Origin of the sequence: Paeniclostridium hominis (assembly GCF_014306135.1) — a bacterium.
GTDB classification, from domain to species: domain Bacteria; phylum Bacillota; class Clostridia; order Peptostreptococcales; family Peptostreptococcaceae; genus Paraclostridium; species Paraclostridium hominis.
This window is the reverse complement of sequence record NZ_JACRWD010000001.1, coordinates 1-115,343: the sequence shown is the minus strand read 5'-3', so window position 1 is coordinate 115,343 and position 115,343 is coordinate 1. Positions and strand designations below refer to the sequence as shown.

Genomic DNA, 115,343 nt, shown 5'->3' with positions numbered 1-115,343 from the left:
ATATATCCTTAATATTTTCTAAATCCTTTTCTATAGCATATCTTATATTCATATTATGCCTCCATAACTGTGTACTTTTCAACAAACTTGCATGGATGATATGAAAGTTTAGCTTTTCTAAGTCCTTCAATTCCTAAATCTTCTTCTCTATTAACAAATTCAACATCTTTAAATTCATGAACTAAGAATTGTTGATTTATATATGGGTATAATCCTCTTATTTCAGGATTAGCTTTTTCTATATGAATTACAGCCATATTTTCATTTATGTTTTCTCCTATTGTAAATGCTTCCAATTTAGAATCTATATATATACCCGCTATCTTTACATCTTGTTTTAATACATCATAATTATCAAATATTTTTTTTACCCCTATAAACTCATCATCTATTCCATCATCAGTATCCCCATGCTCAGCTTTATTATTAGCCCAAGCTTTTAAAAGATCTATACACTGATCAAAATCTTTTTCTTCAAGCTTTTTATATTCAAATCTTCCTTCATATTCTTTTAAGAAATAATTTATGTGATTTCTTTTCTTTTGATTTTTTCTACCTGCTAAAGTTCTTAAACTTTCCGCATCATATACATAATCAAAATAATCTCTTTCTTCTATATATTTAAATTTACCTGGATAATCCTTTTGTAAAAGCTCTACGACCTCTTTAGTTACAGCTCTTAGATATATTTGATGATCTTCTGTTTTAAAATAATTAATCATAAAATCTAGTGCTTTATGAATTTTATCCTTTTTAGCAAGTGGTAATACAGAGAATCTATCTCCTTCATATTCACCAACTATTATTGCAAACTCATCCCCTATATAATAACTAGTTTTATATGTGTGCCTCCACATATACAAGGTGGTAAAACAATACTCACAAGCTTCGTAGTCTACTGAATTAAAGTAAGGTCTCAATTCCTCATATGCATTTATGTCAATCTCTTTAAAAATCATAATTAATTCTCCTTTTGATACTTTTTATATATTTAATTTTTCACTCTAAATAATTACCAAATATATGAATTAAGTTTCTTTTAATAGTCAAAACTATTAAACAATTGCTTTATTAATTAATATTGACTTTATACATACAATATAAACAGGTAATGATTGGAGTAAAAAATGAAAAAAATTACAGTTTTAATATTTATTATAATAACACTTTTCGTTGGTTGTAGCAAAGCCCCATCACTATCCATACATATAATAGATGTTGGACAAGGTGATAGTATATTAATACAAACACCTAATAATTCTAATATATTGGTTGATGGTGGTAATGAAGACAGTTCACTTATTATAAAAAATTTTCTTAAAAGTAAAAAAGTAAAAAACATAGATTTCATAATAGCAACGCACCCTGATACAGATCATATCGGAAGTTTAGATGATATAATAGATAAATTTGATGTTTCAAAAGTTTACCTACCAAACAAAGAAACTAAAAGTGACTCCTATTATAATTTAATACAATCTTGCAATAAGAAAAGTATAAATCCTCAATACTTGTCTAGAGGAGATATAATAAGTCTGGATAGTAATATAAAATTAACTGTTCTAAATCCTTCTTATACCCATACAGATAACAATTCAAACTCTATAGTTTTTAAATTAGACTATAATAACAAATCATTTTTATTTACAGGAGATTGTACATATGAAAATGAAATAGATATTATAAATAATTTTAATCTTGAAGATGTAGACTTTTTAAAAATATCTCACCATGGGAGTAAAAATTCTTCTAGTCAAGAATTTTTATATGCAGTATCTCCTGATGTAGCTGCCATATCGTGTGGATATGATAATCAATATGGTCATCCTCATAAAGATACACTTTTAAGATTAACTCAAACCAATACAAAAGTCTATAGAACTGACAAACAAGGTCATATATCTTTTTACAGTGACGGGGAAACTATAACTACTACTTCTCCTCCTAAATAATCTTAATTAAAATAAAAAAGGTAACAGTATAGCTTAGCTTCATGTTACCCTTTTAAATCAAATTATTTTATTAAATCATTTATTACTACAGAAGCTATTGTAAGTCCTGCTACAGATGGCACAAATGATATACTTCCTGGAGTTATTTTTTTGCCATTCATTATTCTCTCTTTTAACTCTATTGGTTTTTCTGTTGAATAAACAACTTTTAATTTTTTTATCTTTCTATCTCTTAATTCTTTTCTAACCACTTTAGCAAGTGGACACATTTGAGTTTTGTGTATATCAGTAACAACAATTTTAGTAGGATCTAATTTATTACCCATTCCCATAGAACTAATTATAGTTAAATTCTTTTTAACACAACTTTCTATTAAATGTATTTTTGAGCTTACCATATCTATAGCATCAACTACATAATCATAATCTCCACTTAATAACTCATCACTATTTTCTGCTGTATACATAGACTTTATAGCTTTTATATCTATGTCTGGATTTATATCTAATATTCTCTCCTTCATAACATCTACTTTATCTTTTCCTACAGTTGAATGAAGTGCCGGAAGCTGTCTATTTATATTAGTTATATCAACATCATCAAAATCTACTATAGTCATTTTTCCAACTCCAGCTCTTGCTATAGCTTCAGCTGCAAAACTTCCTACCCCACCTACTCCAAAAATTAAAACATTGGAATTTTTTAATTTTTCTACTCCTTCATTTCCAACTATAAGAGCTGTTCTAGTTCTAAAATTCTTATCCATATTTATTATGTCTCCTTGATGTAATTTTTTCTATATATAAGAATATAATTTAATATCTATTAATTAACCCACTATCCCTATAATAATAGCAAATTTTCGATTTACAGAGGTGATGCTTTGAAGAAATTAATAACTTTTTTACTGTACGTATTAATTGTAAATATATTGGTTTCATTGTTACTAATTATAAATATTAATTCTAATAAATGTTCTATAAAAGAATCTGCTATAACAAAAGCAATGTCTAATAACGATAATTATAATTTAATTGTTCAAATATTAAAAGACACTCATAAAGAAGATTTTATAAAACATATAGATTATATGCAACTTAATATTTTTAAAAATATAGAAAACGATACAAATAATTTTACCGCTTTTAATATAACATTACCTCAAAATAAATCTTTTATAGCTTTTTACAAAAAAAATAGTGATGATACATATTCTTTCGATTGTATTGTCGATAACCTTTGTAACATTGATAACTTTTACTTTTATAAAAATTTTCTAGTTATTGAACAAATTTCAGAAGATGATAACAATTATTTAAATGATAAGAAATTTATAGAAATATTTTATAAAGAAAAATCTATATTTGTATCTAAATTAAAAAAGGATTTATATATAGAAATAATAGATTTAGAAAATGATGATAAAAGCATACTTTCTGCTAGCATGGATTTTTTAGATGATAATCCTCCTAAGATACTTTATGTTTCCACTGTTTCAAGCATGGAAAAAGCTTTAGATAAAAAAATTTTAAAAGAATTATATATTTGGGATAATAACTTAAATAAATTTGTAATAAGCAAAGATTCAATTTAATAAATAAAAAAGGAACTCCAACTAGAGTTCCTTTTTTATCTTATTGGCGGGAGTGCGTGGGAATCGAACCCACCCAAGAAGCTCCTAACTCCTCATACTAGTTTTGAAGACTAGAGGGCACACCAGCACCCATCCACCCCCATATGGGATGTCCTCTCACTTACAAACTTATATTATCATATATTTAATTATAGTGCAACCATTTTTCAGCAAACATTTTCATATTTTGCAATAATTTTAAATTAAGCTTCAAAACTTATATTATAAATTTATTTTTAACATTAAAAAAGGCACAAAAACTTGTACCTTTTAAGTTATAATCCACTATATCCTTTTATATTTTTTCATTATTAAAATTATTTATCAAGTAACTCATTTTTATATATAAATTTATAAATTAGGTATTTGCCAATTTATAGGATCCCTTCCTAATTTAATTAAGATATCATTAGTTTTAGAAAAAGGCTTTGATCCAAAAAATCCCCTACTAGCTGACAATGGACTTGGATGAGCTGATTCTATTATATAGTGCTTGTTTGTATCAATTAATTTCTTTTTACTTCTCGCATTATTTCCCCAAAGAACAAATATGACAGGTTCATCCCTTAAGTTTAATAACTTTATAATATTATCAGTAAATACTTCCCACCCTTTTCCCTTATGAGAATTAGCCTGATGTGCCCTAACAGTAAGAGCCGTATTAAGTAATAGAACACCTTGTTCTGCCCAAGGAACTAAATATCCATTATTAGGTATAAAACATCCTAAATCCCCGTGTAACTCTTTATACATATTTGATAAAGATGGAGGAATCCTAACTCCTGGCTTTACAGAAAACGCAAGCCCATGAGCTTGATTTTCTCCATGATAAGGATCTTGTCCTAAAATTAAAACTTTAGTATCTTTATACGAAGTATATTTTAAAGCATTAAATATATCATACATATCAGGATATATAACTTGTGTCTCATATTCATTTTTTAAAAACTGTCTAAGTTCTAAATAATACGGCTTTTCAAACTCGCCTTCTAAAACTTCATCCCAATCATTTCCTATTTTAACCATAATGTCACCTACTTTTAATTTGCTATTATATCTATATCATTTTTTTCATTACTAACTATTTTTATACTAACTTTATTAGGTATACATACTATACTCTTGTTAGATTTTTTTATAAATCCAGTTTTTACGCATATATCATCCGGACAAGAAGCTTCACTTACTTCTACTCCACCATCATGTACTTTAATTTTATTATATCCATTTTCAGTTTTTATTGTTAATTCCTCTTTTTTGTTTATAGGTATTTCCTTATAAACTTTATTATCTACATATATAACTACTTTATCACCTTCATTAGATTGTTTAAAATAATTAAAAGCTAATGCTGCTACTATCACTACAAGAACTAATAAAACAAGAAAAAAATCGTTTTTCTTCATTTTTATCCCCCAACCATTTATAATATAATTAAATATATCATAAATATAAAGGGGAGACACTATGAAAAGTAAAAAACTTACATTTTATATAACTATTTTTATTATATCAATCATTTCAGTTTTTTTTATATTTAATAAAAAAGTCAATAAATTTTCTAAAACCATGTATTATCTTGGAACAGTTAATGAAATAACAATATACACCAATTCCAATGAAGAAAAAGCAAATAAAATCCTTTCTAAATGTGAAGAAATAATAAAAGATATAGATAATAAAATGAATCCATCTACACTATCTAGTGATATTTATAAAATAAATCAAAATGCTGGAAAAAAATTTACTAAAGTATCAAAAGACACTTATAAGGTTATAAAAACATCTATACATTTTTCAGATATATCAAATGGAAATTTTGATACAACTATAGGTTCATTGGTAAATCTTTGGAATATAGGTAATCAAAATGCAAAAGTTCCTATGAAATCTGAAATAGATAAAGCTTTATCTACTATAAATTATAAAAATATAACTTTAGATGATAAAGATAACCAAATAATGTTAAAAAATAAAGATTCTAAAATAGATTTAGGCGGAATAGCTAAAGGGTATGCAGCAGATAAAGTGGTAGAGTACCTAAAAAATCAAGAAATTAAAGGAGCCATAGTAAATCTTGGAGGTAATATATATACATTAGGTACAAAAGATAAAGATGCTAATTTTAATATAGGAATCCAAGACCCAACAAAACCTAGAGGAAATTCAATCGGTAGTTTAAGCTTATCAAATAAATCTGTAGTTACATCTGGAATATATGAAAGATATATAAAAAAGGATAATAAAATATATCATCATATCTTAAGTCCTAAAACAGGCTTTCCAATAGATAATGAACTTAGTAGTGTAACAATAATTTCAGATAATTCAATGAATTGTGATGCATTATCTACAACTGCATTTTCACTTGGAACAAAAGAAGGTCTTAAATTAATCGAATCTTTGCCAAATACACAAGCAATATTTATAACCAAAGATAAAGATATTTACTTATCATCAGGACTTAAAGATTCTTTTAAACTTATAGATTCTACTTTTACTATTAAAAACTAAAATTTTTCTTTAATAAAAATTGGTGAATAACTTTTTAAAGCTATTCACCAGTTTTTTTAAAATAATACTCTTTTATTTTCTATTCTTTTTGTTATTCTATTTCTATCGAAATCTTCAAGAATTATCATGCAATTTTTTCTACTCGAATTAACTAAATCTCTATAATCTCCTAAAGTTATTTCATTATTTTCTTTTAAATACTTAACTAATCTATCTTTGGCATTATTGTAAACCTTAGTAGACATTATATAACTATCTTCAAGTCTACAAACAGTATTTCCTATTAAAGATTCTAAAACTTCTTCATATTCTTTTTTATTGTTAGTTATATCTTCAATAGTATATATATTGTTAAGTCCAGCTAAGTTTAATGTTTTTTCTATTTCATTTTTAATTTCTAATTGTTTTTCATTTAAAACTACTTTGAAATCTTTTAAAGAAACAATATTATCTTCAACTTTTACGATATCATCATTTATAAACATATCTAATAAAATATCAAATTCTCTAGTTTTAAACTTACTTTCAATTTTAGATCTTACTTCTTCTTTTAACATACCTTTTCTAAGTCTAAATTTTTTATGGTATGTTTTTAATTCATTTTCCGTATTTTCCTTTAATAAATTATACTGGTTTATATGCATATACATGTTATTTACACAAACAACGCTTTTTTCATCTAAAAGCTTATTTAATGCTTTTTTTACATTTTCTTCGCTTTCTCCACTATAACTCATTATTTCTTTTATGTTAGGATAATTTCTAGAATTATTTTTTAAATATTCTTTTAATATAGCACTAAGTTCTCCTTTTTCTTTAACCTTTAAAGCATCTATTATAGCTTTATCAAATCTTTTATGCTTTTTAGGATTAGTGTCTATTACTATTCCTCCACCTATAGTTTCCATAGGAGAGTATCTTCTAACTACAAACTTATCCCCTTTTTTAGCTACTATACTTTCTTCAAGTCTTAATTGAACTAATCCACTTTCACCAGGATTTATTTCTTCAACTTCTAGAGGTACTGCCCTACAAAGTATTTCTCTAGTACCATGATAAAGTCTTAATCTATCCCAGTGCTTAAGTCCTAAATCTGTATGTTTAACTATACTTAGTCTAACATCTAACATCATAGCTTCTTCTAGAGAGTGTTCTGATGCTAATACATCTCCTCTATTTACTTCTTCAACCTTGACATTAGATATATTTATAGCCGTTCTTTGCCCAGCATAAGCAGTTTCTACACTTTCACCATGAACTTGTATACTTCTTATCTTAGCTTTTAATTCTTTTGGATATATAACTAAATCATCATCAACATTTATTTTACCTTCTATTAAAGTTCCTGTTACAACAGTTCCAAACCCTTTTATAGAAAATACTCTGTCAATATTAAGTCTTGCTGGTGCATTTAAGTTTTTATCTTCTATTTCATCAGTCATTTTATCAATTTTAGTTATAAGTTCGTCCATTCCACGTCTTGATATTGAATCAACTTCTATAATTTCAGCATCTTCTAGGAAAGTTCCTTTAACTTTTTCCCTAACATCTTCTTTTACTAATTCTATAAAGTCTTCATCAACAGTATCACTTTTAGTTAATACTATCATACCTTTTTTAATATTTAAAAAAGTTAATATATCCATATGCTCTATAGTTTGAGGCATAACTCCTTCATCAGCTGCAACAACTAATAAAACCATATCAAGTCCTGATGCTCCAGCTAACATGTTTTTTATAAATTTTTCATGTCCTGGGACATCTACTATCCCAGCTCTTTTATTGCTTGGTAAATCAAAATAAGTAAATCCTAAATTTATAGAAATACCTCTCTTTTTTTCTTCAGCTAAGGTATCTGTTTCTCTTCCTGTAAGTGCTTTTATAAGAGTTGTTTTACCGTGATCTATATGTCCTGCTGTTCCTATTATTACGTTTTTCATATTTATCCCCCTATTAAAGCTTTTTCTAATTCAGTTTTAACAACTTCAAATTCATCCTCAAATATAGTTCTAACATCTAAAACATACTTATCATCATATACTCTTGCTATTATATGTGCATCACTTAATCTTAATCTATTTTCTAATGTAGAAACGTTTATATTTTTAGGAATTATTGTTATAACTTTAGACTCCATAGTCTCAGTTGGCATAGAACCTCCTCCAACTTGAGATAATCCATCTTCTATTTTTATATCTGCATAATTATTTAAGTATTCTATTTTAGAATATAAATTGTTAGCTTTTTCTTCTAATTCTTTTATAGAATAAGTTAGCATTTTTAGTGTTGGTATTTCTTTTTTAGCTTTTTCTTCATCTAAGTACATTCTTAAAGTAGCTTCTAATGCACATATAGTAAGTTTATCTACTCTTAGTGCTCTTGTAAGTTGATTTTTCTTCATTTTTTCTATGTATTCTTTTTTACCAACTATAATACCAGCTTGTGGTCCTCCAAGCATTTTATCTCCACTAAAGGTAACTATATCAGCACCTTTTCTTATAGAATCAAGTACTGTAGGTTCATAACTTAATCCATATTTAGATACATCTACAAAAACCCCACTACCTAGATCTTCAATAACTGGTATATCATGTTTTTCCCCTAATTCACATAATTTATCAACATCTACACTTTCTGTAAATCCAAGTATTCTATAATTACTTGTATGAACCTTCATCAATACTTTTGTATTTTCATTTATAGCTTCCTCATAATCTTTTAAATGAGTTTTGTTAGTAGATCCAACCTCTACTAAATCAGCTCCACTAAGAGCCATTATGCTCGGTATTCTAAAAGAGCCCCCTACCTCAACTAATTCTCCTCTTGATACTATAGCTTCTCCACCTTTTGCCATAGTACTAAGTACTAAAAGTACTGCTGCTGCATTGTTATTAACTACTAAAACATCTTCAGCTCCTGTTAGTCTTTTTATAGTATCAGTTAAATGTGTATATCTTGAACCTCTTTGTCCTTTTTCTATATTATATTCTAAGTTTGAATATCTAGATGCAGATTCCCACAAATCATCTTTTATGCTTTCACTTAAAAGAGAACGCCCTAAATTTGTATGAAGTACAGTACCTGTCGCATTTATAACTTTTTTTAGTGATAATGAATATTTTAAGTTGCATTTATTCATAGTACTTTGAGCTATTTTATCTATTGATATCTCGAATTTATCAAAATCACTTTGTTTTAAATCAACTATAGCTCTTCTTTTTTCGTCAATTGATTCTCTTATAGCTTCAAGTAATATACTTCTTGGATAACTATTTAATGCATCTATTATTTTTTTTTGATTTAACATTTCATCTACTGAAGGTAATTGAGCAAATAACTCTCTTTTATTCATTGAAAACACACTCCCCTTATAAGTCCTTACTTAACTGTTATATAATGTTGTCCTTTTTCTTTAACAGTTCCTATTATTTTAGCTTCTATAGAACCATTTTTCTTCATATCTTTAACTAGTTCTTCTGCTAAGTTGCTATCTACAGATATTAATAATCCCCCAGATGTTTGTGGATCATATAAGATATCTTCTATAGCTTCTTCTATATTTTCTATATATACATCTTTTGATATATACTGCTTATTTCTATACATACCAGCTGGTATTATACCCATTTTAGCCATATCAACAGCTCCATTTAGTATAGGTATTTCATTAGCTTGTAATTCTATACTAACATCTGATGCTTTAGCCATCTCCAAAGCATGTCCTAAAAGTCCAAAACCTGTTATATCTGTAACTGAGTTTACATTTATATTGTCAAAACTCATTGCTGCATATTTATTTAAATGAACCATAGTCTCAACTACAGTTTTTGAAGTTTCTTCATCAACTAAATTTTCCTTCATAGCAGTATTTAATATTCCTACTCCTATAGGCTTTGTAATTACTATTTTATCTCCTACCTTTGAAGTTGCATTAGATAAAACTTTATCTGGATGAACTGTTCCCGATACAGATAATCCATATTTAGGCTCTTTATCATCAACAGTGTGACCACCTACTAATAAAGCTCCACTTTCTTTAACTTTATCCATACCACCCTTAAGAATTTCTGCCAATACATTCATATCATGACAAGAAGGAAAACAAACTATATTCATAGCTACCAAAGGCTTTCCTCCCATAGCGTAAACATCCGATAATGAATTAGATGCTGCTATTTGTCCAAATATATAAGGATCATCTATCATCGGCGTAAAGAAATCCAATGTTTGAATTAATGCAGTATCGTCATTTAACTTATATACAGCTGCATCATCTGAAGTCTCAAGCCCTACTAATAAATTTTCTTTTTTATCTGATGTATTTTTAGGTAACTTAGATAAAACTCCAGCCAGAACCTCTGGCCCTATTTTAGCCGCTCATCCTCCTGATGTTGTCATATCTGTAAGTTTTTTCATTATTTCCATAATTATGTCTCCTCCCTTTAAAGCATTACATAACTAATAATATCATAATTAACATTTATTGAATACAGATATAATCCTTCAAATTATTAAATTTATTTTCGCCTATACCCTTTACATTTTTTATTTCCTCTATTGATTTAAATTTTGTATTCTCTTCTCTATAATCAATAATTTTTTGCGCTGTTATTTCTCCAACTCCAGGCAAAGAATCTAGTTCAGCAAGAGATGCATTATTTATATTTATTTTATTATTATCGCTACTAGAATTATTATTGTTACTAACACTTAAATCCTTATTTTTAGTTTCACTATTTTGATAATTTGTAGATTCATTATTATTTAAAGTTTCATCTCCTATTTTAGGGATTATATAATGTCCTCCATCTTCTACTTTCATAGCCATATTTATTTTATTCATATCTGCATCATCACTAACCCCATCACAAAGCATTACTCCATCCATAAGCCTGTCTTCACTATCTAATTCTACAACTTTAGGTGATTTTACGGCTCCACTTATATAAATTGTTATCTTCTTTTTTATGGATTCATCATTTTTTAATTTTTGTAGACTATCTAAATTGCTATCTTTAATAGATTCATTTAAATTTGTATTAGTATCGTAATTCATTTGATTGTTATTTACATACTTTTCATTATTTATATTCTTATCTTCAGCTTCACTTACAACATAATTATCATCACTTGATATAAATCCACTATTTTTTACTATAAATACAGAACTTACAAGTATTATTATAATTATCGGTAAAAAGCTCTTTATTTTTTCCATTTTATCACTCCTTCAAATTTGATTATTGACATAAATATGTTATACTAAAATATAAGTTTAAAATCGGAGGACAAAAAATGTTAAAAAAAGTTTCAATATTATTAGCATTCATATTAACTTTTATTAATGTATTTACATTTAATAATGTTTCATTTGCAGAAACACAAGCACCAAGTATATCTGCAAAATATGCAGTATTAATGGATTATACAAGCGGAAAAATATTGTATGAAAAAAATCCCCACGAGAAGATGTATCCAGCTTCTACTACTAAAGTTTGGACTGCATATGTTACCTTAAAACATGTAAAAAACCTTGATGAAGTAGTTTCTATAGGTAATATTGGTGATATTGATGGGTCTAGTATGTATTTAAAACCAGGGGAAAAACTTACAGTTAGAGAATTACTTGAAGGTTTACTTATAGTTTCGGCTAATGATGCAGCTGTTGTTTTAGCAGAACATGTTAGTGGTTCAGTTCCTGAATTTGCAAAGCTTATGAATGAGGAAGCTAAAAAAATAGGGGCTGTTGATACACATTTTAACAATGCTAATGGTTTACCAGATTTACAGCATTATACTTCAGCTTATGATATGGCTTTAATGGCTAGAGAAGCTATGAGTAATGATGTTTTTAGACAAATAGTAGATACAAAATTATTAAGATTACCTGCTACGGAATTTTACCCAGAAAGATTTTTAAAAAACACTAATAAATTTTTAACTGGAGATACTAAAATACCTTATAAAGGGCAAATGGTAGATATAAAGTATGATATAGTAGACGGTATAAAAACTGGATTTACAGATGATGCTGGTAGATGTTTATTATCTAGTGCAAAGAAAGATGATATGAGATTAATCTCTGCAGTTTTCAAAACTGAAGGAGATAATATGTATATAGATAGTAGAACTCTTTTAGATTACGGATTTGACAATTTTAAGTCAGAAAAAGCTATAGATAGAAATAATTTTTTAGAATCTAAATCTATTTGGTATTCTAAAGAAAGAAAATTAGAATACATGCCAAAATATAGCTACTACACTATTGTTGAAAAAGGTGCTACAAATCCTAATTTTACAACTAAAACTAAGTTAGATGATATAAAGCTGCCTATAAAAAAGGGTTCTAAAGTAGGAACTTTAGAAGTTTATCAAGATAATGATTCTAAACCAGTAGCTAATATTCCTTTAATTGCACAAAACGATGTTAATAGCTTATTTAAAGCAATTTTAAATAATCCTATAGTAAAAGTTATAAAATCATTAGTATTAATAGCACTTTCATTAGTTGCAGTATTTATAGCATTAGTTTTAATTAGAAAAAAAATAAGAAGAAAAAGAAGAAGATTAATGTATAATAAAAAAAGAAAAATCTATGCTAATAAAAAGAAAAAGATTTATTCAAACAAAAGAAGAAGAAGATAAAAAAAGAGGCAAATGCCTCTTTTTTATTATCCAAATATTTTCTTAGTTAAGCAGTTTCCTGTACAAGTTGCAGCAACTCCACCTAATGCAGTTTCTCTTAATTCCATTGGAAGTCCTTTACCAACTCTATACATTGCCTCAACAGTTTCGTCAAATGGTATTATATTTAATATTCCAGCTAAACAAAGTTCTGCAGATATTAAAGCATTCGCAACACCTATAGCGTTTCTTCCTTGACATGGAACTTCAACAAGACCTGCTATTGGGTCACATACTAATCCCATTACATTTTGTAAGCAGTGAGATGCAGCAGAAACAGCAGCTTCTACGCTTCCTCCCATTAATTCAACTATACCAGCAGCACTCATTGCAGCAGCAGCACCAGTTTCAGCTTGACATCCACCTTCAGCACCTGCAACAGTTGCATTTCTAGTTATTATAGCTCCTATAGCTGAAGCTGTAAATAATGCATTTATCATTTCTTCATCGCTAAATCCGTATTCTTTACCTATAGTAACTATAGCTCCTGGTAATATACCACAAGAACCAGCTGTTGGTGCAGCAACTATAAGACCCATAGAAGCATTAACTTCCATTGTTCCCATTGCAGCAGCTAAAGCTTTATTCATTAATCCACCACAAACAGTTCTTTGGTTATTTCTGTAGTTGTCTAATTTTTTAGCTTCTCCACCTATAAGACCCCCAACAGATTTAATATCTTCTGTTACAGCTCTTTCAGTAGCTTTTTTCATTATATCTAAACTAACAGCCATTTTTTCTCTTATTTCTTCTTTAGAACGTCCTGTTAATTCTTCTTCTCTAGCTATACACATTTCACTTATAGTCATGTTTAGCTCTTTACATTTTTGTATTAATTCTGCTCCGCTTGTAAAGTTATATTTCATATTATGTCACCCTTCCTCACTCATTAGAATTTATCTAAAACTACAGCCTTAGCTATAACTTCAAACTTTCTTAATTGTTCTAATACATCTTTGTCTAATGCTTCATCTGTTTCTATAGTAACAAATGTATAGTCAGATCCTGCTGGTTTGTTAGTAGACATATTTGCTATATTTTTGTTATTATGAGCAAGAAGTCCAGTTACGAAAGATACCGCACCTGGTATATCTTTTATTTCAAGTATAACAGCTGGTCTAGAACCATTAAAGTCAAGTGGTAATCCATCCATTTCAGTAAGTTTGATGTTTCCTCCACCTATAGATGCACCTTTTACAATAGCAACAGTTCCATCTTCTAAAGTCATTTCCATTCTAACAGCATTAGGGTGTTCGTTTTCTCCTAAGTTAGTTTTTATAAACTCAAAGTCAACACCGTTTTCTTTAGCTATATCAAAAGAATTTCTTATTCTAGCGTCATCTGGCTCAAATCCTAAGATTCCTCCAACTAATGCTTTATCTGTACCATGTCCTTTATATGTTTCAGCGAAGGATCCATGTAGGTAAAACTTAACACTCTTTACAGGCTTTCCTGCTATTTTTAATGCCATTTTTCCTAATCTAGCAGCACCTGCAGTGTGCGAACTTGATGGACCTATCATGTTTGGTCCTACGACATCAAATACACTATAATCTTTAGCCATTAATAATACCTCTTTTCTTAAATTGTCTTTTTCTTTTGTTTTATGGAAAACTTTTCCAGTTATGCCTTAACTCAAAATGACCAGCCTAAAATAGGCATGGCCATCTTGATTACATTTATTATTTTACTATAGCTATAGCTTCTATTTCAACCTTAACATCTCTTGGTAATCTTGCAACTTCTACACAAGATCTAGCAGGTTTGTTTTCACCAAAGTATGAAGCATATACTTCATTTATTTCAGCGAAATCATTCATATCGCTTATGAATACTGTAGTTTTAACTACATCGTTAAAACTTGCTCCAGATGCTGCTAATATTTCTTTTAAACTTTCTAATGATCTAGCAGCTTGCTCTTTAGCTCCACCTTCTACTACTTCCATAGTTTCTGGGTTAAATGGAACTTGTCCTGATACAAATACCATGTTTCCATTTTTTATAGCTTGAGAGTATGGCCCTATTGCTTTAGGAGCCTTTTCAGTATGTATTACTTGTTTCATATCCAATCTCTCCTTCTCTTATAACATAACTTTGTATTTATATTATACTTTTTTCAATAATATTATACTACTAAATTGTACACACTGTATACAGTTTTGTAGTAAAAAGTGAAAAATATACTTTTTACATATATTCCCACTTTTTATGTATTATTATATCATAAATTAATCTTCTATTACAAATCCTGCTGCTTCTACAGCTTGTTTTATTTTATCTTTATGTTCTTGGTTAAATGTTTCTAATTGTATTTCAAGATATAAACTTCCAAGTGAGTTCTCTTTAGAAATTCTTGACATATTTGCATTTAATATGTTTGCATTTAATTTACTTATTATTTGAGTTAATTCAGCTAATCCGCCTGGCTTATCTTGTATTTTAGTTTTAAATGCATATCTTCTTCCATCTTCAGTTAATGCAGTTCCTATAACTCTATATAAAGTATTAACGTCTACATTTCCTCCAGATATTACACATACAACGTTTTCATCTTTAGCTGGTTTATATTTTCCACTTAATAATGCAGCTGTTGATACAGCACCTGAACCTTCAGATACTAATTTTTGATTTTCTAATAAGAATAACATAGCTTGTGCTATTTCATATTCTTCAACAACTATAACTTCATCAACTAATTCTTTTATTATTTCGAAAGTATTATCTCCTGGAGTTTTAACTGCTATACCATCTGCTATTGTAGTAGCTTTAAATGCAGTTGTAACATGTCCATGAGCTATAGATTCTTTCATTGATGGTATATTAGCTGTTTGAACCCCTATTATTTTTACATTAGGATTTAAAGCTTTAGCAGCAGTTGCTATACCAGCTATAATTCCTCCACCACCAATTGGGCATATTATAGTATCAACTTTATCATTTAATTGTTCAAATATTTCAAGAGCTATTGTTCCTTGTCCAGCCATAACATAAGGATCATTGAATGGATGTAAGAAAGTTGCTCCAGTTTCTTTTTGTATTTCTACAGCTTTTGCATATGCATCATCATATACTAAACCTTCTAAAACTACTTCTGCTCCATAACTTTTAGTTGCAGTAACTTTTGCAAGTGGTGCAGTAGCTGGCATTACTATTGTAGCTTTTATTCCACTTAATTTAGCTCCTAAAGCAACCCCTTGTGCATGGTTTCCTGCACTTGATGCTATAACACCGTTTGCCTTCTCTTCATCAGTTAAACTTGCTATTTTGTTACAAGCCCCTCTAACTTTAAAAGATCCAGTCTTTTGTAAGTTCTCACATTTATAGTATACGTTTGCCCCAGTCTTTTTACTAAGCTTAACGCTTTCTAACAAATCAGTTGTTTTAACTATATCTTTTATAGTTTCTCTAGCTTTTTGAACGTCTTGTAATGTAATTCTAGTCATCTTTTACTCACTCCCATAATATGTAGATTTAGTTTATTTGTTTGACATCTTTATTGTATATAGTTTCTCAACAAAAATCAACAGGAAAACATTTTTTTGTAATTTTTTAACTTGTCAAAAAATTTACAAACCATTGTTTTTTCTAATTTCCTGAACGTTTTCCTATCTAAAAAAAAATTATTTTTTTAAATTTAATTTTATTTTTATACGTTTTTACATTTTAAAATATAAAATTTATCTTTAATTTTAGTTAGATAACAAACCTTTTTAACTTTATATTTTAAATTTTAACAATAAAATTTCTAAAAAAAATATAACTTTTTAAATCTAATCTATTTATTTTTTTAATATTTAATATAAAATACTAAAATATTATTTACTTATATATATCTTATAAATTTTATATTTAAAATAAAAAAAGGTCTTTTAAAAGACCTTCTTTTTATTTAACAACTATATTAACAAGCTTTTTAGGAACAGCTATTACTTTAACTATAGTTTTTCCATCAACTAAAGCTTTTATTTTTTCATCATTCATTGCAGCTTCTTGCATATCTTCTCTTGATATATTAGCAGCTACACTTAATTTACCTCTAACTTTACCATTTACTTGAACTACAACTTCAACTTCATCTTTAACTAATGCAGATTCATCATATTTTGGCCAAGATATATCAAATATACTTCCAACTTTTCCTATCATAGCCCATAACTCTTCTCCCATATGTGGTGCAAATGGAGATAGTATAGTAACTATAGTTTCTATACCTTCTTTTATAACTGCATCATTTCTATTTTCTAACTCTTTGTACTTGTACATTTCGTTTATTAATTCCATTAATGCAGATATAGCAGTATTAAATCCAAATTTTTCATTTAAGTCTTCAGTTACTTTCTTTAATGTAGCACTTATAGTAAATCTCATTGCTTTATCTTCTTTAGTTAATTCACACATAGTAGCATTAGATTTAGCTACATCAGCTAATTCATCAACTAATCTATAAACTCTATTTAGGAATCTAAAGCATCCTTCAACACCTTGATCTGACCACTCTAAATCTCTTTCTGGTGGTGCAGCAAATAATACGAATAATCTAGCAGTATCAACTCCATACTCTGCTATTATCTCATGAGGAGATACAACATTTCCTTTAGACTTACTCATCTTAGCTCCATCTTTTAAAACCATACCTTGAGTTAATAGGTTTTTAAATGGCTCTTTAAAGTCTAACATTCCCATTGAATTAAATGCTTTAACAAAGAATCTTGAGTAAAGTAAATGAAGTATAGCATGTTCTACTCCACCTATATATTGGTCAACTGGCATCCAGTTATTAACTGCTTCTTTACTAAATGGTTCTTCAGTATTTTTAGGATCTATGTATCTTAAGTAATACCAAGAAGAATCAACGAAAGTATCCATTGTATCTACTTCTCTTCTAGCTGGTTTTCCACAACAAGGACAAGTAGTATTCATAAATGTTTTTGAAGTTGTAAGTGGTGATTCCCCTTTACCTGTAAATTCAACATCTGTTGGTAATAATATAGGTAAGTTTTCTTGTTTTTCAGGAACTATACCACATTCATCACAGTATACTACAGGTATTGGGCATCCCCAGTATCTTTGTCTAGAAAGTAACCAGTCTCTTAATCTATAGTTAACTGTTTTCTTTCCTCTTCCCATTTCTTCTAATTTTTCTATTATTGCATCAAACGCTTTTGAAGCTTCCATTCCATCAAACTCACCAGAGTTTACCATTATATTGTCTTCATTTATAACTTCAACTACGTTTAAGTTGTACTTAGCTGCAAATTCTCCATCTCTTTCATCATGAGCTGGAACTGCCATTACAGCACCTGTTCCATAGTCAACTAATACATAGTTTGCTATCCATAACTCAACTTTTTGTCCGTTTAATGGATTTATAACATGCTTTCCAATAAACATTCCTTCTTTTTCTACATCACTTGAAGTTCTTTCTATTTCAGTCATAGTATGCATTTTAGCTACAAACTTTTCAACAGCTTCTTCATACTCAGTTCCAGCAACTAATTCTTTTACTAATTCGTGTTCTGGAGCTAAAACCATATAAGAAACTCCATGAACTGTATCTGGTCTAGTTGTAAATACTGTTATAGATTTATCCATACCATCTATATCAAAAGTTATTTCAGCACCAGTACTTTTTCCTATCCAGTTCTTTTGCATTGTTTTAACTTTTTCTGGCCATCCATCTAAAGTATCTAAGTCTTGAAGTAATTCCTCTGCAAATTCAGTAGTTTTAAAGTACCATTGTTCTAAGTCTTTTTTAACTACTACAGAGTCACATCTTTCACAAGCACCTTGAACAACTTGCTCATTTGCTAAAACTGTTTCACAAGATGGACACCAGTTTACGAAAGATTTCTTCTTATATGCTAAACCATTTTCTAAAAACTTTAAGAATATTTGTTGAGTAAACTTGTAATACTCTGGAGTAGATGTTGCTATTTCTCTATCCCAGTCAAAGCTAAGTCCTAATGTTTTAAACTGACCTCTCATATCTTCTATGTTTTCCATAGTCCACTTATCTGGATGTATTCCATGCTTTATAGCTGCATTTTCTGCTGGAAGTCCGAATGAATCCCATCCCATTGGATGTAGGACATTGTATCCTTGCATCTTTTTAAATCTAGCTACAACGTCACCTATAGAATAGTTTCTAACATGTCCCATGTGTAATTTTCCTGATGGATAAGGGAACATTTCTAATGCATAGTATTTTGGTTTTGTTGTGTCATTAGTATCAGTTTTGTATTGATTATTTTCTTCCCAAGTCTTTTGCCATTTAGCTTCAACTTCATTTGGTTTATAAACGCTCATTGTTTACCTCCTATATTTTTATATTAAAAAATCCTCGTCACTAAACATTGCTGTTTAGGGACGAGGATATTACTCGCGGTACCACCCTAATTGGTTATTTTTATAAATAACCCTCTTATATTAGTCTTTATACCAACTACGGTTAAATAGATTTTACCTAGCAAGTTCAAATCAACTTTATACTAGTTCACACCAACCACTAGCTCTCTGAAATCAAAATTTAATTTTACTACTCTAGTCTATTTTAATTTTAAGTTATATTTTTAAATTATATAATTATTATGCTAATGTGTCAACATCAACATATGGAGCATCTTTCCACATTTTCTCTAAGTTATAGTATGCTCTATTTTCTTCATTAAATACGTGAACCATTATATCACCAAAGTCTAGTAATATCCACTCTTGAGTTTCGTATCCTTCTTTACCTCTTGATTCTATTCCTAACTTAGTAAGTTCATCTTCTACATTGTCAGCTATAGCCTTTACTTGTCTTTGAGATCCAGCTGTTGCTATTACAAAGTAATCACATAAGCTTGATACTGCACCTACGTTTATTATAGATATATCTTTACCTAATTTATCGTCGATAGCATCATATATAACTTTAACCATTTGTTCTACTGTCGTCATGTTAAATTCCTACCTTCCTTATTTTTCGCGTTTTTATATTATACCACAAAAAAACATCTTTCTAGTACTAATTTATATCATTAGTATTGACTTATTTATTAAAAGTTTTCATTTTCTTTTATTATATATTACTTTATGTTTATGATTATTGTGATTTATTTTATAAATACTTTTGATTTAAAATATAATTTCTAGCTTCTATAGTTCTAGGATGAATTATTTGATTTCTATCAATTACTAGTTTTATAGTATTATCAAAAGATTTTAATAAAGCTTCATCCATTTTTCCATCATAAACTAAATCTCTAAGTTCATCTACTCCGGGATAATTTCTGTTTACTTCGATTAAATCAGCTATATAGATTATTTTTTTTAACATATCCATGTTTGATTTTCCAGTTGTATGATATCTAACAGCTGTTATTATATCTATATCTTCAATTAAAAATTCATGTCTAACTAATACTGATCCTATTATACTATGAGACAAAGCTAAGTTATCTTTTTCATATTCATCTAAGTAAATTTCATATTTATTTACATAATAGTCAACTTGTTCTTGACTTAAATATTTTGCACAATCATGAAGTATTCCTGCTAAATATGCTTTATTTTTATCATAGCCATATATTTCGCTTAATTTAACTGCACAGTCAGCTACTCCTTGTGAATGTATCATTCTATTTTTAGGTAACATTTTATTTAACTTATTTTTTATGGTTTCTAAATTCAAACTTATTCATCTCCATTTGTGTATATATTTTTTTCATATATATAAGTTTCTACATTTTCAGGAATTAAATATTTTATAGATTTACCATCCTTTATATGCTTTCTTATATATGTTGACGATATATCCAATGAGGGAACATTTACAGACCTTATATTAGCATTGTATTTAATTTTTAAGTTTTCTATTTTTTCTTTAGCTTCTAAAGAGCTTATTCCAGGCCTATTTGCTGCTATAAAAGTTGCTAATTCAAAATTTTCAGAAACATCTTTCCAACTTTCCATATCACAAATAGCATCAAAGCCAGTTATAAAGTATATATTAGCATTTTTATATTTTTTATGAAGTTCTTTTAATGTATCTATAGTATAAGTCCTAGATTCTCTGTTTATTTCCATATCTGAAACTGCAAAGTTATCATTGTTCATTGTTGCTAATAATACCATATTGTATCTATCAATTTTATTTGTTCTTAATTTTGACTTATGCGGTGGATTTCCATTTGGTATAAAAAGTATCTTATCTAGATTATAAGTTTCTCTTATATATTCCGCTGTTGCTAAATGTGCATAATGTATAGGGTCAAAAGTTCCTCCCATTATACCAATTTTTATTTTCTCATTTCCCGTTTCATGAAAATTTGACTTTAGGTTGTTTATATTCCTGGCTTCTAAAACTAATTCATCAATTCTCATTAACTATCTCCTTTTGTCCTTTATACTACTATTGTATCATTAATTTTTGCTTCTTAGATACAATTATTCTATATTTTCCTGTATAATTTTGTATATATTTAGAAACATATTTAATGTAAATATTATCAATATAAAGGAGATATATATGCCTATAATAACTAAAATAGAAGCTCAACAAAAAAATGAAAATAGAGTTAACATATATTTAAACGATCAATTTTTCATGGGAATTTATAAAGAATTAGTTTTCACTTTAAATCTAAAAAAAGGAATGGAAATAGATGAAGAAGTTTTAAAAAATATGCTTTATGATGAAATGTATATAAAAGCCAAAAACAAAGCTTTAAATATTTTATCTAAAGCTCCTCAATCTGAAAAAAACATAATAAATAAACTATCTAGTGATTTTGATGAAGAGATTATAGAAGATGTGCTTGTATTTTTAAGAAAATATAACTTTGTAAATGACGAAGATCTTGCTCAAAGAATAACTAACACTAACTTGAAAATTAATAAATGTGGTAAAAACAGAATTAAACAAAATTTATACAACAAAGGAATAGATAGAAGTACCATAGATTCTGTTGTTTCTTATATTGATTCAGATGTAGAATTTGAAAATGCAATGTATTTAGCTAAAAAAAGATATGAACGTGTTAAAAACGAAGATAGAAATAAGATTTATCAAAAGATATCTCAACATTTAGCTTATAAAGGTTTTGGCTATGATATTATTAAAAGAGTTTTAAACAAACTACTTAATTTTGATGAGTCTGATTACTGCTAAACTAAAAATTACTTTTACTTAATCTTTTCAGCTTCATTTTGTGGACATTTGTCGAATATTATTATATTATCTATTAGTATAAATTTTTAGAAAAGAGGTGTTGCATTTGCCTAATAATGTAGCTGAATCAGTAACTAATGAAGTTGAAAGATTAAGCAATATGCCATTAGATAAACTAACAGAAAATTTTATAAGCTGGGTAACAAGTTATGGAATAAAACTTATAATAGGCCTTATAGTTATATTCATAGGGCTAAAAGTTATAAAAAAAGTAGTAAAACACTTTACTAAATTCTTAGTAAAAAAATCTGTTGATATTACACTTACAAAGTTTTTACATGCTTTTGTAGAAATATCTTTAAAACTATTATTATTTATAATAATACTTGGGTACTGGGATGTAGAACTTACAGGATTTGCTGCTTTAATAGCATCTGGAGGGGTTGCTATAGGTTTAGCCCTTCAAGGAAGTTTATCTAACTTTGCCGGAGGTTTTATAATATTATTAATTAGGCCTTTTAAAGTTGGTGATTATATAGAAACAGGTATATATCAAGGAACAGTAGAAGAAATAGGACTTTTTTATACTAAGCTTACTACTATAGATAATAAATTAATTTTAATACCTAACGGAACTTTGTCTAATGGAAGTTTAGTAAACTACTCTGCTAAAGCAAAACGAAGAGTAGATTTAGTTTTTAACGTTAGTTATGACAATGATATAAATCATGTTAAAAATGTTTTAAATAATATATTAAAAACTCAAGATCTTATTTTACATGAACCTGCCCCTTTCGTAGGAATGGTTGCTCATGGTCCAAGTTCAATAGATTTCGCTGTTAGAGTTTGGTGTAATTCTGAGAATTATTGGACTATACATGCTAGTTTATTAGAAAAAGTTAAAATTAAATTTGATGAGGAAGGTATAAATATACCTTACCCTCAAATGGATGTTCATATAAAAAATAACTAATAAAAAAACTACTTTAAGTGGAAATAGCAAAAAATCCATCTAAAGTAGTTTTTTGTTTATCAAAAATTACTCACTATATCTAACTCTATCAATTAATGATTCTTTATTAAAATTCTTACTTATAAAATAAGTTAAAAGTAATTGTGCTATAAATACACTAACAACCATAATTAAAATTTGAGTTATCGGGAATGTATAAGTTGCATATGAAGCCCCTGTTTTTCTAAATACATAAACTGCAATATATCCAATTATTGTTCCTAAAGTTAATGAACTCAAAAGCATCGTACCTGTATAAAACATAGCTTCTATATTTAACATTTTAACAAGTTGTTTATCTGTTAATCCTATAGCTTGTAACATTCCAAGTTCTTTTTTTCTAGTTATAATACTTGTTATCATAGAGTTTATCAAATTCATAAATCCTATAATTCCTATAATTACAACTAATGCATAACCTATACCTTTGGTAACAGCTATAGATAGTTTATTATCTTTAAGTAATTCATCTATATAGTTCGCTTGAATATAATCATCATTTTTATCTAAACTTTCTATATATGACTTAATATTTTCATATTCACCTTTTTGAGTATATATACCAATAGTTGTTGTTGTATCTGTATCAAACATTTTATCAAATGCATCATAATGCATAGCAAATGTAGATGGGTTTGAAGTTATACCTTGAACTTTAAATTCTTTTTTTATTTTTTTATCTCCATCATATAAGGTTAAAGTTGTTTTATCACCGACTTTTATCCCTATTTCTGTTGATAATTCCGGCTGTGTTATAAGTATTTCTTCTCCTGATTTTAATTTTTCTAAATTTATTTCACCATCTTCTAAGTAAAATTCTAAATTCTTTAAATCCTCTTCATTCACACTGGATAAATCATGGTATTTATACTCAGTCTTATATCCATTTAATTCACATTTGGCGCTTTTACTTTTATCTATATTAGTTACTCCTTTTATATTTAATAATTTTTTTATAAAGTTTTCTCCTAAAGGATTATTTTTCTGTAAAATATTCATTTCAGTATCAGGACTATCCTCTTCTCCATATGTATATCCATCTAAATCTATTTTTATATCTTGTGAAAATCGTTCCCTAGTCATCTTTTCTGCATCTATACTATTCATAACACTAGATATAACGACAAATATTATAGCACTTAACGAAAGTGATATTACTGTTATATAAGTACGCTTTTTATTTCTACTTAAGTTAGCATAGGAAAGTCTATTTAAGTTTATACTTTCATATCCTTTTCTGCTTTTTTTATTATTTTTATCTTCTCCATTGTATCTTACAGCTTCTATTATAGATACCTTGGATGCTTCTTTCATAGGCTTAAGTAATGATATATATATAGTTATTAAACTTATAATCATAACTCCTATAATCATAGGTAATTTAAAAGCATTCCCTTCAAACATAAATATCTTTCCTATAACAAACTCATTTATTAAAAATCCAACTAAAACTCCTATTGGAACTCCTATCATAGATAAGAAAATACCTTCTTTAAGAACTATTGACTTAATTTGTTTTTTTGTAGCTCCTATAGCTCTTAGTTTTCCAAACTCTTGTACTTTAGTTACCACCGATAAATGAAATATATTATATATTACTAATATACTAGACATTATAACTATAATACCAATTACAACACCCCACATTATAACTTCCATATCTGGTTTTAATGAGTTTATATAATCTTCATTAACTAAAACTCTTGCCTTAGGTATATTTAAATCTTTAGCTATATCTTCTACTTTAAGCTTTAGCTCATCTCCACTTAAGTTAGCTTCTGCTTTAACAGTAACGTATGCATTAAAATTTTCTTTACTCATATCTCTTGTAGAGTTCATATATTCCTTAGAAACTATCCCAGAATAAATTTTTTTAATCTTTGACATTTCATTAGATTTAATTATGCCAGATAAAGTAAATTCACTTTCTGTAAATCCTTTATTAGCATAATCTTCATATTTTATTTTTATTTTTTCTCCAATTTTTCCTTTATATCCTAATTTTTTTAACGCTAAATTATCTAATGCTATTTCATTCTTTAATTTAGGCATAATTCCTTTTTCAAGTTTTATACTACTTAACTCCATAGCCTTATCATTTACATATGATAAAGCTATCTTACTTTTATCATCATAGTTAATACTCCCTATACCATTTACTAATCCTACAGCATCTATATCTGCATGAGCTTTAATTTCTTCAATTTTCTTTTCATCCATATTACCATAAACGCCATGTTGTGTTCCTGAATATTTTATAATTCTCTCTTTATTAGCTTTACTCCAGTCTAAACATGTTAAGCCAACTGATGATAATAATGTAGTTGATAATATTATAGTAATAATAATTAATATACTTTTTGACTTATTTATAATCAAATTACTTTTAGCTATTTTAGTAGTATTAATCATTTATAGCACCGTCCTTTACTACTTTACCATCTTCAATATAGATTACTCTATCAGCCATTTGTGCTATAGTTTCATCATGTGTTATCATAACTAATGTTTGATTATATTTTTTTATCATAGTTTTTAACAAACTCATAACTTCATCAGAAGTTTTAGAATCTAAGTTTCCAGTTGGTTCATCTGCAAGTATTATTGATGGTCTACTTGCTAAAGCACGAGCTATAGCAACTCTTTGTTGTTGTCCCCCAGATAAAGTATTAGGTAATGACTCTTTTTTATTTTCAAGTCCTAAAGCATTTATAATATCATTTATAAAGTTTTTATCTACCTCTTTATTATCAAGACCTATTGGTAAAACAATATTTTCCCATACATTAAGTGATGGTATCAAATTATAATATTGAAAAATGAATCCTATTTTTCTTCTTCTAAATATAGCTAATTGCTCATCCTTTAATGTAAATATATCTTTTTTATCTATAAAAACCTTACCTTCTGTTGGTCTATCAAGCCCTCCAATCATATGAATCAAAGTACTTTTTCCAGAACCTGATTTTCCAACTATTGCAACAAATTCACCTTCAATTATACTTATATTTGTGTCATCAATTGCCTTTACTAAATTTTCTCCTTTGCCATAATACTTTTTTAAATTTTTAGTTTTTAAAATCTCCATAATTTAATTCTCCTTATCTCTATTCTTTATACTTTAATAATAAAAGGTAAGTCTTACATAACACTTTCATATTGGCTTACACTTTTGTAAGAAATAAAGAAAATTTACTACCTTGTCCTATTTTTGATGAAACAATAATATTTCCACCTTGACTTTCTATTATCTTTCTACTTAAGTAAAGTCCTACACCTGAACCTTCAACTTCCTCTACTTTTTCGCTTCTGTAAAACCTTTTAAATATATTGTTAAATTCACTTTTATCTATACCTATACCATTATCTTTTATATCAATTCTTATAAAGTTTATAGTTTCTTGCAATGAAACTTCTATTTTTCCGTTATCGTGAGTATATTTAACTCCATTTTCTAAAATATTAAATATACTTTCCTCTGTCCATTTAGAATCATGAAGTATTATTTTATCTTCAAAATCTTTTACGCTAATTTTTATATTTTTTAAATTAGCCTTTCCTTTGACACTATCTATAGCTTTAGTTAAAGTTTGTTTTATACTTTTATCTTCTTTTTTTATACTTATCATACTAGCTTCTAACCTAGATATATTTACTAAAGAATCAATTAGATTATGTAGTTTATTTATAGACATTTTATTAGTTGTTAAAAATTCAATTCTATCTTCTTCATCAAGTTCTTCTTCTAATAATAAAGAATTATATAGCTTTAAAGAGGCTAATGGGGTTTTTAATTGATGTGATATATCTGTTACTAATTCTTTTATACTTTCTTTTTCTTTATTTATATTTTTAATTTTTAAATTTAAACTTCTAGATAGTTTATTTAAATCTGAATTTATTCTATTTAATACTCCTTCTTCTTTGAAATCATCTTCTATTTCATATTTATTATGAATTATATCTTCTATGTTTTTGCTTATTATTTTTAACTTAGAAAATACATATTTCATCAAATTTGATAATATTAACATCATTAATGTCATTACAACAACAAAAACAATCAAATTATTTACCAGGAAATATTTTAAATGTTGTTGAAAATTTATATTTCTAATCATATTGTAATTTTCATCATATCCATATTTTTTTAAAATATTTTGCCCTATATTTTCATATTCTTCACTTTCACTATAAACGCTTTTTACTATATCTGATTCAGATTGAGGATACTTGTTTACTAATTTCCCAACTATTCGTTTATTTATATTTTGTTGTTCTAAGTATATATTTTTCAAGTTTTTATATTGGAATATGGAAAATGCTCCAAATATTAATATTACTCCTATAATAGCTATTAAAAAAATTCTCCTTATTATAGGTTCTCTTTTTAATAACTCTATCATTTTTTTATACACCTCTTTTCAAAGGTATATCCAATGCCTCTAATATTTTTTATATACTCTGGATTTGACGGATTTTCTTCAACTTTTTGTCTTAGTCTTCTTATATTAACTGCTATTGTATTTTCATCTACGAAATTTCCATCAATATCCCAAAGAGCTTCTATAAGTTGTTCTTTTGTAACAATTTGACATGAATTTTCCATTAAATACTTAAGTAATTTACCTTCATTTTTACTAAGTATTATTTCATTGCTACCTTTTGTAATTTTACCATCCAAATAATTATAAATTAAATTATCACAATAAATTTGATTTTCATTTGTGAAATCACTTATTCTTTTCATAACTGCATTAACTTTTGATATTAAAACTATCAAACTAAATGGTTTTGTTATATAATCATCAGCTCCAACTTCATAACCTGTAACTATATCTACTTCTTGATCTAGAGCTGTTAACATTATTATATGTACATTACTTATACGTCTTATATACTCACAAAATTCAAATCCATCTCCATCTGGTAGTCCTATATCTGATATTATTAAATTTATTTTATTACTTTTAAATATTTCTTTAGCTTCTTTTATATTAAAGGCATTAAAAACTTTATAGCCTTCTTTTTTCAACTTAAAGCTTATTCCCCTATTTAAAGATTTATCATCTTCTAAAAGCAGTATATTTCCCATAATTACCTCCCCAATTCATATAATATATTTTACTACATAAATAACCCCTAGATAACATTTCGTTACCCAGGGGTATAATTATTTTAATATATATTTTAATTTATTATTTAGATACATTTCCAGCTACATTTAATATGTCCCAAGTTCTAGCAAATGGTGGTGCATAACATAAATCTAGCATACCTAATTGGTTTGTAGTTAATTTACCAAACACACAAGCAGCTATTACATTAGCTCTTTGAACAGCATCTTTAAATCCTGCTACTTGTCCACCTAGTATAACTTTAGTATCTGCATCATATACAAGTTTTACATACATCTTATTTCTACCTGGATAGTAATTAGTTTGGTTAAAGTCAGATATAAACTTAGCTTTAACATTCATTCCTAACTTAGCTGCTTGAGATTCTGTAATTCCTGTTGCAGCAGCTTCCATATCCATAACTTTTATACAACTTGAACTTAAAGACCCTTGGAAACTAATATTAGCTCCAGCTAAGTTTTCTCCAACTATTCTTCCTAACTTATTAGCTCCTGTTGCAAGTGGAACATATGAATCTTGTCCAGTTACTATATTTTTTATAGTAGCACAATCTCCGGCAGCATATATATCTTCTACAGAAGTTTTTCCAAACTCATCAACTATTATAGCCCCATTTTTTAACATGTCTATATTAGTATCTTTTAAAAATGCAGTATTTGGTCTAACACCAGTAGCAACTATAACTAAATCAGCTTCATATTCCCCTTTATTAGTTATTACTTTTTCTACTTTAGTTTCTCCAACTAATTCGCTAACTATTTCTTCTAAACGTAAATCAACATTATGATTTCTTATTTCTTCTTCTAATATATCAGTTATCTCTTTATCAAATACTTGAGGTAATATTCTATCTTCTAATTGGAATACTACTACATCTTTGCCTAATTTTTTAGCAGCTTCCACAGCTTCAAGTCCTATAAATCCAGCACCTATTATAGCTACCTTTTTTATATCTTCTTTGTTCATTAATTCTTTTATTTTTATACCATCTTCTAAGCTTTTTAATGTAGATACATTTTCAAGTTTAACATTTTTAATAGGAGGTATTATGCTACTAGCTCCTGTTGCTATCATTAACTTATCGTAGTTATCTATAAATTCTTCCCCTGTATTTACATTTTTAACTTTTAATTCTTTAGATTCAGTATCAACATCTACTACTTCATGGAATATATTTAGATCAATTCCACTTTCTCTAAATTTTTTAGGTGCTCTTGCTATCATATTGTTAGGGTCATCAAAAAATCCGCCTACAAAATACGGAAGCCCACAAGCTCCAAATGATACTACATCAGTTTTTTCATAAACCACAACTTCATAATCTGGTTTCATTCTTTTTAGTTTTGCAGCGGCACTCATACCTGCAGCTACCCCACCAACTATTATAACTCTCATATTTTTTCTCCTTAAAAGTACTATATTTTTAATGTATTTTTATTTTCAATATTAAAATAAATTATATAGTATATCGTTTACCCATTTCTCAAAATATATTACCATATTTTAATTGTTTTTTCTACTTGTTTTGAAATTTTGAAATATTTATTCAATATTATTTTAATATAATAATAATTTAAATAAAAAAAAGATGCCATATAATTTTTAGGGCATCTTTTTATATCTATCTAGCAGATCTCTTTGTTGGTTTTCCTTTTTTAGTTACCTTGTCACTTGCTTTTTTCGCTTTTGCTTGCTCATGACCTGGGAATATTATCTTAGGATTTTCTGAGTTTCTCTTGTATATAGTAAACTTAAATCCTATAGCTTGAACAAATTCTGCTCTTAAAGCTTCACATATAGCATTTGCAGTTTCTTTCGCATCTAATCCTGCATTTTCTAATATAGAAACTTTAACTATTTCTCTAGCTTTTAACATATCTTCTAATTGATCTAAGAAGCTTTCAGTAACACCTTCTTTACCTATTTGAGTTATAGGCTTTAAAGTGTTAGCTATAGATCTTAAATATGCTCTTTGCTTTCCTTTTAACATGTGTCCACCTCTTTACGTCTTAAATTAATTTTAATTATAGAACTCAAATTCTATGTCGTATATCTTAACAGTGTCTCCATCTTCTATGCCCATTTCTCTTAGCTTATCAAATACACCTTGAGATTCCATAGATTTTTGGAAGAACTGAACAGATTCCATATCTTCAAAGTTAACAGAGTACATTATTCTTCTTAATGCTTTACCAGTAACAACATATACTCCATCTTCTATTTCTACTTCTAATCCTTCTTCAACTTCTTCAACTAATTCTGGTCTATACATTTCTTCTTCTGATACTAACTCTACATCTTCAACTTCTTTTAATAATTGAGAAACGTAAGCTATAACATCATCTATACCTTGTCTTGTTGCAGCAGACATCTTAAATACTTTATATCCTCTTGACTCTAACTCATTTTTAAAGTTTTCAAAGTTACTTTCATCTTCCATTATATCTATTTTGTTAGCAACAACAACTTGTGGTCTAGTTGATAATTTTTCATTATATAACTTTAATTCATCATTTATTTTATCAAAGTCTTCTAAAGCATCTCTACCTTCTATACCTGATATATCAACTATGTGTATTAATACTTTAGTTCTTTCAACGTGTCTTAAGAAATCATGTCCTAAACCAATACCTTCAGCAGCACCTTCTATAAGCCCTGGTATATCAGCAAGAACAAAACTATCTCCAAACTTAGTTTGAACAACACCTAAATTCGGCGTTAAAGTTGTGAAGTGGTAGTTAGCTATCTTTGGTTTAGCTTTAGTTACAACTGATAAGAATGTTGATTTTCCTACATTAGGGAATCCTAGTAATCCAACATCTGCTATCATTTTTAACTCTAGCGTTATCCATTTTTCTTCTCCATCAGTTCCTGATTTTGCAAATGCAGGAGCTTGTCTTATTGCGTTTGCAAAATGTTGGTTTCCTCTTCCGCCTCTTCCACCTTTTGCAACTATAGCTTCATCTCCATCTTCTTTTAAGTCAGCTATTACAAGACCTGTAGCTTCGTCTCTTATTATTGTTCCTGGAGGAACTAATAATACTAAGTCTTCACCATTTTTACCAGCTTGTCTTTTCTTAGTTCCATCTCCACCTGATGGTGCAGAATATTTAGTTTGGTATTTAAAATCCATTAAAGTTCTTAACCCTGAATCAACCTTAAATATTATACTTCCTCCACGGCCTCCGTCTCCACCGTCTGGACCTCCTGCTGGAACATATTTTTCTTTTCTAAAAGATACTGATCCGTTACCACCATTTCCAGCTTTAACAAATATCCTAGCCTTATCTATAAACATAATTATTCACCTTCTTTTTTTAAAGCTTTTTATTTATATTTGCCATAATCTATAATATAAATTCCATGCGCGCTATATTTCAAACTAAATTAATACTAAAAAAATATTTAATATTAATTATTATATTTAAAAAAGGAGTGTATGAACACTCCTTTTTTTAGTATATTACTCAGCAACTGGGTATACACTTACTTTCTTTCTTTTCTTGTCTTTTCTTTCGAATTTAACAGCACCGTCAACTAATGCAAATAAAGTGTCATCTCCACCTTTACCTACGTTAGTTCCTGGATGTATTTTAGTTCCTCTTTGTCTAACTATTATACTTCCAGCAGTTACAACTTGCCCGTCGAATCTCTTAACACCTAATCTCTTAGATATAGAATCTCTACCGTTCTTAGAAGATCCTACCCCTTTCTTAGATGCAAGTAATTGTAAGTTCATTTTTAACATTCTGGAGTCACCTCCTACTTTTTTAGAATTTTTATATTTTTGGGGTATTCCCTTTTAATTTCATTAATTGCTAATTGAAGATGTTGTAATAATAATTGAGCTTCATCTAGATATTTATCTTTGACAATACACTCAATATGACCTTCTTGGCCTATTACTTTTTCAAATTCAATTTTCTTAAGTACACTTAAAGAATTTATAACTGATAAAGCATTGGATGTAACAGCTGCACATACAATATCAGAACCTAGTTCTGCGTAATCAGCATGTCCCTTAAGACAAAAACCTTTAAGCTTAAAGTCGTCGTTTTGATAATATTTAACCTTTATCATGGCTCTTACAATTAAGCGTTTATTTTTTCAACTACTAACTTAGTGTAAGCTTGACGATGTCCGTTCTTTCTTCTGTAGTCTTTCTTAGCTTTATACTTGAAAACTATAACTTTCTTAGCTTTTCCTTGCTCAGCAACTTTAGCAGTTACAGATGCACCTTCAACAGTAGGAGCTCCTACTACTAAGTTTCCATCTTTAGAACAAGCTAATACTTCGTTTAAAGTAACTACATCACCTTCGTTAGCTTCTAACTTTTCTACGAAGATTACATCACCTTCAGCAACTTTATATTGCTTTCCTCCAGTTTTAACTATAGCGTACATTAAATACACCTCCTCGGTCTCAAACTCGCCAATCAAAGGTACTCATTTAAGAGATTTTCAGACCTTTATTGAGCGGCACTACATTTATAAATAATACTATAATTTATAGTTTGTGTCAACTAACTATTAAAAATAATATTCATTTTTTCATGATCTATTTCTGTTTTTTTGCTTAAACATATTTTTATATTATATTTTCGACTTATACTATCTATTTTTTGCTTATGGTTTTTGTTAATATCTTCAAAAACCTTATCATTTAACTCTATTTCTACTTGATTGTAAGAGGTATGTTCTTTAACTCTCATAACTTCTTTTTCTATTTCATCTATTAATCTATTTATAGATTTTATACTTTCTCCATTTTTACAAGTATAGCAAGACTTAAGATAATAACTATCTATTGAATCTTTTTCTCTTCTTCTTGCTATTTCAACTAAACCTAACTTTGTAATTCCCATAACATTAGTTTTTCTTTTGTCTTTAGATGTTTCTTTATTTAAAGTATCAATAAGATTTTTCTTATACTCATTTTTTTGCATATCTATAAAATCTACAATTATAATTCCTGCCATATCTCTAATTCTTAAAAGTCTTGAAATTTCAAGTGCAGCTTCTAAATTAGTTTTATAAACAGTTTCTTCTAAATTAGAATTCCCTGTAAATTTTCCAGTATTAACATCTATAACTGTAAGAGCTTCTGTTTTATCTATAATTAAATAGCCTCCACTTTTTAACCACACTTTCCTACTTAAGCACTTATCTATTTGACTTTGAACAGAATATAAATCAAATACATCTTTATTATTTTCTAAAATCAACTTACTTTTATAATCTTTATTTATATTTAATAAAATAACTTTTAACTCTTCATATTTTTCTTTATTATTAACAATGATTTTTTCTACACTATCATTTACATTATCTTTTACATATTTAGATGCAAAGTCTAAATCCTTATATAAAAGTTTTGGTCCAATACCTAGTTTAAATTCTCTTAAAACATACTCATACTTATGTTTTAAATTTTCTATATCTTTTTCAAGTTCTTCCCTAGAACAACCAACAGCTTCAGTTCTTATAATTCCTGTAAAGTTTTTATCTATATCTTGAACAATTTTCTTTATCCTAAATCTCTCTTTTTCAGACTTTATCTTATTAGAAATAGTCAATCTATCATTTGATGGAATAAAAACTAAATACCTACCTGCAAAACTAATTTCTGTATTAAGCTTAGCTCCCTTAGTTCCTATTGCTTCTTTATTAATCTGAACTAAAATATCTTGCCCACACTTAACACTTTCATTACTCTTCATACTAAGATAAGCCAATTTATCAGTTCCTATATCAACAAAATAAGCCTCTATCCCCTTTAAAGCCTTTTTAACTACTCCTCTATAAATATTAGAAACAGTTTTTATATTAGAACTATCCTCTATAAAAAGCTCACTTAATTTACCATCCTCTAAAACAGCCACCTTCTGAGAAGTGACTAACGACTCTATAACAATACTTTTCAAAAAAACTTCACTTCCTCTTCTCTTTCTCTATTTTTTTGACAATGTCCACAACTTTTATATCTATCAAAAGGCGAAGGTGTTGTTGTAATTGTTGACTTAACACTTACGTACGTAGTACGTCCTGTGAAGAAAGCAATCACACCAATACTAAGCCACCCCCGATACCAGAAAAAGAGGTGGACATCCACCTCTTTCCTACATTGGAGTTACTAATTCTCCATCTTTAACTATATATAATTCTCTTCTTAATATATCAACATCTAAAGGATCTATATCTAAACCAAAAGCTTCTAACATCTTAGGTATAAATATATTAGTATTTAAGTTTGCTTTAGAGCCAGTAGACATAGTAGCTTCTAAAGTTATAACTTTATCTTCAACATCTATAACATCAAAAGTCTTTATCATAGGTCTTATATCAACTTCTACTGTTTTACCTTTTTTGTTTTTCTTTGTTATTAATATTTGTTCTTGATTCATTAAATCTGATACTTTAGTTTTTACAAATTCCTTAGATAATTCTTTATCTACTTCTAAAGTAAACATGTATTCACCATATTCGATAGTAGATGCTAATGAAGGAACTTCTTTAGTTATTTCCTTAGCTTTTATAAACTCTATACCTTCTGGCATAGTAGCATTTATTTTAGTTAAAAATTCATCAGCTGTTAAATCATCTTCTATCTCAACGTCTAAATACTCCCCTTGACTTTCTGTTCCAAGAGCTAGAGCATGTCCATAACTCATCTTAGGGTGGGGGTTAAACCCTTGAGAATATGATAATTGTATTTCAGCTCTTCTAAAAGCTCTTTGTAATAATCTTTGTAAATCAAGATGTGATATATATATCATATCATTTTCTTTTTTAAACTTACATCTTATTATTTTACTCATTAGCACATTCCCCTTCCTATAGTATGTGTATTTATTCCACAACCATTACATTTATGTCTACAGTCAACAGTTATAGCATCTTGTTTTGACTTTTCATTTTCTCTTATTAAGAATTTTTTATTAACACCTACATCTAAATGATCCCATGGGAATACTTCTTCATAATCTCTTTCTCTATTTGCATAAAATGCTATATCAAGATTATTATTTTTCATAGCTTCTTCCCATATTTCTAATTTAAAGTGTTCAGCCCATCCATCAAACTTAGCTCCAGCTTTATATGCATCATATATAACCTTGCTTAGTTTTCTATCTCCTCTAGCTATAACAGCTTCCATTAAACTAGTTTTAGAATCATGGTAGTTATATTTTATATTTCCATTTTTTAATTTCTTAACTAAATATCTTTGTTTTTCTCTTACTTGTTCAGTAGTATCTTGTCCATGCCATTGGAATGGTGTAAATGGTTTAGGAACAAAAGTTGAAGTACTTACAGTTACTCCAAATGCTCTTCTTAACTTTCCACCATTAACATCTCTGTATATATCTATAACTTTATACGCAAGGTCAGCTATACCATCTAAATCATCATATGTCTCTGTTGGAAGTCCTATCATAAAGTATAACTTAACACTATTCCATCCCATTTCAAATGCTTTTCTTGTAGCATCTTCTAAGTTTTGTTCTGTTACACCTTTATTTATAACATCTCTCATTCTTTGAGTTCCTGCTTCTGGTGCAAATGTAAGACCTGATTTTCTTACTTGTTGTATTTTTTCAGCTATTTCCATAGAGAAGTTATCTAGTCTAAGTGATGGTAATGATATACCAATGTTTCTAGATGCATATTCTTCAACTAAGTAATCAGTAAGTTCTGATAACCCACTATAATCACTTGTACTTAGTGAAGAAAGTGATATTTCATCATACCCAGTATTCTTAACTAATTTTTCAAGTATCTCTTTTAATCTACCTAAACTTTTTTCTCTTATTGGTCTATATATCATACCTGCTTGACAGAATCTACAACCTCTTGTACATCCTCTAAATAATTCTAGTACTATTCTATCATGAACAGTATCTATAAATGGAACTATTAGTTTTTCTGGATATTCTACTAAATCCATATTCTTTATTATTCTCTTATGAGGATTAGCTGGTACTCCTTCTCTATTCGGTTTTACTTCTTTTATAGTACCATCTTCATTATAAGCTACATCATAAAACTTAGGTATATATACCCCTTCTATGCTAGCTATATCCATTAAAAACTCGTCTCTTGTAGTTTTATTTTTCTTCCACTGTTTATATCTATTAATTACTTCTAAGTTAACTTCTTCACCTTCACCTAAAATAACTATATCAACAAAATCAGCTATTGGCTCTGGATTATATGCACATGGTCCTCCAACTAATATAAAAGGAGCATCTAACTTTCTATCTTTAGCTAATATTTCAACCTTTGCTAAATCTAACATATTTAATATGTTAGTATAAGATAATTCATATTGAAGTGTAAAAGCTAAAAAATCAAAATTAGTTATAGCTTCTCTTGATTCTAATGCAAATAAAGGAATATTGTTTTCGCGCATTTTTTCTTCCATATCTACATTAGGAGCATATACTCTTTCACAAAATACTTCTTCATCTTTATTTATAACATCGTATAATATATGACTACCTAAATGACTCATACCTACCTCATAAAGATCAGGGAAACAGTGAGCATATCTTATTAGGTTTTCATTTGATATATCTTTATGTATTGAATTAACTTCATTACCTAAATATCTAGCAGGTTTTTCAACCTTTTTTAGAATCCTTTTTAAGTCTACTTTTTTATTCATAAAAAACCTCCGTAAGTTTATTTCATTCTATAAACATAAATATTATTATACACGATATACTAAGATGTATCAAAATATAATTACCTATAATATTTGTAAATTAACAATTATTCTATTCAAAACGTTCACATTTTTTGTTAATATAATAATTGAGGTAAAAAATTTAAAGAATTTTTAAACTTTTTTGTATACAAAATGTTTCAAAGTTTTATTTATGGGTATATTTTAAGTATAATTACGTATTTATTAACCACGTTTTAGGAGGATTTTCTTATGAAAGAAGCTTTTGAAATTAAAAAAGATATTTATTGGACTGGTGTTATAGATAAAGACTTAAAAATCTTTGACATCATAATGGAAACTGAATTTGGTACAACTTATAATGCTTACTTTATAGATGATGAAAAGAAAGTATTATTTGATACTGTAAAACCAAATTTTAAAGACGAATTTATTGAAAAATTATCAAAATTAACAAACATAAAGGATTTAGATTATGTTGTTATACATCATACTGAGCCAGATCATGCTGGAAGTTTAAAGTATATACTTGATATAAATCCAGATGTAGAGGTTATTTGTACTAATGCAGCTAAAATGTATTTAGCAGAGCAAGTAAATAGACCTTTTAAATGTCATGTAATAAAAGATGGTGAAACTTTAAATATAGGTAAAAGAACTTTAAAATTCATATCTGCACCATTTTTACACTGGGCAGACACAATGTTTACTTATATAGAAGAAGATAAAACTTTACTTACTTGTGATGCTTTTGGATGTCACTTTGCAAGTGTTGACCCTGAAGTTGTAAATAGTGAAGATTATTTAAAATCATCTAAACACTACTTTGATTGTATAGTTAAACCATTCTCTAAACATGTACTAAAAGCTGTAAATAAAGTTGTAGAATTAGGATTAGATTTTGATACTATATTAACTTCTCATGGTCCTATATTATCACTTGACCCTATGGCTCAAGTTAAAAGATATGTAGATTGGTCTACTGAAACAGTTAACTCTACTAATCAAGATCAAGTAGCTATATTATTCTTATCAGCTTATACTAATACTAAAGTTATGGCCGAAAAAATATATGATGGTATAGTATCTACTGGTGAATCTGCAGCTTTATATGATATAGAAAATATGGATTTAGCAGAACTTCACGACGTTATGGTTATGTCAAAAGGTATACTATTTGGTTCTCCAACAATAAATAGAACTATGGTTAAACCTATGTGGGATGCATTTTCTTTAATAGATCCTATGGCTAACCAAGGTAAGTTTGCTGGAGTATTTGGTTCTTATGGATGGAGTGGTGAAGGTATAACAATGGCTGAGATGCTTGTTAAGAGCATGGGATTCAAAATGCCTGTTGAAACACTTAAGAAAAAATTCTTCCCAAGTGATGAAACATTACAAGAATGCTTTGATTTCGGTGTAAAATTCGCTGAAGCAATTAAATAAATATAAATAAAAAAGCTATCTCTAATGAGATAGCTTTTTTATTTATACACGTTGAGTTTTAGTCTTTCTAATTTCCCTCCAAGAAAGTTCTCCTCTGTCTAATGCCTTAATAAAAATTTCTGCTGAAGCAAGATTTGTAGCAATAGGTACATGATATACATCACAAAGTCTAATTAATGCTTGTATATCTGGTTCATGAGCTTGAGCTGTCATTGGATCTCTTAGAAAAATTACCAAGTCAATTTCTTGAGAAACGACTAAAGAACCAATTTGTTGGTCTCCCCCAAGTGGTCCAGATGCCAATCTTTTAATTTTAAGTTTTGTTTCATCTTCAATTCTTTTTCCAGTAGTTCCAGTTGCATATAACCCATAGTTTTTAAGTATATGCTCATAGCCTATACAAAATCCAACCATAGTATTTTTCATTTCATCATGTGCTATTAATGCTATATTCATTTAAGTCACCCCTAATATATTAGAAATTTATTTTCTTTCTTCTCATACCTACATTTAAAACTAATCCTAAGTTAGCTAATGATGTCATCAATGAACTTCCTCCATAACTAACAAACGGAAGAGTTACTCCTGTAACTGGTATAGCAGCTACAGTCATTCCTATATTTTGTATGATTTGATATGCAAACATACTCATTACTCCAATTATAATCAAGGTTCCATAAAAATCTTTAGCTTCTCGTGCCATAGAAATCATTCTTATTAAAAATAATGCATAAAGAACCATTATAACAAGCATTCCTACAAGACCTAGTTCTTCACCTATAACAGCAAATATAAAGTCACTGTCTTGAACAGGTAAGAAGTCATTTTGATTTTGAGTACCTTCATATAATCCTTTACCTGTTAGTCCACCTGATCCTATAGCTATCATAGATTGCATAACTTGATAGTTACCAGGCAATGAAACATTTTCTGGATTTAAAAATGCATCTATTCTTATTCTTTGGTGATTTGCCATAAGCATATACATCAAAGGCATAGCTACAACTATTACTATAATAGTATTTCTTATTATTTTACTATTAAGTCCTGCTGTAAATAACATTCCTCCTATTATGCAGCAAAATACTATTGCAGTACCTAAATCTGGTTGTATAAGTAATAATAATATTATAGGTGCTGCATATAATCCAAGTGGAATTAAATCCTTTATAGTATTTAATTTCCCCTTTTTTTCTTCAACTAACTTTGCATAACTTAGTATAAATGTTAATTTAACAAGTTCAGATGTTTGAAAATCAAGAGGACCAAGGTTAAGCCAAGATCTAGCTCCACCCATATCCTTACCAAGTCCAGGTATCCATACTAGTAAAAGTAATATTATACTAACTATATATAATCCTTTATAATGCTTTCCTAAAAAATTGTAATCAAACAATAATATAACTATTACAAGTGCCATTCCTACAATAAAAGCTATACCTTGCTTAATTATTTGTAAATAACTTCCCCCTGTAGTCGCGTGAGTAGCACTACTTAATATCATAAGCCCAAAAGCAAATATACATGTAACTATAGTTATAAGTTTCCAATCAAGTTCCTTTATTAATTTAAATTTCGATTTATAATCAAACACTTCATCACCATCTTTCTTATTAAGGCCATACCTAAGTCGTATAATTTTGTATTAATACAAAAAGGGGCTTGGCTAATACGCCTCCCCCTTTTACCTACTTCTTTCTTTTATATTCTTTAATGGTATATTAGCAACTAATGCTGATACCGGACCATCTTCTTCATCACTTCTAGATTTAGCCATCTTTATTTCCAATCCGTCTTCTTCTATCTCAGCATAATTTGCAATAACTTTTAATATATCTGATTTAATCAGATCTAGAAGTTGTGGAGAACAGTCTATTCTATCATGTACTAAAACTAATTTAAGCCTTTCTTTAGCCACATTTTTACTAGTTTTAGACTCATTAGAAAATATCTTAAACAAATCTAACATAAGTATATCCCCCTTTATTACTTAGCCATTCCAAACATCTTCTTAATCTTAGTTAATATATTAGTTTCATTTTCTATTTGCATTAGAGGTATATCTTCTCCAAGTATTCTCTTAGCAATATTTTTATATGCTTGACCTGCATTTGATCTTGAATCTAATATAGCTGGCTCACCTTTATTTGTAGAAACAATTATACTTTCATCATCAGGAACTAACCCAATTAAATCTATAGCAAGTATCTCAACTATATCTTGCTTGTCCATCATATCTCCACGTTTAACCATTTCATTTCTAATTCTATTTATAACTAAACGTATATCTTTAACTTCATTAGCTTCTAGTAATCCTATTATTCTATCTGCATCTCTAACAGCAGATATTTCAGGATTAGTTACAACTATAGCTCTGTCAGCTCCTGCTACAGCATTTTTAAATCCTTGTTCAATCCCTGCAGGGCAATCTATTATTATATAATCAAATGACTCTCTTAATTTATCACATAAATTTTTCATTTGTTCTACAGAAATTGCATTTTTATCTCTAGTTTGTGCTGCTGGTAATAAGTATAAATTGTCAAATCTTTTATCTTTTATTAGAGCTTGTTTTAATCTACAAGTTCCTTCTACAACATCAACAATATCATATACTATTCTATTTTCTAGTCCCATAACAACATCTAAATTTCTAAGACCTATATCTGCATCCACTACAACAGTTTTTTTATTTTCTAAACTTAAGGCCGTTCCTAAATTTGCTGTTGTTGTAGTTTTTCCAACTCCACCTTTTCCTGATGTTATAACTATAACTTCACTCATAGTACTACCCCCTCCTACTCAATAATTTATTTATTTTTTGGCAAATAATTTTCTATAACAATCATTTCATTACTTGTAAATGCTATTTCTGGATTTATATCATCACTTTTCATATATTCTTCATCTGGAGCTTCTGCTATATAGTTAGCTATTTTTAAAACCATAGGATTTAAATTATTAGCAACTATATAAGCATTTTTATTTCCTTTTGCTCCTGCATGTATAAATCCTTCTACTTTGCCCATAACAACTACATTACCATATGAAACCACTTTAGCTCCAGGTTTTATATTTCCCATTACAACTACACTTCCTGTTGCCATAACCTTACAGCCCGGCTTCATATCAGTCATAACAACTACATCTCCTTCAAATTCAACATTATCTCCAGAACGCATATTGTTTATATACTTAGTTTCATAAACTCCAAATGGTACCTGAATTTCTTCCTCTATAAATTCAATATCAAATCTAGAGGTTATGTCTTCTTTAAGTTGAAGTAATTGTATATCGCTTAAATGATTATAATTTATAGAGTAAATTTTAGCTCCATTGAAAAAACCTACAGAGGATTCTATTTTATCTATTATGCTTTGTCTTATTTCTTCAAAAGAAGCTTTTTTCTTTACATTTACAACTATGCCTCTTTTATTTCCTTTGAACTCTATTAGTTCTTCATTGGTTGCTGCTTTAAAAGACATTTTATACCTCCAAAGCTCTATCTCATTTTATATATTCTTCAAAAAAACTTCAAATCCTTTTATTTTTTTAACTGTGATACAAAATTCATTTCATTATCTTCTTTTGATTTTACAAGTTCTGCTTCTTTATTTGAATCTTCAGCTTGATTTTTATTTTCTTTATCTTTTTCCTTATCTTTTGTTAATCCAAAATATTCACCCATTACTTCTCTTATAGGTAACAAAGCAAGACTACTTGAGTTTCCTTGAGGTAAAACAGTAACTACGGCTATTTCTGGATCATTTGCTGGAGCAAATGCTGCCGCCCAGGCAAAAGATGCATAATCTTGTTTGAATCTATCTATATCTTCATCTTTTATCTTAGGATTTAATTCTTTAATTGCTTTTCTTAAATATCTAGCTTTTGTGCTTTCGCTATTGTCTGGAACAAATTCTGCTTTATCTTTTTCATCTTTTCCAAATAAGCCTTTACTTTCTTTCTCTTTTTGTTCTTTTTCAAATTCTTTTTTAGCTTTTTCATCGTCTTCTTTTTTCATCTTATTAGCTAATTTTACAGCTTCATCTTTAGATACTCCATATGAACCTATATGGTCTAATAAGTATTTATACTCATCTGCAGTAGGTATTTTACCACTTTTTTCTGCAGTTCCTGTTTTTGCTGCAACCTCAACAGGGAAGTTACCAAATATACTTTTACCTGTACCTTGAGTAGAAACAAGTCTCATACCTTTAGTTAAATCTTTAAGTTTTTCACTATTTTTAAATGGTATCTTTTCTACTTTGTTTTCATCTATATCTATATTCATATAGTCGCTAGATATAGTTTTATCTACTACAGATGCTTCTACTAAATTCCCTCCATTAGCTATAGCTGCAATATATCTAGCCATCTGAGCAGGAGTATAAGCATTCTCACCTTGTCCAATCGCTAAGTTGAATGTATCTGCATCAGTCCAGTTACCAAAGTTAAAGTAATTAAATTTAGCTAAATCTGCAATTTCAGTAACTTTATCTTCTTTTACATGAAGCTTTTCTAATCTCTTCATAGTTTCTGTTCTTGATGGATTTTCTTTAGTCCAACTTACAATTTCATTTATTCTCTTTTTATACTCTTCTGGGTCTTTTGCTTTAGTTATATCAGTAAATGCATCTCTCATAGCTTTATCTAAAGCTAATCTAAGAGAATTTTCAGTGTTTTTAAGTTTATCAGTTTGGTTGGGAACCTTTCCTTTACTTTCACCAATTTCCTTATCAAGACCTGTATTGTCATTTAAACCAAATAATCTTGCATATTCTAGTATATCTTTGGCACCAATCTTGACATTAGGATCATTTCCTCCTAACCAGTTTTTACCTGTACCAATTGTATAGAAGTATATATTACAAGACTCTTGTAATGCTTTATATAAAGTCGTGTATCCATGATTTCCTCTTCCGTGATGCCATACATAATCGGCAAAAGGTCTTTTTCCCATATAAATTACACCAGTATCATTTATACCATAATTTGGATTTAGTCCATTATCTAAAGCTGCCATACCAGTTACCATTTTAAATGTAGAACCTGGCTGGAATGCTCCTCTTGTAACTAAGTTACTTAAAGGATTTGCACCTAAAACATCATTAGGATTTTTAGGCTTTAATTTTTCATAGTCCTCAGATGATATTCCAGTTGCGAATAAGTTAGGATCATAGTCTGGATAACTAGACATTGCTAATATGTCTCCAGTTTTAACATCTATAACAACTGTAGCTCCTGATTCCAAATTAGGTGCTGCCTTTCCTGATGCACTATAATCTCCAAATTTACTTTTAAAAGTACCTCCACTTCTTCCGGCCTTAACTACTCTAGCCAATGAGTCATCTGATACTTTTTGTAAATCTTTATCTAAGCTAAGATATACAGTATCTCCTGAAACAGGTGCAGAAGACGCAAGTTCTTTGCTTATTCTTCCTACTGAGTCTACCTCAACTTTTTTGTATCCGTCTTTACCTTTTAATTTGTCTTCATAAAACTTCTCTATACCCGTCTTTCCGACTACATCATTTTTAGTGTATCCACTTTCTCCATTTTCTTGCTTTTGGGCTAACTCTTGTTCTGATATTCTACCCATAGTTCCAAGTACATGTGATGCAAGATTCTTATCAGGGTAGTCTCTTACTGGCTCTACTGCTATAGATACTCCTGGTAATTGCATAGCCCTTTCTTCTATTTGAGATATGGTATCTTGTGTTATATCTTTTGCTATAGTTACTGGTTTATATTGAACAAAACCTTGAGATTTAAGTAAGTCTCTTACAATCATTATACTTCTAGCATCATCATTAGATAAATTGCTAGGTATTTTGTAATATTCTCTTACACCTTTAAAAGCATCTTTTGCATTAGTGTTTATATTATCTATTTTATAAGATTTTAACCAGTCTTCTTTATTTCTTTGCTCTGTAAACTTCCAATCTTTTACTAAAATCGGAGGATATATACCTGCTGAATTTAACTTCTTTTGGATTTCCTCTGGCTTTAAGTCTCTAACAGATGAATCTATTTTATGCTCTTCTATAGCCTTATCCACCATATAATAAAAACTTTGTTTAGCATTGTAATCTAGTGGAATTTTATTTTCCAATTTAAATTCCCTTATTTTTTTATCAAATGTGTAAAAATATTTTCCATTTTCAACGTATATAGGGAATTCATCTAAATATTCTTCCTTATTCTTTTTCAATAAGTTTATTAATTCTAATGAAATTTCATTAGCTCTTGATTTTCCAGATTTATCTTTTTTCTCTATTCCATCCTTAGATATATGAACTGTAAAAGAGTTTCTATTTGTAGCTATAGTACGTCCATATCTATCTTTTATTTCACCTCTTGGTGCTTTTACAGGTATTTCTTTATATGTTTTATTTTTTGCTAATTCATTATAATGCTCATGTTTAAATGTTGTCATATAAGCAATTTTCAAGAAAATTGCACATAATGCCACTACTACTATAAACTTGATTATATCAAGCCTATCAAACTTTTTTTTCTCCATTTAATCACCACTAATCTTTTTTTAGTTTAAGGATTGAGTCCTTAAATACAAAATAAAAAATTAAACTTCCTATACTATTAACAAGTGGTATTGTGCAGATACCTTTTATAAAAATAGTTAAGATATCATATGTTTGATATACGCTTCCTAAAAGAATTATATTTACAATAGAATCTATTAAACTTGATATAAAAACTAAAGCAAAAATAGTTATATAACTATTTTTATATATTTTATCTTTTAGATTACTTATTCCATATGCTACTACAGCTAATACTAATGCATTAACTCCAAATAAACTACCCATAGCGATATCTTTAACAAAACCTAGGAGTATTGCTAAAATACTTGCTTCTACATCCTCTAAATATAATGATATTATAGTTATATAGATAAGAAGAAGGTTAATGCTAACCCCTAAGAAATCTACGTAGTTAGTTATACTTCCTTCTATTATAACTATTAAAATACCTATAAGAAAAAGTAATATTCTTTTCATTTGTAGTTCTCCTTTTAATTTATATTTCTTGGTTCAATAACTACAACATCATCAACGTCTTTGAAATTAACGTATGGCTTTACAACTACGTATTTTAAGCCTTTGTTTTTATCATCAACAACTTTTTCTATTTCTCCTATAGGTATTGACTTAGGATATATTCCTAAACCAGATGTCACTAAAACATCACCAGGAAGTACATCATAAGAAGTCTTAAACATATATCCTTCTAATAAACCTTTTGCTTTATAATTTTCATCTTCATTTGCACCTTGGCTTATTACACCTTTAAATTCTTTATTTTTTAGTAATTGGAAACTAACTGACGATTTAGTATCTAATAAAGATATTGCTTTACTGTAATGATTTGAAACCTCAGTAACAATTCCTACTAATCCTTTTCCATTCATCACAATACTATTTTTTTTGACACCTTCGTCTTTTCCAGCACCTATTACGAAAGATGTATACCAATTTCCATCATTTTTGCTTACAACTTCAGTGCTAATCATAGTATCTTTGTAATCTTCTTCTATAAATTTCAAAGATTTTTTTAAGCTTTGTAATGATTGTGCACTTTGTGCATCTTCTTTTAATTCAATTATTTCTTTTTTTAAATTTTCATTTTCTTTTTCTAATTGTTTTACTTTTTTGGCATTTTCCTTAAATTTAAATATATTTCCTGTACCTTCTTTTATAAATGTAAATCCATTATTTAAACTACCTTCTATTGAAGATATTGTATTTAAGATAAATCCATTTTTTGCAAAACTATCTTTTGAATATCTGCCGATTGACATTCCTACAATTCCAATTAAAGTGATAGCAACTCCTATAGTTGCTATCACTTTAACATTGTATTTTTTATTATTTTTTTTATTTTTACCTAGTTTCACCCTATCACCAACTTTAAATTATCTTCTATCATTCATCATTAATACTTTTTCAAATATTTCTTGGTCTTCTACAGACTTACCAGTACCTAATGCAACGCAGTCTAGTGGATTTTCAGCTATATGAACAGGCATTCCTGTGTGTTCTTTTACTAACTTATCAAGCCCTCTAAGTAAAGCTCCTCCTCCAGTTAACATTATTCCGTTTTCCATTATGTCTGAAGCTAATTCTGGTGGAGTTTTTTCTAAAGTTGATTTTATTCCATCTACTATTGATGTTATAGGCTCTTTTAATGCTTCTCTAACTTGAGTTGATGATATATGCTCAGTTTTTGGAAGACCAGTTACTAAGTCTCTACCTCTTATTTGCATAGTTTCTTCTGCATCATCTTTAAAAGTAGATCCTATTTGTATTTTAACATCTTCTGCAGTTCTTTCACCTATCATTAAGTTATATTCTTTCTTTACATAACTAACTATAGATTCGTCAAACTCATCTCCACCTATTCTTATAGATTTAGCAGTAACTATACCACCTAAAGATATAACAGCTATTTCTGTTGTACCTCCACCTATATCAACAACCATATTTCCTTCTGGTTCTTCTACTCTAAGATTAGCACCTATAGCTGCTGCCATTGGTTCTTCTATAAGATATGCATCTCTTGCTCCTGCTTGTCTAGCAGCTTCTTCTATAGCTCTTTTTTCAACTTCAGTTACTCCAAAAGGTACACATATAGCTATTCTTGGGCTAACAACACCTTTATTTGAAGCAGCTTTTTTTATAAAGTAGCTAAGCATTGCTTGAGTTACATCAAAATCAGCTATAACCCCATCTTTCATAGGTCTTATAGCAACTATATTACCTGGAGTTCTACCTATCATTTTCTTAGCTTCTTCACCTACTGCTAAAACAGATTTACTGTCATCTCTTATTGCTACAACAGATGGTTCTCTAACTACTATCCCTTGACCTTTTATATAAACTAATGTATTTGCTGTTCCTAAGTCTATTCCCATATCTTTAGACATTTTATTAAATCCAAATAACGACTTGAATCCTTTTTTTTCCTTTTTCTCTTTCTTTGCCATAATTTCAAGCTCCTTTCACATAAATCCATCAAATTATCATATTTTCCTTGAAACTGTAATAAAGCCCATCCCCTATTATTATATGGTCAATGACTTCAATACCAATTAATTCGCCACATTTTACTAATCTAGACGTTACATTTTTATCTTCATTAGATGGTTCTATATTTCCAGATGGATGGTTGTGCATAAGAATAATCTTGTTACTACTTCTTTTAATTGCTTCTCTAAACACTTCTCTCGGATGTACCACAGACATATTTAGAGTTCCCACTGATATATCTATATCACAAATTATTTCATTTTTAGTATTTAAAAGAATTATCTTAAATATTTCTTTATTTAAATACCTAAGGCTATCCATATAATATTTATATATATCCCATGGATTTGTGACTTTATATCTTATAGGTTTTGCACTAGATATTCTTATTCCAAGTTCTAAAGATGCTTTTATTTGAGCTGCTTTAGAAATTCCTATCCCATCAATTTCGCATAACTCTTCTATAGTTATATCATTTAACCATCTTATACCTTGACTATCTTTATTAATTATATAATTTGCTAATTCTAAAACACTTTGTTTCTTAGTTCCTGTCCTTAAAATAATTGCCAATAATTCGGCATTAGATAAGCTTTTTTCTCCTTTAGTAAGCATTTTCTCTCTAGGTCGTTCTTCTAATGCCATCTCCTTTACACATAAACTTGATGACCTCATCAAATTAACCTCCTAAGCTTGATAAAAAAGATTTATATCGAAATTCTCTTTAAGGATATCACTTAACTTAGATATAGGTAATCCTACTATGTTAAAATAATCTCCTTTAATTTCTTCTACCAACAAAGCTCCATATCCCTGTATTCCATATGCACCAGCTTTATCTAAACACTCTCCAGTATTTATATAGTCTTTTATATCTTGCTCAGTTAAATTTTTAAATTTAACATCACTTATAACATAGTCTACAATTTTTTTATTTTCTTCCAAATTCACTATACTAATTCCTGTTATTACCTGATGTTTTCTATTAGATAATTTGCTTAACATATTAAAAGCTTCTTTCTCATTTTTAGGCTTTCCTAATATTTCATTATCTAAAACAACAATAGTGTCTGCTCCAATAACTAAATCTTTAGTATTATTAGTAGCAACATCCATACACTTTTCAAATGCTAGTCTCAATACTAGTTGTGTAGGCTCCTCAAAATCAAATATTTTTTCATCTATATCGCTAGTTATAACCGAAAATTTAACCTTTGTATTAGCTAGAATTTCTCTTCTTCTAGGCGATCCTGATGCCAATATTATACTCATTAATTCACCTCTTTTTTAATACCTAATTAGTTTATCACTATATTGTAAAAAATTCAATGTTAATGTCGAACGTTTTTGTTACACTCCGGTTACAATTTTTATTTTTTTACCAAAATAAAGAAGATATGGAAAAACTCCATATCTCTATGATATCCACATTATAAAATTTTAATAGCTTTTTTAGGACATTTTTGAACACAAGCATGGCATCCGACACACTTACTTTCATCTACTTCATGCTTTTCTTTTAGTTCTCCTTTTATTGCATCAAACTTACATTGCTTCTTACATATTGTACACCCGACACACTTATCTTTTTCTATCTGAACTTTTTTTCTTTTACTTAAATCCCCTTTTATAGCTTTTGTCGGACATTTTTCTACACAAACCATACATTGTACACATTTACTGTAATCTATTCTTGCTAATTTATCTTCTATTATTATAGCATCAAATGGACACGACTTAGCACATATACCACATCCTATGCACCCAACACTACATTTTTCCTTTACGCTCTTTCCAAAATCTTTACTATTACATTCTACTACCACTTGATTTTTAACTGGCTTTTCATGTATCAATCCTTTTGGGCAAACTTCCATACATTTTCCGCAAAGAACACATTTATCTTCATCTATTACAGCGACTCCATCTATTATTTTTATAGCATCAAATTTACAAGCATTAACACAAGTACCAAGCCCTAGACATCCATATTTACAAGATTTAGCTCCTCCATTTAATGCATTAGCTGCTTTACAATCTAACATTCCTTCATATGTATATTTGTCTTTAGAAACATCACAATTACCTTTGCAAATAACATTTGCTACTTTTCTCTCTCCTACTTCTGAGGTTACTCCCATTATTTTACCTATCTTTGATGCACAATCACTTCCTCCAACAGGACATCCATTTACTAAAGCTTTTCCTTCTACTATTGCACTTGCTAATCCTCCACACCCTGGGAATCCACATCCCCCACAGTTTGCTCCTGGCAATACTTCAAGTATCTTTTCTACTCTTTCATCCACTTCTACAGCAAACTTTTTAGATGCATATGCAAGTATAGCTCCAAAGATTAAACCCATTACACCTAAAACCAAAATTGAATTAATTATAGCCAATTACTTCGCCCCCTAACTTATAATTTTATAAGTCCTGCAAACCCTAAGAATGCTATAGACATTAAACTTGCTGATATTAAAGTTATAGGAAATCCTTTAAATGTTTCAGGTATATCTGCTAATTCTAATCTCTCTCTTATACCCGCAAATAAAACTATAGCTAAAGTAAATCCTACTCCTGCTCCGAATCCATTTACCATTGTCTCAACTAAATTATAACCATTTTGAACATTAACCAAAGCTATACCTAAAACTGCACAGTTTGTAGTTATTAATGGTAAAAATACACCTAAAGCTTGATATAAAGATGGACTCATCTTTTGTATAACCATTTCAACAAATTGAACTATAGATGCTATTACTAATATAAAAGCTATAGTTTGTAAAAATTGATTATTGGTTATTTCTAATATTCTTTGAACAAAGTAAGTTATAAATGATGCTAATGTTAAAACAAATGTAACTGCAACCCCCATACCTACTGCTGTATCTACTTTTTTAGAAACACCTAGGAATGGACATATTCCTAAGAATTGAGATGTTATAACATTGTTAACTAATACAACACTTAAAAATAAAAGTATTAAATTCATATATCTCCCTCCTAATTAGCTTTTTTAGCTTTTAATTTATTAAACCCTGCAAGTAAAAATCCTAATGTTAGGAAAGCTCCTGGAGGTAATATAAATAATAAAGCTGGTTGGAAAGATGATCCAAATAAAGTAAACCCGAATAAACTTCCATTACCAAGTATTTCTCTTATAGCTCCTAATACAGTTAACGATACTGCAAATCCAAGACCCATACCAATTCCATCAACTGCAGCCTCTACTGGTTTATTTTTAGATGCAAAACTTTCTGCACGTGCTAATATTAAACAGTTAACCACTATTAAAGGTATAAATAGACCTAATGCTTTATCAAGTGCTGGTATATAAGCTTTTAAAAGCATCCCTACCATAGTAACAAATGTTGCTATTACCACTATAAACGCTGGTATTCTTATCTTAGATGGTATAATTTTTCTCATCATAGATATTACTATATTTGAACATATTAAAACTATCGTAGTTGAAAGACCCATACCTAATCCATTTATAGCTGATGTTGTTACAGCAAGAGTTGGACACATACCAATTACTTGAACAAGTGTTGGGTTTTCATCTATTAATCCATTTTTAATTATTTTTCCTAAACCCATTTTCTATGCCCCCGTTCCATTAGTTATTTTTTTAAAGAAGTCTATAGTAGAGTTAACACCTTCTATAACTGATTTAGATGTTATCTTAGCTCCAGAAGCAGATTGAGATTTATCATCTTTGTTAACCTTTTCTTGAACTAAAGATATTTCATCTATTTTTTTTCCTTCTAGCTGATGTGTCAATCCTGTATCAAAAGTAGATTTTAGATGTTCATTATCATTAGTTTTTTCCCCTAACTCTAAACCTTTTATTGTTCCATCTAAAGTTATACCCACTAATATTTCTGTCTTATTTTCATATCCATCTAGTTCTGTTTCAAATATATATCCAATTTTTTTATTTTCATCAAAAACTTCATAAGTAGCTACTATCTTACCTTCTGATTTTCCTTCTATTTTCTTAAATTGTGCATTATCAAATATCTTAACCATAGGCTCATTTGCAAGAGATTGAACATCTTTATTTTGTGAATTGTTTAATAATTGTTCTTTATATAAATTGATAGCTGCATTTACTCCAGAAGTAACAGCATTAGATGTTATTGTAGCCCCAGATATGGCAGCTATGTCATTATCATTACTTGCACTTCCTTTTACAACCATTAAAGGTTTTTCTGTGCTCTTTCCATTAAATTGATCTTTAAATGTTGGTTCTGAAGCCTTAGATCCAAGACCTGGAGTCTCTGAATGATTTCCAACTTTTACTCCTGTAATTTTTCCATCTTTAGATATTCCTATCATAACTTCTATCTTTCCTCCATATCCCTTCGGCGCAGTTTTGATAGTATACCCTACTACTTCATTACCTTTTAATCCCTGATATACTTCCTCTACTAAGTTAGCTTTAACATTATCTAATTGCTTAAATTCTTCAGCTTCTTTAAGTACTTCTTTTCTGGACTCATTATTTGCTTGTATATTTCTTTCTTTTATAACTGGCTCAGTTATATTATTAGTTACACTTAATAATAGGGCTGCTACAGCACATATTAAAAATAATATGCTGCCTAATTTGAATATATCTTTCATTTATTTCGCCACCTCCCCAAACACTTTAGTTTTTGTGTATTTATCTATAAGAGGTGTCATTACATTTACAAATAATATAGAATAAGAGACTCCCTCTGGATATCCTCCATAAAGTCTTATAACTGTTGTTATAACACCAGCTATTATAGCGTATATAATTTGGCCTTTTTTAGTCATAGGTGATGTAGTATAATCTGTTAACATGAAAAATGCACCTAACATAAGTCCTCCTGCTACCATTTGATACATAGCAAATTCAATGTTAAATCCCCCTAATATAAACATTAATATTGCTACAGTGCATATATAAAATACTGGTATAACATAATTTATTATCCCTTTATACATTAAGTATAATCCACCTAGTATAAGAAGTATTGCTGATGTCTCACCTATAGTACCACCTATATTACCAATAAACATATCAAATAATCCTGTTCCACTATCAGTTAAAGTTTGTATACCTTGTGGGCCTGCTTTTAAAAAAGATAGTGGTGTAGCTGTAGTTACAGCATCTATATTTCCTGAACTAACCCAGTTTACACCAGTTTTTGTCCAAGCAGTCATAGCTACTGGAAATGATGCTAATAAAAATGCCCTAGCTGCTAAAGCAGGGTTTACAAAGTTATTACCAAGTCCTCCAAACACCATTTTTACCACTATTATCGCAAATGCTGCACCTGCTAAACACATCCACCAAGGAAGAGATGCTGGTACGTTAAATGCAAGTAATAATCCTGTTACAACGGCTGAAAAATCCCCTATTGTCGACTCTTTCTTACTTAGCTTTTGACATAACCATTCAAATCCTACTGATCCTAATATACACCAAAATATTACATTTATAGCACTTAGTCTAAAAAAGTATACCCCTGCTAATGTAGCTGGTAAAAGAGCTATTATAACTTGCTTCATTATATATGATGTATCTTCATTACTTCTCACATGTGGAGAAGATGACACTATTAGTTTGCTATCCATCATATTTCCCCCTAACTTTATTTACTTATTGATTGTTTTCTTTTTAGTGAAATTATTTCTTTTTTAGCTACCCTAATTGATTGAAGTAGAGGTCTTCTTGCTGGACAAATAAATGAGCAAGATCCACACTCTATACAATCTAATGCTTTATACTTTTCAGATGATTCATAATCACCTTTTATACTATATGCACTTATGTACAATGGTTGTAAAAATGCTGGACATACATCTAGACATTTACCACATCTTAAACAATTTTTAGGTTTAGGAGTGCTCGCTTCGATTTTATCTAGACATAATATTCCTGACGTGCCTTTATTTGTAGGTATGTTTATTGTATGCTGAGCTATTCCCATCATAGGTCCACCCATTATAACTTTTCCTAGTTCTTTTTCTTTATTAAATCCACCACACTGATCAATAATTTCTGAGAAAAGAGTTCCCACTTTAGTTACAAGATTTTTTGGTTCTTGTATACAACTTCCAGTTATAGTTGTTATCCTTTCTATAAGTGGCATGCCTGTTTTTATAGTTTTAGCTATCTGAGCAGCAGTTCCCACATTATTAACTACAGCTCCTGCATCCATCGGTAACCCACCTGATGGAACTTCCCTTTTTGTGCATGCATAAATAAGTTGCTTCTCTGCACCCTGAGGATATTTAACCTCAAGTTCTACAACTTCTATATCATTATAGTTTTTAGCTACATTTGATATTGCATTTATAGCATCTGGCTTATTTACTTCTATACCAATATAACCTTTTCCCACATTTAATGCTTTCATAAGGACTCTTAATCCAAATACAACATCTTCTGGATTTTCAACCATTAATCTATGATCTGCTGTTAAATATGGTTCACATTCTGCACCATTTAATATTACAAAATCTATTTTCTTATCTGGTGGTGGAGATATTTTTACATGCGTTGGAAATGTTGCTCCTCCCATACCAACAATTCCTGCTTCTTTAATAATTTCTACTATCTCTTCTTTCCCTAGTTCATCTAAACTCCCCTTTGGTTTAACGCTTTCATGAATGGAATTTTGGAAATCATTTTCAACAACTATACACGTACTTATTCCTCCAGGTACCTCCATATCTTTTATAGAGATTACTTTTCCAGATATAGATGAGTGAATATTTGCAGATACAAATCCTTGCATCTGACCAATCTTTTCCCCTACCTTTACTTCATCTCCTACTTTTACTATAGGTTTAGCTGGAGCACCTATATGTTGTTGCATAGAAATATATACTATTTTAGGATCATTAGCTTTTTCTAATGCCTTGCTATTTGTATACTCCTTTCTATACGGAGGGTGTATTCCTCCTTTGAAAGTTAAGAGCTTCATTCTTTTACCCCCTTATAACTTAATTTAAACTTTTTTCTAATATAAGTATACTATAACAATTGTAAAATATTAACTATCGTTAAAAAAATATCTTATTTTGAAACAAATTCCAACTTTTTGTGACTTATTTTTCTGATTTTATAAAAAATAAAAAAGTTGTTTTTTAACAACTTTTTAAATAGTTTTTATAGAATTAACAAAACTATAGTATTCTTGCATAGATGACATAAATAAGCTTTTACTTATATAATATTGATCTTTTTCTACATTTTTTAAACTTTCATTTGATTTATCTTTTACTGATTTTATATATACACTTAAATTTTCTTTAAATCCCTTCATACCTTTATAATTTATTTTCTTTGTATGTTTTTCAAGCTTACTTAAAATTTCTAATTTATTATTAATTATTTTTTTATAATCTGCTTTATTTATATCATTTTCACTTTTATCCCAAAAACTTGATTCTTCTTTAAAGTTATTTATTAGTTCATTTAAATCATTACATATATCTTCTACGTATGCATATTTTTCTGTATATTCTAAACTTAATAATGGAACTTCTAATTTACTTATAAATGCATCTGAGAAATCTTTTTTTATATTCTCCAATTGTTTTCTACTTTCTTCTTCTTTAAATGATATGGAGGTTTGAACTTTTTTTATATTATCTATGTCTACAATTGAAAAAGGAATTTTTAATTCATTTAGTTTATCTTTTATTTTATTTAATTCTTCTTTATTATCTATTGCTGCTATTTGAATTGAATACATATCCCAATTTGCTACAGTAGCTAATTTAGAATTTTCACTTTTAACCGCTGATGCAGTTTCTTTGCTTTTATCAGATTTATCTACCAAATCATCATAAGAAAACTCTTGGATATTTGATTCTTTTTTATCAAATAAATTTAAGTTGCTTATTTTTTCAGATAAACTAAAATCTTTAGATTTTATAAATAAAATTCCCCCAGCTATACTAACTATAACTAGTCCCAAAGTAAATCCCTTAGCCACATTATTTCTTCTTTTATTAATACCTCTATATATGTTTCTTCTTTTATTCATTAGTTTGTCCCCCCATATAAATATATTTACTAAATATATATTCATTTAAAATATATTTATTCCTATATTTTCAACTTTGCTACTATAGGAAAATGATCTGACATATTCTTTATCAAAACATCATAGTAGTCAACTTCAATATCTGGTGAAACAAGCATATAGTCAATTCTATCAAGTGAAGTTGCATATGTTAATACATTGTCTTTGTTAAACTGTATAGCAACATCTTTAAATACTTCTTTATTTATTTTAATATTACTTTGATTAAAGTCTCCTGTAACTATATATGGATCATTTAAGGTTTTTACAAATTGCTCTACCTCAGCTAATTGCTTTTCTCTTTCTTTTTCACTTAATCCTAAATGTAGATTTATAATATTTAATTTCCTTCCAAATCCAAGTCTTACTACTGTATGCAACATTCCTCTTTGTTCTGTTTGACTGCTCAAATATATATGATCTTGACTTATTATTTTGTATTTAGAATATGTTGCAAGTCCATAATTTGACCCTAGCTTTACTACATTTGCTCCAAAGTGTGAATACATTTCTAAATCTTCTTTTAAACTACTTACTTGAAATCCTGCTTTTGCTGACTCATTAACCTCTTGTAAACATATTATGTCTGCATTTTCTATTCTTAAAAAATCTATTATATCAAATAAGCTAGGAAACATATCTTCATTTAATCCACTATGTATATTATAACTAACTACCTTTACTTCTTTTTTAGGAGTAAATTTGTTTATTTCAAAAAAGCAGCCTGCTATAATCATAATAATTATTACTAATATAACTCCTACCTTTTTTAACACTTTATAATCATCTCCTGACTTATCAAAATCTAGTAAGTTACTGTTGAAAAAATTAAGACGCTAAATTCATAGCGCCTTAATGTTTAATTTTACTTAGTTTATCCTTAATTATGCAGTTTATAACTTTTTTCCTAATATCTTCTGCTCCTTCACTTTCATTAGTTTCTATATTCAATATTCTTGCAATAGACTTCATATCATTTCTGGCTCTAGATCTATACTCCTCAATTAAGTGAGTTTTTATATTTTCAGGTTCAAGTACATAATCATTATCATCTTTAAAGTAATACACATACTTTTTATTGTAATAATCTTTGTTTAAATATATATGATTTGCAATTTGCTTTAATATTGATTTATATGATTGTTTTTTATTAACTTCTAACTGTAGGTATTTAGCAAATTTTATAAGTTCTAATTTAGATTTAAATATCTCTTCATTTTTTATTAATTTTCCTATATCATTAAAACCTTCTTGACATGATCCTTTTTTTATAATCTTCTTATATTTTTGTATATCTAATGATTCTTCATTAAACTCATTTAAGCTATCATCTATTATTGAGTTTACTTTACCTTCAATATATCTCATAGCACCTTTATTAGATGCAGACCTTTGAAGTTCTTCTTGGGTCATATCAAGTATAATTTTTTTTAAATCTTCATTATACTCTCTAGATTCCATGATAACCCCCCTTTAGTTACTTTTATTATATTCTTTAAATATATAAAAGTGACTTTATATGAGGTTTTAATATAAAGATTGTAAAACCTCATATTTAATATTATGTTTTAATTTTATGTTATATTATTTTTTATTAAAATTTATTTATTAATTATTTTTTATAAATTACGTATATATTTTCTAATTTGGCAAATACTATAAATGTAAATCAAACATACTCAATCTCCCCATTTTAGACTTCTATTATTTCCCCCAATAGAAGTCTTTTTTTTACGAATTATTATATTTTTAAATTTTAAAAACATTATTGTGCTAAAATATTAATAGGGATAAGATTTTAATAAACAGGAGGATAAGTCATGAATATAAATATTATAGGTGTACCTACTTTTTATGGATGTGATAAGTTAGGACCTCAACTTGGTCCAGACAAACTACGTGAAAAAGGAATAATTTCTAAAATCAAACAATACAATCACAATGTATTTGATATTGGTAACATCTATGTAAAAGAAGTTAATGAAAACGAAAAATTAACTTCAAATCCTGATATGAAATATTTTGAAGCACTAATTGAAATAAATAATAACCTTGCACACGTAGTTAATTGTTCTTTAGCTTCTAATTGCTTTCCACTAATAATTGGTGGAGACCATTCAATAGCCCTTGGAAGCATTTCTGGAGTTAGCAAATTTTTCAATAAAAAATTTGCAATAGTATGGTTTGATGCACATGGTGATATTAATACATTTGAGACATCTGAATCTAAAAATGTTCATGGAATGCCATTAGCTTCTTTAATGGGATATGGTCATTCTAAACTTAAAGATTTATATTATAAAGATACAAAAGTAAAAGAAGATAATGTATACCATATAGGTGGACGTGATATAGATTTTGGAGAAAAAGAATTTATCAAAAATACTGACATGAATATGTATTATCCTCAAGATTTATCTAAAAAAGGGTTGGATACAATAATAGATGACATTTTAGATAATATACATAATAAAGATATAAATGCTATTCACATAAGCTTTGACTTAGACTTTATTGATTCAAAGTTTGTTCCTGGAACAGGCACTAGGGTTGATAATGGACTTACTGTTAATGATTCTAAATATTTATTAGCTAAACTAGCTAAATCAGGTTTAGTAAAGTCTATGGATTTAGTTGAACTTAATCCTATGTTAGATATAAATGATACTACTGCTGATATAGCACTAGATATAATAGACAGTGTATTTAAAAATTTAAAATAAATAAAAATACCAGTAATTTTACTGGTATTTTTTATTTATTATTCTATTCCTTTTAATTCATATCCTAAATCTTCTACAACTTCTTTTAGCATATCTTTTGATACAGTTTCATCAACATCAACTAAAGCATATTTACCTTCTAAACTAACTTCTATTACATTTACTCCTTGTATATCTTCTTCAAGTGCTTCCTTTAAATGTCTTACACAATTCATGCAAGTCATTCCATCTACTAATAATTTTTTTCTCATAATCTTACCACCTTTTATTTGTTATTGTTCTAAATTCAAATGATAAATACCTTCATATATATCAAAATCATTAGGTTTTAAATTACCTTCTACTCTTTTATTTGTTACTAGATAATCATCAGTTATAGCTAAACTTATAAAAGCTACTTTATCTCTAGTATATTTTTGAATAGATTTATATATAGATTTAGTATTATCTATATTATTTGAATTTCTTAAAGAATTTAGATACCCTGTTAGCTTTTCATCTGTATATCCACTATAATTAATTACATCTGTTGCATCAGGTACAGGAGATAACTCCCATCCAATCAATGCTAAATCATACTCTTTTTTATCAAGTGCACTTGATAATTCATTTCCCTCAAGTTCAACTATTGTAGATTTTATGCCTATATCATTTAAATTTTCTTTTATCATATAAGCTGATTTTACTCTTTCTCTATTTTTCTTGTTTACAAGAATTTTTAAATTTAACCTTTCTATTTCTTCCTTTAAATTCTTCTTCCTTTCATTTTCTTTTTGCTCTTTATCTACTTTATCCTCATTTTTATCTGTATTTTCTTTTTTATCTTTTTCATTTTGTTTTTTATTAGTTTCATCTTTTTTATCATCTGATTTTGTATCAACTATATTATTTAGTTTATCAATATCAATTTTACTTAAATATTCTTTTGACTTTTTAATATTATAATCTAATGCTTTTATACTATCATCATAATACTTTGATTTTGAATGTAGTGGAAAATTAACCATAGATGCTTTACCTAGATATGATTCTTTTAAAATTTTATTCCTATCTATAGCGTGTGCAATTGCTTTTCTAAAATTAATATCTTTCATGATATTGTTTCCGTAATTAAATACTATGTATTCATATCCTCTACCTTCATAATTTGTTATTTTAAATTGTTTTGCTTGAAACTGACTTAAATCACTTAATGATACTTTAGTTATATCACTTGATAATGCTAAAGTCATAGCTACCTGAGCTTCTTCATCCGGCACTATTATTACATTTATTTCCTTTTTAGCATCCTTTATTTTATCTTTATCATAATAATCTTCATTAAGAGTAAGTATCATATTAGATCTATCATCAAATTTTGCAATTTTGTACGGACCTGTTCCATCCATATTTTTTCTATAGTCATTTAATTCATTATTGTTTAATCCACTTAACTGTTTTTCGCTGACTATAGGGAATATTAATGTATCTATTGAAAAAGCATATGGTTGTTTAAGATTTATTTTTAAATTGTTACTATCAATAGTAGATACTGATTCTATATTATCAACTAAAGGTTTATATGGACTAGATTCTGATCTCTTTATTAAGTTCACAGTAAATTCAACATCTTCAGATGTTAAAGGTTTTTTATCATGCCACTTAGCATCCTTTAACTTTATATTTATACTCTTACCATCTGATGATACTGAATAACTATCTACCAACTGCGGTACCACATTATAATCACTATCTATAGTAAACAGGCTATCATAAACCAAATCCATTATATATCCAACAGATTGTTCATTATTATTTATAGGATTTATAGTTTTAGGATTTACCATTGATAAATGTATATATTCTGAGTTGTTAGATGTAGTATCATATTTTTCTGAATTTTTATCTTTATTACTATTTTTATTACATCCTGAAATAGACAGTATCATAATAATAATAATCGTTAATACCTTAATTTTTTTCATTTGATTCTTCCTCTCTATATAATGCCTTGTAAACTAAGTAGTTTTCTTTTACTTTCTTTAAATAATTTTTAGTTTCATTAAATGGTATATTGTGTAACTTACTACCATCATGACTATATTCTGTATTACTTAACCACTTATTTACATTACCTGAACCTCCATTGTAGGCCGCTATCACCAGTTCTAGATCATTAAACTCTTTATATAACTTGCTTAAATACCAACAGCCTATTTTTATATTTGTTTGCGGATCAAATATATCTACTTTTTCTAAATTCAATTCATCTTTTGCCCATTTTTGTGTCATATCACTTATTTGCATCAAACCTTTAGCTTTCCTTCTAGATACGGCCTTTTTATTAAATTTACTTTCCACTTTCATTATACTGTAAACTAAATTTTCATCAATATCAAATTCCTTTGAATAAGTCTGAACATATTCTTTATAAAATCTTGGATGTAATAATTTTAATACAAATTTTTTTTCAATACATACCCATCCTAAAACTAATAACATAAAGACTATAAATATAATTATAAATCTTTTTTTATTCACACCAATTCTCCTTTATATATGCTATTAGTTTATTAGCTTTATATTTTAAATCATTCATATCCCCAGAATTATCTATTATATAATCTCCAAACTTTAATTTTTCATCTTGACTCATCTGAGATTTAATACGACTGATTGCTTCTTCTCTTGTAAAATTGTCTCTACTTAAAATTCTATCTATTTGTGTTTTCTCATCACAAGTTATAACTATTAGTTTGTCGACTAAATCTAGAAAATTCCCTTCTACTAATAAAGCTGCATCAACTATTACTATATTTCTATTATTAGCTTTTATATCCTCTATCCTTTTTTTTATCTCTTTTTTTATAGCAGGATGAGTTATATTATTTAGTTTTATCAACTTTTCATCATTAGCAAATACAATTGACCCTAATTTTTTTCGATCTAAAGACCCATCTTCTCTTTTTATTTGTTCGCCAAAACTATTAAATATCTCAGTTAACAATGATTTTTTATCCATTATTTCTCTGGATATAATATCAGCATCGATTACATCTATAGAGTTTTGTCTTAGTATTTCTGATAAACTACTTTTTCCACATCCAATATTTCCAGTTAGACCTACTACTACCATTTTACCACCTACTTTGTTTCATACCAAGAATCTCCAACATTTAAGTCTACATCTAAATTAACATCCATCGATACAGCATGTTCCATCTCTTCTTTAACAATCCTTGATACTATTTCTAATTCATCTTCACAACACTCTATTATAAGTTCATCGTGTACTTGAAGTATTAATTTTGATTTTAAATTCTTTTCTTCTAGTTTTTTATATACATTAACCATAGCTATTTTTATTATATCTGCTGCACTACCTTGTATAGGTGCATTCATAGCTAGCCTTTTACCTAAATTTCTAACCACTACATTTCCAGAATTTATTTCAGGTATATATCTTCTTCTATTTAAAATAGTTTTTACATATCCATCTCTTTTAGCTTCTTCTATAGTGTTATCCATGTATGTTTTTATATCTTCATACGTATTTAAATAACTATCTATATACATTTTAGCTTCTTTTACTGGTATATGAAGATTTTGTGATAAACCAAAATCACTTATACCATATACTATACCAAAATTTACTGCCTTTGCAGCACTTCTTTTTTCACTTGTTACATCTTTTATATCAATCCCAAAAACTTGAGATGCTGTTTTTGTATGTATATCAACATTATGATTAAATGCATCTATCATATGCTCATCTTGACTCATATGAGCCAATACTCTTAATTCTATTTGAGAATAATCTGCATCAACCAACTTACAATTATCATCTGCTATAAATACTTTTCTTATGTTTCTACCTAACTCTAATCTTACCGGTATATTTTGAAGATTAGGTTCTGTAGATGAAATTCTACCTGTTGTTGTTATCGTTTGGTTAAATGAAGAATGTATTCTTTTACTTATAGGATTTATTATATTTATTAATCCATCTACATAAGTAGACTTTAATTTTACAATTTGTCTATACTCAGTTATTTTGTCTATTATTTCATGTTTATCTCTTAATTTTTCTAGTACCTCAGCATTAGTTGAATATCCAGTTTTAGTTTTCTTTATAACTGGTAATTCCAACTTCTCAAATAATATAACTCCTAATTGCTTAGGTGAGTTAATATTAAATTCCTCTCCTGCAAGTTTATATATTTCTTGTTCTAATTTATCTATAGATAATTTAAATTCTTCACCTAATTCTATTAATTTATCCTTATCTACCATTACTCCTTCGTATTCCATATATCCTAAAACTTCAACCAAAGGCATTTCTACATGATAGAATAAACCATCCATATCCATATCATTTAGTTTTTCTTCCATTTTAGAAACTACGTTTTCAATAAGATTAACTATACTTCCTATATGATTATTTAATTCTTCTTTATCTAAATCTTCATATTTTTTAGCCTTTACACCTTTTCCTAATAGCTCTTCCATAGATTTTATTTTTTGTCCAAAATAATTCATAGCTATAGAATCATATGTATAATTAGAGCTACTTGAGTCTATAAGGTATTCAGCTATAGATATATCAAAATACATATTATTTAAAGATATATCATATGGTCTTAATGCTATATAATCTGCTTTTAAGTCATATCCATATTTTCTTATATCTTTATCTATTAATATATTTTTTACTTCATCTATTTGATTTTCATTTATGTAGTATATATCTTCTCCGTTTACACTTAAGTAAATAGATATTATATTTTTTTCAAGTATATTACCACTTTTCTTAACTGTCTTTAAAATCAACTTACCTTTACTTTTTACTTCTTTAATAAATTCAGATATATCTTCAAGATGTTCTACATTTATTTTTAACTCTTTAGATTCTCCATTTTCTTGTGAATTTTCTCCTAATCTTGCTATTAAACTATTAAAACCTAGTTCATTAAAAACTTCAATTAATCTAGATTTATCATAATCCCCAAATATTAATTCATCTAAATTAACTTCTATAGGAACATCTCTAATAATAGTTGCTAATCTCTTGCTCATTATCGCCAATTCTTTATTTTCTTGAAGTTTCTTCTTTGGACTACCTTTTATACTATCTATATTTTCGATTATATTCTCAATACTACCAAATTCTTTTATAAGTTTTATCCCTGTTACTTCTCCAATTCCAGGTACTCCTGGTATATTATCTGACTTATCTCCCATAAGTCCTTTTAAGTCTATAAATTGAGTTGGAGTCATTTGATATTTTTTCATAACTTCATCAAAGTCATATTCTTCTACTTCTCCTACACCTTTTTTAGTTATAAGTGTAGTCGTAGTGTTTGATGCTAATTGTATAGCATCTTTATCTCCTGTAACTATATATACTTTATATCCTTCTTGCTCTGCTTTTAATGATACTGTACCAATTATATCATCAGCTTCATAGCCTTCTAATTCTAATCTATTTATATTAAAAGCATCCAATAAATTTTTTAATGGTTCTAGCTGTTCTCTTAATTCATCTGGCATCTTCTTTCTACCAGCTTTATATTCTTTATATTCTAAATGTCTAAAAGTCGGAGCTTTTTTATCAAATGCAACACTTATATGTGTAGGTTTGTACACTTCTATTATCTTAAATAACATAGTTGTAAATCCATATATAGCATTTGTATGTAAGCCTTGTTTATTAGTCAAGTCAGGTAATGCATAAAAAGCTCTATTAACTATTGAGTTTCCATCTATTATAACTAAAGTTTTATCCAAGTTTATCACTCCTAATTATTTATCCTTTGTATTATTGCCAATTTGTATTATATTTAATATTACCATATTATTTAAAGTATATTAAGAGAAAATATATTGCGAAACATTTTTTCAACTGATATAATTAAACTATAACAAGCCGGTTTGCTGGAATAGGCAGACGGGGCGGACTCAAAATCCGTTGGTAGTGATACCGTGTGGGTTCAAGTCCCACAACCGGCACCAATAAAAAAGAGAATAGATTTAATCTATTCTCTTTTTTGTTATTTACATTTGTTGCGCTAACATTTTATATATTTCATATCTTTCTTTTGCATTTTCTTCTGTCATTTCAAATAATTCTTCAGCTATATCAGGGAATTGTTTAGCTATAGCTGAATATCTTACTTGTCCCATTAAGAAATCTCTAAAGCTTTCTGTAGGTTCTTTAGAATCTAATATAAATGGATTCTTACCTTGTTCTTTTAAAGTTGGGTTATATCTATATAAATGCCAATATCCACACTTAACAGCATGTTCTTCATTTGCAACAGTACGACCCATACCTTCTTTTAACCCATGAGATATACACGGTGCATAACATATTATAAGTGATGGACCATCATAATTTTCAGCTTCTACTATAGCTTTTATTAGTTGATTTTTGTCTGCACCTAATGATACTTGAGCTACATATACATTACCATATGTCATAGCCATTCTACCTAAATCTTTTTTTCTAGTTCTCTTACCTGCTGCGGCAAACTTAGCCATAGCAGCAACTGGAGTAGATTTAGATGCTTGTCCTCCAGTATTTGAATAAATTTCTGTATCAAATACTAACACATTTACATCTTCACCTGATGCAAGTACATGATCTAGTCCACCATAACCTATATCATATGCCCATCCATCTCCACCAAGTATCCATTGAGATCTTTTAACTAGATAATCTTTAAGCTCTTTTATCTGATTTGTTATGCAAGTTATTTTTTCATCTGAAGATTTTATATTACTTATTGCTTTTAAAACACCTTCTGATGCACATTTAGATTCTTCACCATCATTTTTACTTTCTAGCCAATAGTTAAACGACTTTTTACTTTCTTCATCTATATCCATACTTATTAATTCTCTAATTAAATTTTCAATTCTGTTTCTTATTTGCTTAACACCTAAATACATTCCATAACCATATTCTGCATTATCTTCAAATAAAGAGTTTGCCCAAGATGGACCTTTACCTTCATGGTTTACAGTATATGGAGTTGATGGTGCTGAACCTCCCCAAATTGATGAACATCCTGTGGCATTAGCAATCATCATTCTATCTCCGAATAATTGTGTAGCTATCTTGATGTATGCAGTTTCTCCACATCCAGCACAAGCTCCAGAGAATTCTATAAGTGGTTCTCTAAATTGACTTCCTTTTACAGTATTAGGATTTACTAAATCTCCTTTATGAGAAACTTGTGATACTGCAAATTCCCAATTAGGCACTTCTTTGTCAGATTGAGTTTCTAACGGTTTCATAACTAAAGCTTTCTCTTTAGCTGGACATATATCAGCGCAGTTACCACAACCTGTACAGTCCATATTATCAACTTGAATTCTATATTGTAATCCTTCAAGACCTTTACCTACAGCTTTTTTAGTTTCAAAACTTTCTGGAGCTTTTTGAACTTCTTCTTCATTTAGTAAAAATGGTCTTATACATGCATGTGGACAAAGATATGCACATTGGTTACATTGAATACAATTTTCTAATATCCATTCAGGAACATTAATTCCTACTCCACGTTTTTCATAAGCTGCAGTACCATTAGGGAATGTACCATCTTCTATACCATTGAATGCACTTACTGGTAAATTGTCTCCTTCTTGAGCATTCATAGGTCTTAATATATTTTTAATAAATTCTGGTTCATTGTCATGTTTCTCTTCATCTTTTGCATTTTTCCAAGAATCAGGAATATCAATTTTATTTATAGAATTCATTCCTCTATCAACAGCTTCGTAGTTCATATTTACTATTTTTTCGCCTTTTTTTCCGTATGCCTTCTTTATAGAATCTTTTAAATGCTCTATTGCATCTTGTTCTGGTATTATTTGTGCTAATTTAAAAAATGCTGATTGCATTATCATATTTATTCTATTCCCAAGACCTATTTCTTGTGCTATCTTAGTAGCATTAACTGTATAGAAATTAATATTATTATTAGCTATATAGTTTTTAAGTTTTGCAGGTAAGTGGCTTTCCAATTCATCTTTATCCCATATACAGTTTAATACGAATGTTCCACCTTCTTTAAGTCCTTTTACTAAATCATATTCACTTACATAAGATTGATTGTGGCATGCTATATAGTCAGCTTCATCTATAAGATAAGTAGATTTTATAGGTGTTTTTCCAAATCTTAAATGAGACATAGTTATACCACCAGATTTTTTGGAGTCATATGCAAAGTATGCTTGAGCAAACATATCTGTATTATTACCAATTATTTTTATTGCCTGTTTGTTTGCTCCTACAGTACCATCTGAACCTAATCCCCAGAATTTACATCTTATAGTTCCTTCTTGACTTATTTTAAAGCTTCTATCAACTTCTATTGATTTATTAGTTACATCATCCACTATACCTACAGTAAATTGATTTTTAGGATTATCTGATTTTAAATTTTCATATATAGCTTTTATATCTGCTGGTGTTGTATCCTTAGATCCTAGACCATATATTCCACCTATTATCTTAGGAATTTTATCACTTTCATAAAATGCTGATTTGACATCTAGGTATAAAGGTTCTCCTATAGAACCAGGTTCTTTAGTTCTATCTAAAACACAAATTTTCTCTACACTAGACGGTATAACGTCCATAAAGTGCTTAGTTGAAAATGGTCTATATAAATGCACTTTGACTAATCCGTATTTTTCTCCTTGGCCATTTAAATAAGTTATAGTTTCTTCTATTGTCTCTGTAACTGACCCCATTGCAACTATTAAATATTTAGCATCATTAGGTCCAAAATAATCAAATAAACCATGTGGTCTTCCTGTTAATTTACCAATTTGATTCATATAATCTTCAACTATAGGCACTATGTTTTCATAATATTTATTTGAAGCCTCTCTAGTTTGGAAATATATATCTGGATTTTGTGCTGTTCCTCTTGTAACTGGATGATTTGGAGATAATGATCTGTCTCTAAATTCTTGTAAGGCTTTTTTATCTATTAAGTTTGCGTAATCTTCATAATCTAAAACTTCTATTTTTTGTATTTCATGTGATGTTCTAAATCCATCAAAAAAATGAATAAATGGTAATCTTCCTTTTATAGCTGCTAAATGTGCTACTGGTGCTATATCCGCTACTTCTTGAACTGAACTTGATGCTAATAAAACACATCCTGTTTGTCTTGCTGCCATAACATCTTGGTGATCTCCAAATATAGATAATGCTTGAGATGCTATAGCTCTAGCACTTACATGAAAAACTCCAGGTAACAGCTCTCCTGATACCTTATACATATTAGGTATCATAAGTAATAAACCTTGAGATGCTGTAAATGTTGTTGTCAATGCCCCTGCTTGAAGTGATCCATGAAATGCTCCTGCTGCTCCTGCTTCTGATTGCATTTCTACAACACTAACCTTTTGTCCAAATACGTTTTTTCTTCCCTGAGCTGCCCATTCGTCTACAACTTCTGCCATCGTAGATGATGGTGTTATTGGATATATTGCCGCAACATCGGTAAATGCATATGCAACATGTGCAGCTGCCGTATTACCATCTATAGTAATTATTTGCTTACCCATTATATATACCTCCTTATTTATCTTCATTTAGATTATGTATTTAAGTTTCTTATTTTAGTCATAAAATATTATCTGCATTATTTAATTATATATACCAATTTCTTAATAAACTAAAAAATACTCCCTATTTACAAATAGGGAGTATTTTTTAGTTTATTAATTTTGCTAGTGAATTTACAATCGATGATTTAGAAACTTGTGAGATACTTGTTATTTTATCATTTTCTTGAGCTACTGCAATTATATCTTCTAATGTATCTTTATTGTTGTCTAAAATGTAATAACTTATTATTTTATTGCTATTCTCACTGTATGCAAATGCATTTGGTGCATCTAAACCAGTTTCTTTAGCAAAATCTTTTATACTTTTTCCTTCATACGATTTTAGCGAAATACCTTTTAATTTATCCATACTTAAATATTTTTGCTTATTGTAAAAATCTATTATGACATTTGATGAAGATGCATATTCAGGCAAGTTTTCAAATCCAGATGAAACTCCTACAAATTCATTAGTTTTTACATCAACTACTTTATTATTATCTATATCTACATACAGTGCACTATTTTCGTATCCTTCCTTTGGATATACCAATTCTATATCTAATTTACTTAAAAGTTGATTAAAGTCTAAATTCTTACAATTTTTAAATTTATCAATGTTAATGTAGTATGTTGTTAAATATGGCTTACCCATATTTTTAACAACATAGTCATAATCTTTTCCCATTATTTCGCTTATATCATTTTGAACTTTCGTTATATTCTTTTGTTGAGTAGCTTTATCTACGTTCTTATCTTTATTCATACTGCATCCTGAGATTATTAGTATGGAAATTAGCACAGTGCTAATTAATTTAACTTTCCTCATATACTAATCCTCCTAAATTTACTTATAGTTAATTATATAATATTTATCTTAATTAAATAACCTATATCAGAATATTGTAATATTTTTGTAAGACTTCTCTTTTAAATCGACATTTGCCTTTATATTTTTTCTAAGTACTTAGTTGTATGCTATAATATATTATGACAAATTTAGGGGGGGACATTTTTATGGACTTAAAACAACTAGAAGTTTTTGTAGCTGTTGCAAAGTATAATAGTTTTTCTAAAGCTGCAAAAGAGTTATTTCTTACACAACCTACAGTTAGTGCTCATATTCAGAATTTAGAAAAAAATTTCGATACAGTTTTAGTAAATAGAAATAATAAAGTAATAACACTTACTAGATCAGGTGAAATTTTATATGAGCATGCTATTTATATATTAAATAATTGTAAAAAAGCTGTTTATGATATTAAAGAGTATAATGGAAAAATTGAAGGAGTAATAGATATAGCTTGTAGTTCTATTCCTGAAACATATATACTTCCTGACTTTTTAAAAAACTTTTATAGTAACTATCCAAATGTGAAATTTAGCATTAGCAGATATGATTCTCAAGATGCTATATCTGAAATCTTAAATGAACGTAGCAGCTTCGGATTTGTGGGATCTAAAATTAATAATAAAAAAATTCAGTATATAGACTTAATAGATGATGAACTTGTTTTAATAGCTCCAATTGACTTAGTTATAGAAAATGAAGATAATTATATTGATATAGAAAAATTGCATGACCTAAAGTTTATAATGAGAAAAGATGGATCTGGAACACAAAGTATAGTTATAAATAAACTTAAATCTAATAAAATTTCAATAAACAGTCTAGATACTATTGCTTATGTAGAATCTAATGAATCTATAAAAGAAATGGTTAGGTTAGGACTTGGGGTATCTTTTGTTTCATATAATTCTGTTATAGATGATATAAATCTTAAAAAGATAAGATATTATAAAATTAAAAATTTAAAATTTGATAGAAAATTTTATTTTGCATATTCAAACAAAAAAACTTTTTCTCCATTAGAATATAAATTTTTAGATAGTATTTGTGATTATTTCAATATTGATATAAATAAAAAAGATAAGTGATAAATCACTTATCTTTTTTATTTATATATTATGCTTCTATTGTATAAAATGCTTTATAACCTTTGTACATTTCATATATATCTGCTTTAGATACTATTTCATATGGTGCATGCATGTTTAATACACCTACTCCACAATCTATCACTTCTGCTCCTTGTTCAGCTAATATATGGGCGATTGTTCCACCGCCACCTTGGTCTACTTTACCAAGTTCAGCTATTTGCCATACAACCTCAGCTTTATCAAATATTCTTCTTACTTGTGCTGCAAATTCTGCATTAGCATCATTGCATCCACTCTTACCTCTAGCTCCTGTATACTTAGTTAAAGCTACCCCATATCCCATATAGCATGCATTTCTCTTGTCAAGTACATCTGGGTATGTAGGATCAAATCCTGCAGAAACATCAGCAGATAATACTTTAGAATTAGCCATAGCTCTTCTTACTTTAAGTTCACAGTAATTTCCTTCTATGTTTATAAGCTCAGCTACAGTATTTTCAAAGAATCTTGAATGCATTCCTGTATTTCCTTTTGATCCTATTTCTTCCTTATCTACACATAACGCAACTGCTGTATATCTTGGGTTTTCAATATCAAATATAGATTTTACTGCAGCATAAGAACATACTCTATCATCATGTCCATAAGCTATAATCATAGATTTATCAAGTCCTAAATGTCTAGCTTTTCCAGCTGGAACTATTTCTATTTCTGCTGTTAAGAAATCTTTTTCTGTCATATCGTATTTTTCATTTAATAATTTTAATACATTTGCAGAAACTGCATCTTTTTCTTCACCTTCTAATGGCATATGCCCAACTAAAAGATTTAAAGCTTCACCAGTTATACCATCAGCTAATTTCTTTTGCATTTGATCAGCTGATAAATGTATTAATAAATCTGTTATACAAAATACTGGATCATTATCATCTTCACCTATACATATATCAACTTTAGTTCCATCATTTAATATTGCAACTCCATGTAATGATAATGGTAATGCTGTCCATTGATACTTTTTAATTCCACCATAATAATGAGTTTTTAATAAAGCCATTTTCCCATCTTCATATAGTGGATTTGGTTTTAAATCTAGTCTAGGAGAATCTATGTGTCCACCAACTATTCTCATTCCATTTTGTAATTCTTCTTGTCCTATTACAAATAATGCAACACCTTTGTCTTTATTATTTGCATATATTTTGTCCCCTGCTGATAAACTTCCTTTTGACATGGCTTCTTCTATAGATATATATCCATTTTCTTTAGCTTGTCTTATTATTTCTCTAGCTGATGTTCTTTCTGTCTTACCTGCATCTAAAAACTTCATATAGCCATTTGCATAATCCATAACACTATTTAACTCTTTGTTTTCATTAATTTGATTCCATGCATTTTTAAATTCATGTCTTAAGTCCATAACAATACTCCCTTTCTAGTAAAATTTTTCCTTACGATAATTATAGCACACTTACAATATTAGGCTTATATTATTTTTGGTTCTTTTGTTTTTTCATAGCTTCTTCATATTCTTCAGGTGAAACAACCTTAATATTTTCTAATCTTGATCTAAAATGTCCTCTAAAGTGCTCTAAATACTCTTTTCTTAACCCTTCTCTTTCTTTATGTTCTTCTTCTGTTAAACCTTCACCTTTATGTTTTTTTGCTAATTCATTTATTCTATTTAATTTGTCTCTATCAAATTCGTTATTCATTTATTATCACTCCTAAAAAAATAGTTTATTTTCTTTAAATTCTTCTGTATTTTTATAATTAGTTAAAAATTCATCTATATTTTTTGATATTATATCTATTCCCTTTTCTATTTCACATATACTTGGTTGTGCTATATTTATTCTAAAGAACCTATCATCTATAGATGTGTCAAAAAAATGACTTCCTGATAAAATTGATACCCCTTTTTTTAAAATATATGAACTAAATTCTTTAGATGAGTACCCTCTTGGCAATTCTAAAAAGAAGTTTATACCTCCAGATGGAACTTTTAGCTTAAGTTTTTCTCCTAAATTCTTAACTATCAATTTTGATGCTAGTTCAAATTTTTCACTATAAGCTTTTTCTAACTTTTTTATATATTCATCCCAATCAAAATTTTCCATGTAATGATACATAGACCTTTGAATGATACCTGATGTTGAGATATCAGAAGAATACTTAGCCCATAAAATTTTTTTTAAAATTTCACTCGGCATCTCAACTAAACCTATTCTAAGTCCTGGCATAAGTATTTTAGAAAAACTTTTTATATAAATTACTCTTCCTTTATCATCATAACTTCTTAAAGGGTAATTTATATGAGAACTAAATTTTAAATCACTCATAAAATCATCTTCTAATATATAAAAATCATATTTTTCAGCTAATTCTATAAGCTTTTTCTTTTTATATATTGAATATGTTATACCTGTTGGATTTTGATAATTAGGCATTGTATAAATTATCTTAGGTCTTGTTTTTTCAAGCTTTAATTTTAATATGCCTATATCTATACCATCTTCTAGCATCGGTATACTTATAATCTTTGCACCTCTATTTTTAAATACTTCTAAGGCCCCTCTATATGTAGGTTCTTCAACAAAAACTAAATCTGAGTAATTTATAATACCTTTACATACAATATCTATGCCTTGTTGAGCTCCTGAAATTATTTGGATATTATCTTTATGAGTATTTATATTTAATTTTTTTAAATAATCTACTAATTTCTCTCTTAGATTCAAAAATCCTAGTCCATCATCATATTCAAATATAGAATTACCTTCTTTTTCTAAAGCCATATTTATAGATTCTTTAAAATCATCAACTGGAAACATATCTATTGATGGATTTCCATTATCAAATCTTATAATACCATCCATTTCTATAGATTTTTCTTTATTTATACTCCTATTTACATCAGATACAAAAGTTCCACTACCTATATTTTTATATACATAGCCTTCTTTTTCTAATAGCTCATATACTTTTACTATAGTAGTATTATTAACTTCTAGTAACTTTGCTAAAGTTCTTATTGGTGGAAGTTTTTTATTTGCTTTTATTTCATCTTCTATAATCATTTTCTTTATATGATTATAAATCTGTAAATATTTAGGACTATTTTCTTTTATTATAAATTTATATTTATCCATTTTATCCCCACTTAAAACGATATTATTTATATATGCCTTTGTTGATGCACATATCTATATTTGATATTATTATGTATATATAATACCAAAATTTTTTAAAAAAGGGGATAATAATTATGTATTACGATTATCATATGCATTCAAACTTCTCTGGAGATAGTCAAACACCCATGGAGGATATGGTAAAAAAATCAATAGATATTGGATTAAAGGAAATATGTTTCACAGACCATGTTGACTATGACATAATAAGTGATGTAGAGTTTGAGACTGATTATGATGCTTATTTTAAAAATATTAATATGCTTAAAGATAAATATAAAAACAAAATTACTATAAAAAAAGGTATAGAAATGGGTGTTCAACCACACATTCTTGAAAAATGTTCTAATGACATAAAAAAATATCCTTTTGATTTTGTTATATGTTCAATGCATGCAATAGATAGGGTCGATTTATATAATGGAACTTTTTTTAATGATAAAACTCAAGTTAAAGCTTATGAAAAATATTATGAAACGTTATATAATATAGTAAAAAATTATAATGACTATAGTGTATTAGGTCATCTAGATTTAATTAAAAGATATGGAGATTATAAATCAGAACTTGATGATAAACTTTTCTATAATATATTAGAATCTATCTTAAAAGAAGCTATCCAAAATGGAAAAGGAATTGAGATTAATACTTCTTGTTTCAGATACGGTCTTAAAGACTTAACTCCATCTACTTATATACTTAAAATGTATAAAGATTTAGGTGGAGAAATAATAACAACTGGTTCAGATTCTCATATTCCATCTCAAGTTGCATATAAGTTTGATTTCATATATAAAAAATTAAGCGAACTTGGTTTTAAATATGTAACTACATTCGATTCAATGAAACCAAAATTTATAAGCATAGAAAATATAATATCTAAATAATTTTAAAAATAATAACTCTAAATATATAATATGGGTTATTATTTTTTCATTTTTATACTTAAAGTTGAATATAACTTAAGATAGGAGGTGGTTTAGTTGAAAATTCCTAATCTTGTGTACTCAACTTTAATACTCTTTTTATCTAATTTTATAGTTAGAGTAATAGGTTTTTTATATAAGATATTTCTATCAAACAACTTATCTGAAGTCCACCTAGGAATATACCATTTAGTATTTAATTTTTTAATGATTTGTATAGCTCTTACTACAACAGGAATACCTACAGCTCTTAGTTGTTTAGTTGCTAGAAAAAAAGCTTTTAATGATAAACATAGCACAAATGCACTTTTTATATCTACAATTTACATATCCTTTATAATAGCATCTTTAATTTCAATATTTGTAGGCTTTAAATCTAGTTATTTATCATCAAAAATTTTATATAGCAACAACATGTCTATATTTATATTAGCTATATGTCCATCAATTATAGCTATAACTTTGTCTAATGTAGTAAGAGGATATTATTATGGTATAAAAAAAGTAAATATCCCTGCAATATCCCAAATTTTAGAACAAGTTTCAAAAATTATATTTGTTTACCTTATTGTAAGAAATTTTAATAACCCCACACTAATTTGTTTATCAGCTATAATTGGTATATCCATAGGAGAGTGTATTAGTTTAATATTTATGACCTTTAACTTGGCTAAAAAACCTTATATAGAAAATCGATATACAATAGATATAAAAGAGTTTATATTAGCATCTTATAATACTATAAAAATGTCTATACCTATTACTTGCAATCGTATGTCTAGTATAGTTCTTAATTCTATCTGTTCTATGATAATTCCATCTAGATTAGCTTTATCAGGGATTAATTATAAAAATGCATTAGGTATATATGGTATTATATCTGGTATGGTTTTTCCATTTATATATCTTCCATTCATGCTTGTTTCTGCTCTTGTTGTAAATTTAATACCAAGCATATCCTTGGAAGTAACAAGAAAAAATACATATGCTATCAAAAGTAAAATTTATTTTTCAGTAATACTTACACTTGCTATGGGTATTTTATGTTCAATCTTATTTTATTTCTTTGGAGAAGAAATTTGTAAAATCATCTTTAATAATAAATCTGCAGGTACTTATCTAAAGCTTATGTGTTTAGTTCCCCTATTCTTAAGTTTAAATCATATACTTTCTGGAATTTTGCATTCTATTGGTAAGGAGTACATTGCTAGTATTATAGGGATTTCATCAATGATAATACAAACCTTATTCCTTTATTTTATATTACCTATACCAAATTTAGGTATATATGGTTATATAATAATTTTAACTTTAATGCCTACATTATCATGTATTCTAAATTATTTTGTTTTATATAAATACTTAAAATCATTAAAATAAGGTGGTTAATTGTATGATTGTTTTAAATACAACTACTAATTATTCTATATATGTTTTTAGTAAAAACAATTGCTTATTTATTAAAGATTCTTTCGGAGACATTAAAAAAGTTTCTAATAGTATTTATTTATATTCATCAATTATAGATGATTTTGATGTAATTCATATATGTTATATAGATTTAAAAGGATGTTTAAATTATTGTACTTACGAAAAAAACAATATAAATTTTATATCAACATTTAAATTAAACAGCTATGTTAAAAAGATAAATAAATTATCCATGTATATTGTAAATAATTCATTAAATATTTTTTTCGCTAGGTATAAAAGTCAAAATTTATATAATATACATCATATAAATTATGACTTTTATAATTATAAATTTTTAGAATATCAATTTGAAGATGTACGTAAAGTTAACAACTCAATATATACAATTAATATTTCAAATAATTATATTGTATGTTCATATAGCAATCTAATAAAATCAAATAATTTTAAATCTATGGCATTTGATCTTGCAAATAAGTGTTGGGTAAATTTTTCTAATGTAAAATCTAGTACTGTTTTATTTGATTACTGTAATAGTATAAGATATGAATAATTATAAAAAGGGCATTGATTTTATCAATGCCCTTTTTATAATTATTCATATTAGTGTATATAACTTATTAATTTTATCTTCTATCGTTATCGCAGCTTCCTTGTCTTCTATCATTATCACAGCTTCCTGTGAATTGTGAGAAGTCACAAACACTTCCAAATGTGTCTACTAGTCTAGGTTGTATTCTTGTAGGTCCACCTAAAACTACTATTTGTTCTTTTATCAATACACTAACTATATTTTGTAGGCAAAGCACTAAGTCTATTCCATTAGGTATGTCTAACTCGAAACATGGCTTATTGTTTATTATTTCTTGAGTTATTATGCCTTTGCCTATACAATCAACTGTTAACTGAGTTTGGAAATCTTGTCTTAAAGTAAATGATCTTCCATCAGCTGGAACTACTAAATCACTTGATAAAGTATTAAAGTAGAACACTACACAATTTGAGTCGCACTTACTATATGGTGTAGCTATAGCTGTGAATTCAGAACATCCAAATCTACCTGTCAATTCTATTTCTAAGTCGTGTACAACTACATTTAATCCTTTTTCTTTATACATTACATTTTGACCTAAACATCTATCATTACAACATCTGTTTAATTGGCCACAAACATTATACTCAAAAACAGATTTGCATTTTTCTTTTTTACCATCAACTTTTTCAATGTCTAATTGCTCTAATGATGTAGTTCCTGGATTTATAGTTATACTAGAATAATTTATACAAACTTTTTCTATAGTTACATTAGTTTGTACAGAACATGGTAGAGGACCACATAAATTTCCTAATTCATATCTGAAATTTAAATCATCACCATTTAGCATTTTTCCATCTGTAAATACTCTAAACATTATAGTATCAAATATTCTGTCAGTTTCTATTGGATATAATTTTGCTTGTGATGTTGAAAACTTAGGTGGTATTAAAGGATGACTACACTCTTCTTGACAAGGGTTTGGGAAACAATTTTCTGTACAATCATCATCTTGGCAATTGCAGCAATCTGTATTGCATCCACAATTGTGATGATTGTGATTATGATTATGGTTGTGATCATGATTATGATCATTGCAATTGCAGTTATGATCATCTCTATCATCACATTGTACATATGGATGACATTGTGGTTTACATCCGTTTGATTTACATCCTCTGTTTAAATCTTCATCTAATTCATTTGCTTCTACATAACTTCTACTAGTTTCAGTGTTTTGAGTAGGCTGTATTACTCTTTTGTTAACTATTTTTTTAGATCTCATTAAATCCTTCATTGAGTTTTGTCCTCCCCTTTGATTGTCTTTTTAAAATGTAGGCTCTTGATTATGCCTAATTAATAATATGCATATGTTTTGCTAATTGTTACTTAATTGGTATTTTATTAATCGATTCTTAATAGAATAAATATCTTTTAAATTAATATATATTTATAAAATAAATTTTTAAGGAGGTAGTTATGGGGTTTTTTAATGAATGTGCTTATATATTGAGAAAATCTAACAAGGATATGGTGATTGTTAAACCTGAAAATGGACTGCTTTATAATTATTTCAAAAATAGTGATTCATGCACTATGTCTGAAAATATAACTCATTTAAATATAGACTTTTCTAATTATCATTTTGATATAGATTCTAATGATAATATATATGGTATTTTTACTGATAATGATATAAATATTTTAAAACTTAACAAAGATAGTAATAAATTTTCATTTTTACATAAAATACATTACGACTTTAAAAATTTTAGTATAACATTTCCTTATATAAAATATATAGATGGTACTATCCATATTTTATACTACTTAACTAATAAAGAACTTCCTACAACTATATTATTTCATCATTATAATGATGGTTGTAAATGGATTGAGAATAAATTAGATTTTATAAATCTTCCTATATTAGATAATTTCATAGTTTCTTTTACTAACAATATTCCTACTGTATTTTATTTTAAAGAACAAAATGAATTTCCTCAAATTTATTCATCCACATTTAATGTAGGTAATTTAAATTGGAGTTCTCCTATACAAATTACTAATTCTAATAAAAATAAAATTTATTTATCTGTATTAAAAGATCAATTGAATTTTTATCATATATCCTACTGTGAAAACCATGAAAATAAATATTGTGTAAAATATATAAATGGATATTTAAATAATAATTGCTTTGAAGAAATTTTAAATAAATATATAACTACTCCATCTGTATACTTATTTCCATCCATAGTTAAATATGATTGTAATATATTCATATCATATGTTCATGATAATATGCTTTATACTTGTTCCTCTAAAGATTTAGGAGCTACTTGGAGTGATTGTATAGAAGATGATTATAGCATTAATGAGAAGTTCATCAGAGCACACTTTAAATCGAATTATTCTAATGATTTAAATTACAAATCTAGTTGCTTATTCATAACTAAAAATCCATTTGGCATATTAGGAAATTTTAATAAATAAAAAAAGTATTGTGAAATCACAATACTTTTTTTATCCCAAAACACCGATGGCCCCTTAAATTCAGACCCGAGAATCTCCCAGGTGGGTGTACTACTAACAGCTTTTAACTTCCCCCATAATTATGAAGGGGCGTGTTATACACTGTTAGACTCATACTCCCGTTCAAACTTTGTCGGTTGAATTTAAAAAAGCACTGTCGCATGCCTCAGGATTTCATATATTTATTATATAATAAATCAAAAAAATTTAAAAGTAGTTTTATATAGCAATTTAATTAAATTTTTGATATTTTTCCACTTTTTATTTGTCTATTCTTACATAATCATCATCCATGTAATCATCTATTTCATTAACTTCTTCTTCATATTCTTCATCATCATAATTATTTTCATCTTCAAATTCTTCATATGTATTGTTGTATACAGTATTGTAGGTAGTTTTATCATTTTTTTCATTTTTACTTTCACGATTATCAGTTCTTAAAAGGCTACCTAAAAGTTTTAAATTACTTAAACTTCCTAAATTATTAATGCTAGCTAACGAACTTAAACTAAATCCAGAACCATTGTCTTCCCCTATATCATCTGGCAAAAATAGTTCTGCAAATAACTCTATTTTCTTTTTCATATCCATAGCTTTTTCTACTGATTCTCTTTTTCTTTCTGGAAAGACTTCTAGTATTTCTTTTATCATCATGTTTTTTTTATCATCCTCTTCCATACTTCTAAAAAAATCTGATTCGTCATCATCATCTATCAAGTCAACACTACTAAGCTTTTTTATACCTCTAACTAAATCTAATACACTTTCTATTTTAACAAGAACCTTCTTTTCATCTCTATCCATATACTTTTTCGTTCTTGTTATTATCTCTAGTCCACGATCTAAGTCATCATCACTTAATTCTAGCATTTTCATACCTTTATCTAAATCATTAATATTAAAACTAGATGCTTCATCTATATATCCTGACACGTCTATTATATCCTCTTCATCATCATGATTATAATTTACTTCTTCATCTTCAATTTTCTTAGGTCGTAACTTATTTTTCAATTTTATTTTTTTACTTTTGTTTGATACCTTAGATCTCATACTTCCATATTCTGCATTTATATCTACACTACTAGATTTATTTTTATTATTATCCAATAGTGATATATTGCCATTACTTAGCGCTATCATTCCCAATATAAATAGTAAATTGTTCACCCTTAGTCACCCCTTACTATATACTACTCCTAATATATAAACTATGTTTTATTTACTATTATTGTTACTTTTTTTATAAGTCTGCATATATATTATTTATAAGTATTTTTTCTTTTTCATATTATTAATCATAATTTATCTAATACTTCTATATATAAATAATATGAAAAGAATTAAATATATATTATTGAAAGAGGTGCTTTTATGAAAAAAATAGATAAGGAAGCTATGGAAAAATTTGCAAAGGAAAAAAATATAGATAAAAATAAAATTGAAGAAATAGCAGACGGTTATAAAAATAAGTCAGAAGATGAACTTATGGATGAATTAGTTAAAATAGGTAAAACCCTTCAAGGTAAAGAAGAGGTGGTTGAGAAGTTTAAGGCTTTTTTAGATGAAAATCAAAGAAAAAAAGTAGATACTATAATGAATAAAATAGCTAATGCTGAAGCTCAAGAAAAAGTAAACAGCAAAAAATCTAAAAAAGCTAAATCTGATCACTCTAAAAAAGAACTACCTAATAAAAAATCAAATAAATCTGAATCTCATAAATCTCCAAAATCAACTAATCACGATCAAGCAAATGAAGGATCTAAGCAAAATAAAAAAGTTAAAAAAGTTGTAAAAAGAGTCAAAAAACATACAGATCAATAAAAGCATAAAAAATGTAACCTATAATAGGTTACATTTTTTATGCTTTTATTGGCTCTAATTTACTATGTATATTCCCAATTATTTCATCTTTAATATCACTAGCTCTGTTTATTAAATCATTACACTTAATAGTATAATTATTAATCATTTCTTCGTCATCTAAACCTAATAGATTAACTTTTACATTTAATATAGCTCCTTCAATACCACTATATATAAGTAAAGTACCTACACCTATATCTGTTATAGCATTTTGATTTCCATATTTAGCGATATAACTTAATAATTCTAATGCCTCCATAGAAACTGATGCTGTTTTAAATGGGACTTCTATAGAAAATGCTTGTGCACATTTGATAGCTGTTTTTCTTACTTGCATTTCTTCATCAGTATCTTTTGGCATCCTTATAGCTTTCATATATTCTTCAAATGATTCTGTATCTTTATCTACTAATAGTATTAATTCTTGTCTTATATCTCCTAGTTTATTAAATCTATCTATAAACTCTAATCTTATAGACTCATCTAAACTTTCATATTTTTTCTTTCCAAAGCTTAAGTTTGCCATCATCCTAGCTAAGCTGACACCTATATTGGAAGCTAATGCTGAAACTGATCCTCCCCCTGGTGCTGGTGAATTTGAATCTACTTCTTTTGAGAAATCTTCCACAGTCATTTCAACTAATTTCATATATAATCCCCCTTAACTTATGTATATTTCTTAATTATATAAACTACCAGATTAAGTATATATAATTTCATTTCAAAATATGTTTATATAATTTAATTTAATATACATTCACACTTTTTATCGTATATCGTATGTTTATCATCAACAACTAACTCTCCACATTTATATACACGATAAGTGTGGTTTATTCCAAAGTGATACATTAAATATTCTACGTTAGGTGAATCAAATATTACTAAATCTGCATCTTTCCCTATATCAATTGATCCTATACAATCTTGTCTATCTATTGCACATGCAGCATTAATAGTGACAGCACTTAATACTTCATTTGGTGTCATTTTTAATCCTAAACAACCTAATTGCATTACAAATTGTAGGTTTTCGCTTGGACAACTACCTGGGTTATAATCACTTGATAATGAAACTGCTAAATTTATATCTATCATTTTTCTAACATTGGCATATTCTTTATTTAAATTAAAAGATGTAGCTGGAAGTATATTAGCTACTACATTTTTTTGTGCCATTAATCTTATACCTTCATCACTAGCAGCCATTAAATGGTCTGCCGATACACATCCAACTTCAACAGAAAGTTCTGCTCCACCTAGTGATACAATTTCATCTGCATGTATCTTTAATTTATATCCTAGTTCTTTAGCTCTTTTAAATATCTTTCTAGTCTGATTTATATTAAATACTGAGTATTCACAAAATACATCACAAAATTCAGCTAATTCAAGTTCTTTAACTTTAGGCATCATATCATTTATAATTATATCAACAAATTTTTCTGAGTCTTCTTTATATTCTAGAGGAATGGCATGAGCTCCTAAGAAAGTGTGTATTAAATTTATAGGATGATCTTTTCCTAACTTTTTAGCAACTTTTAACTGCTTTATTTCTGTGTCTAATTCTAATCCATAACCACTCTTAGCTTCTACTGTGGTTACTCCAAATTCCAACATCCTGTCTAAACTTTTTCTTGCCTTATCATAAAGTTGTTCAAAACTTGCACTTTTTGTTGCTTTTACTGTACTTAATATCCCTCCTCCACTTTTTAATATATCTAAATAAGGAACTCCTGTAATTTTTTTAGCAAATTCATTTTCACGACTTCCACCATGAACTAAATGTGTATGAGCATCAATAAGCCCAGGTGTAACTAATCTACCTTTAGCATCATCTATTATTGTATGTACATCTATTAAATGATTATAATTATTACCAATACCTATTTCATAAAACTTTCCATCTTTCACTGCAACATATGCATTTTCTATTATCTCTATATCATTCATAGCTTTGCCTATGAAAGGCGATTTGCCTCTCATAGTAGCTAGTTTTCCTATATTTTTTATAATTAAATCAGCACTCATAAATCTACTCCATTAAACTAGTCTCTAAAACTTTATCTAGAGAGAAATTTTCAAGACCTAAATAATAAGAAGCACAGTCAACTAAAGCTTCCATAGGGCATAATCCAACTATTTCACTTCCCATAACATTAACTCCATATCTTCTTGCTTCCATCTTTACAGCTTCAAAAGCTCTATACATAGCAGTCTTTGTATAGTCTGTCAAATTCATTGTAACTTGAGTTATTCCTCTTTCTGGAATTTCTACTGGTCCTGCTTTTATAAATCTATATCCACCGCTAGATTGTCTTATAGTTTTAGCTATATTAGCTGCTATTTCTATGTTTGGAGTATCTAAGTTTATGTTGTATGCTATTAAAGGCTTTCTTGCTCCTATTGCTATTGCTCCTGCTGTAGGGTGTTTTTTAGCTAATCCAAAGTCTGGAGCCCAATTAGGATCTTCAAATTTAGCATCTAAACCTTCATACTCTCCTTTTCTTACTTTAGCTAAATTTTCTCTTTCTGGTTTTGATGCTGCACTTTCATATAAAAATACTGGTATATCATATAATTTAGATACTTCTTCACCTATTTCTTTAGCTAATTCTACAGCTTCATCCATAGTCATATCCTTTATAGGTATAAATGGACACACATCTGTCGCCCCAAATCTTGAGTGCTGTCCTTTATGTGTATTCATATCTATAACATCTTTAGCTACTCCTATTGCTTCTAAAACTGCATTTTTTACAGCCTTAGGTTCTCCTATTACAGTAACTACAACCCTATTATAATCTTTATCAGCTTCATAATTTAAAAGTTTAACTCCTGCTTTTCCTCTTAAAGGTGCAACTATCTTTTCTATTTTATCTAAATCTCTACCTTCACTAAAATTAGGTACACATTGTACTATAGCCATATTAATAATCCCCCTATAATCATATTAATATTTATTTTTAGTGGATAACTAAATATTTAGTTATCCATTATCTACTTTAGTTATTAGCTTCTATAACTTGATTTATTAAATCTTCATCAACTATATATGGTAGTGTTATATGATCTTGACCTTGGCACATTTTGTTGTATTCCATAACAGTTGTTATAGAATTTTCATTTCTTGCCCAAGCGCGTCTTGCTACTCCGCCCATAACATCCCATGGCATAGCAGTTCTTAATATCTCATCTACCCTGTGAGAACCATCTAATACCATTCCAAATCCACCATTTATAGATTTACCTATCCCAACTCCTCCTCCATTATGAAGAGCTATTAAACTCATACCTCTAGCTGCATTTCCAGCAAAACAATGAGTTGCCATATCAGCCATTATATTACTTCCATCTTTTATATTAGAAGTTTCTCTAAATGGAGAATCTGTTCCAGATACATCATGATGGTCCCTACCTAACATTACAGGTCCTATTTCTCCACGTCTTACCATTTCATTAAATTTAAGAGCTATTTTTGTTCTTCCCATAGCATCTTGATAAAGGATTCTTGCTTGTGTTCCAACTACTAAACCATTTTTCTCTGCATCTTTTATCCATATCCAGTTATCTCTATCTTGATATCTTCTATCAGGATCTATACAATCCATAGCTGCCTTATCAGTTTTTATTAAATCTTCTTTTTTTCCACTTAAGCAAACCCATCTAAATGGTCCATATCCATAATCAAATAGTTGTGGCCCTAATATATCTTCAACGTATGAAGGGAATATAAACCCATCCTTTTCATCCACTCCATTTTTAGATATTTCTATACATCCAGCATCATAGACAGCTTTCATAAAGCTATTTCCATAGTCAAAGAAATAACTTCCCTTACTAGTTAAATCTTTAATAGCTTTAAAGTGAGCTTTTAAAGTTTCATCAACTAATTTTACAAACTTTTCTTTATCATTAGCTAAAAGTTCAGTTCTATCTTTAAAACTTATTCCTTGAGGACAATAACCTCCATCGTAAACTGCATGACAAGAAGTTTGATCTGAAAGTAAATCTACATGTATGTTATTTTTTATTGCATATTGAAGCAAATCTACTATATTACCATGATAAGCTATTGCGCATGGCTCTTTTTTATCCATGTATTCCTTAGCTATATTAAAGGCTTCTTCACAAGTACTAGTAACCTTACTTACCCACCCTTGTGTATATCTAGTTTCTATTCTTGAATAATCAACTTCAGCTATTATACCTACTCCACCTGCTATTTCTACAGCTTTTCCTTGTGCTCCACTCATACCTCCTAGCCCTGAAGTTATAAAAAGTTTTCCAGATAAATTTTCTTCTTCAGGTATACCTAATATTAATCTTCCCGCATTTAATAATGTTGAGTAAGTTCCATGGACAATACCTTGAGGTCCTATATACATCCATCCTCCAGCAGTCATTTGACCATAATTAGATACACCTATTGCTGCAGCTCTTTTCCACTCTTCCTGATTATCAAATAAACCTACCATTAATCCATTAGTTATTATTACTCTTGGAGCTTCTGGTTTAGATTTAAATAATCCTACAGGATGCCCTGATTGTATTACTAAAGTCTGATCTTGATTCATTACTTCTAAATATTTTTTTACTAAAACATATTGCATCCAATTTTGAAAAATTTGACCTGTTTCTCCATATGTAACAAGTTCGTATGGATATAATGCTATATCAAAATCTAAATTATTATCTATCATAACTTGAAATGCTTTAGCTTCTGTGCATTTTCCTTTATATTCATCTATTGATTTCCCTTTTAATTTTCCTTCTGGTCTAAATCTATAACCATATATTCTTCCAGTACTCATAAGTTCATTTAAAAACTCAGGAGCTAATTTTTCATGATATTCTTCTGGTATATATCTTAAAGCATTTTTTAAAGCTAATTTCACATCTGATTCTGATAATTTAGCTTCTCTTTTTGGTGCTCTTCTTATCCCATCTATAAATTTTGGTATTTCATTTGGTATATAATCTAATTTTATAGTCATTGCATCTTCAATACTTTCATTTTTAATATTCATAACCTTTTCTAAAGTAGCCATATAATTTATCCCCCTTATATTTCTTTTAGCCTTCAATTAAAACAGTTTCTTCATTTATTAAAAGTTCACATTGTAAAGCTTTTTCTACAGCTTCTACAATTAAATTTTTCTTTATTATTTCATCACATTTATTTATTTCTTTATACATGACTATATCTTCTTCTATGAAATTAATATGACTTCTAACTATGTTATATGCTGCTTCAGTACCAATACCTAATTTTTTCTTTCCTCTTAAATCTATAGCTTGTACTGCTCCTAATATTTCCATAGCTAATACATTTCTTGTATTCTCCATTATCTCTTTGGCTTTTCTAGCTGCTATTGTTCCCATAGATACATGATCTTCTTGATTTGCTGATGACGGTATTGAGTCTACACTTGCTGGATGTGCTAATACTTTATTTTCTGAAACTAATGATGCTGCACTATATTGTACTATCATAAAACCGGAGTTTACTCCTCCATTTTTAGTTAAAAATGCTGGTAGTCCATTACTTAATGCTGGGTTTACTAGTCTTTCTAGTCGTCTTTCTGATATGTTTGCTATCTCTGATAATGCTATTCCCAAGAAATCGAAACTAAGTGCCATAGGTTGACCATGGAAATTACCTCCTGATATTACATCTTCTTGTTCTGGGAATATTATTGGGTTGTCTGTTACTGAATTGATTTCTATATTTATTTTATTTCTTACATACTCTATTGCATCTTTACTTGCACCATGGATTTGTGGTGAACATCTAAGAGAGTATGCATCTTGAACTCTTAAATCTCCTTGTTTTGTAGTCATTTCACTTTCACTTAATATATCTAATACATTTTTGGCTGTATTAATTTGCCCTCTGTGAGCTCTTACTAAGTGTACTCTTTCATCCATTGCACATGTAATTCCATTTAAAGATTCCATAGTTAATGATAAAGCAACATCTGCTAATTTTAATAAGTTCATAGCATCATATGTAGTGAGAGCTCCTATAGCAGTCATTACCTGAGTTCCATTTATAAGTGCTAATCCTTCTTTTGATGATAATTCAGGTAAGATATCAACTCCTGCAAGATTCATAGCTTCTTTAGAAGTCATTCTTTTGCCATTATATATCGCTTCTCCTTCACCTATCATTGTAAGTACCATATGTGCTAAGGGTGCTAAATCTCCAGATGCTCCTAATGATCCTTTTTCTGGTATTATCGGATGTACATCATTATTTAACATACCTAATAAAGTGTTTAAAGTCTCAACTCTAACGCCTGAATAACCTTGTGATAAATTATTTATTCTAAGTAACATTATGGCTCTTACTATATCTTCTTCTAGCGGTTCTCCAACTCCACATGCATGGCTTATAATTAAATTTCGTTGAAGTTTATGAGTTTCTTCTTTAGATATAACTACATCTGAGAATTTTCCAAATCCTGTAGTTATACCATATACAACTTTTTGCTCATCAACAAATTTATCTACTAATTTTCTAGATAATTTAACTTTATTTATCACATCATCACTTAGCTCTACTTTATAACCGTTTCGTGATACATTTACTACATCTTCTATAGTCAAATCTCTTCCATCTATAATTATTTTATTCATATCTATTTCCCCCTATAAAAAATAAAAATTTAAATATGTAAGTATTTAAGTATCTTCTACAAATAAAATTTATTTCCTTTGTTTTAAATATATATTGTTAATTAATTATATATTTTTAAATTTATATATAAAGTTATTTTTTTAAATTTAATTTTAATTTATCCAAAATTGTCGATTTTATAGTATATATAATAAAAAGCATGTTATCTAAAATAGATAACATGCTTTTTATTAGTGTCTTTCTATAACACTTTCTCTTTCTACTATTCTATATGGAAGTTCTACTTTTTTATTATCTAAAACTTCTTTATCAATCATTTTTATTACCATTCTTATTGCTACAGCTCCCATATCATATAAAGGTTGATGAACTGTAGTTAATTTAGGTCTATACATAGAAGCTATTTTTGCATCGTTAAATCCAGCTACAGATATATCTTCTGGAACTCTATATCCTGCATCACATATAGCATTAAGAGCTCCTATAGCTGCTTCATCACCTGTAACAAATACTGCATCAGGTATATTCCCTTCATCTAGTACTTCTTTCATTTTATCATATCCATACTTATATGTAGTTCCTGCATTTTTTACTAAAGATTTATCTATGTCTATGTTATTGTCTTTCATAGCCTTCTCAAATCCTAAGTATCTTTCTGCTTCTAAAACAGTATCATCTTCACTAGTCATTATAAATGATATCTTTCTATGACCTTTATCTATAAGATACTTCGTCATATCGTAAGTAGCATCTGTATTGCTTATACTTACAGAGTAAACATCATAGTTTCTCGCAGTTTTACTTACATATACTGCTGGTATTCTACAATTTTGTATATAGTTTAAATGCTCTTCGTCTACCTTCCAAGACATCATAACTATACCCTCTACTTGTTTAGCTCTTAATAAGTTTATACTTTTTAATTCTTGCTCCTTGTCTGAATATGTATTTGCTAATAATATATCATAATCATACATCTTAGCAACTTCTTCTATTCCGTTTAATAATTCACTAACAAATGAATCTGAAACTTCTGGAACTATTACTCCTATTAATTGACTTTTTTTGGTTACTAAGCTTCTTGCTAATGGATTTGGAACATATCCAGTTTCCTTTATAACATCTAACACCTTTTGTTTTACTTCATCAGTAACTGGCTTAGAATCATTTATTACTCTTGATACTGTAGATATAGAAACGCCTGCTTTCTTAGCTACATCTTTTATTGTTACATTTGTTTTCATTTAGCATTCCTCCTTATCTTCATTTTTACTATATTTAATAAAATATATTCTTTAATCTGTGCAAAAATTAATTTTATCATAATTTTAAAACGATTTAAATATATTTCGACAAAAAATAACACGCCAGTATATTACTGACGTGTTATTTTTGTATATTTTACTGTTATCTAATTAGCATCCACAACCATCATTATCATCAAAGAATCCTGCACAAGAACAAGTTATTAATAATAATATTAAGAAAGGTATCCATGCCATTATATCAATTTCTACCCAAGTTTCTCCAAATGCTAAGAATAAGAAGAATAGTACTATTATCCACCATGCTCCTCCACCAAAACATCCATCGTTTCCGAAAAATCTTGTTAACATACATTTACCTCCTGTTAGATTTTATTTTTAAAATTTAGTTAGTTTTCATATCTAACTATTTTATATATTATGAATCTATATATTTTTTGGTTACTTATTATTTTTATCTTATTAGTATATTAACTATTTTAATATCCTCTATTAAAAGCATCCATCACAGCAAAGAAGTATTAATAATAGTATTAAGAAAGGTATCCATGCGCATATATCTAATTCTTCCCAACAATCTCCAAATGCTAAAAATAAGAAGAATAATACTATGATTACCCATCCACATCCGAAGAATCCATCTTCACCAAATAATCTATCTAACATTTCACTTTCCTCCTGATGTCAATTTGCTAAGATGTCTAATTTTAAACTAGAAGCATCCTCCACAACTACATAATATTAATAAAACTATTAAGAAAGGTATCCATGCACATATGTCTAACTCTTCCCAACAGTCTCCAAATGCTAAGAATAAGAAGAATAGTACGATTATCCACCATGCTCCTCCACCAAAACATCCATCATTTCCAAATAGTCTATCTAACATTGCGTTACCTCCTGTTGATGATTAATTATTTGAGCTTTCGCTCTTAAAATATACTATGCATGTTAAATACTTTTTGATAATAGTTTTATAATTTTTTAATACTATTTTTAAAATTACACACTTAATATTTTTTAATTATAAAAATAGTAAGTATGTAATTTTAAAAATAAAAAAAGACTACCTTAAGGTAGTCTTTTTTTATTTTTAATTAGCAGCCACAATCAAATCCGTCATCGCATCCATCAAATCCACATGAGCAAACAATAAGAAGTAATATTAAAAATGGAATCCAGTCAGTTATACATATTTCTGACCAGCATTCTTGAAATGCTAAGAATAAGAAGAATAATACTATTATCCACCATGCTCCACCGCAGAAGAATCCATCTCCACCAAATAATCTACTTAATGATCCCATATATACCCCCTAATTTTTTGGATTGCTAAATCTTTATTTTATTATTTAGCTAACCCATATTTAAAAAATATTTTTAGAAGTCATATCTCAAATGTATCATACTCTTAATTTATACTATGGGATTTTTAAAAAACGGTTACTATTTTATTATTATTTTTTTATAAATTTTTGATATTTTACTAAATTGGCAATAAAAAAAGCTCTATATAGAGCTTTTTTTATTAACAACACCCATCATCAAAGTTAAATAATAAAAGTATTATTAATATTATCCAAATCCATGAATTGTCATCACAAAAGAAGTTATCAAGTATATCTGTTCCTAATAATAAAAATACTATTACAGCTATTATTAATAAACTTGATCCTCCAAATGGTGAATCACATCCACATCCAAAACTTCTTAGAAGTTTATCTAGTTTTGACATATGGTTACCCCCTTTAAATGTTGGAAACCTTATAGATTTCCTTACTTATTCATATGCTCGGGTAGATAAATATGTTACTTCTAATAGATTCTTGTCTAATAAACTATCTAGTTCCTTTTCTGATAAATCATTGTATCTTTTTACCAATTCTAAATGTTTATCTTTTTCTTTTCCATCAGATATACTATTAACTAAATTTTCTATTGATTTCATCCTATAATTTTTATATTTCTTTGTGAAAAAAGAAGTTTTTGTGTCTTTAATATGTGATTTAATATTCAACAGTCTAGCTATGTACTCATCATTATTTTTTAATACATAATCTTCTTTTGTAATAAAATCTTCTAATATCATATTACCTTCTATTACATATGAACTTATCCTTTGAATATCTAAGTTTATGATATTGTAATATGAGTTTATTAATAGCACTACTACTACGCATATAGACGATGCTAATAAACCTATATACTTCATAACCATTCCTCCTATGTTTTTGTTTATATAAATATATATGCTTGTTTTACTACAATATTCTAATTTTTATATAATTTATATTGAAAATTTCTAGTTCTTATATTAAACTACAATTAAATTATTAATTTGATTTAGGAGGTCTACTATGTTTGAAAGAATTAGGGAAATAATAGCTGAGCAATTAGGCATTGATGATTTAGATACTATAACTTTAAATACATCTTTAACAGAAGATTTAGAAGCAGATTCTTTAGATGCCGTAGAAGTTATAATGGCTTTAGAAGATGAGTATGGTATTGAAATTCCTGATGAAGAAGCTGAAAATTTCAAATGTATAGGAGATATATGTTCTTTTATAGAAGATAATAAATAATAAAAAACCGAGTTAATGACTCGGCTTTTTTATTTTTCCTCATAAAATTTTACATTTTTTATAGTTATATCTATACTTCCATCAGGATTTTGCTTTACACTATATTTCATAGGATCTTCAAAATTGCTTAAATCCCCTTTTATATCAAAACCTGTATCTGTTTTTATACTTCTTTTTTTAAGCTTTTTCTCTATCCATTCTTTATCTATGCTAAATGATTCATTTAAACCTTTGTCTTCCATATGCTCTTTAAAACTTTCTTTTAAATCAACGCTATCTATAGACTTCTCAACAAATTCATCTAAATCTATTTCTTCTTTTTCTTTTAAAGTATAATTTAATACACTTCTTATATCCTCAGCTTGTTTTATATCATTAGCTAATGCATTTGTTATCCAAGTTTCTGCACTACTTTTAAATACTTTAGTTTTATACTTATCATCAACTATCTTATCTGCATTTAAAAACTCATTTATAAACTTAGATTCTAAATGTTCCTTTTCTGCATCTTTATCTAAAAGTCTTAAATGATATTCATCATTAATTCCTGTTAATCCTACAATTGCACATTGCTTTTGTCTTTGAGTTTCTGGTATACCTATTTCATTAGGTACCATTTGTATATTGAATTTATCATCTATAAATTCTATAGAATGTGTATATAATCTTTTGTAATCTAATTTTAATATACCAACATACTTCTCATCTTTTATTGTATATAAACAAATTGCTAAATCACAAGATTCTAATTCAGCATTGATTTTCATAGTATCAAATAAATATGCTGCTATTTCTTTAGAATTTTCTAAGAATGTGCTTTCATCATATATTATTTGCTCACAACAATTTTTAACTATATTATTTTCATAATCTTTGAATATACCTTTTCTTAAGTCATCATCTTTACTTACTCTTTTAATTATTTTTTGAAAAAACTTATCTACTTCTTGACTTATTTTTCCTTCAAAATCATTTAATATAGGTACTTCACTATTTTTATCTAGTACATGTACTATAAACTTATGTATTATCATGTTTACACCTCTATCTTAATTTTTCTATTAATTTTTTCATATCTTCTGGAACTTGTGCTTTAAATTTTAATTTTTCTTTAGTTCTTGGTTGCTCAAACTCTAAACTATAAGCATGTAGGGCTTGTCTATTAATTAAATCTTCATCCACATAACCATATAATTCATCACCTATTATTCCATGTCCAATGTGATTCATATGAACTCTTATTTGATGAGTTCGTCCAGTCTCCAGCTTAACCTCTAGAACTGTAGCATCATTTAACCTCTCTATTACTTTATAATGAGTAACAGATTCTTGTCCACGCTCATCAACTATTCTTTTTATACTATCTTCAGTCTGTCTATATATAGGTGCATTTATAGTTCCAAAATCATCCTTAACCATACCTTTAACAACAGTTATATACTTCTTATCTACTTTGTCTTCACTCATATCTGTAGATAATGTATGATGTGCATATGCATTTTTAGCTACTATTACAAGTCCAGATGTATTCATATCTAATCTGTTCACAAATCTAATCTTAACTTTTTCATTTTTCTTAATTATATAATCTGTTACCCCATTAGCAATTGTATTATCACTATGACTTTTAGTTGGATGAACAACCATAAATGGAGGTTTATTTACCATTATCAAATCAAAGTCATCATAAATTATATCTAAGTTTAAATCTTCAGGTGTGAAATTAGCCATATCTTCTTCTATTTTCACTTCTATTAAATCGCCTTTTTCTATGTTGGTACTAGGCTTTTTAAATTTTCCATTTACTAATACAGTTTGCTCTCTTTTCATTTTTGATAAAGACCTAACTGAAAAATTTAATTTATCTAATAATATTTCTTTTAGTGTTGAGTTTTCATCACTTGTGTAAGATATAATATTATATTTTTGTTCTTCTTTTTTGAACAAATTTACACCTACTTTCATTTATAATAACATTATCTATTTTATACTATTTTTACATAATAGATAAGACTTTTTATTTATATCATACATTTTTACTAGAGTATCAATTACTTTTTAAATTATGTTATAATACAAGTGTAAAGAGGTGGGGATATGAAAAGAACGATAACTATAAATTCAAATTCATTAGATATATCTTTAAAAACTAGAGAGATTTTAACTGATAAACTTATTAATGCTGGTTTTTATGTAACCTATGATTTTGATATTAATTCAGAACTTATAATCTCTATTGGAGGCGATGGTTCTTTCCTAAAAACTGTTCATGATTTTAATTATCCTGAAATTCCTATTTTAGGCATAAATACTGGACACTTAGGATTTTTTACTGATGTCTACCCTGACTTTATTGATAAATTTATTGATGATTATATAAATAATAATTTTATATTGCAAGATATTTCCCTTATACAAACTACAGTTTGTTCAAAAGGAAGTTGTATAGATATGTATGCAGTTAATGATGTCGTAATAAAAGGCGATAAATCCAGGACCATACACCTAGAATTGAGTGTTAATAATAAAGATATTCAAAACTTTAGTGGAGATGGGCTATTAATCTCTACACCAACTGGATCTACTGCATATAACTATGCTGCTGGTGGTAGCATAGTAGATCCTAGTCTAAAACTAATGCAATTAACTCCTCTACACCCTATAAATACTAATGCATATAGATGCTTTACTTCAAGCATAATATTCCCTCACGATGCTGTTATAGGTATTTTACCTGAGTATAGATTTGAAAATGCATTATTAGTGGTAGTTGATGGTGTTGAACATAGACTTGAGAGTATAACAAATATTTCAATTACAACATCTGATGTTAATATAAAATTAGTCAGGTTAGTAAATTATGAATTTTGGAGTAGAGTTGCTGATAAATTTTTATAATTTTAGGAGGTATTCTTATGAAAATAGGCGTTATGAGTGATACTCATGGTAGTTTAGTGTATTTTGAAAAAGCTTTAGAAGTTTTATCAGATTGTGATATTTTACTTCATGCTGGTGATGTTTTATATCATGGACCTAGAAATGATTTACCTAAAGGTTATAACCCTAAGGGAGTAATATCTAAAATAAATGAATTAGATAATATACTTATAGCTAGAGGAAATTGTGATGCTGACGTTGACCAAATGGTTATAAACCATCCTATCCAAGGTCCATATGTCTTAAGTCAATTTGGAGAAACAAGAATTTTAATAAATCATGGATATGTAGATTCTAAGGAAGAAACTATCAAAAAAGCAAAATCTATGGGTGCTGATATATTAATACTTGGACATACTCATGTAAAAGAATTGTATGTTGATGAAAATCTAATTGTTATAAACCCAGGAAGTACATCAATTCCAAAAGATGGATCTCACTCAGTTGCAACTATAGATATAATTCAGACTCATGACGAATTAGATTTAGATATAAACTTAATAGATATAAATACTAAAGAAGTTATAAATTTATAATAATTATTAATTAATTAAAATATAAAAAATGAACTCTATTTAGAGTTCATTTTTTATATTTATTTTAAATTTGTATAATTCTCAGCTATTCTAACTATTAATTTAGCTCCTTTTTCCATTGCTGAAACTGGTATACATTCATTTTTACTATGGAAGTTTAATCCACCAGTAAATATATTTGGACAAGGTAATCCCATAAATGATAATCTAGCCCCATCTGTACCTCCTCTTATAGGTACTATTATTGGAGTTATGTCAGTTTCTTTCATAGATTTTTCAACTATATCAACTACAAACTTAACTGGCTCTACTTTTTCTTTCATATTATAATATTGGTCTTTTAAGTCTAGAGTTACTCTTCCTTCATATTTTTCATTTATTTTTTCTATTACAGATTTCATAAACTCTTTTCTTTGTTCAAATTTAGCATTATCATGATCTCTTATTATATAAATCATAGAAGCTTTTTCAACATTTCCATTTATATCATTTAAATGATAGAATCCTTCATATCCTTCAGTAGTCTCAGGTCTTTCACTTGCTGGGAACATTTCAGATATTTCTGCTGCTATATGTAGAGCATTAACTAATTTATTCTTTGCACTACCTGGATGTACATTTCTTCCTTGTATAGTTATAGTAGCTGCTGCTGCATTGAAGTTTTCGTATTGAAGTTCTCCAAGTATTCCACCATCTATAGTATATGCATATTTTGCTCCAAATTTTTCAACATCAAATAAATCTGCTCCTCTACCAACTTCTTCATCTGGAGTAAATCCTATTTTTATATCTCCATGTTTTATTTCTGGATTATTTATTAAATATTCTATAGCAGTTACTATCTCAGCTATACCAGCTTTATCATCTGCTCCTAATAAAGTAGTACCATCTGTAACTATTACATCTTCACCTATTAAAGTTTCCATTTCTGGATAATCTTTAGGAGAAGTTACTACATTTAACTCTTCATTTAAAACTATGTCTTTACCATCATAGTTTTTAACTATTCTTGGCTTAACATTTTTACCAGTTACATCTGGAGCTGTATCTAAATGAGATATAAATCCTATAGTAGGAACTCCTTCTACATTTCCTTTTAATGTAGCCATAACATAGCTATTTTCATCAACATGTGCATCTTCAAGACCTAAACCTTTTAACTCTTCTACTATGTATTTAGCAAATACTCTTTGTCCTTCACTTGATGGACAATTTGAGTTTTTAGGATCTGCAGTTGTATCAAATGTTACATACTTTAAAAATCTTTCAAGTACTCTTTCTCTCATGGCAAATTTTCCTCCAATATTTATAGTTATTTAAATTATATTTTTGTATCTCCATCTTTAAAATTAAAGGAATACGTTTTAATTATAATACTTTATCCAAAATTTATCAAATATAGTGTTATTCAGAAATATAGATTTTCCAATGCTTCTAAAAAAGTTTTATTAAAAATTTTTTTAAATTATTCATGTAAAATAAACCAAAATAATCTTTCTAAAAATTGTTAAATTTTAAAATTTTGTATATTATTTGATATTAAAAAAGGTACTATAAATAGTACCTTATGTGAACACTCTTATTTTCTTTATTCTATTTTTATCTAAGCTTTCTATGCAAAATTTCACATTATCAACTTCGATAACTTCATTTTCTTCAGGTAATCTTTTTAAATAACCAATTATAAACCCTCCTATAGAATCAAATTCTTCTGACTCTAAATTTGTTCCTATAAGTTCGTTAACTTCTGATATTTTTTTACTACCATCTACTATAAATTCATCTTCTTTTATTACTTGAATATCTTCATCATCTTCATCGTACTCATCTTCTATTTCTCCAACTATTTCTTCAACTAAATCTTCTATAGTTATAAGACCAGAAGTTCCTCCATATTCATCTACGACTATAGCCATTTGACTTTTATCTTTTTTCATTTCTTCAAGTAACTCTGTTATTTTTTTGAATTCATAAGTGAAAAATGCTTCTCTTACATATTTTTTTATGTCAAATTCATTTATTTCTGATTCACTTAAAAATACTATATCTTTTATATTAACTATTCCAATTATATCATCCACAGACTCTTCATAAACAGGCATTCTACTAAATTGTTCTTCTTTAAATATATTTATTACCTCTTCATAACTATCTTGTGCATTTATACAAACCATATCTAATCTTTGAACCATAGCTTCTTTGGCTTGCATATCTCCAAATTGAAATACATTATTTATTATTTGTCTTTCTTCTATTTCTAAAACGCCTTCTTCGTGACCTACATTAACCATTGTTTTTAATTCTTCTTCAGTAATATATGGTTGTCCCATATTACTTTGTATTCCAAACAACTTAAATATAACTTTTGTAATAATATTAAACACCCATACTATAGGTTTTAAAATTAATATTATTAATTTTATAGGTTTAGAAACTAATATAGCTACTTTCTCTGAGTTGTTAGCAGCTATTGTTTTTGGAGTTATTTCTCCAAATATTAAAACTAAAATAGTCATTACTGCAGTAGCGACTGGAACAGCTTCTGGTCTTCCATTTAATATAGTTATAAATAATGATGTAGACAAAGATGTAGCTGCAATATTAACTATATTATTTCCAACTAATATAGAACTTAAAAGCTTCCCTGAGTCTTCTGTTAATTTACTTACTAAATTAGCTCCCTTAACTTTTTCTTCTTGCATATGCCTAATTCTTATTTTACTAAGTGACATTAAAGCTGTTTCAGATGCTGAGAAGAATCCTGAAGCTATAAGCAATACTCCTAATATCACTAACTGAATAATAATACTACCCTCGGTCGAACCCAATTTTTACCACACTCCTAATTTATTCTTTTCATATAATTATATCATAATGTTTAAAAATTTGGAAATAACATTAAATACATACCACTACCAATCAAGCTTTAATCAAATACCTAAATAAAAATTTTTAGCTTAATTAATTATATATATTATATTGTTCATTTAGAAGTAAAATTATCATATATATAATATATTTTTTATATCTACACATACTACTTATCAATATATTTTTATGAGGTATTATATTAAAAAGTAGTAATTTTACAAATAAATACTTATATTATATTCCTTATATATAAGTAAATTTTATATAATTTAATCAACTTAGAAAACTTAATAAAATTTAAGGTAAATATAATATATAAACTATAAAAAATTACACTCACACAACGTATATCCTTATATGGATAGAATACGATTTGAAGAATTTTCATCTTATTTTTACTTAAATAAATATAAATATTAATAACAAATATTTATAAATTCTTATTTTAAATAGTAACAAATATTATTTTTATTCATATAATGACATTAAGAAAGATAAATAATCATCTTTCTTAAAAAACAAGATTTAATAGATATGAATAATATTAAAATACTTGTTAATAATTCAAATATGATCGGAAAATAGATAATTTCTATCCCCCCTTATTTATCACCTATACCCCCCTTGTATAGGTGATTTTTTTATTTATTTTTTAATTTAAATGAATATAAAATTGTAATTTGTAAATAATTATAATGTACGAGAAAATATAAATATATCTCTCCCCCTAATAATAAAAAAATACAATGGTTTAAGTTCATCTTAAACACATTGTATTTTTTTATTTTAACTATATTCTATTTTAACTTTTGAACCATTTCCAGCTTCACTTGGACTAACTATTAATTTCACTGGTACTCTATTTTTTAGTTCTTCAACATGACTTATTATACCAACACTTAGCCTATCACTATGAAGTCTTTCTAAAGAATTCATAACAATTTCTAAAAGTTCACTGTCTAAAGATCCAAAACCTTCATCTAAAAAGAAAAATTCAAGTGGAGCACTTCCTTTAAGTTGTATTTGTGATGATAATGCTAATGCTAAAGATAGTGATGTTAAAAAAGTTTCCCCTCCAGATAAAGTATCAACACTTCTTCTTATTCCACCATTGAAATCATCCCTCATTACAAAATTTAAAGTTGAATCAATTTCTAATGCATATCTACCCTTAGTTATATCCTTTAATCTCTTAGAAGCTTCTATCGCTATATATTTTAATTGGCTTGTTGATACATATTCAACTAGCTTATTTCCTTGTATAACTTTATCTAGGTCTTCTAATAAATCTACTTTATGCTGAACCTTTTTAAATTCTTTGTTTATGTCTTCTATTTTATCTAAAGCTTCTTTTAAATTATTTGCATGTAATTGTTTTGCACCCTTATTTGAATTTATATTCTCAATCTTAATTTTAATATCAGCTATATTTTGCTTTAACTCATCATAACTTTCTTTAGTTACATAATCTTTTCCTATCTTGCTTTTTAAATCTTTTATTTTTAATTTTATTCTACTACTTTTCTCCTTATAATCTGATATTTCATCTTTTAATTTATTAATGTATTCTTCATCTAATATACATCTTTTTACTGCATAAATCGATTCAAATTTATATTCATTCAATAAATTATTTAATATCATTTGTTGATTTTCATATTGTTCTTTAGAGTTTTTTAAGCTTCCTTCTACATTATTTTTTTGTGCTAGATGTTCTTCTATACTCTTTAATTTATCATCTTTTTTTAGATTTAAGCTACTTTCTTGATTTATTATATCATTAATAGTAACTTCAACATTTTCTAGTATAATTTTTGCAGATTTACCTTTTGTTGTAGTTATTAACTCATTATACTTTTCATCTCTTATCTTTTTCTTTTCTTGACCTAAATCTTTAAGCCTAGATGATTCTAAATCTTTTTCATGAATTTGTTTTTGTATTAATTCAAGTTTTTCTATACTCTCACTTTTTTCTTTTTGCTTTTGATCTAATTTTTTATCTACGTCCTCTAGTGTCTTTTCATTATTATTTATTTCATTTACTTTAGATTTTATATCATTTATCTTTAGTATACTTTTTAAATTTAAATACTTATCTTTTGTAACATTATGCTTATTTTCTATTTCATCTATATCTTTATCTATATTTTCTAGAGCTTTTTTTGTGCTTTGTATATATTCATCCAATTTTATATATTCTTTTTCTATTTCATATTTATTTTCTTTTAATTGCACAACTTTTTTATCTATATCTTCTTTATCTTTTCTCCATAATTCTACATTAACTTTTAAACTATCCAATTTTCTTTTCTCTTCATTATATTTCCTAGATAATTCATCTACATTATCATTTCCAATTTTAAAATTTAATTCTTTTAACTCTTTTTCTTTAATTTGATATGCTGATTTTATAGAACTATTTTTTATATTATATTTATCTAAATTAGATTTTAATGATTTTTCTTCTAATTTATAGTTTTCTAATTTTGAACTTGTATACTCAACTTGACTTGATGTATTAGTTAAATCAAATTTCACATGATGAGTAGATCCACAAACTGGACAAGGAGTATTCTCTTTTAATTCTTTTCTTAATTCATTAGCTAAGTTAATATATCTTAAATTGTTTAACTCTTTTTCTAAGTCTTCTATTTCCTTAGATTTTCTTTCTAGTTTATCTTCTATTGAGTTTATTTCTCTTTCTACTTTAAATTTTTGTTCTTCTATTGTATTTAATTCATCTTTTACTATTTTTTTTCTATCTTTATAATCTTTTAAAATTTCTATTTTATTTCTAAGAATTGCTAAAGACTCATTATTTTTTATTATATTATCATTATCTCCTGGACATTTATTATTTATAGTTTCTTGTTTTTTTATCGCTTCTTCTAAGTCTTTGTTTATATCATCTTTATGTTTTTTTGATTTTCTAAAATCAAATTCTTTTTCTGAAAGTTCTTTTTTTAATATATCTCTTTTTTCTATGCTTTTTTTAATTTGGGTATCTAATACTTCATATTCTTTTTCAGTATCATAAGCTAAAAATACTTTTTGTTTCAAATCTGCAGAAATTCGTAAATCTTTACTTTTTGTTTCTAATTCATTAATATATCTTTCAATAGATAGTTTGCTTGAGTTTAATTCTGTTTTAGATTTATCTAAACTTTCTTTTTCAATTATTAATTTTTTATAATCAGCTCTTAATATTAAAAGTTCCTTATCTAATTCTTCTACTTGAGATTCAAGTTCTATAGCTCTTTCAAGTTTTACTTTTTTTTCACTTAATCTAGGTAATTCTGTATCTTTTTTATTTTTTATTTCTTCATATTGTTTTTGAATTAATATAAGTTCTTGTTTCTCAATATTAAGTATATTGTCTATATCTTTTACAATGCATTTATCTTTATCTATGCTTTTTTCTAAAGAACTTATATTTTCTATATAAGGTTTAATTTTTTCTGCTTTATATGCATCTTCTAGTTTATTTTCTTTTTCTTCTATTTCTTTTGATTTTAAATCTACTTCTTTTTTTTCAAGTTCATATTTTTCAAGTTCTAATTGCTTTTCATATATATCTTTACACTTTTCAAATTTTAATTCTATGTCTTTTAATTCTTCTTTATATTTACTTTCACTTAAATTTAACTCTTTTAATTCATTTAATACATTTTTATATTCTTCTTCAGATATTCCTTCATATCCACCTAGTTTTGTATTTAAGATAAGTAAATTTTTATTTTCTTCATTTTTTCTTTGTCTTACTTTATCAATTAACATTCGACCATACTTTTCTAGTCCAAAGATTCTCTCAAGCATATTTCTTCTTTCAGATCCTGTTAACTTTAAAAAATCGTTAAATTTTCCTTGTGGCAAAACAACTGATCTTGTAAAATCGTCAGCTGTAAGTCCCACTACTTCAGAAATTTTTTTATTAACTTCAGTTGCTTTATCAGCTAAAACAGTACTTTGTTCATCATTGTGTATTTCAACTAATCTGCAGTGACTAGTCAATATACCCCCTGTTTTAGTTCTTTTTATAGTTCTATCCACTATATACCTTCTTTTAAAATCTTTACTTCCTATTTCAAATTCATAAGATATATTAGCTTTGTCACTAGCACTATTTATATACTCTTTAGTGTTTCTTGGTATATTACCATACATAGCCATAGTTATAGCATCTAATATTGTCGATTTACCACTACCTGTTGGTCCAAATATTCCAAATAAACCTCTTTCTGTTAATTTCTCAAAATCTATAACTTGATTATCTACATAACTATTTAATCCACTTAATTTTAATTTAATTGGCCTCATTTATGTCCTCACCCTCTTCACTTACTATATCTAAAAATAAATCCATCAGTTCCCCCTTAGGTTCAACACCTCTACTAAAAGAATAAAATTCTTTAAAAAGTTCTCCCATAGATTTTTCTTTCATATCAATAACTTCTTCTTGTTCATTAGATGTAATTATAGGTCTAATTTCTATAATATCTTTTAGTGTATCTTTCATCTTTTTTATATCTGATTGAGCTAATACTTCTTCTGTCTTTATTTCAAAATAAGACCATATATCCCTATCTTTATTTTCTTCACATATTTTTAAAGCTTCCTCTATTCCACTACACTTAAATACTTCTATTGGTTTATAATTTTTAAAATATATTTGATTTATTTTTGGTTTTTCACCTGCTTTTATATCAACTATATTAGCTCCTTTACTATAACTTCTTTCATCTTTACTGTATTGAAGAGGAGATCCTGAATAATATGCATTAAGTCTTTCTGATACTTTTTGTGGTTTATGTAAATGTCCCAGAGCTATATACTGAGCATTTTGAGGTAAATCCTTAGTATTTACAATAAGACTTCCTCCTAATTCTATAGGCCTTTCAGAATCTGTAGTCTCTCCTCCTAAAACAAATAAATGTGATACTGCTATATTTATGGTATCTTCTTTAAATCTTTTAGTTGTTAATTTAAAGATTTCACCAATTTTTTCAGTATAAGTTTGTTGTTTATCTTTATCATCTGTACTCTTTACTAAAACTTCATTTAATCTTTTTTCACTTGGATAAGGAAGTGTAGATATGACTACACTCTCATCCTTTATTTTTAATTCTACAACTCCTTCTTCACTAAAAACTATCTCAAATCCATTGTACTTATAAGGTTGTGTATAACTATTTGGCATACCTAAAATTATTATTCCCTGTTCATGAGCTAATGGACTTGCTGCTGATAATCTTTCTGGGTTATCATGATTTCCAGCTATAATAAGCACACATCTTTTTCCACTTTGAGATAATTCACTTACTGTTTTATAAAATAACTTTTCAGCCTGTGCCGGAGGGTTAGATGTATCATATATATCCCCAGCAATAATAACCATATCTATATCATTTTCATTAACCAAATCAATAAAATCTTTACAAAACTTTTCTTGCTCAGCCAATCTTGAATGACCTTCTAGATTTTTACCTAGATGCCAATCTGATGTATGTATAAACCTCATAATATTCCTCCTACAGTTTATAAAGTATTTCTTCCTCTAACCCAAATAAATATATATATACTTCCTTTATATTTTTTCCTGTTAGTTGATTTAAAGCTTTACTATATATTTCAAGTTGTTTTGTATATCTATTTATAACTTCATTTTTGTTTTCTTCATTTACAAAATCAGTTTTATAGTCTACTATAACTATTTCACCATCTTCTTCAAAATAAGCATCTATTATACCTCTGACCATTAAAGTATCATCATTGACTATATGTTTAAATTCACCTTCAGCTTCAAATATATCTCTAATACCAATTTGTAGATAAAAAGCTTGCTCTCTTTTTAAAAATGGAGCTTTTAGCATTCTTTTTCCTAAATTAGATTTGAAAAATTTTAATACTTTATATGGATTTATAGTATCTGCTTGAGTTTGAGTTAAAATATTCTTTTTAACTGCTAAATTTATTTCTTCTTTTATATCATTTAAATTACTTACCTTACTTAAATCTACAATTTGCATAAATAAATGCATTATAGTACCTTTTTGGGCTGCTGTAATTTTATCTTTACTTTCACTTTCTTGTATAAAAAGTGGAGTTTTTATTTCTGTTGGTTTACTTATTAACTCTTTAGAAATATAATCTTCTTCTAATTGACTTTCTAATCTTTTAATTTCAGTAACAGATATTGTTGCTGCTCTATTTACAGATTCTATAAATGGGTATTTATAATCTAATTTATTACTTATTAAGCCAAAGTAATCACTGTTATCTTTATCTAAATCCATATTTAATAATATAGAGTCTATGGTTTCCTCATCCTCAATATCTTCTTTTTCTATCAATACATCACTTTTATCCCAAACTCTTGCTTCCCATTTTGATTCATGTTCATTAAAAGCACTAGTTTCTAGATTTACTAGCTCTCTTATATTACTTAAATTTTTATGTTTTAAAACTGCTGGCATTATCCAATCTAAGAAATTTTTTCCTTTTAAAATCTGATACTCTGAAACTGGACCAATATTTTCTATATCTTCGCCCCATTTTTTTATACTAGAATCTATATCCTTTATTGAACCAGTTATAATTAATTTTTCTTTTGGTCTTGTAAATGCAACATATAAAACTCTCATTTCTTCAGATAAATTTTCCATATTTATAATAGTCTTTAATGCTTCTTTTGCGATACTTGGATAAGATATTTTTCTATTGTAATCTACAAGTTGAGGTCCATATCCTAATTTATGGTGATATAAAATATTCTTTTTAAAATCTTGTGTATTGAAATTTTTACCCATACCCGCACATATAACTACAGGGAATTCTAGTCCTTTACTCTTGTGTATACTCATTATTCTAACTACATTAGCATTTTCTCCTAATGTTTTAGCACTTCCCATATCAGAATTTGAGCGTTTTAATTTTTTTATAAAGTTTATAAAGTTAAATAAGCCTTTAAAACTTGTTGATTCAAATTGCTTAGCTCTTTCAAATAAAACCTTTAAGTTTGCTTGTCTTTGAGTTCCAGCTGGAAGAGCTCCTACATATGCATAATATCCAGTCTCTATATATAAATACCATAAAAATTCATCAGTGCTCATATATAGCGATTTTTCCTTAAAATCTTCCAGTTTATCTATAAAATACTTAACTTTATTACTTAATTCATTATCTTTTTCACAAGTTAGTTTTAATACCTCATAAAAACTTTTCTGTCTATCTTCTATCCTTATATCGATAAGTTCCTCTGGTGTAAATCCAAACATAGGAGATTTTAGTACTGCAATAAGAGGTATATCTTGCATTGGGTTATCAATTATTTGAAGTAGTGAAAGAATAGTTTTTATCTCTATTGTATCAAAATATCCAATTCCAGTATCTGCATATGTCGGTATATCCATATTCATTAATTCATCAACAAAAACTGGTGCCCAACTTGATGTTGCTCTTAATAAAATTACTATATCCTTAAACTCTACAGCTCTATATGAATCTAGTTTTTTATCATAAACTTTCATTACTTGTCCATTTTCATTAGGTTTTATCAAGTCTTTTATTATCTTTCCTATCATCCTAGCTTCTAATTGTATATTATCTATTTCTTCTCTCTCTTCTTCCTCATCAGAACTTTCTTCAACTTTGCTAGACTTTTGCATTAAATGTATTTCTGTAGCCCCACCAACTATAGAATTTTCTTCTTCACATTCTTTAAAGCTTGCACCTAAATTTAGACGTTCATTTTCATTATATTCAATCTCTCCTATATTTCTACTCATTATATTTTCAAATATATAGTTAGCTGAATCCACTACTTCTTTTCTACTTCTAAAATTCTTATAAAGCATTATTTTTCTATTTTTGCTACCCTCTTCAGTATCATAGTTAGCATACTTTTCAAGAAATATTTCAGGTTTAGCTTGTCTAAATCTATATATACTTTGTTTAACATCCCCAACCATAAATCTATTTGGATTTTCAACTTTAGCAATTGTACTTAATAAAACCTCTTGTACTAAATTACTGTCTTGATATTCATCTATAAATATTTCTGAAAATCTATCTATATATATTTTAGCTACATCTGAAGGAATAACATTTCCTTCTTCATCTTTGTCAGTTAAAATATCTAGAGCAAAGTGCTCTATATCACTAAAATCTATAATCCCTTTTTCTTTCTTCTTTTCTTGATACTTTTCCTCAAAAGATATTACTAAATCTGAAATAGACTCTACAACTGGATATAAATATTTTATCTCATGGCAAACTTGACTATTACTCTTATAAAAGGTAGATCCTATTATACTTTCTAAAGATTTTTTATTTTTATCTCTTATAGATTTAGCACTCTCTCTTGCTTGTTTTATATATTCTGGAGTATCCTTTGAAAGTCTTTTTACTCCCTTTGAAAAGTTTTCAAATTGCATATTACTCATATAGTAATACGCTTTATCCCATCCTTCATTACAAGCATTTAATATTTCTAATATCTTAGAGTATTCTATATTAAGTTTTTCTTTATAACTTTCTAATTCTTCTATTCCATCTACATAATCTATAGCTTTTCTCATGCTAGATTCTATGCCTTTTATCTCTATCTTCACATTATCTAATATAGACTCTGCCCATATAGAGTTTGAAAAATCAAAATTATCATCTATATTAAATAGTTCAACAGAATCATATAACCATTTTTTAGGATAAGGTGAAGCCATAGCAAAGTTATATATAGATAAAATAATTTCTTGTAATTCTTTATCTCCTCTTTTTTCAGCATAACTTTCTACTAAATTTAAAAATCCTATATCTTTAGCTTCATAATACTCTTCAAAAACTTCCTCAATTGATTCCTGTTTTAAAAGAGAACATTCTGTTTGGTCCCCTATCCTAAAATTAGGGTCTATGTTTATCTTATGAAAATTTGATTTTATTACATCTAAACAAAATGAATGTATAGTTGTAATACTTGCTCTATTTAAAAGCACCAATTGATTTTGTAAATGACTATTTTCAGGATTTTTATCTAATGCTTTAGCTATAGCATCGCCTACACGCTCTCTCATCTCTGAGGCTGCTGCATTTGTAAATGTAACTACTAACAATTTATCTATATCTACTGGATTTTCAATGTCTGTTATTATTTGTATTATACGTTCAACTAGTACTGCTGTTTTTCCTGAACCTGCAGCTGCTGCTACAAGTAAATTACAATTTCTACTATCTATAACAGCTTGTTGTTCATCTGTCCATTTAGGAGAACTCATCTACTCAACCTCTCCTCTCATTTTATTTATTATTTCATCTTGACTTTTTTTATTTATAATTCTATAGTTATTATCCTTAAATGTACTGTCAAATTGACATATTGATGAGAAACTACAAAAATCACAAGATGTTGATTCTTTAGATTTATATGGATTTATACCTATATTTCCATCAAGCATATCTTTGCTTAATTCTTTTATAGTATGTTTTACGTACTTTCTAAGTACATTAAACTCTTCTTGATTTACTCCAGAAGTAGTCTTTGATATTGTTCCATCTTTATTTATAGAGGCAGGTACTACTAGAGACGTTCCTTTATCCCCTTCTGGCAATGTATTATCCATTTTTCTAATTACATCGCTATCTTTTAATACCAAACCTTTCATTTTAAGTTGTTTTAATATCTCTTCTCTTATATTATCATCTTCCATATCTTCATTAGTTTTTATTATAGGATCATCTATTTTAAAATAAAGTATTGCTGCAGGATTTAAATTTCCATCATTATATTTTGAACTTTCTAATATTGCATCTAAATATACCAATAATTGAAGTTGCAATCCATAATACACATCTGTAAGACTTATATTTTTATTACCTGACTTGTAATCTACTATCCTTATGTATTTTTCCTGTCCTTCTTCTAGCATATCTACTCTATCTATTTGACCTATTAAGTTTATCTCTTCTCCATTATCTAAAACTATTTTAATCGGAGGATATTTTCCTTTTACACCAAACTCAACTTCATAATCTGTAGGGTCAAAAGATCCTTTTTTTATCTGTTCACTGATTATAGATATTGCAAATATAAGCATATTTCTTAATCTATAAGATAGGTATTTATATCTTGCTGAACTTTCTAGTATATATCCAGGTATTTTTGATATTAATTCATCCACTATAATTGTGACTTTATCAACTATATATTCTGGAGTTATTTCTCTCCAATCTAAATTATCTTTAGATAATTGTTTTGAAAACTTGTCTAATATATTATGAACGAAAGTCCCAAAATCAGGTGGAGTAAACTCAAACTCTTTTCTTTCTTTTGCTTTAAGACCGTATTGAATAAAATATGCAAATGGGCATTGAGCATATTTTTCAAGTCTTGATACACTAAATAATTTATTATTATATAATTCTCTTATCTTCTCACTTTCTACCTTCTTAACTTGATTAGTATAATTTAGTCCTTCCACTATGTTTTTAGCTCTAATATGATAATCTTCATTTTGTATATAATATTTATATAAATCTAGCCATACAGGATTTATATCTCTATTTTCTTCAAAATCTTTTATAGATTTTATAAGTTCATTAAAAACTGGTGCTTTTGTAGTTATATTTTCAACTACATCTTCACTAGTGTCATAAATTTTATCACTTAAATAGCTTTCATTCTTAATGTTTTTAAAAATCTTTTTAAGTCTAGAAACTATTACAGATGGTCTTAAAGTTTTTCCTTCATGATCAGCTATAGGATAAGTTATTGTTAGAGAGTTTGTTGTTGATGTCAATGCTTTATACACTAAAAATTGTTCTTCAAACGTTTTTGTCTTACTATCTATATCTACTTCAACACCACTGTTTTCTAGATTTTCTCTATCTTTATCATTTAATATTCCATCATCTTTTGATATTAATGGAAATATCCCATCTGTAGTTCCCATTAGATATAAATGTTTAGTATTTGGATTTTTCATTCTATCAACACTACTTACTAAAACTTGATCTAAGCTTGGAGGAACTGTAGCCAACTCATATTCATCAAACCCTATACTTATTACTTTAATAAATTTATCTAAACTTATTGTATCTTCTCCCATGATTTCAACAATTTGATCTAATATATCAACTACTATTTCCCAAACCTGAGAATATTGATTAGCTAAATCTATCTCATTATTTGATTTAAAATTATCTATCATATTCTTTATAGTATCTGGCATATTAATATCTATTAAAAATTCATATATATACTTACATATATCTTTGGCTTTATTTTTACCTTTTATTTTTTCTTGTAGTTTAACTATAGGATTTATTATTAATTTTCTTATTTCATTAACTCTTTCTATAATTTCTATCTCGTATTCATTTTCCTCGTCATTTAACCTATGATTTACTCTGTAATTCCACTTCTCTTCAAACCATTTCTTTCCTCGTATACCATTTGCCAAAACATAATTTTCAAGTAAACTTATATCTTCAATATCTATTCCTAACAAACCACTTTTTATATACCTAAACATTGTTTCATAATTATATCTTCTACTTTGCATTTCTAGTGCTGATATTATTAAAACTATAATAGGATTGCTTTTAGCTTCTGTTTTATTATCTATAAAATTTGGTATTTCATATTCTTTAAATATTGACTGTACTAAAAAGTCATATCTATTTAAATCTCTGGTTGCTACAGTTATATCTCTATATCTAATACCTTTCTCTCTTACTAAAAATACTATTTCTTTTGCTATTTGCTCTACTTCTGAATATAAATTACTAAATTCCTTTATAGCTATACTTTTAGTTTCATCTTCATAAACTTTATAAGGATACGAGAAATAATTTTTTTCTAGGTGTTCTAACTCTTCATTCCCATTAAATCTTTTTATTTTAGTTGCATTTAAACTTATATCAGGTTTTATATTAATTCCAGACTCTAAGCATAATTTTCTTAGCTTTTCTTCTGTAAATTTAGTACGGGAAAACACATCTTTTTTATTGTAGGTTTTTACTAAATTATTATCTAAAGTTAAAGTTATATTAACTTCAGATGCCTTTAATAGTAAACTTCTTATTACTCTATACTGATTAGGTGTAAATCCTGTAAATTCATCTATATATATTTTTGCGTTGTCAAAATAGCTACACATTTCTATTTTATCTGCTAGTGATGCTAATAAATCTTGTGAGTCTATATAGTTTTCATGTAATATTTTTTCATAATTATCATAAATTTTACTTATATCTTGTAATTTCAACTTAAGTGTTTCACTATTAACTTCTCCTGCTACATTTTCTAAAGCTTGTGATGTAATGCTATACTGCTTAAATTCAGATATCATATCTGATATAGTACCTATAAATCCTGGTTGATTAGATGCTTTAGAAAAAATTTGTAAGTCACTACTAACTTCATCTAATGCTTTATAAATCATCATAGATCTACCACTAGCATTTATATTTATATCTGTAAGTCCCCCAACTTGAGAAAATACTATGTTACTTAATGTTTTAAAACTAAGAACCCTTGCTCTAAGATAAGGGTCCTTTTCTATATGTTTACTTAATCTTTTTTCACTTTCAAATGTATATTGTTCCGGAACTAATAATATTATAGGAGCGGTGTCTCCATCATTTACCTTTTTTGATATCTCATTTAAACAATATGTTGTTTTACCGCTACCACTTCTTCCGAATATAAACCTAAGACTCATATATTTCATCCTCCAATATGCTATAGTTTATATCTTCATTGTTGCATAACTTATTAAATTCACAAAACTTACAATGCTTAGTATTTTTTATACTACACTCATCATCGTAATTTATATTTCTTATATTATCTATATAAGCTTCTATTTGTTTTTTAATTTTGTTATGTCTTTCTTCACTGTATCTAATAGTTATTGGCTCGTTGTAATATTCTGGTTGATAATAGTTTATACTTATATTCTCATACTCTAAATTTAAGTTCTGTATTTTATTCACAACTTCACCACATAAAAATAGATAAACTAAAGTTTGAACCCTATTCTCAACACTTTTATATTCCAATTTTCTATTTTCTGTTTTCCAGTCCCATATGCAAATATTATTTTCATCCAAAACTATTAAATCATATTTTGCTTGTATATTAATATCTCCTAATCTATATCTTACTTCATATTCAGGAAGATACGTTTTATTCTTCTTTATAGGCACAAGTCTTTTTATTTTATCCATCCATATATTAAATTCTTTATTATCTGCATATTCTATTCCAGTTGGTATATTGCTAAAATATCGTTCACATATTAGATGAAAATCTGTACCTAATTTGAGATTTTCATAATATTCTCTGCTATCTTCATCATCTTGCTTCCAATTTAGCTTATCTATATATTTAAATTTAAATTTTAAAGGGCAATTCTTATATGTATTTATAGAATTTTGACTATATAAAAAATTATCTAGTTTTTTATTCAACTAACTCACCCCTTTTTTCTTTTATAAATCTACCTAACTTATTAAAATAAAAAGATGGCTTTTGTTGTTGCTTTTTATTTAAATTGTTATCCTTATAAGTGTATCCAGATAACATTAACATCTCTTTTGCTCTAGTTATACCCACATATAATAATCTTATTTTTTCATTTATTACATTTACCTTATGTTTATACATAAAATCTTTTGGTTTTTCTCCTGTTAAAATAGCTTCTACTTCTGATTTAGCAATCGCTACTGGATTTTTATACTTATCTTTTAAATACCATAATTCACCTTGGAATTTTTGATTTATATCTGCTGGAAATTTAAATTCAGTTAAATCAAGTAAAAATACAACATCCCATTCCATTCCTTTTGATTTATGATAAGTACACACAGTAATTCCACCAGGTTTTGGTTCATATCCATTTATTTCATATATAATCTCACTTATATAGTTGAAAACTCTGTTTCTATCATCTAACAAAATTTTACCTATATCATATAAACTTGTATTTGGATTATCTAAAGTTAAATGCTTTACATAAAAAGCTACATAATATACCATTGATTTTTCTTCACAACTTATATCTAAGTTCTCTCCTATTAATAAAATTAGCTCATCTAATTTTACTGATATGTAATCTAACATATTTTTAATTTTATTTATACCATTTATAAAATCAATATATATTTCATCTTTGTTATCTATTACAATATCTTTGATTACATTATCTGTATCGTATATTATATCTTCAACATCGTACCTTTTTAATTTAGATAAAAACTCATCTTTTCCAATTTTATTATCTGTGTTAATATATATCTTATCAAATATATTTACTAATTTATTAACATCATCACACTGAGCTAAAAAATCAACTATATATCCTATACTATTTATGACTTTTCTTTTATGAGATGAATTTGGGCCAAGCTCATCAAATTCTATATTATGACTTTCTAAAACCTCCGCTACTTCTCTTACTTGATTATTAAATGGAACTAATATTCCTATACTTTTTTCTGGAGTTGTTCTTTTTATATATTCTACAAATTTAACAGTTTGAGATATTTCTTTTTCCCAAGTTTCATACCATTTTGCATTCAGTAAGTATTTATCTGTCTTTGGATTTTCCTTATATCCTTTGCCTTTTGGAACTGTTCTAATTTCCATTTTCTCCAAAGCACTTTTACAATCATCTAAATAAAAATCTTTTGTTATTAATTCTACCAATTCATTTGCCAATTCTATAATATCTTTAGAGCTTCTGTTGGACATATCCATCTTGTAACAATTATCAGCTTCTTCCATAAAATTTTTAAAAAATATTGGGTCTGAAGAAGAAAAAGTTCCATTTATACTCTGATTAACATCACCAACTCTTACTAGATTATTATTATTTTCTGATATTAATTTTATTATTTTTCCTTGAAGTTCATTAGAATCTTGGCACTCATCTTCAAATATATATGAATATCTATTTTGAAATTTAATTTTCAAATCTTCATCATTACTAAGTGCTTCACATGCAAGTATTAAAATATCATCATAATCTAACAGTCCATTATTTTTTAATCTCCTATCATATTCTTTATATATAGGTAAAATGCACTTTAGTATTCCTTTATGTCCATTTAATATTATATTTTCTAGTTTTTGAGGCGAAATATATTTATACTTTAACTCACTTATAGAGTTTACTACTAAATCAAAGAAACCTTGATTCCATGCTTCTAGGCATCTATTTTTCCATTCATCATCTCTTTGTTCTTTAACAAAGAAGTTGAAAGCTTTTTCGCCTCCATTATTTTTAAAATTGTTTATACATTCATTTAATATTATACTTTTCTTTAAATCATCTACTATGCTAAACTCTTCATTTAACATAACTATTTCAGGTTTTTCTTTTATTATCTTTACAGCTAAGCTATGTATAGTCATAACTTCATAGGAATTAGTTTCTTTTATATCATTTTCTTCTAATAACTTAGCTATTCTGCCCTTAAAATTATTAACTGCACTATTCATATATGTAAGTATAAGTATTTTGCCAGGTTTATTCATGCCTTCTTTTATTAACTTAGCAACTAAATTTGTAACTATGAAAGTTTTTCCAGCCCCTGGAACTGCTGGAACTGCCATAGTACCTCTCTCATAATTAATTATAGGTATTTGATCTTCTCTGTAATTTATTTTACTCATTGAAATCACCTTTATTTATTAACTTTAAAATCAGACTATATAAAAGTCCTTCTTGTATATATCCATTTACTGTGTATTCGCTTTTGTATGCATATACTTTCTTTGTGTTTAATAATAAATTATATACTGTATTGTATAAATAGTATTCCTTATAGAATTCTTCTATATCTTCAGTATAAATTTGATTATTATCAAAAGATTTTTTAAGTACTTGTACATTACTTATTTCTTTTTCAGATTTCATACTCCACATATTACTTCCTATATCCAACCATATTTGTATAGGATGATTCATATTATGTGATATATAAGTATATGGTGTAGTCATTACTATAGAGTTTTCTTCACTAAACTCCTCTAATTCAGATAGAGAGTAATAATCTTTTATACTTGTTTTTAGTGCCTCTATAAAAATCTTTTCTTTAGTTTTATTTCTATCAAATCCTAATAAACTTATATTATCTGTAAAATTCTCACTTTCTTGAATTATTTTTTTGCAAATCTTTACATTTTCTTTTCCATTTGAAAGATTTAATAACTTATCTATATAAAATTTAATTAAAAACTCATTTATACTTATATTTTTATCTTTTTTATCTTCAATATAATTTAGTAAATCTATATATTCATTGCATGTATATTTATCTCTTGCTATCTTTAAAGATTTAATCTTATTTTTATTTAATAAAAGACTTATAAAACATATATAATCTTCTTCATTTAATAATTCTTCGCATTCATAAAATATGCATGAAGCCACCATTAATGCATGTGCATAAGGGTAATCAATAATTCGTTTATCTTTTTTTGTATTATAAATATTTACCTTGTTTCCTAATAAAATATTTTTAACTTGATAATCTAATATAGTACTATTTACAGGACTTATTATAGCTATATCTTTCGGTTCATATCCATCTTTTATAAGCTGTATAACTTTATTGATTGACTCTACTACCATCTCGCTATATAATTGATTACTTTGATTTAAATTTATATCTTTAGATAAATTGATTAAATTTTTTATATATACATCTTCAATATAGTCATTTTCTATAACCTTACATTTTTTAAATATCTCTTTTTTTGTGTAAGTCATATCTACATTATTAAAAGATGCATAATCTTTAGTTTCGTTAATATAAATATGTGAGTCATATACACTATCTAGTAATTTAGATATTAAATCTACTTCGCATGCTGGACAATTTTCTAAACTATCTACTATTAGATAATTTATATTCCTTTTTAATTCATTTAAGTAATACTCATCTTTTAAAAGATATTCGTTATATAAATATATCAATAGTGAATTATCTACTATTGAATTTTCTAATAATAAATTTGTATAAGTATCTATTATTTCTTGCATCTGAGTATATGAAAATCTATCTATCTTATCTCTGTTTGATTTTGAATAATATATTTTATTACCTATGCTCTTTAAGTCCATTAAACTTTGAGCTGCTTTATTTATATTGTAAGATATACTACTTGATATATTTCTATTAGATGCAGTAATATCTTGAAAATAATTCTCAAGATTTCTTTTTTCTTTAACTATTTCATTTATTATATAATCACTTAAGCTATTTGATATAATTGAAGGCTTAATTCTATGATTTATTATACTATTACATTTTTTATCAATTATAGGCCAAAACTTAATTATTTCTTTTGATATAAATGATATATAGGTAGTTGATTTTATCTCTTCACTAAAATCTAATTTGAATAAATTATCATATTTATATTTTATTTTATTATTTGGTACAAGTAATAAAACTTTACTTGATTTGTTATCACTTTTACTTACAAAGTTTATATATTTATCTTTTATATCTTCAATCCTTCTATCATTTAAGTTATCTTTAATTATAAGATTCATATTCTATCCCTTCCTTTATAAATTAATTATAACATATGGAAGAACACGCTTTCGATGTATTTAATTTCAATTATTTATTTCATGTAAAACCTAAAATAAAGTAATAAATGTGTAGTTAAAACTACACATTTATTACTTTATTTTTATTAATGCTATATCCTCATTACTTACTTCTAAGTCATTTATAATAAAATTACTCATAACTATATTTTTAAAATTATATTTGTTACTATCAAAATCAAAGTACTGACAATCAAACATTATTGGATTTTCTTCACTATTAATATCTAAATATTTTAATTGTACTCTATACATAAAATCCTCCAAAATAAATAATTATATTATATATAATTATTTATTTTATATTAAAATTTTATTCACATATAAGTTATTTATTATAAATTCTATGTCCTGCTTTCAACTTTTTCACTAATTTTCCCTATACAAATTTAAAGATAATATAAAATTAGCTAGGTTAATAAATAACCTAGCTAATTTTATAAAAAAAAGATTACGTGGCTACGTCCTACTCTCCCAGGCAGCTTCCCACCAAGTACCATCGGCGCTAAAGAGCTTAACTTCTGTGTTCGGAATGGAAACAGGTGTATCCTCTTTGCTATAATAACCACATAATCTTTAATAGATTAATATCTATTTAGTTAGAGTTAGTACTCTAAAAACTGCATACCATTTATTGAATCAAATAATCTTTTTGGTCAAGTCCTCGATCTATTAGTATCAATAAGCTACATACATTACTGTACTTCCACCTTTGACCTATCAACCAGGTAGTCTTCCTGGGATCTTACCCTTACGGTGGGAAATCTTATCTTGAAGTTGG

At 27.5% G+C, this 115,343-nt stretch carries 103 protein-coding genes, 2 tRNA genes, 2 rRNA genes, 1 other RNA gene and 1 other annotated feature (1 of these 109 running past the window's edge); of the genes, 18 read left to right on the top strand and 90 right to left on the bottom strand.

The window, feature by feature from the left end; all coding sequences use genetic code 11:
- Both H8891_RS00540 and H8891_RS00535 read right to left on the bottom strand, forming a co-directional pair.
- Positions 1–52, bottom strand: partial view of a GNAT family N-acetyltransferase gene (locus H8891_RS00540; protein ID WP_187004767.1) — the start only. It extends 1,115 nt beyond the left edge of the window; only the first 52 of its 1,167 coding nucleotides appear in the window; it begins with the start codon at positions 50–52; its stop codon lies off the left edge, out of view.
- A 1-nt stretch (position 53) separates the two neighbouring features.
- Positions 54–959 carry a DUF2156 domain-containing protein gene (locus tag H8891_RS00535; protein ID WP_187004766.1) on the bottom strand — a complete coding sequence of 302 codons (906 nt, stop codon included), beginning with the start codon at positions 957–959 and terminating at the stop codon, positions 54–56.
- A gap of 168 nt (positions 960–1,127) precedes the next feature.
- Here H8891_RS00535 and H8891_RS00530 point away from each other — a divergent pair, with 168 nt between their 5' ends.
- The gene (locus H8891_RS00530; RefSeq protein WP_187004765.1) at positions 1,128–1,952 is read left to right on the top strand and encodes a ComEC/Rec2 family competence protein; all 825 of its coding nucleotides are present in this window, start codon (positions 1,128–1,130) and stop codon (positions 1,950–1,952) included.
- Between the two features lie 62 nt (positions 1,953–2,014).
- On the opposite strand, the gene H8891_RS00525 is transcribed toward H8891_RS00530, so the two are convergent.
- Positions 2,015–2,719: a tRNA threonylcarbamoyladenosine dehydratase gene (locus H8891_RS00525; RefSeq protein ID WP_187004764.1), complete on the bottom strand. Its 705-nt coding sequence runs from the start codon at positions 2,717–2,719 to the stop codon at positions 2,015–2,017.
- A 117-nt stretch (positions 2,720–2,836) separates the two neighbouring features.
- Here H8891_RS00525 and H8891_RS00520 point away from each other — a divergent pair, with 117 nt between their 5' ends.
- On the top strand, positions 2,837–3,547 hold the full coding sequence (locus tag H8891_RS00520) for a hypothetical protein (protein ID WP_187004763.1): 711 nt from the start codon (positions 2,837–2,839) through the stop codon (positions 3,545–3,547).
- Positions 3,548–3,591: 44 nt separating this feature from the next.
- On the opposite strand, the gene H8891_RS00515 is transcribed toward H8891_RS00520, so the two are convergent.
- The 3 genes from H8891_RS00515 to H8891_RS00505 all read right to left on the bottom strand — a co-directional run bounded on the left by H8891_RS00515 (position 3,592) and on the right by H8891_RS00505 (position 4,992).
- Positions 3,592–3,688, bottom strand: a tRNA-Sec gene (locus tag H8891_RS00515).
- A 249-nt stretch (positions 3,689–3,937) separates the two neighbouring features.
- Positions 3,938–4,612 carry a uracil-DNA glycosylase gene (locus H8891_RS00510; protein ID WP_187004762.1) on the bottom strand — a complete coding sequence of 225 codons (675 nt, stop codon included), beginning with the start codon at positions 4,610–4,612 and terminating at the stop codon, positions 3,938–3,940.
- Positions 4,613–4,626: 14 nt separating this feature from the next.
- Positions 4,627–4,992, bottom strand: a complete 366-nt coding sequence (locus H8891_RS00505; RefSeq protein ID WP_187004761.1) for a NusG domain II-containing protein — start codon at positions 4,990–4,992, stop codon at positions 4,627–4,629.
- A 61-nt stretch (positions 4,993–5,053) separates the two neighbouring features.
- Between H8891_RS00505 and H8891_RS00500 the strand changes: the two genes are divergently transcribed.
- Complete coding sequence (locus tag H8891_RS00500; RefSeq protein WP_187004760.1) at positions 5,054–6,100, top strand: FAD:protein FMN transferase; 1,047 nt, start codon at positions 5,054–5,056, stop codon at positions 6,098–6,100.
- A 56-nt stretch (positions 6,101–6,156) separates the two neighbouring features.
- On the opposite strand, the gene selB is transcribed toward H8891_RS00500, so the two are convergent.
- From selB to H8891_RS00480, 4 genes are read right to left on the bottom strand one after another with little or no spacing between them, the layout of a single operon-like run.
- Positions 6,157–8,040: a selenocysteine-specific translation elongation factor gene (gene selB, locus H8891_RS00495; RefSeq protein WP_187004759.1), complete on the bottom strand. Its 1,884-nt coding sequence runs from the start codon at positions 8,038–8,040 to the stop codon at positions 6,157–6,159.
- A 2-nt stretch (positions 8,041–8,042) separates the two neighbouring features.
- Positions 8,043–9,452, bottom strand: coding sequence for an L-seryl-tRNA(Sec) selenium transferase (selA, locus tag H8891_RS00490; protein WP_187004758.1), 1,410 nt, complete (start codon positions 9,450–9,452; stop codon positions 8,043–8,045).
- Positions 9,453–9,478: 26 nt separating this feature from the next.
- Positions 9,479–10,525 carry a selenide, water dikinase SelD gene (gene selD / locus H8891_RS00485; RefSeq protein ID WP_187004757.1) on the bottom strand — a complete coding sequence of 349 codons (1,047 nt, stop codon included), beginning with the start codon at positions 10,523–10,525 and terminating at the stop codon, positions 9,479–9,481.
- Between the two features lie 55 nt (positions 10,526–10,580).
- Entirely contained in the window at positions 10,581–11,318 is a 738-nt protein-coding gene (locus tag H8891_RS00480; protein WP_187004756.1) for a helix-hairpin-helix domain-containing protein, read from the bottom strand.
- Positions 11,319–11,395: 77 nt separating this feature from the next.
- Here H8891_RS00480 and H8891_RS00475 point away from each other — a divergent pair, with 77 nt between their 5' ends.
- On the top strand, positions 11,396–12,745 hold the full coding sequence (locus tag H8891_RS00475; RefSeq protein WP_187004755.1) for a D-alanyl-D-alanine carboxypeptidase family protein: 1,350 nt from the start codon (positions 11,396–11,398) through the stop codon (positions 12,743–12,745).
- A 26-nt stretch (positions 12,746–12,771) separates the two neighbouring features.
- Here H8891_RS00475 and sdaAA read toward each other — a convergent pair whose 3' ends face one another.
- From sdaAA to nadD, 8 genes are all read right to left on the bottom strand, one after another.
- Positions 12,772–13,650, bottom strand: coding sequence for an L-serine ammonia-lyase, iron-sulfur-dependent, subunit alpha (gene sdaAA / locus H8891_RS00470; RefSeq protein WP_147546261.1), 879 nt, complete (start codon positions 13,648–13,650; stop codon positions 12,772–12,774).
- Between the two features lie 23 nt (positions 13,651–13,673).
- A complete protein-coding gene (gene sdaAB, locus H8891_RS00465) occupies positions 13,674–14,348 on the bottom strand; it encodes an L-serine ammonia-lyase, iron-sulfur-dependent subunit beta (RefSeq protein ID WP_147546259.1) in 675 nt (224 codons plus the stop codon).
- Between the two features lie 118 nt (positions 14,349–14,466).
- Positions 14,467–14,847, bottom strand: coding sequence for a RidA family protein (locus H8891_RS00460; RefSeq protein WP_147546257.1), 381 nt, complete (start codon positions 14,845–14,847; stop codon positions 14,467–14,469).
- A gap of 165 nt (positions 14,848–15,012) precedes the next feature.
- Positions 15,013–16,227: a threonine ammonia-lyase gene (ilvA, locus tag H8891_RS00455; protein WP_147546254.1), complete on the bottom strand. Its 1,215-nt coding sequence runs from the start codon at positions 16,225–16,227 to the stop codon at positions 15,013–15,015.
- A gap of 442 nt (positions 16,228–16,669) precedes the next feature.
- Complete coding sequence (gene leuS, locus H8891_RS00450; RefSeq protein ID WP_187004754.1) at positions 16,670–19,090, bottom strand: leucine--tRNA ligase; 2,421 nt, start codon at positions 19,088–19,090, stop codon at positions 16,670–16,672.
- Positions 19,091–19,143: 53 nt separating this feature from the next.
- Positions 19,144–19,339 (bottom strand) — a binding site (T-box leader).
- Between the two features lie 30 nt (positions 19,340–19,369).
- Positions 19,370–19,723, bottom strand: coding sequence for a ribosome silencing factor (rsfS, locus tag H8891_RS00445; RefSeq protein WP_147546250.1), 354 nt, complete (start codon positions 19,721–19,723; stop codon positions 19,370–19,372).
- Between the two features lie 160 nt (positions 19,724–19,883).
- Positions 19,884–20,456 carry a bis(5'-nucleosyl)-tetraphosphatase (symmetrical) YqeK gene (yqeK, locus tag H8891_RS00440; RefSeq protein WP_187004753.1) on the bottom strand — a complete coding sequence of 191 codons (573 nt, stop codon included), beginning with the start codon at positions 20,454–20,456 and terminating at the stop codon, positions 19,884–19,886.
- A gap of 2 nt (positions 20,457–20,458) precedes the next feature.
- Positions 20,459–21,148 (bottom strand): nicotinate-nucleotide adenylyltransferase, encoded by a 690-nt coding sequence (gene nadD, locus H8891_RS00435; RefSeq protein ID WP_187004752.1) that lies wholly within the window; start codon positions 21,146–21,148, stop codon positions 20,459–20,461.
- 145 nt (positions 21,149–21,293) lie between these two features.
- Between nadD and recX the strand changes: the two genes are divergently transcribed.
- Together recX and H8891_RS00425 are read left to right on the top strand one after the other, a co-directional pair.
- Positions 21,294–21,935, top strand: a complete 642-nt coding sequence (recX, locus tag H8891_RS00430; protein ID WP_187004751.1) for a recombination regulator RecX — start codon at positions 21,294–21,296, stop codon at positions 21,933–21,935.
- Between the two features lie 106 nt (positions 21,936–22,041).
- On the top strand, positions 22,042–22,908 hold the full coding sequence (locus tag H8891_RS00425; protein ID WP_330604949.1) for a mechanosensitive ion channel family protein: 867 nt from the start codon (positions 22,042–22,044) through the stop codon (positions 22,906–22,908).
- Between the two features lie 66 nt (positions 22,909–22,974).
- Here the strand turns inward: H8891_RS00425 and H8891_RS00420 are convergent, their stop codons facing one another.
- From H8891_RS00420 to H8891_RS00360, 13 genes are all read right to left on the bottom strand, one after another.
- Positions 22,975–25,359 carry an ABC transporter permease gene (locus H8891_RS00420; RefSeq protein WP_187004750.1) on the bottom strand — a complete coding sequence of 795 codons (2,385 nt, stop codon included), beginning with the start codon at positions 25,357–25,359 and terminating at the stop codon, positions 22,975–22,977.
- A complete protein-coding gene (locus tag H8891_RS00415; protein ID WP_187004749.1) occupies positions 25,352–26,035 on the bottom strand; it encodes an ABC transporter ATP-binding protein in 684 nt (227 codons plus the stop codon). Before H8891_RS00415 ends, H8891_RS00420 begins: the two co-directional genes overlap by 8 nt.
- A gap of 76 nt (positions 26,036–26,111) precedes the next feature.
- Positions 26,112–27,353, bottom strand: coding sequence for a sensor histidine kinase (locus H8891_RS00410; protein WP_187004748.1), 1,242 nt, complete (start codon positions 27,351–27,353; stop codon positions 26,112–26,114).
- Positions 27,350–28,042: a response regulator transcription factor gene (locus H8891_RS00405; RefSeq protein WP_187004747.1), complete on the bottom strand. Its 693-nt coding sequence runs from the start codon at positions 28,040–28,042 to the stop codon at positions 27,350–27,352. The genes H8891_RS00410 and H8891_RS00405 overlap by 4 nt, the downstream gene beginning before the upstream one ends.
- Before the next feature lie 103 nt (positions 28,043–28,145).
- On the bottom strand, positions 28,146–29,480 hold the full coding sequence (locus H8891_RS00400) for a CoA-disulfide reductase (protein WP_187004746.1): 1,335 nt from the start codon (positions 29,478–29,480) through the stop codon (positions 28,146–28,148).
- 226 nt (positions 29,481–29,706) lie between these two features.
- Complete coding sequence (locus H8891_RS00395; RefSeq protein ID WP_147546232.1) at positions 29,707–30,075, bottom strand: YhbY family RNA-binding protein; 369 nt, start codon at positions 30,073–30,075, stop codon at positions 29,707–29,709.
- Between the two features lie 30 nt (positions 30,076–30,105).
- Positions 30,106–31,383, bottom strand: coding sequence for a GTPase ObgE (obgE, locus tag H8891_RS00390; protein ID WP_187004745.1), 1,278 nt, complete (start codon positions 31,381–31,383; stop codon positions 30,106–30,108).
- 165 nt (positions 31,384–31,548) lie between these two features.
- The gene (gene rpmA, locus H8891_RS00385; RefSeq protein ID WP_021124986.1) at positions 31,549–31,833 is read right to left on the bottom strand and encodes a 50S ribosomal protein L27; all 285 of its coding nucleotides are present in this window, start codon (positions 31,831–31,833) and stop codon (positions 31,549–31,551) included.
- Positions 31,834–31,847: 14 nt separating this feature from the next.
- Complete coding sequence (locus H8891_RS00380; protein WP_187004744.1) at positions 31,848–32,165, bottom strand: ribosomal-processing cysteine protease Prp; 318 nt, start codon at positions 32,163–32,165, stop codon at positions 31,848–31,850.
- An 11-nt stretch (positions 32,166–32,176) separates the two neighbouring features.
- Complete coding sequence (gene rplU / locus H8891_RS00375) at positions 32,177–32,488, bottom strand: 50S ribosomal protein L21 (protein WP_147546226.1); 312 nt, start codon at positions 32,486–32,488, stop codon at positions 32,177–32,179.
- Positions 32,489–32,607: 119 nt separating this feature from the next.
- Positions 32,608–34,008: an Rne/Rng family ribonuclease gene (locus H8891_RS00370; RefSeq protein WP_187004743.1), complete on the bottom strand. Its 1,401-nt coding sequence runs from the start codon at positions 34,006–34,008 to the stop codon at positions 32,608–32,610.
- A 195-nt stretch (positions 34,009–34,203) separates the two neighbouring features.
- Complete coding sequence (locus tag H8891_RS00365) at positions 34,204–34,902, bottom strand: TIGR03936 family radical SAM-associated protein (protein ID WP_187004742.1); 699 nt, start codon at positions 34,900–34,902, stop codon at positions 34,204–34,206.
- On the bottom strand, positions 34,902–36,749 hold the full coding sequence (locus H8891_RS00360) for a TIGR03960 family B12-binding radical SAM protein (protein WP_187004741.1): 1,848 nt from the start codon (positions 36,747–36,749) through the stop codon (positions 34,902–34,904). Before H8891_RS00360 ends, H8891_RS00365 begins: the two co-directional genes overlap by 1 nt.
- A 273-nt stretch (positions 36,750–37,022) precedes the next feature.
- Between H8891_RS00360 and H8891_RS00355 the strand changes: the two genes are divergently transcribed.
- Positions 37,023–38,216 (top strand): FprA family A-type flavoprotein, encoded by a 1,194-nt coding sequence (locus H8891_RS00355; RefSeq protein ID WP_187004740.1) that lies wholly within the window; start codon positions 37,023–37,025, stop codon positions 38,214–38,216.
- Positions 38,217–38,258: 42 nt separating this feature from the next.
- Here the strand turns inward: H8891_RS00355 and mgsA are convergent, their stop codons facing one another.
- From mgsA to H8891_RS00255, 20 genes are all read right to left on the bottom strand, one after another.
- The gene (gene mgsA / locus H8891_RS00350) at positions 38,259–38,672 is read right to left on the bottom strand and encodes a methylglyoxal synthase (RefSeq protein WP_187004739.1); all 414 of its coding nucleotides are present in this window, start codon (positions 38,670–38,672) and stop codon (positions 38,259–38,261) included.
- Between the two features lie 19 nt (positions 38,673–38,691).
- A complete protein-coding gene (rodA, locus tag H8891_RS00345) occupies positions 38,692–39,810 on the bottom strand; it encodes a rod shape-determining protein RodA (protein ID WP_187004738.1) in 1,119 nt (372 codons plus the stop codon).
- A 90-nt stretch (positions 39,811–39,900) separates the two neighbouring features.
- Complete coding sequence (gene minE / locus H8891_RS00340; RefSeq protein WP_021125000.1) at positions 39,901–40,185, bottom strand: cell division topological specificity factor MinE; 285 nt, start codon at positions 40,183–40,185, stop codon at positions 39,901–39,903.
- Positions 40,186–40,202: 17 nt separating this feature from the next.
- Positions 40,203–41,000, bottom strand: coding sequence for a septum site-determining protein MinD (gene minD, locus H8891_RS00335; RefSeq protein WP_147546212.1), 798 nt, complete (start codon positions 40,998–41,000; stop codon positions 40,203–40,205).
- A 26-nt stretch (positions 41,001–41,026) separates the two neighbouring features.
- The gene (locus H8891_RS00330) at positions 41,027–41,701 is read right to left on the bottom strand and encodes a septum site-determining protein MinC (RefSeq protein ID WP_187004737.1); all 675 of its coding nucleotides are present in this window, start codon (positions 41,699–41,701) and stop codon (positions 41,027–41,029) included.
- A gap of 59 nt (positions 41,702–41,760) precedes the next feature.
- Positions 41,761–44,739, bottom strand: a complete 2,979-nt coding sequence (locus H8891_RS00325; protein ID WP_187004736.1) for a penicillin-binding transpeptidase domain-containing protein — start codon at positions 44,737–44,739, stop codon at positions 41,761–41,763.
- Between the two features lie 10 nt (positions 44,740–44,749).
- Positions 44,750–45,238 carry a rod shape-determining protein MreD gene (gene mreD / locus H8891_RS00320; protein WP_187004735.1) on the bottom strand — a complete coding sequence of 163 codons (489 nt, stop codon included), beginning with the start codon at positions 45,236–45,238 and terminating at the stop codon, positions 44,750–44,752.
- A 14-nt stretch (positions 45,239–45,252) separates the two neighbouring features.
- Positions 45,253–46,134 (bottom strand): rod shape-determining protein MreC, encoded by an 882-nt coding sequence (mreC, locus tag H8891_RS00315; RefSeq protein ID WP_147546203.1) that lies wholly within the window; start codon positions 46,132–46,134, stop codon positions 45,253–45,255.
- A gap of 18 nt (positions 46,135–46,152) precedes the next feature.
- Complete coding sequence (locus H8891_RS00310; protein ID WP_147546201.1) at positions 46,153–47,223, bottom strand: rod shape-determining protein; 1,071 nt, start codon at positions 47,221–47,223, stop codon at positions 46,153–46,155.
- A gap of 28 nt (positions 47,224–47,251) precedes the next feature.
- The gene (gene radC, locus H8891_RS00305) at positions 47,252–47,911 is read right to left on the bottom strand and encodes a RadC family protein (protein ID WP_147546607.1); all 660 of its coding nucleotides are present in this window, start codon (positions 47,909–47,911) and stop codon (positions 47,252–47,254) included.
- A 42-nt stretch (positions 47,912–47,953) separates the two neighbouring features.
- Positions 47,954–48,538, bottom strand: coding sequence for a Maf family protein (locus H8891_RS00300; protein ID WP_147546199.1), 585 nt, complete (start codon positions 48,536–48,538; stop codon positions 47,954–47,956).
- A 158-nt stretch (positions 48,539–48,696) separates the two neighbouring features.
- The gene (locus H8891_RS00295) at positions 48,697–49,668 is read right to left on the bottom strand and encodes an RnfABCDGE type electron transport complex subunit B (RefSeq protein WP_187004734.1); all 972 of its coding nucleotides are present in this window, start codon (positions 49,666–49,668) and stop codon (positions 48,697–48,699) included.
- Between the two features lie 17 nt (positions 49,669–49,685).
- The gene (rsxA, locus tag H8891_RS00290) at positions 49,686–50,261 is read right to left on the bottom strand and encodes an electron transport complex subunit RsxA (protein WP_147546195.1); all 576 of its coding nucleotides are present in this window, start codon (positions 50,259–50,261) and stop codon (positions 49,686–49,688) included.
- 11 nt (positions 50,262–50,272) lie between these two features.
- On the bottom strand, positions 50,273–50,869 hold the full coding sequence (rsxE, locus tag H8891_RS00285; RefSeq protein ID WP_187004733.1) for an electron transport complex subunit RsxE: 597 nt from the start codon (positions 50,867–50,869) through the stop codon (positions 50,273–50,275).
- 3 nt (positions 50,870–50,872) lie between these two features.
- On the bottom strand, positions 50,873–51,898 hold the full coding sequence (locus tag H8891_RS15550) for an RnfABCDGE type electron transport complex subunit G (RefSeq protein ID WP_187004732.1): 1,026 nt from the start codon (positions 51,896–51,898) through the stop codon (positions 50,873–50,875).
- Complete coding sequence (locus H8891_RS00275) at positions 51,899–52,879, bottom strand: RnfABCDGE type electron transport complex subunit D (protein ID WP_187004731.1); 981 nt, start codon at positions 52,877–52,879, stop codon at positions 51,899–51,901. It abuts the gene before it with no gap.
- A gap of 17 nt (positions 52,880–52,896) precedes the next feature.
- Entirely contained in the window at positions 52,897–54,234 is a 1,338-nt protein-coding gene (rsxC, locus tag H8891_RS00270; protein WP_187004730.1) for an electron transport complex subunit RsxC, read from the bottom strand.
- Between the two features lie 174 nt (positions 54,235–54,408).
- The gene (locus H8891_RS00265) at positions 54,409–55,302 is read right to left on the bottom strand and encodes a hypothetical protein (protein WP_187004729.1); all 894 of its coding nucleotides are present in this window, start codon (positions 55,300–55,302) and stop codon (positions 54,409–54,411) included.
- 62 nt (positions 55,303–55,364) lie between these two features.
- The gene (locus tag H8891_RS00260) at positions 55,365–56,117 is read right to left on the bottom strand and encodes an endonuclease/exonuclease/phosphatase family protein (RefSeq protein WP_330604950.1); all 753 of its coding nucleotides are present in this window, start codon (positions 56,115–56,117) and stop codon (positions 55,365–55,367) included.
- 76 nt (positions 56,118–56,193) lie between these two features.
- Positions 56,194–56,802 (bottom strand): hypothetical protein, encoded by a 609-nt coding sequence (locus tag H8891_RS00255; protein WP_187004728.1) that lies wholly within the window; start codon positions 56,800–56,802, stop codon positions 56,194–56,196.
- A gap of 359 nt (positions 56,803–57,161) precedes the next feature.
- Between H8891_RS00255 and rocF the strand changes: the two genes are divergently transcribed.
- Complete coding sequence (rocF, locus tag H8891_RS00250) at positions 57,162–58,064, top strand: arginase (protein ID WP_187004727.1); 903 nt, start codon at positions 57,162–57,164, stop codon at positions 58,062–58,064.
- 38 nt (positions 58,065–58,102) lie between these two features.
- Here rocF and H8891_RS00245 read toward each other — a convergent pair whose 3' ends face one another.
- From H8891_RS00245 to polA, 5 genes are read right to left on the bottom strand one after another with little or no spacing between them, the layout of a single operon-like run.
- Complete coding sequence (locus H8891_RS00245; protein WP_147546179.1) at positions 58,103–58,315, bottom strand: heavy-metal-associated domain-containing protein; 213 nt, start codon at positions 58,313–58,315, stop codon at positions 58,103–58,105.
- Between the two features lie 21 nt (positions 58,316–58,336).
- Positions 58,337–60,028, bottom strand: a complete 1,692-nt coding sequence (locus H8891_RS00240) for an ABC transporter substrate-binding protein (protein ID WP_187004726.1) — start codon at positions 60,026–60,028, stop codon at positions 58,337–58,339.
- On the bottom strand, positions 60,015–60,584 hold the full coding sequence (locus H8891_RS00235) for a transglycosylase SLT domain-containing protein (protein WP_187004725.1): 570 nt from the start codon (positions 60,582–60,584) through the stop codon (positions 60,015–60,017). Before H8891_RS00235 ends, H8891_RS00240 begins: the two co-directional genes overlap by 14 nt.
- The gene (gene coaE / locus H8891_RS00230; RefSeq protein WP_187004724.1) at positions 60,577–61,179 is read right to left on the bottom strand and encodes a dephospho-CoA kinase; all 603 of its coding nucleotides are present in this window, start codon (positions 61,177–61,179) and stop codon (positions 60,577–60,579) included. Before coaE ends, H8891_RS00235 begins: the two co-directional genes overlap by 8 nt.
- 8 nt (positions 61,180–61,187) lie before the next feature.
- Positions 61,188–63,830, bottom strand: coding sequence for a DNA polymerase I (polA, locus tag H8891_RS00225; RefSeq protein ID WP_187004723.1), 2,643 nt, complete (start codon positions 63,828–63,830; stop codon positions 61,188–61,190).
- Positions 63,831–63,968: 138 nt separating this feature from the next.
- Here polA and H8891_RS00220 point away from each other — a divergent pair.
- A tRNA-Leu gene (locus tag H8891_RS00220) sits at positions 63,969–64,055 on the top strand.
- Positions 64,056–64,097: 42 nt separating this feature from the next.
- Here the strand turns inward: H8891_RS00220 and nifJ are convergent.
- Both nifJ and H8891_RS00210 read right to left on the bottom strand, forming a co-directional pair.
- The gene (gene nifJ, locus H8891_RS00215; RefSeq protein WP_187004722.1) at positions 64,098–67,628 is read right to left on the bottom strand and encodes a pyruvate:ferredoxin (flavodoxin) oxidoreductase; all 3,531 of its coding nucleotides are present in this window, start codon (positions 67,626–67,628) and stop codon (positions 64,098–64,100) included.
- A 148-nt stretch (positions 67,629–67,776) separates the two neighbouring features.
- Positions 67,777–68,499 (bottom strand): hypothetical protein, encoded by a 723-nt coding sequence (locus H8891_RS00210; RefSeq protein WP_187004721.1) that lies wholly within the window; start codon positions 68,497–68,499, stop codon positions 67,777–67,779.
- Between the two features lie 188 nt (positions 68,500–68,687).
- Here H8891_RS00210 and H8891_RS00205 point away from each other — a divergent pair, with 188 nt between their 5' ends.
- Positions 68,688–69,608 carry a selenium metabolism-associated LysR family transcriptional regulator gene (locus H8891_RS00205; RefSeq protein ID WP_187004720.1) on the top strand — a complete coding sequence of 307 codons (921 nt, stop codon included), beginning with the start codon at positions 68,688–68,690 and terminating at the stop codon, positions 69,606–69,608.
- A gap of 28 nt (positions 69,609–69,636) precedes the next feature.
- On the opposite strand, the gene H8891_RS00200 is transcribed toward H8891_RS00205, so the two are convergent.
- From H8891_RS00200 to pdxR, 3 genes are all read right to left on the bottom strand, one after another.
- Positions 69,637–71,031 (bottom strand): aminopeptidase, encoded by a 1,395-nt coding sequence (locus tag H8891_RS00200; protein ID WP_187004719.1) that lies wholly within the window; start codon positions 71,029–71,031, stop codon positions 69,637–69,639.
- Positions 71,032–71,101: 70 nt separating this feature from the next.
- Positions 71,102–71,326, bottom strand: coding sequence for a DUF896 domain-containing protein (locus H8891_RS00195; protein WP_147546160.1), 225 nt, complete (start codon positions 71,324–71,326; stop codon positions 71,102–71,104).
- Between the two features lie 12 nt (positions 71,327–71,338).
- Positions 71,339–72,763, bottom strand: coding sequence for a MocR-like pyridoxine biosynthesis transcription factor PdxR (gene pdxR / locus H8891_RS00190; protein WP_187004718.1), 1,425 nt, complete (start codon positions 72,761–72,763; stop codon positions 71,339–71,341).
- A 116-nt stretch (positions 72,764–72,879) separates the two neighbouring features.
- Between pdxR and H8891_RS00185 the strand changes: the two genes are divergently transcribed.
- From H8891_RS00185 to H8891_RS00175, 3 genes are all read left to right on the top strand, one after another.
- On the top strand, positions 72,880–73,692 hold the full coding sequence (locus H8891_RS00185) for a histidinol-phosphatase HisJ family protein (RefSeq protein ID WP_187004717.1): 813 nt from the start codon (positions 72,880–72,882) through the stop codon (positions 73,690–73,692).
- A 96-nt stretch (positions 73,693–73,788) separates the two neighbouring features.
- Positions 73,789–75,111: an oligosaccharide flippase family protein gene (locus H8891_RS00180; protein WP_187004716.1), complete on the top strand. Its 1,323-nt coding sequence runs from the start codon at positions 73,789–73,791 to the stop codon at positions 75,109–75,111.
- A 13-nt stretch (positions 75,112–75,124) separates the two neighbouring features.
- A complete protein-coding gene (locus H8891_RS00175; RefSeq protein ID WP_187004715.1) occupies positions 75,125–75,718 on the top strand; it encodes a hypothetical protein in 594 nt (197 codons plus the stop codon).
- A 73-nt stretch (positions 75,719–75,791) separates the two neighbouring features.
- Here H8891_RS00175 and H8891_RS00170 read toward each other — a convergent pair whose 3' ends face one another.
- Positions 75,792–76,997 carry an exosporium morphogenetic protein CdeC gene (locus tag H8891_RS00170; RefSeq protein WP_187004714.1) on the bottom strand — a complete coding sequence of 402 codons (1,206 nt, stop codon included), beginning with the start codon at positions 76,995–76,997 and terminating at the stop codon, positions 75,792–75,794.
- A 182-nt stretch (positions 76,998–77,179) separates the two neighbouring features.
- Here H8891_RS00170 and H8891_RS00165 point away from each other — a divergent pair, with 182 nt between their 5' ends.
- Positions 77,180–78,196, top strand: a complete 1,017-nt coding sequence (locus H8891_RS00165; RefSeq protein ID WP_187004713.1) for a hypothetical protein — start codon at positions 77,180–77,182, stop codon at positions 78,194–78,196.
- A gap of 28 nt (positions 78,197–78,224) precedes the next feature.
- On the opposite strand, the gene ssrS is transcribed toward H8891_RS00165, so the two are convergent.
- Together ssrS and H8891_RS00155 are read right to left on the bottom strand one after the other, a co-directional pair.
- Positions 78,225–78,411, bottom strand: a non-coding RNA gene (gene ssrS / locus H8891_RS00160) — 6S RNA.
- Positions 78,412–78,496: 85 nt separating this feature from the next.
- Positions 78,497–79,408, bottom strand: coding sequence for a hypothetical protein (locus tag H8891_RS00155; protein WP_187004712.1), 912 nt, complete (start codon positions 79,406–79,408; stop codon positions 78,497–78,499).
- A 204-nt stretch (positions 79,409–79,612) separates the two neighbouring features.
- Between H8891_RS00155 and H8891_RS15165 the strand changes: the two genes are divergently transcribed.
- Positions 79,613–80,062, top strand: a complete 450-nt coding sequence (locus tag H8891_RS15165) for a hypothetical protein (protein ID WP_243207739.1) — start codon at positions 79,613–79,615, stop codon at positions 80,060–80,062.
- Positions 80,063–80,099: 37 nt separating this feature from the next.
- On the opposite strand, the gene H8891_RS00145 is transcribed toward H8891_RS15165, so the two are convergent.
- The 12 genes from H8891_RS00145 to H8891_RS00090 form a co-directional block, all read right to left on the bottom strand.
- Positions 80,100–80,753: a cyclodeaminase/cyclohydrolase family protein gene (locus tag H8891_RS00145; RefSeq protein WP_187004711.1), complete on the bottom strand. Its 654-nt coding sequence runs from the start codon at positions 80,751–80,753 to the stop codon at positions 80,100–80,102.
- Between the two features lie 92 nt (positions 80,754–80,845).
- Positions 80,846–82,135 carry an imidazolonepropionase gene (gene hutI, locus H8891_RS00140; RefSeq protein ID WP_187004710.1) on the bottom strand — a complete coding sequence of 430 codons (1,290 nt, stop codon included), beginning with the start codon at positions 82,133–82,135 and terminating at the stop codon, positions 80,846–80,848.
- A gap of 4 nt (positions 82,136–82,139) precedes the next feature.
- A complete protein-coding gene (gene ftcD, locus H8891_RS00135) occupies positions 82,140–83,033 on the bottom strand; it encodes a glutamate formimidoyltransferase (protein WP_187004709.1) in 894 nt (297 codons plus the stop codon).
- Positions 83,034–83,109: 76 nt separating this feature from the next.
- The gene (locus H8891_RS00130) at positions 83,110–85,155 is read right to left on the bottom strand and encodes a urocanate hydratase (RefSeq protein ID WP_243196516.1); all 2,046 of its coding nucleotides are present in this window, start codon (positions 85,153–85,155) and stop codon (positions 83,110–83,112) included.
- Between the two features lie 25 nt (positions 85,156–85,180).
- The gene (hutH, locus tag H8891_RS00125) at positions 85,181–86,746 is read right to left on the bottom strand and encodes a histidine ammonia-lyase (protein ID WP_187004708.1); all 1,566 of its coding nucleotides are present in this window, start codon (positions 86,744–86,746) and stop codon (positions 85,181–85,183) included.
- 231 nt (positions 86,747–86,977) lie between these two features.
- Positions 86,978–87,991, bottom strand: coding sequence for a LacI family DNA-binding transcriptional regulator (locus H8891_RS00120; protein ID WP_147546132.1), 1,014 nt, complete (start codon positions 87,989–87,991; stop codon positions 86,978–86,980).
- A 171-nt stretch (positions 87,992–88,162) separates the two neighbouring features.
- Positions 88,163–88,363 carry a hypothetical protein gene (locus H8891_RS00115; protein WP_147546130.1) on the bottom strand — a complete coding sequence of 67 codons (201 nt, stop codon included), beginning with the start codon at positions 88,361–88,363 and terminating at the stop codon, positions 88,163–88,165.
- Positions 88,364–88,504: 141 nt separating this feature from the next.
- Positions 88,505–88,678: a hypothetical protein gene (locus H8891_RS00110; RefSeq protein ID WP_147546128.1), complete on the bottom strand. Its 174-nt coding sequence runs from the start codon at positions 88,676–88,678 to the stop codon at positions 88,505–88,507.
- 46 nt (positions 88,679–88,724) lie between these two features.
- A complete protein-coding gene (locus tag H8891_RS00105) occupies positions 88,725–88,901 on the bottom strand; it encodes a hypothetical protein (RefSeq protein WP_021125081.1) in 177 nt (58 codons plus the stop codon).
- Between the two features lie 208 nt (positions 88,902–89,109).
- Positions 89,110–89,319: a hypothetical protein gene (locus H8891_RS00100; protein WP_147546124.1), complete on the bottom strand. Its 210-nt coding sequence runs from the start codon at positions 89,317–89,319 to the stop codon at positions 89,110–89,112.
- A gap of 221 nt (positions 89,320–89,540) precedes the next feature.
- Complete coding sequence (locus tag H8891_RS00095) at positions 89,541–89,747, bottom strand: hypothetical protein (RefSeq protein ID WP_147546122.1); 207 nt, start codon at positions 89,745–89,747, stop codon at positions 89,541–89,543.
- Between the two features lie 45 nt (positions 89,748–89,792).
- Positions 89,793–90,224, bottom strand: a complete 432-nt coding sequence (locus H8891_RS00090) for a hypothetical protein (protein WP_147546120.1) — start codon at positions 90,222–90,224, stop codon at positions 89,793–89,795.
- 145 nt (positions 90,225–90,369) lie between these two features.
- Between H8891_RS00090 and acpP the strand changes: the two genes are divergently transcribed.
- Entirely contained in the window at positions 90,370–90,597 is a 228-nt protein-coding gene (gene acpP, locus H8891_RS00085) for an acyl carrier protein (protein ID WP_147546118.1), read from the top strand.
- A gap of 29 nt (positions 90,598–90,626) precedes the next feature.
- Here acpP and H8891_RS00080 read toward each other — a convergent pair whose 3' ends face one another.
- A complete protein-coding gene (locus H8891_RS00080) occupies positions 90,627–91,631 on the bottom strand; it encodes a nucleoid-associated protein (protein WP_187004707.1) in 1,005 nt (334 codons plus the stop codon).
- Between the two features lie 10 nt (positions 91,632–91,641).
- Positions 91,642–92,544 (bottom strand): RluA family pseudouridine synthase, encoded by a 903-nt coding sequence (locus H8891_RS00075; protein WP_187005920.1) that lies wholly within the window; start codon positions 92,542–92,544, stop codon positions 91,642–91,644.
- Between the two features lie 150 nt (positions 92,545–92,694).
- Between H8891_RS00075 and H8891_RS00070 the strand changes: the two genes are divergently transcribed.
- Both H8891_RS00070 and yfcE read left to right on the top strand, forming a co-directional pair.
- The gene (locus H8891_RS00070; RefSeq protein ID WP_187004706.1) at positions 92,695–93,495 is read left to right on the top strand and encodes an NAD(+)/NADH kinase; all 801 of its coding nucleotides are present in this window, start codon (positions 92,695–92,697) and stop codon (positions 93,493–93,495) included.
- Between the two features lie 17 nt (positions 93,496–93,512).
- On the top strand, positions 93,513–94,070 hold the full coding sequence (gene yfcE, locus H8891_RS00065) for a phosphodiesterase (protein WP_187004705.1): 558 nt from the start codon (positions 93,513–93,515) through the stop codon (positions 94,068–94,070).
- Positions 94,071–94,129: 59 nt separating this feature from the next.
- Here the strand turns inward: yfcE and pepT are convergent, their stop codons facing one another.
- The 12 genes from pepT to H8891_RS00005 all read right to left on the bottom strand — a co-directional run.
- Positions 94,130–95,356: a peptidase T gene (pepT, locus tag H8891_RS00060; RefSeq protein WP_147546107.1), complete on the bottom strand. Its 1,227-nt coding sequence runs from the start codon at positions 95,354–95,356 to the stop codon at positions 94,130–94,132.
- 279 nt (positions 95,357–95,635) lie between these two features.
- Positions 95,636–96,862, bottom strand: a complete 1,227-nt coding sequence (locus H8891_RS00055; protein WP_270647805.1) for an HlyC/CorC family transporter — start codon at positions 96,860–96,862, stop codon at positions 95,636–95,638.
- An 865-nt stretch (positions 96,863–97,727) separates the two neighbouring features.
- The gene (locus H8891_RS00050; protein WP_187004704.1) at positions 97,728–101,258 is read right to left on the bottom strand and encodes an AAA family ATPase; all 3,531 of its coding nucleotides are present in this window, start codon (positions 101,256–101,258) and stop codon (positions 97,728–97,730) included.
- Positions 101,245–102,459 (bottom strand): exonuclease SbcCD subunit D, encoded by a 1,215-nt coding sequence (locus tag H8891_RS00045; protein ID WP_187004703.1) that lies wholly within the window; start codon positions 102,457–102,459, stop codon positions 101,245–101,247. The genes H8891_RS00050 and H8891_RS00045 overlap by 14 nt, the downstream gene beginning before the upstream one ends.
- A 10-nt stretch (positions 102,460–102,469) precedes the next feature.
- Positions 102,470–106,210: a helicase-exonuclease AddAB subunit AddA gene (gene addA, locus H8891_RS00040; RefSeq protein ID WP_187004702.1), complete on the bottom strand. Its 3,741-nt coding sequence runs from the start codon at positions 106,208–106,210 to the stop codon at positions 102,470–102,472.
- Complete coding sequence (addB, locus tag H8891_RS00035; RefSeq protein ID WP_187004701.1) at positions 106,211–109,657, bottom strand: helicase-exonuclease AddAB subunit AddB; 3,447 nt, start codon at positions 109,655–109,657, stop codon at positions 106,211–106,213. It lies immediately after the preceding gene.
- Entirely contained in the window at positions 109,647–110,408 is a 762-nt protein-coding gene (locus tag H8891_RS00030) for a PD-(D/E)XK nuclease family protein (RefSeq protein WP_187004700.1), read from the bottom strand. The genes addB and H8891_RS00030 overlap by 11 nt, the downstream gene beginning before the upstream one ends.
- A complete protein-coding gene (locus H8891_RS00025) occupies positions 110,401–112,614 on the bottom strand; it encodes an ATP-dependent helicase (RefSeq protein WP_187004699.1) in 2,214 nt (737 codons plus the stop codon). The genes H8891_RS00030 and H8891_RS00025 overlap by 8 nt, the downstream gene beginning before the upstream one ends.
- Positions 112,607–114,502 (bottom strand): hypothetical protein, encoded by a 1,896-nt coding sequence (locus H8891_RS00020; protein WP_187004698.1) that lies wholly within the window; start codon positions 114,500–114,502, stop codon positions 112,607–112,609. Before H8891_RS00020 ends, H8891_RS00025 begins: the two co-directional genes overlap by 8 nt.
- A 132-nt stretch (positions 114,503–114,634) precedes the next feature.
- On the bottom strand, positions 114,635–114,817 hold the full coding sequence (locus tag H8891_RS00015; RefSeq protein WP_187004697.1) for a hypothetical protein: 183 nt from the start codon (positions 114,815–114,817) through the stop codon (positions 114,635–114,637).
- Between the two features lie 198 nt (positions 114,818–115,015).
- A 5S ribosomal RNA gene (rrf, locus tag H8891_RS00010) occupies positions 115,016–115,132 on the bottom strand.
- An 82-nt stretch (positions 115,133–115,214) separates the two neighbouring features.
- Positions 115,215–115,343: ribosomal RNA gene (locus tag H8891_RS00005) — 23S ribosomal RNA — on the bottom strand; the annotation flags it as partial.

What these genes read in the sequence shown, in the direction of transcription:
- H8891_RS00410 (WP_187004748.1), bottom strand. Translation starts at nt 27,353, where the DNA reads ATGATAGAGTTATTAAAAAGAGAACCTATAATAAGGAGAATTTTTTTA.
- H8891_RS00185 (WP_187004717.1), top strand. Translation starts at nt 72,880, where the DNA reads ATGTATTACGATTATCATATGCATTCAAACTTCTCTGGAGATAGTCAA.
- H8891_RS00500 (WP_187004760.1), top strand. Translation starts at nt 5,054, where the DNA reads ATGAAAAGTAAAAAACTTACATTTTATATAACTATTTTTATTATATCA.
- H8891_RS00050 (WP_187004704.1), bottom strand. Translation starts at nt 101,258, where the DNA reads ATGAGGCCAATTAAATTAAAATTAAGTGGATTAAATAGTTATGTAGAT.
- H8891_RS00205 (WP_187004720.1), top strand. Translation starts at nt 68,688, where the DNA reads ATGGACTTAAAACAACTAGAAGTTTTTGTAGCTGTTGCAAAGTATAAT.
- H8891_RS00480 (WP_187004756.1), bottom strand. Translation starts at nt 11,318, where the DNA reads ATGGAAAAAATAAAGAGCTTTTTACCGATAATTATAATAATACTTGTA.
- H8891_RS00365 (WP_187004742.1), bottom strand. Translation starts at nt 34,902, where the DNA reads ATGAGTAAAATAATAAGATGTAAGTTTAAAAAAGAAAATGATATGATA.
- H8891_RS00110 (WP_147546128.1), bottom strand. Translation starts at nt 88,678, where the DNA reads ATGTTAGATAGATTATTTGGTGAAGATGGATTCTTCGGATGTGGATGG.
- mreD (WP_187004735.1), bottom strand. Translation starts at nt 45,238, where the DNA reads ATGAAAAGAATATTACTTTTTCTTATAGGTATTTTAATAGTTATAATA.
- ftcD (WP_187004709.1), bottom strand. Translation starts at nt 83,033, where the DNA reads ATGGCTATAGTACAATGTGTACCTAATTTTAGTGAAGGTAGAGATTTA.
- H8891_RS00300 (WP_147546199.1), bottom strand. Translation starts at nt 48,538, where the DNA reads ATGAGTATAATATTGGCATCAGGATCGCCTAGAAGAAGAGAAATTCTA.
- H8891_RS00195 (WP_147546160.1), bottom strand. Translation starts at nt 71,326, where the DNA reads ATGAATAACGAATTTGATAGAGACAAATTAAATAGAATAAATGAATTA.
- H8891_RS00165 (WP_187004713.1), top strand. Translation starts at nt 77,180, where the DNA reads ATGGGGTTTTTTAATGAATGTGCTTATATATTGAGAAAATCTAACAAG.
- ilvA (WP_147546254.1), bottom strand. Translation starts at nt 16,227, where the DNA reads ATGACTAGAATTACATTACAAGACGTTCAAAAAGCTAGAGAAACTATA.
- selB (WP_187004759.1), bottom strand. Translation starts at nt 8,040, where the DNA reads ATGAAAAACGTAATAATAGGAACAGCAGGACATATAGATCACGGTAAA.
- H8891_RS00080 (WP_187004707.1), bottom strand. Translation starts at nt 91,631, where the DNA reads ATGATAATACATAAGTTTATAGTACATGTACTAGATAAAAATAGTGAA.
- H8891_RS00115 (WP_147546130.1), bottom strand. Translation starts at nt 88,363, where the DNA reads ATGTTAACAAGATTTTTCGGAAACGATGGATGTTTTGGTGGAGGAGCA.
- H8891_RS00510 (WP_187004762.1), bottom strand. Translation starts at nt 4,612, where the DNA reads ATGGTTAAAATAGGAAATGATTGGGATGAAGTTTTAGAAGGCGAGTTT.
- H8891_RS00360 (WP_187004741.1), bottom strand. Translation starts at nt 36,749, where the DNA reads ATGAATAAAAAAGTAGACTTAAAAAGGATTCTAAAAAAGGTTGAAAAA.
- yfcE (WP_187004705.1), top strand. Translation starts at nt 93,513, where the DNA reads ATGAAAATAGGCGTTATGAGTGATACTCATGGTAGTTTAGTGTATTTT.
- H8891_RS00170 (WP_187004714.1), bottom strand. Translation starts at nt 76,997, where the DNA reads ATGAAGGATTTAATGAGATCTAAAAAAATAGTTAACAAAAGAGTAATA.
- H8891_RS00070 (WP_187004706.1), top strand. Translation starts at nt 92,695, where the DNA reads ATGAAAAGAACGATAACTATAAATTCAAATTCATTAGATATATCTTTA.
- H8891_RS00175 (WP_187004715.1), top strand. Translation starts at nt 75,125, where the DNA reads ATGATTGTTTTAAATACAACTACTAATTATTCTATATATGTTTTTAGT.
- leuS (WP_187004754.1), bottom strand. Translation starts at nt 19,090, where the DNA reads ATGAGCGTTTATAAACCAAATGAAGTTGAAGCTAAATGGCAAAAGACT.
- H8891_RS00045 (WP_187004703.1), bottom strand. Translation starts at nt 102,459, where the DNA reads ATGAGGTTTATACATACATCAGATTGGCATCTAGGTAAAAATCTAGAA.
- H8891_RS00245 (WP_147546179.1), bottom strand. Translation starts at nt 58,315, where the DNA reads ATGAGAAAAAAATTATTAGTAGATGGAATGACTTGCATGAATTGTGTA.
- H8891_RS00525 (WP_187004764.1), bottom strand. Translation starts at nt 2,719, where the DNA reads ATGGATAAGAATTTTAGAACTAGAACAGCTCTTATAGTTGGAAATGAA.
- pepT (WP_147546107.1), bottom strand. Translation starts at nt 95,356, where the DNA reads ATGAGAGAAAGAGTACTTGAAAGATTTTTAAAGTATGTAACATTTGAT.
- H8891_RS00240 (WP_187004726.1), bottom strand. Translation starts at nt 60,028, where the DNA reads ATGAAAAAAATTAAGGTATTAACGATTATTATTATTATGATACTGTCT.
- rsxA (WP_147546195.1), bottom strand. Translation starts at nt 50,261, where the DNA reads ATGAATTTAATACTTTTATTTTTAAGTGTTGTATTAGTTAACAATGTT.
- nifJ (WP_187004722.1), bottom strand. Translation starts at nt 67,628, where the DNA reads ATGGGTAAGCAAATAATTACTATAGATGGTAATACGGCAGCTGCACAT.
- addB (WP_187004701.1), bottom strand. Translation starts at nt 109,657, where the DNA reads ATGAGTCTTAGGTTTATATTCGGAAGAAGTGGTAGCGGTAAAACAACA.
- H8891_RS00025 (WP_187004699.1), bottom strand. Translation starts at nt 112,614, where the DNA reads ATGAGTAAAATAAATTACAGAGAAGATCAAATACCTATAATTAATTAT.
- hutI (WP_187004710.1), bottom strand. Translation starts at nt 82,135, where the DNA reads ATGAGTGCTGATTTAATTATAAAAAATATAGGAAAACTAGCTACTATG.
- H8891_RS00145 (WP_187004711.1), bottom strand. Translation starts at nt 80,753, where the DNA reads ATGAAATTAGTTGAAATGACTGTGGAAGATTTCTCAAAAGAAGTAGAT.
- minD (WP_147546212.1), bottom strand. Translation starts at nt 41,000, where the DNA reads ATGAGTGAAGTTATAGTTATAACATCAGGAAAAGGTGGAGTTGGAAAA.
- H8891_RS00380 (WP_187004744.1), bottom strand. Translation starts at nt 32,165, where the DNA reads ATGATAAAGGTTAAATATTATCAAAACGACGACTTTAAGCTTAAAGGT.
- H8891_RS00105 (WP_021125081.1), bottom strand. Translation starts at nt 88,901, where the DNA reads ATGTTAGATAGACTATTTGGAAATGATGGATGTTTTGGTGGAGGAGCA.
- H8891_RS00325 (WP_187004736.1), bottom strand. Translation starts at nt 44,739, where the DNA reads ATGGAGAAAAAAAAGTTTGATAGGCTTGATATAATCAAGTTTATAGTA.
- H8891_RS00355 (WP_187004740.1), top strand. Translation starts at nt 37,023, where the DNA reads ATGAAAGAAGCTTTTGAAATTAAAAAAGATATTTATTGGACTGGTGTT.
- sdaAA (WP_147546261.1), bottom strand. Translation starts at nt 13,650, where the DNA reads ATGAAATATAACTTTACAAGCGGAGCAGAATTAATACAAAAATGTAAA.
- H8891_RS00400 (WP_187004746.1), bottom strand. Translation starts at nt 29,480, where the DNA reads ATGAGAGTTATAATAGTTGGTGGGGTAGCTGCAGGTATGAGTGCCGCT.
- H8891_RS00090 (WP_147546120.1), bottom strand. Translation starts at nt 90,224, where the DNA reads ATGAAGTATATAGGTTTATTAGCATCGTCTATATGCGTAGTAGTAGTG.
- mgsA (WP_187004739.1), bottom strand. Translation starts at nt 38,672, where the DNA reads ATGAATATAGCATTAATAGCACATGATGAAATGAAAAATACTATGGTT.
- H8891_RS00395 (WP_147546232.1), bottom strand. Translation starts at nt 30,075, where the DNA reads ATGTTAAAAGGAAAGCAAAGAGCATATTTAAGATCTATAGCTAACACT.
- H8891_RS00530 (WP_187004765.1), top strand. Translation starts at nt 1,128, where the DNA reads ATGAAAAAAATTACAGTTTTAATATTTATTATAATAACACTTTTCGTT.
- obgE (WP_187004745.1), bottom strand. Translation starts at nt 31,383, where the DNA reads ATGTTTATAGATAAGGCTAGGATATTTGTTAAAGCTGGAAATGGTGGT.
- H8891_RS00460 (WP_147546257.1), bottom strand. Translation starts at nt 14,847, where the DNA reads ATGAAACAAGTAATACATACTGAAAAGGCTCCTAAAGCAATAGGGCCA.
- H8891_RS15550 (WP_187004732.1), bottom strand. Translation starts at nt 51,898, where the DNA reads ATGAAAGATATATTCAAATTAGGCAGCATATTATTTTTAATATGTGCT.
- H8891_RS00310 (WP_147546201.1), bottom strand. Translation starts at nt 47,223, where the DNA reads ATGGCAAAGAAAGAGAAAAAGGAAAAAAAAGGATTCAAGTCGTTATTT.
- coaE (WP_187004724.1), bottom strand. Translation starts at nt 61,179, where the DNA reads ATGGTAGTAGTAGGTCTAACTGGAAATATTGGATGTGGAAAAAGTAGT.
- addA (WP_187004702.1), bottom strand. Translation starts at nt 106,210, where the DNA reads ATGAGTTCTCCTAAATGGACAGATGAACAACAAGCTGTTATAGATAGT.
- nadD (WP_187004752.1), bottom strand. Translation starts at nt 21,148, where the DNA reads ATGAGAATTGATGAATTAGTTTTAGAAGCCAGGAATATAAACAACCTA.
- H8891_RS00505 (WP_187004761.1), bottom strand. Translation starts at nt 4,992, where the DNA reads ATGAAGAAAAACGATTTTTTTCTTGTTTTATTAGTTCTTGTAGTGATA.
- rocF (WP_187004727.1), top strand. Translation starts at nt 57,162, where the DNA reads ATGAATATAAATATTATAGGTGTACCTACTTTTTATGGATGTGATAAG.
- H8891_RS00265 (WP_187004729.1), bottom strand. Translation starts at nt 55,302, where the DNA reads ATGAATAAAAGAAGAAACATATATAGAGGTATTAATAAAAGAAGAAAT.
- selA (WP_187004758.1), bottom strand. Translation starts at nt 9,452, where the DNA reads ATGAATAAAAGAGAGTTATTTGCTCAATTACCTTCAGTAGATGAAATG.
- H8891_RS00420 (WP_187004750.1), bottom strand. Translation starts at nt 25,359, where the DNA reads ATGATTAATACTACTAAAATAGCTAAAAGTAATTTGATTATAAATAAG.
- H8891_RS00020 (WP_187004698.1), bottom strand. Translation starts at nt 114,502, where the DNA reads ATGAATCTTATAATTAAAGATAACTTAAATGATAGAAGGATTGAAGAT.
- H8891_RS00100 (WP_147546124.1), bottom strand. Translation starts at nt 89,319, where the DNA reads ATGGGATCATTAAGTAGATTATTTGGTGGAGATGGATTCTTCTGCGGT.
- H8891_RS00275 (WP_187004731.1), bottom strand. Translation starts at nt 52,879, where the DNA reads ATGGATAGCAAACTAATAGTGTCATCTTCTCCACATGTGAGAAGTAAT.
- rplU (WP_147546226.1), bottom strand. Translation starts at nt 32,488, where the DNA reads ATGTACGCTATAGTTAAAACTGGAGGAAAGCAATATAAAGTTGCTGAA.
- rsxE (WP_187004733.1), bottom strand. Translation starts at nt 50,869, where the DNA reads ATGGGTTTAGGAAAAATAATTAAAAATGGATTAATAGATGAAAACCCA.
- rpmA (WP_021124986.1), bottom strand. Translation starts at nt 31,833, where the DNA reads ATGTTAAAAATGAACTTACAATTACTTGCATCTAAGAAAGGGGTAGGA.
- H8891_RS00130 (WP_243196516.1), bottom strand. Translation starts at nt 85,155, where the DNA reads ATGGCTACTTTAGAAAAGGTTATGAATATTAAAAATGAAAGTATTGAA.
- rsxC (WP_187004730.1), bottom strand. Translation starts at nt 54,234, where the DNA reads ATGAAGCTCTTAACTTTCAAAGGAGGAATACACCCTCCGTATAGAAAG.
- H8891_RS00475 (WP_187004755.1), top strand. Translation starts at nt 11,396, where the DNA reads ATGTTAAAAAAAGTTTCAATATTATTAGCATTCATATTAACTTTTATT.
- rsfS (WP_147546250.1), bottom strand. Translation starts at nt 19,723, where the DNA reads ATGACGACAGTAGAACAAATGGTTAAAGTTATATATGATGCTATCGAC.
- H8891_RS00095 (WP_147546122.1), bottom strand. Translation starts at nt 89,747, where the DNA reads ATGTCAAAACTAGATAAACTTCTAAGAAGTTTTGGATGTGGATGTGAT.
- H8891_RS00535 (WP_187004766.1), bottom strand. Translation starts at nt 959, where the DNA reads ATGATTTTTAAAGAGATTGACATAAATGCATATGAGGAATTGAGACCT.
- radC (WP_147546607.1), bottom strand. Translation starts at nt 47,911, where the DNA reads ATGGCATTAGAAGAACGACCTAGAGAGAAAATGCTTACTAAAGGAGAA.
- H8891_RS00415 (WP_187004749.1), bottom strand. Translation starts at nt 26,035, where the DNA reads ATGGAGATTTTAAAAACTAAAAATTTAAAAAAGTATTATGGCAAAGGA.
- H8891_RS00200 (WP_187004719.1), bottom strand. Translation starts at nt 71,031, where the DNA reads ATGGACTTAAGACATGAATTTAAAAATGCATGGAATCAAATTAATGAA.
- recX (WP_187004751.1), top strand. Translation starts at nt 21,294, where the DNA reads ATGCCTATAATAACTAAAATAGAAGCTCAACAAAAAAATGAAAATAGA.
- minE (WP_021125000.1), bottom strand. Translation starts at nt 40,185, where the DNA reads ATGTTAGATTTGTTTAAGATATTTTCTAATGAGTCTAAAACTAGTAAA.
- sdaAB (WP_147546259.1), bottom strand. Translation starts at nt 14,348, where the DNA reads ATGGCTAAAGATTATAGTGTATTTGATGTCGTAGGACCAAACATGATA.
- hutH (WP_187004708.1), bottom strand. Translation starts at nt 86,746, where the DNA reads ATGAATAAAATAATTATAGATGGAAGAGATTTGACTATAGAAGATGTA.
- H8891_RS15165 (WP_243207739.1), top strand. Translation starts at nt 79,613, where the DNA reads ATGAAAAAAATAGATAAGGAAGCTATGGAAAAATTTGCAAAGGAAAAA.
- H8891_RS00120 (WP_147546132.1), bottom strand. Translation starts at nt 87,991, where the DNA reads ATGAAAACAAATGTAACAATAAAAGATGTAGCTAAGAAAGCAGGCGTT.
- H8891_RS00210 (WP_187004721.1), bottom strand. Translation starts at nt 68,499, where the DNA reads ATGAGGAAAGTTAAATTAATTAGCACTGTGCTAATTTCCATACTAATA.
- acpP (WP_147546118.1), top strand. Translation starts at nt 90,370, where the DNA reads ATGTTTGAAAGAATTAGGGAAATAATAGCTGAGCAATTAGGCATTGAT.
- pdxR (WP_187004718.1), bottom strand. Translation starts at nt 72,763, where the DNA reads ATGGATAAATATAAATTTATAATAAAAGAAAATAGTCCTAAATATTTA.
- H8891_RS00405 (WP_187004747.1), bottom strand. Translation starts at nt 28,042, where the DNA reads ATGGGAAATATACTGCTTTTAGAAGATGATAAATCTTTAAATAGGGGA.
- H8891_RS00255 (WP_187004728.1), bottom strand. Translation starts at nt 56,802, where the DNA reads ATGGAATCTAGAGAGTATAATGAAGATTTAAAAAAAATTATACTTGAT.
- H8891_RS00015 (WP_187004697.1), bottom strand. Translation starts at nt 114,817, where the DNA reads ATGTATAGAGTACAATTAAAATATTTAGATATTAATAGTGAAGAAAAT.
- H8891_RS00330 (WP_187004737.1), bottom strand. Translation starts at nt 41,701, where the DNA reads ATGTCTTTTAAAGCAGCAACCAATGAAGAACTAATAGAGTTCAAAGGA.